The following is a 94,855-nucleotide window of genomic DNA, read 5'->3' as shown; positions in this document are numbered from 1 at the left end:
GGGGCGCTGGTCCTGGTGGCCGCGTCGGGCTTCGGCGCGGCGGCCCTGCTGGTCGCTCTGCGCGCCGGAACCGCCGGCTTGGGGGGCTACGTGTTCGTGGCCGGCGCCAGCGTGCTGACGGGGGCGATCGGGCTCGGCATCGGTGCCCTGCTAGGGATACTCCTGCGTGGCGGCTCGGCCGCGGTCGGCTGGGCTCTCGCGGTGTGGTTCTTCTTCGCCGTGCTCTTCGACCTGGCGCTGATAGGCGGGATGCAGGTGCTGGGCGATGGCCAGCCCGGCCTCGGCGTGGCGGCAGCGCTCGCGCTGAACCCGATCGACGCGCTGCGCGCATTGGCGCTGGTCCAACTGGACGCGGAGGTGCTCCTCGGCGCCGCTGGAGCGACCCTGATGGGGGCCTTCGGCCGAGGGGCCGGGCTGGCGATTCTGCTGACCGCCGTTACGGCATGGCTGGTCGTGCCGGGCGCGCTCGCCGCAGCGGCGTTCGCCCGCCGGGATCTCTAGCGCCGGTCACGGCGCTGTCTCGACGGCCGGGCGGAGAATGGAAAAGCCGTCGAAGTCATATCTCAATCGCGCACCTTCTGACGCGGCGGCGGCGGCGGTGCCGTCATCGATCGTTTGCACCGCGCTTACCAGCCGGCTCAGCGCGCCCGGATCGGAGACGGCGACGTTGTGCCCGGGGTGCAGACGCACCAGGTCCGGGACCAGCGCCGCCGCGGCCGTCATGGAGCGACGATAGGCATCCCAATCGGTCTCGGGTGAAAAGAGGTAGATCGGTCCGGGATAGTACGAATCGCCCGTAAACAGCAGGCCGCTCTCGGGATCGTGAAGCAGGATTGCGTCGGGAGTGTGCCCCGGAGCCGCGAGCACCTCCAGGGATCGACCGCCAAGATCCACCGTCTCCCCGGCCACGAGCGTCTCGGTCACCTGGAAGGGGCGGATCCTGTATTCGTCCGGCTCCAGATCGCCCGGGAGCGGTGCGCAAAGGGCGTCCGGAGCAACCTGTCCGGCGACAACCTCATTCGGCAGTCCGGCCGCGCTCGCGCGGGTGAAGTCGGTGTCCAGACCGAAGACGTGGTCGAACTCCGCGTTCCCCCCCACGTGGTCGGCGTGGGTATGCGAGTTCAGCACGACCACGGGTAGCTCTGTCAGCCGGGAAACGACGTCGCGAATCGAGGCGATTCCCATTCCCGTATCGTACAGGAGGGCCCGGCTCTGACCGACGATCAAGTACGAGATCACCTCCTGGAACTGGTTCGGCTCGTACAGGGCGAAGACATCGGCTCCGACATCGTAGACTTCGAACCAGGCGTGGCCAGACTGCACGAAGACCCTGTCCAGGTCGGCGTACTCCGCCCGCGGTAGCGCGTCGCACCAGGCGGCAGCATCGAACATCGACGCTGGCTCGGGATCTGCGCCAACCGAGCAGCCCAGCACGAATGTTACGACCGCTACTCCGATGGCTCTTGCCTCGGGGCTCGTCGACAAACAGGTCACTACGTAGTTGTAGTCGCGATGAAGGTGGGCAGGATCACCGCTACCATCACCGCTGCCTGCATGGCCTCGATTGCCTCCTTCGCCGCCTCGGCGGTCATCTGGCCCTCGGAGATCGCCGCGATCCGTTCCTTGCGCTCCTTCAGGCGGCGCTTGTCGAACACGACCCGCAGGATCCCGCCGGCGTTCGCCAGGGCGACCAGAACCGCGGTGCGTGGATCGACGTCTCCGTCCGAGAAGATCGCCGCCTCCAGCCGATCGAGCAGGCGTCGCTCGGGCTCCGGGTTCACCTCCGGGTAGGTCTGCCGGCTGAATATCCCGAGGACCTTGTCCTCCTCGTTGCGGAGGATCCCGCGGCGGCAGAGCTGGACCGCAACGCGATGCTTCAGTCGCCCGATCTCGCCGATCTTGCCCACCCACTCTTTCATGCTGCGCGGCTTCCGCGAGGCGGACATCTTCTCGATCCACTGGTCCAGCAGCGGATCACCGGTGGGCGCGGAGTCGATCACCTCGATCCTCCGCTTCCCTCGGTGCACGGTGCGCCCGATCCGTCGCGCCATGAGGAGCTCCGCCAGGACGGCGCCACCGACGGCGTACGGGTACTGGGTTCCGGAAACGAACGTGCCCGCGCGATCCCTCAGCGCTAGCAGCGTCAGCTCTTCGTGCAGGAACAGGTCCTTCATGGTCATCGTCCGGTCGATTCGGTTCGGGCGGCTCACGGGGTCTCGAGATCTACGACGGAGCGGGCTGGCGTCTTCGCGACGCGTGGTACCCACCGGAACTCCAGTGGCTAGTCATCCGCGTCCCGAGGCGCCGCCGGGATCGTGAAGGACACCGCGGTACCGTCGCCCAGCGCACTCTCCACCGCGATCTCACCCCCGTGTGCGCGCACCAGTCCGCGCGCGATCGCCAGGCCCAGGCCGGCTCCGCCGACCGGGTCGTTGGGCCGGCGCCAGAACGGTTCGAACAGCCTCGACAGATCCTCCGAGGCGATCCCGGGCCCGTCATCGCTGATCCGAAAATGCACGAAACGCGCTTCCTCCTCGACGGGTACGGCGGCCTGGGGCGCCGCCGGGGCGGGCGACCCGGTCCCCGCCACCGTCACGGTCACGGCGCCGCCGTCCGGCGAATACTTGACCGCGTTGCCGACCACGTTGCAGAGGATCTGGACCACGCGATCCGCGTCGGCCATCAGGGAGGGCGTCTGGGTCCCCACCTCCACCCGGATCCGGACCCCGCGCGTATCCGCGGGCGGGTCCACGATCTCGCGTGCGCGCCGCACGACGTCGGCTACGCGGGTAGCCTCGGGGCGGACCGACAGGCCACCGCGCTCCAGGCGCTCGGCGTCCAGCAGATCCGAGACCAGCCGGCCGACCTGGCGCGCGGCGTTGCGGATGTTGCTCACCAGATCGGCCTCCGGGGCGTCTCCGAGCCGCCTTTCCAACGCCTTGCCGCTGACCAGGATGGCCGAAATGGCGGTGCCGATGTCGTGCGACACGATGCTCATGATCTCGTCACGCCCCAGCACCGCGCGGCGGGCCGACTCGTACAGGCGTGCGTTGTCGATGGCGACGGCGGCGCGGCCGGCGAGCTCCTGCGCGGCGAACACCGCGTTCCCGTCGAACGAGACGTCGTCGGGAGCGACGAGCACGAGCACGCCCACGGCGGCGTCACGGGCCGGCAAGGGGGCCACGATCACGGACCGCTTGGCGGAGGGCACGAGGCCGGCGTCGGGATCCACCTCGAGCGCTTCCGGCAGCTCGTCCAGCAGCCTCGCCGTACCGCCCACGCCGACCCCGAACGCTGCTTGTCCCGCTTCGATGCGGGCCGGCAGCCCCTTGAGCTGCGCGCGGTGCGACGCCCGGGCGTGTTCGCAGGCGGCGCGACAAAGCACGTTCGAGCCGGGGTCCAGCAGGTACACCGCGCTCCAGGCGGCGCCGTCGCCCACTCCCAGCCGCGCCGTGTGCCGGCAGGTCTCTTCCACGTCCAGCGAGGACGCCAGCACAACCCCCGCCCGGGCCAGAAACTGCTGCTCGCGTTCCGCGCGGGCGCGTTCGGAGTTGTCCCGCAGCGCCACCGCCAGGACCAGCCGGCCGTCGTGCTCGACCTTGGCGATCGAAGCCTCGGCGGGGAATTCTTCGCCGCTTTTGCGGACCCCTGCGATGGGCGTACGCTGGCCCATCGGGCGGGCCCGGTCGGCGGAACGAGCAAAGGCTTCCAGGTGGGCGCCGTGCGCGTCGCGAGCGGCGGCCGGCAGCAGCCGGTCGAGAGGCTCACCCAGCACCTCCTCGGCCGTCCAGCCGAACACCGCCTCGGCGCCAGCGTTGAAGAAGATGATCAGGTGCGAGTCGTCGACGCAGATGATGGCGTCGGAGGAGATCGCGGCGATCTCCGCCAGCGCGGCGTCGGGTACGGTCGAGGTCTGAGGCGTGGTCACGCGTAATGATACGCGCGCCCGTCGTCTCGCGCCGCGTCAGGCGCTCAGCAACCCCGTCCGCAGCGCGAAGCGCACCAGCTCGGAGCGGTGGTGCAGCTCGAGCTTGTCCATGATCCGGGACCGGTAGGTGTCCACCGTCTTGGGCGAGATGAACAGCTTCTTGCCGATTTCCGTGGAGCTGAAGCCCTCGGCGGTCATGGCCAGCACCTGCCGCTCGCGCTCGGTGAGCCGCTCGAGCGGGTCGTCCTTCGGCTGCTCGTTCTGAACGCGAAAGCCGTTCAGCAGCAGCTTGGCGGCGGCCGGGTACAGAAACACCTGGTCGGCGGCGACCGTCCTGATCGCGCGCGTGAGGTCCTCGTCCGCGCTGGTCTTGCGCACGAAGCCGCTGCCCCCCGCCTCGAGCACGGGCAGCAGGTGTTCCTCCTCGCCGTGCATCGTCAGGATGAGGACCCGTGGTGGTTCGGAAGTCTCCATGATACGCCGGGTGGCCTCGACGCCACCCATGCCCGGCATGGAGATGTCCATGACCACAATGTTGGGCTTCACGTGCGGCAGGAGATCGATCGCCTCCTCCCCGGTCCCCGCCTCCCCCACGACGCGCATGTCGTCCTCCGCCTCGAGGAGGGCGCGCAGGCCGGCGCGCAGGATCGCATGGTCATCCACCAGCAGAACGCGCAGGTCGTCGTTCACTATTCTCCTCCTTCGGCGCACGGAACGGAGACCCGCACGCGGGTTCCGCGCCCAGGCGCGCTATCTATTGTCGAGGTGCCACCCAGTGCACGAGCCCTCTGCTCCATCCACAGCAGCCCAAGGCCGCGACCGCGGCCCGGGTCAGGCTCGAATCCGACGCCATCGTCCACGACTTCCAGAACCAGGTGTTCATCGCTCTCGCTCAGCGAGAGCACGATCTCGGACGGATCGGCGTGACGCACGGCGTTGGCCAGCGCCTCCTCTCCCGCCCTGTACAGCGTGAGCTGGGCGCGCTGCGGGACCGGCGCATGGTCTGCCACCCGCACCCGCACGGTAACCTTGGAGTCGCGTTCTACGCGACGCGCCAGCGCGGCCAGGGCTCCCTTCAGCCCCAGCGCGTCCAGACCCGGCGGACGCAGCTTTTCGGCCAGGGTCTGCGAACCGTTGATGGCCGTGGCGACGCTGTGCCGCACGTTCGCCAGCTCCCGCTCACGCTCCGTCGCGTCAGCCACCGTGCCCGCCCGGCGCAGTCCCAGCAGGGCCACGGCGAGCTCCTGCGCGGTGTCATCGCGCAGCCGCAGCGCGAGCGTCTGACGCTCTTCCTCGGCCCTGTCCGTCACGCGTTGCGCCAGACGCCTCAGCCCTTCCTCCAGCAGCTCCACGTGATCCAGCATGTGGTTGAAGGTGCCCACCAGGCGGCCGAGAGTCGCGTCGGCCAGCGGCGACGCGGGAGCCCTGGCGGAAAGGTCACCCCCAGCCACCCGCGCGGCCGCCTCCTCCAGGCCCCGCAACGGCCGCAGCGCCGTGATGATCAGCAGGGCGTTGACGGGCAGGCTCACCAGCACGCCGAGGGCGACGATGAGCAGGATCCGGGAGGGTGTCGCGGCCGCTTCGCCGCCGGCGACGAGGCCGGCGAACGCCGCCGCTGCGATCAACGCGGCGTTGGCGATGAGGATCTTCCAGCGAAGATCCAGCGCCAGGGCGCGGCGTGCGACACTCGTGGTCTTCAGAAGAACCTGACCCCTGTAGTTCGGTACGCGTGTGGGCGCGCGAGCGCCCTGTCGACGGCTCAAGTTGCGGCCTGGGAGGGGGCCAAGGCTGTCGGGGGACTGCGGAAGTCATGTAGGGGGATTCCCTACAGGAATACTGGCGCGGAGCGCGCTTTGGCTCGCGTGTTGCGCACGCCCTCCACATCTTGGCCGGGCAGCGGAGGCGCATCACTCCACCCACAAGCACGCTCCGGGCGTAGGTACGTGCGTGTGCCCGAGTCTAGTCGCCACCGACGTTGCGGCTCCTGCGTGCGGGTCATCATGGCCGTGCGGCAGAACCGCAGAATTGTCAGGTACCTTCCCCGGAGGGGGGCGTGGCCACCGTCGAGTACATCGCGATCCTCGTGTCTATCGTCGTAGGGCTGGCGATGGCGGAGGTTCTCCAAGGTTTCGCCGATTCGCTTCGCCACCGGGCGTCTGTCCGTAGCTATTGGCCAGTGTGGACGGTCGCGGCCCTTATCCTCGTGATGGCCATATGGATGCTCCGGTGGGTTTGGCTCGCCGAAGACCAGGAGAGCTGGAACTGGGGGGAGCTGGCGCTAGCGCTCGCACCGGGGGCGCTGATCTTCATCATGGCTCGCCTCGCCTTCCCGCAGGAACTGGAAGGGCGCGACTTGCGCGCCTACTACTTCGAACACAGCAGGGTCATCTGGAGCCTGGCTGGCCTGTTTGTGGCCCTTGCCGTCGTCCGCGCGGCGACCCTGGAGGCGGGCGTGGCCGAGGGCGAGACGAGCCCGCAAGCTCTGGTCCTGCGGCTCGGAGCGCTCTTGCTCTGCGTCGTCCTCGCGCTCTCCGGACGACCTCGAGTCCACGAGATAGGGCTGGCCCTCGCCATCCTGTTGATGATCGCACGAATTGCTACGAGCTTCGCTGCCTTTGGCGCGTAGCGAGCCGCATCGAATCCGGATCCAGGCGGGCAACGAGGTCTGCGATGACGGTCGTCTGGTGGTTCGCCGGTCTCCCGGACAAGTTGGGTTCGCACGGTTGGTCCATCGGGTCGATAGTTAGGTCGGCGTCGATGGCCTCTGAAACCTGGGGCTCCGGAGAGCCGAAGATCTCTCTCGGTAGCCCAACCCACTGCGCGCGAGTCGAATATTGGGTCGAACCAGGCTCCGGGAGCGGGCCCACGTCGCTGGAGAATCATGCTGCGGAGCCATTCCTCGCACAGGGGGGGCAGTCGTGAGCGATGCCAGGAGCAGGTGGGGGCGGGTGTTTGTGATTGCGAGCGCGCTTCCGATGGCGGGGTTCGTCCTGACGCCGACGACAGCGCGAGCGCAGCTCCGTTTGAGCGGCCAGGTGGGCTTCCGGGCCGAGTACATGGGCAACGAGAACTTCGCCGAGAACGACGCCACCCGGGATGACGACCACCGCATGCGGTGGCGCGCCCGCGTGCGACTCGCGGGAAACTACGCCGTGTCCGAGCGCGTGGGGCTCGGCTTCCGGCTCAGCACGGGAAGCACCACGTACCCGTCATCGGGGTGGAGTACTCTCGGCGACGACTTCCGTAGGGACCAGATCTCGCTCGACAGGGCGTACCTCGACTACGAGGCGTCAGAACTACTCTCCCTCCATTTCGGGTTCAACGGCAACGCCCTCTTCCGACCTACCGAGCTGGTATGGGATGGGGATGTGTCGCCCGGAGGCTTCACGCAGGTCTGGACGAGCGGGGGCGTCGAGCTGGTCACGGGCCAGTACATGCTCCGTGAGCTTCGTTCACTGAGGCCCACTCGCGAGGAGAGCTCGTACTTCCTGGCCAACGGCCTCTCCTACCGGTGGGGTGAGGGCGCAAGCTACAGGCTCGGCGCGTTCAGCTACATCTACACGAACCCCAACAGCCTCGCGACGGCCATCGAAGGCGGCCAGCTCGACTCGGACTTCAAGACGAACCGATTCGCCCCCGACGACCCCGAGGCCTTCTTCTCCGACTACGATATCTACGGCGGCAGCTTCAGCTACAGCCGCGGCGACTGGGCCTTCGCGTCGGAAGTCTCGGTGAACCTGGGGGCCGAGGACGACGCGACGCTCGGAGAGCAGTACGCCGACAAGGAGCACCTCGCGTTCGTGAGTCTGATCACGTACGGAAGCCTGGGCGACCCGGGATCGTGGAACATCACTGCAGGCTACGCGCATATCGAGGCGGACGGGCTGGTTGCGGCGTTCAACAGCGACGATCTGCAGCAGACCAACGTCAATACGGTTCCCATCTGGGTACGCGCGCAGCTGCCTGGCGACGCCCGCTTGGTGTGGGATACATATGTCCAGTCCAAGGCCGACGAAGCCCTGGCGTCCAACGGCGGCATCTTCCACGATGAGAACGCGACGAAGATCCGCACGCGCCTCACGATACAGGCCAACTTCTGAGGACTCCATGGACCGCTTACTGACGAAAGCCGAGCTCCTGCTTGCGCTCGGCATCGCGATATCCGCCGCGGCGTGCACCTCCTCGGACCAGGCACCCACCCGCCAGGCGGGCGAGGTCATGACCACGACGCCCGAGCGCGCGGCAACGCTCGGATGCGTGAGCTGCCACGAGGGTATCGAGAACATCCGGGAGGAGGGCAGCGGGATGCTGGCCACCATCAAGGCGTTCGGGACCGGCGTCGGCGATCCCGAAGGTTGCGTGGTATGCCACGGCGGCAACCCGCTGGCCACCAGCTCGGACGAGGCTCACCAGGGGGTCCCGGACGGGATTTCACCCTCCGGCCCAACCGAGTTCTATCCCGACCCGGGAAGCATATGGGTCGCCGACAGGACGTGCGGGCAGTGCCATCCCGGGTATGCGGATCGCCTCGCCAAGGCGTTGATGAACACCGAGGCCGGCAAGATTCAGGGCAATCTGCACACCTGGGGCGTGGCAGAGGTCCAGGATTATCAGGTGCCCTGGGGCAACTACGACATCGCCGATGAGGACGGTCGCGAGCCGAGCGTCGGGACCGACGCGTACAAGGCATACATGAACGCGATGATGGCGGCGTGGCCGGACCAGTTCCCCGACCAGTTGGCCATGATCCCGGACCCCTCCGTCGAAGAGATCGTGGACGACCCCAAGCTGGCGGGCTTCACGTACCAGCGTCAGCAGTGCCAGCGCTGCCATGTCGGAGTCAAGGGCCGCGAGCGCCGCGGCGACTATCGCGGCATGGGTTGCTCATCGTGCCATGTGCTGTACGGCAACGAGGGGATCTACGAGGGCAATGATCCCACCGTCGACAAATCCGAAGTCGGACATATGCTCTCCCACCGAATCGTCGGGACCCGCAAGGCGGGCCGGGGCATCCCGGTCGAGACCTGCAACTCGTGTCACAACCGTGGGAAGCGCATCGGCGTGACGTACCAGGGCCTCATGGAGTTTCCGTACGGAAGCCCATACGACGGGGAGGGCAACAAGCAGGAGCCGCTGCACACGAAACAGTACCTGTTCATCTCGGATGACCTGCACCACCAGCAGGAGAGCCGGGAGGGGAATCCGAGCGGCGGCATGCTCTGCCAGGACTGCCACACCACGATCGACATGCACGGCGATGGCAACATCGCCGGCACGACCTTGGCCCAGGTGGAGATCGAGTGCGCCGACTGCCACGGGACGCCGGACAGCTATCCGTGGGAGCTCCCGCTCGGATTCGGCGAGGAGTTTGGCAAGGCTCTTACCGGCTCCCCAAGGGGTCTGGCCGAGCAGGTGCTGAGGGAGACGGCCGGCTTCGCCACCGCCTACGACGCCCGTGACGGCCATCTCCTCACGGCGCGCGGGAACCCCTTCGGCAACGTCGTGCGAGACGGCGACGACGTGATCCTGCACTCGGCGTCCGGGACCGACTTCAACGTCCCGGTGCTGAAACAGATCTCCCTCGACGGCGCGTGGCAGAGCGAGGAGGCGCAGGTGGCCATGGTGGAAGTGGAATCGCACGCCGATCGCCTCGAGTGCTACGCGTGCCACGCCTCCTGGGTGCCGCAATGCTACGGCTGCCACGTGCAGGTCAACTACGGAGTGGACGCAGAGGGCAAAGCCTACACGGACGTAGACTGGGTAGCCTCGGGTAACGAGCACACCACGGACGGTCAAACGGCGGAGTCCACGCTGGGACTCGCCGGCCTGAAGAGCCCGGGCAAGGTCTTCGAGTCGCGCTCCTATCTCCGCTGGGAGGACCCAGTCCTGGGGATCAACGGCGAAGGCCGCGTGACACCGCTGATGCCCGGATGCCAGGTGGTGTTCACGGTCATCGGACCCGACGGCGAGACGGTCACCTTGAACCAGATCGCCAGGGTCGAGGACGAGGCCGCCGCGGCGGGTCAGCAGCACGTGCCGCTGGGGATCGACATGGCGCCGGTCCAGCCGCACTCGGCGCAGCGCAAGGCGCGGACGTGCGAGTCCTGCCACAACAACCCCAAGGCGCTGGGCTACGGGATTTCGGGTGGCGTGTTCCAAACGCGCTACAGCCAGCCCATCGTCGAGGATCTCGTGGATGCCGCGACCGGTGAGCCGATCCCGGAGAACTTCCGGGTTCAGATCCAGTCGATTCCGAATCTGGACTTCGACTGGTCTACCATCGTCAATCGTGAGACCGGCGACCAAGTGGCCACCGTGGGCACGCACTGGCCGCTGTCCCGCGCGCTGAACGCCGAAGAGCGGTCCCGGCTCGAGCGTACGGGACTCTGCATGGGGTGCCACAGGGAGATGCGGAATCGCGATCTTTGGAGCAGCATCTCCACCCCGGGCCGGCTGGACAACGACGCCCACATCGAACTCATGAACCGTCTGCTGCAGGCCGAAGCCGGCGGCGGGCGCCAGAATCAGTAGGAAGAAGGGGGCAGCGCTGGCTCCCGACACCGAACGGCGGACGGGTGGCCCCCGCGGGCTGCTCGTCCCCGTCCTCACGCTCTCGGTCCTCTTCGCCGCCTGCGAAAATGAGGACCGAACCCCATCGCCGCGCCCCGACGAGACCGCGAGTCCCACCGTTGAATCTCTGACCATCGACGACCGGTTCCGTATGGGGTTGGCGCAGTTCCAAGCCGGAGAGACCAGGCTGGCGTTGCGGTATTTCGCGGAGGTCCTGGCCGCTGATTCGACCCGGGCGGACGCCTACGACGCCATGGCCAGTGCCCACGGGATGCTTGGCAACCAGGTGGAAGGCCTCCTGGCTTCGGAGGCGGCCGTCCGCCTCGCCCCGGAGAACCCGGCCTTCCTCTCGAACCGGGCCCAGGCGTACCGACGGTTCGGGCGCGACGACGACGCTCTCGCCGACCTGGACCGAGCTTTGGCGCTGGAACCGGGGTTCGTGGCAGCTCTCTTCAATCGCGGTTCACTGCGGTTTCAGCGCGGGGATTATGCCGGGGCTTTGGATGATTTTTCCGCCGCGATCGCGGCGGACCCCACGTCTGCGCCCCCCTACTTCAATCGCGCGGTGACCCAAGAGGCCCTGGGAAGGCTGGAGGAAGCCAAGCGGGATCTGGAGGCGTTCCTCCAGCGCACCGATCAGGAGCAGGGCGCGGAGATGGCACGTCAGCTCCTGCGGCGGTGGGACGACTGACGGTCTTTGTAGACCCCGGGACCAGCGAGCCCGACCATGAGCCAGGAAGCGTGGGATCCCGTGGGGTTGAGGGACAGGATCAATGGCTACCCCCCCTACGTCGGCGCGCGGATCGAGGTCACGCACATCGCGGCGGACGCAAGTGAAATCCGCGTGCGCATGCCGCTGGTCGAGAGCAACACCAACCTCGTCGGGACGCACTTCGGCGGGAGCCTCTACGCGATGGTGGATCCGCACCTGATGATCCTCCTCAAGCAACGGCTCGGGCCCGAGTACGTAGTCTGGGACCGGGCGGCGACGATCGACTTCCTTCGCCCCGGGAAGGGCACGGTGCACGCTACCATTCTGGTGACGGACGAGGAGGTGGAGGCCATCCGGTCGGCCACCGAGAGCGGCGGGAAGGACCTGCCGGAGTGGACGCTCGCCATCTCCGACGACGAGGGCGAGGTCGTGGCCACGGTTCTGAAGACGCTCTATGTGCGCAGGCTCGAGCGTGCCTCCGACCCGCGTGGCGCTTCGGGAGCCGTAGAACCGTAGGCCGGAGGATCCGTTAGCCGGACGCCGCCCGCCCGGTCGCCTCCTGCACCGGAATCCGGAAGATTACCGTGCGCGAAGGCGTCGGATCGTCATCGGTCAGCGCTCCCGGCACCAGGTGACGCAGCAACTCCACCGCGCGCGACCACAGCACGCCCTGCGCGCCGGGCTGATCGGAGGGGATGCGGTGAAACCCTCCGTGGACCACCACGCTGCGCCAGTCGAACATGGCGTCTATCTCGTCGACCTCGACCGCGACCCAGTAGTCGCGCGCGAGGGCGGTCAGCTTGGTGCCCGGGGCGGTCCGGCCGTACAGCGTGTTGTCGGCGTACACGTAGTGGATCGGCTCGATGTCGACGCGGCCGTCGAGGATGTAGGCCAGTCGCGCGACGCTGTTGCGGGAGAGCACGGCGTCGATCTCGGCGCGCTCCAGCCCGCGGAAGGTGGGCCGCGAGGTCACGGCGAGCGCGCTCCCAGGATCTCCGGCCGGAGGTCCTCGGTGAGGTACGCCGCCACCGCATCGATCTCCCGCGCCGAGATGCCCGCGATGCCCCAGGTAGGCATGCCCGCCTGGTGACCCGTGAAGATCTTCCTGCGCAGGGCCATCGGGTCGGCCGCCAGGGGCCAGTCGGGCCCCACCAGGGTGGGCACGTCCAACTCATTGGCGACCGCGTACTCGGTCATCCCCTCGCCCAGCGTGCCGTGACAGCGGCGGCACTCCGCCGCATACACCGCGTTGCCCTCCTGCAGCCGCTGCAGGGAGTCGGGCCAGGCGATGGTATCGAACAGCGCGAGGTCGAAGCGCTCGTCCGCCGCCTCTACGCGCTCGGCACGCGAAGGCGGCTCGAACTCGGGCTCCGTGCACCCCGCCGCGGACGCCAGCGCGATGACCGGCGCCACGCGGCGGAGAAGGCTGGAAAGCCAGGTGGGCGTTTCGCTCGAATTCAAGGCCCTTCGTTCTCCCCGTGAATCAGGCTCGCTCCCGGCGCCAGTTCTCTGGTGCGCTCCAGCGCCTCTGAGGCCGCCTCCTCGTTGCCCAGCGCGCGCTCGGCCATGAACACGCCGAACCACGCCGCCGTGGAGGCGGAATCCACGGCGAGCGCCGCGCGGTACTGGTCGCGGGCCTCAGAGAAATCGTGCGCTCGGTAGGCGGCGTTGCCGCTGTCCAGGTGCTCCACCAATTCGGGCGGCATGGAGGCCCGCGTGCTCTCCGCCGCCGCGGGGTCGATGGATCGTGTCTGTTGATCGTCGGGCCGGCAGCCCAAAACAGCAAGGAGCACCGCCAGGCCCATCGCGGTTGCCTTCATGGGGCACCTCCGATCGGGTTGCGGATGTGACATTCCAGGCAAACGCGACCATTGCGCGCTGCCGCCCGCTCGGCGTCGAAGTCGGCGCGGTGGGGGTTGACCCCAAAGGTGCCGAGCTCGGAGTGGCACCGGACGCAGTCCTTCTGGACATGACAGCCGGCGCAGCTCTCCAGCGTCTGTCGGGCGGCTTGCCCGTGTCTCAGGAGCCAGAGCGGCTCCGCGTCATGGAACTCGAGGCCAGGACGGCCCTGCGCCACCAACCCGGCCTGCGCGTGACAGTCGCGGCAGAAGCGCGCAGCGTCGTGGCAATTCTGGCATTCCAGCCGCGCGGCGTATGCGTCGAACGCGTGCCGCGAGGCGAAGTTGGGCTCATGATAACCGGGGTCGGCCGGTGCGTTGTGACAGTCCTCGCAGCTTACGCGGGCATGGCAACCCGCACATGAGGCCGGATCGGCCGCCGCGTCCGCGCCGTGCCCTACGGCGAACTCCTGGAACAGGTGCGACGCCGGCTCGGTCCGCTCCACTGGAGCCCCGGGCGCAGCGACGGCGGCGGCGTGTGCCAGCGTTTCTACGGGCCCCGAGCCGCCGTCCTGGTGGCACGTAGTGCAGCTTTGCCGTGTGTGGCACGCGCCGCACTCCGCCACCGAAGCGGTCGTGCCGTGCTCGTCGAGCCAGTAGGCGCCCTCGTGGTCCGCTGGCGTCGGATACGCCGCGGGCTCCGGCGGGAGTGGCGCGGCCGGGGCGGCCGCGACCGCGGCGATCACGCCGCCCTGATCCGGCGAGACGTGGCAGCTCGTGCAGCGCTCGCGGGTGTGGCAGGTGGCACACTCCGTGGGCGCGGCATCCGCCGCGCTGCCGTGCCCTTCCTCCAGGAACCCGGCCCCCTCGTGGCTCGCGGGCTCTGGCAGGCCGAGCGCCCGAGCGAGCGGGGCGCCGGGGTCGGCGAGCGTGCGGTGGCAGTCCGCGCACGCGGCGCCCTCCAGGTGCTCGTCGGCCTCGTGCGCGTGACAGCCGAGGCAGTCCGCCGCTGCCTCCGCCGCGCGCACGTCCATCCGCTCCGCGCCGGGATCCGCGTGACAGTCCGCGCACGCCAGGGCGTCCTCCGCGTCAACCTCGGCGTGCGCCACGTGGTCGAAAACCAGCAGGGATGGCGCGGCCGCCGGGGGCGCCCAGTCCACCGGATCGAGCTCCTCGCCGTCGTGGCACCGCGCGCACAGTTCGGGCTCGGGCATGGCCGTGGCGAGGTCGCCGGTCTCGACGCCGCCGTGGCAGCCGGAGCATACCGGAAACAGGCCGGCGTGCTCGTCGTGCAGGAACTCATCGGCGGCAGCCCAGGCGCCCGCGCGCGCGGCCAGCGCCGCGCCCGCGAACAGCACGAGAGCGGCCAGGGCCGCCGCTGGAGCCGCGCGCACCCTCATCGTTTGGCGCCCGGGTCGCGGCCGAAGCGGATGCGCAGGCCGCTCCAGCCGCGCAGCTGGGTCCAATCGAACGCGCCGGGCCTGTCGTCGAAGGTCTGGCGGAACGCGTCCAGGCCAGCGGTGAACTCCGCGGACGACGTCACCTCCCAGGCGGCGTCGGCGCCGCCCGACCACACCACGCCTTCCCCGATTCGGAACTCGCGGATCTGCTGAAACGCAGCCGCTCGCAGCGCGACGGTCAGCCGCTCGTGCGCGCGAAACGCCACGCGCCCGCTGCCGTTGGAGCGGAAGGCGCCGACGCCGTTCTCCCAGGCGTAGGAGAGGCGTGCGTCCCAGCGCTCCGCCCACGCGGACCCCACGCTCGCCGAAAACCTGAGCACGTCGTCCTCGAGGGGATCCAGAATCAGGGGCGCCTCGGCGTCCCCGTAACGGCGGTACGCGGCCGACGCGGCCAGGGTCGTGCCTGGCCGGGCGGCCCAGCTCGCCGAAACCTCACCCTCGTGGTAGGCCACCGGAGAGAAAAAGCCCCAGATGGTCCACAACTCGAAGTAGGGCACGTAACGCCTTCCCGTGGCGACGACCCGCAGAGACGCGCGCGGCACCGCCACAGCGGCGGACAGCGACGCCTTGCCCACGCGCCCGAAGGCGAAGTCGTAGTCGAGCGCTCCGCTCAGCCGCACCGAGCCGGGCAGCGCCAGGCGGGCGTCCACGCTGCCACGCTCCGACAGCAGAACGGACCGGTCCGATAGGATTTCCCGCTGGTAGCGAGCCGACAGCGCGGCTCCGGGCCTCGGCTCCCCGCCCAGCGAGGCGCCGATGAGGTAGGCGTCACGGCGCGGCGCGAAGTCGTCCACGCCCGCCAGGATCTCGTCGCGGGGCTCCTCCAGTCCCCTCGCCAGGCTCCGGCCGCCGTAGACGCTCGCCGTGAGCCTCCGCACCGGGTCGGCGCGCACCTCAGCGCCGTCGTATCCGGAGGAGCCGAGCCCGCCCAGCGCGCGCAGCCGGCCCGCGCGGGCTCGAATCGGGCCGCGGTCGAGCTCCAGGTACGCCAGCATCGCGTCGAAATGGTCTCCGGTGCGCGGCAACGCGAAGCTACCGCCCGCGTCCCAACGACCCCGCAGCAGCGCGGTGGCGCTGAGGCCGCGGACTCCCAGGCCCCAGGCGGTCACGGAGAGATCCTGCGTCACCCCCCAGGCGTCTTCTCTGCCGCCCTGGCCCAGCACCGTGCACGGGCCCACCAGGGGACAGTCGGCGACCTGGCCGCGGAACTCGGGCCGCCCTCCTACGCCCAGGGTGATGCTGTCGCGCGGCACCGTGTCCCGGACCAACGGGCGCACCTGCCAGTACCGCGCGGTGGTCGTGGCGTGGCCCCGCGCCGCCTGGCCGGCGGCCGCGCCCGGCGTCGCGAGCGCCGTCATCCACGCCACCAGAGCCACTAGCGGCGCCGCGCGGAGGGGATTGAGCGCTGGCGACGCTGACCGCTCGCCGGCGCCCGCGCCTTCCGGATCGAGCGGGGCGCTCACCTGGCCGCCCCCGCCGCCGAAGGCGCGGCGCGCAACAGGACGGCGTGGTTCTCCTGCCCGAGCGCGTGGCACTCCGCGCAGGCCTGATCGGGTTCGTGGTCCTCCAGTTCCTGGTGGCAGGCCAGACAGGCAGGCCGGGTGGTCTCCGGAGTCGCCGGGAACAGTTCCGCGGCGTGGCACCCCGAACCGCCGCACGTCAGGTGCACGGCCTCGACGGGGTGGGCGCTCTCGGGAGCCTCCAGGTGGCAAGCCGAGCAACGGATGTCGGGCGTGTGGTGGTCCTCGTGGCAGTCGCCGCAACTTGCCTCCGTGGAGGGCCTATCAGCGCCGCCGGCGTGGCAGTCGCCGCACGTCTGCCGCTCGTGCGGTCCGTGGTCGAAAGCGAGCGCGCGCGCAGACGGCGTGGCGGCGGCGATCGGGATCGCGAGCACCCGAGAGAGCGTCGCTTCGCCGCGCAGGCGCACCGCGGGGTGGCACGCCGCGCAGTCGCTCGCGACCGGCTCGGCGTGGTGGCAGGAGCGGCAGTCGGCCACGGCGCGCACGGTGACCTGGCCGTGAGACTGCTCCGAGGAATGACACTCTTCACAGTCCACCGTGGCATGCTGACCGTGGGTGAACGTCGTATCCGCCTGCGCCTCGGCTCCGAGCGGCGCCCCCTGCTGATCGTCGCGGCTGGGAGTCTGGGCGCTCGCCGGAGCCGGCCCCAGGAGCCGCAACACGCGATCGAGCAGAGCTGTCGGGCGGGGGTCCCCGCCCGGCGGAGGAGGAGGAACGGCGCGCGCGTCGGGATCGACGTGACACGCGACGCAGTCCGGCTCCACCAGCTCGCTGTCGTGAGCCGCGTGACAGAGCGTGCACTGCTCCAGGACGCCTTCCTGCAGCCCTCGATGCATGGGCGTCGTGGTGTCCGAGGCCGCGTGGCAGCCGGCCTCGCCACACGTGGCCACGGCCTCGGCCGGGGTGGTTTGTTCGTGCGGGTCGTGGCACGCGCCGCACGCGCCCCCGTGCGGCTCGGTGTCCGGTATGTCGCCCACCAGACGCCGCATGGCGTGGCAACTCAGGCACTCCGCCTCCCTGGGCTGCAGCTCCGGGTCGGGCGCGTCTGCGGCGAGCTCGGTGGGCCGCGTGAACTCGTGGCACGCCACGCAGTGGATGGTGAAGTCGCCCATCGTGCCCAGCTTGACGCGCGTGTCCTCGTGGCACCCCGACTGGCCGCAGGTCTGGTCGGTGGCCGCGAACTCGTGCACCGAGCTGGAATGGCACCCCACGCACTGGAGTCCCACCACGGCGCTGTCCTGGGACTCGAAGTGAACCCGGTGCCCGGTGGATGCCGCTATCTGGCGCCAGGCGTCCGGGTCCCCCTCGACGTGGCACGACTCACATTTGTCGTTGGGCACCTCGGCGTGAACCCCCAGGCTGTCGGGGTTCTCGATGATCTGCGTGAGGCCCATCTGGGACCGCGACACCAGATCGGGCTTGTGACACGCCTTGCAGCCCAGCCCTCGGTGCGCGCTCTCGGCGAACTGCTCGTAGGGCTCGCGCATGAGGTGGCACGACAGGCAGAACTCGTTGTCGTGCTCGATGTAGTCCCAGGTCCGATAACCGAAGACGGCCGTGGCGATCGCACCGATCACCACGGCCGCTCCCAACGACAGCGCCGCCCAGCGCGGCAAACGGGCTAGCCGCGCCGCGAGCCTACGGGCTAGCCCCGCTGCCACCGGGCGGAGCTACAACTCTGACGGCGGAGAAGCCGGCATTTAAGGGTACGCGTCCTGGACCGCAACAATGCTTGCCGCCAGCAGAGCGCGCATCAGGAACGGGTTGTGGACCGTCGACCCCGCGACGCGCATGAGCGGATCCACCCGGTCCGCGCCGGGGAACACCGCCAGCGCGTAGTTGAAGAACGCGCCTTCCGCGGTCGTGAACGTCGGGTCCGTCGGGTCGATCTCTCCACCCGCTGCCTCGAGGTTCGGGTCCACCGCCAGGAGCAAGGTGTGCAACGTCTCCGCGTCGTTGAGAATGTCCTGCGCGATAGTACGCAGGATGTTGGGAATCACCGCGAGGTCGTGGCACGCCTCGCAGCCCGCAAACGTCCGCGATGTACCGTCCAGGTCGCAGTCGCCCGCCTGCGGCACGCCCTGAGCGTCCACGCACGGGATGGCCGTGAACATGTGCCCGGTCGAATTGAAAATGAAGTCGCCCGTCTCCTGATCCGTCACGGTGAACGAAACCACGTGACACGTCGCGCACAGCGCGCCGTTGGCCTCGCTGCCGTGCGACGCACGGATCAGACCCTGGTCGATGTCGGCCCCGGGCGGGAACCACCCCGCTTCGCCCTCCAGGAGAGCCGTCTCCGGCGAGTGCGGCTCCAGGCCGTGGCTGGAATTCGGATCCGGATTGGTACGCCGATCGTGACAGCGCGCGCACAAGTGCAACGAAACATCGGTTGTCTGAACCGGGAACCGGAGCTGCCCGTCGAAGGTCCCGTCGTGCGGATCGTGGCACACCGCGCACACGATCGGCTGGTGCTCGGCGGCGTCCTTCTCCAGGTACTCGTCCCGCACGCCGAACGCCTGGAGCGCTCCCTGGCCGCGGTGGCAGCCCGCGCAGTCCTCGCGCCCCGCCGCGAAGCTCACCACGCCGGAGTGCTTGGAGGCCTCCCATTCCTGGATGAACGGGTGATGGTTGCCAGAGTGACACTCGGCGCACCCCACGGCCGGGTCGGACCCGACGGCGATGGACGCGATGGGCTGGGAAGCGTCCGGGTTGGTCACGTGCTCCAGTCCGGGCCCGTGGCACGCCTCGCATTGCACGTCGTGGTAGCGGCTGTCCTGCACCGCGTTGTAGCCGGACGCCACGTCGAGCGAGTTGCCCTGGTCGTTGGTGGTATGGCAACCCTCGCAGAACGCCTGGGCGCCGCCGCTGGCCTGCAGACCGTCCCAGGCGTCGGCGTGGCCGGTCAACTCCCACTCGGCCTGCTGGCCAACGTGACAGTTGCCGCACACGGTCAGCTTGTCGGCCTCTTCCGTGTATCCGATGAATGCCCCGGAGCCCTCCGGTGGGTCCTCGAAGAGAACCCGGTCACGAAAGACGATCGTCTCGTCCGTGCAGGAGGTCATCAGGCCTCCCGCTACGACTAGCAGGGCGAGGATGCGCAGGGTGATCCTGTGAGGCTGGGTCATGAGATCTCCTCGACGGGTCGCGATTGTAAACGAAAGCTAGGCGCCGAGCGCTGTCCGGGCCAGTCGGGAGATTCCTCGACATGGGGGGCCAAACCCCCACACGTGACGCGCGCTTCCCGGCTGGACCGAACGTCCTGCCGCCTCCATCCTGTGGTGTGTCTCATACCGGAGAACCACCATGGAAGCGACTCCTTTTTCTATGCGTGTCTTGATGCCCGTTCCCGTCGACGAGGCGGAAGGACGCGTGCGCGACGCCTTGGCCAGCGAGGGGTTCGGGGTCCTGGCGCGCATCGACATCGATACCGCGCTGCGAGAGAAGATCGGCGCCGAGATAGGCGACTACCGCATCCTGGGCGCGTGCAACCCGCCCCTTGCGGAGCGCGCGCTACGCGCGGAGCCCGGCATCGGCGTCCTCCTGCCGTGCAACGTCGTCCTGCGGCGGGCGCCCGGGGAGGACGGTACTATCGTGGAAGCGATGGACCCCGTTGCGGTCATGCGGACCGCGGGGGACGAGACCTTGATCGAACTCGCACACGATGTCCGCAGCCGCATGGAGAAGGTGCTCGAACGGGTCGCGCCCGGCCATTCGTAGCCCGGACGGGCCGTGACCGTAGGCCGGCCGGCAGCGGATGCGGCGGGCGGGCGGGCGACGGCCACCGCCTTCCCGCCCCTCGCCCGATGGCACGCCGTCGACGTCCGCGAGACGCTCGCCCTGCTATCCTCCTCCGAGACCGGCCTCTCCGACGCCGAGGCGCGCCGTCGGCTCGCTATCGTTGGCCCCAACCGCATCCCCCGCAGCCCTCCGGTCACCGCGTGGAGAGTCCTGGCGCGCCAGCTCCGCAGCGTGGTGGTCGGGCTCCTGGCGATCGCGGCGCTCGTCGCGCTCCTCATGGGGGAGCCGATCGAGGCCGGCGCGATCGGCGCCGTGCTGCTGATCAACACGGGCCTGGGCTTCTTCGTGGAATTGAAGGCCACGCGAACGATGGAGGCGCTGCTCCGCTACCAGGCCGTCGCCGCGTCCGTCGTGCGCGGCGGTCGAACCCAGGAGATAGACGCCGCCGACCTGGTGCCGGGCGACCTGGTCGTGCTCCAGGCGGGAGACTCGGTGCCCGCGGACGCCCGGCTGGTCGAGGCCGTCGAGCTGCGTACGGGCGAAGCGGCGCTGACGGGGGAATCGATGCCGGTCGGCAAGGACGCCGAGGCCGCGCCGGAGGAAGCCCCGCTGCCCGACCGACGCAGCATGGTGTACGCCGGCACTACCGTCGCCAGCGGATCCGGGCGCGCGATCGTGGTCGACACCGGCGCCGGCACCGAACTGGGCCGGATCGGCGGCCTCCTGGGAGAAATCGAGGCGGGCCGCACGCCGCTCGAGGAGCGGCTGGACGCCCTGGGACGGAAGCTCGTTTGGGTGACGCTGGGCGTCGCAGGGGTCGTCACCGCGCTCGGCTGGGCGCGCGGGCTCTCGCTTCCCCTCATGCTGGAGACGGGGGTCGCGCTGGCCATCGCCGCCGTGCCCGAGGGTCTGCCGGCCGTGGCGACGATCGCGCTCGCGGTGGGCATGGGTCGGATGGCCCGGCGCAACGCGCTGGTGCGGCGCCTGCACGCGGTGGAGGCGCTGGGGTCCACCACGGTTATCGGCGCCGACAAGACCGGCACCCTGACGGCCGGAGAGATGACCGTCACCGAGTTGCTGTTGGACGACCGAGAAATTGCGGTGAGCGGTGAGGGTTTCACCCCGGTGGGCGAGTTCCGCGAAGGCGGGACAGCGGTGGACCCCGCCACCGACCCTGTTCTGCGCCGCGCGCTGACCATCGCGCGCCGGACCGCCCGGGTGCAGATCGGCCGAGACGCGGCCGGCTGGTCGGTGCGCGGCGACCCCACCGACGCCGCGCTCGCGGTGCTGGCCGAAAAGGCCGGCCTCCAGGACGCAAGCGCGCCCTCGGACGAGCCCAGCGCGGAGCTTCCGTTCGACACCGCGCGGCGGTACTCGGCCTCGTTCCACGACGGGAACGGCGAGCTGCGGGCCTTCGTGAAGGGAGCCCCGGCCGATGTCCTGGAGCGGTGCGCCCGGGTCGGCGTGGGAGGCGGCACCAGGCTCCTCGATGGCGCGGAGCGCGACCGCATCCTGGCCGCGAACGCCGACCTGGCCCGGCGAGGCATGCGCGTGATCGCTCTCGCCGACGGTCCGGTCGAGGGAGCGACCGACGCGGCCGTCCGGGACCTCGAGTTCGTGGCGCTGGCGGGCATCACCGACCCGCCCGCCGAGGGCGTCGCGGAGACCGTGCGGATGCTGTCGGAGGCCGGCATCCGTACGGTGATGATCACGGGCGACCAAGCCGCTACCGCGGCCGCCGTGGCCACCCAGCTGGGTCTCCCCACGAGCGCAGCGGCGGTCGTCGAGGGAGCGGCTCTCGAGGGCATGTCCGAGGAGGAGTTCCGGCGGCGCGGGTCGGGCGTCAGCGTGTTCAGCCGAGTCAGCCCGAAGCACAAGCTCGACATCGTGCGTGCGCTCCAGGCCGACGGCGAGATCGTCGCCATGCTAGGCGACGGCGTGAACGACGCCGCCGCGCTGAAGCAGGCCGACGTGGGTGTGGCGATGGGCCTGCGCGGTACCGACGTGGCGCGCGAGGTCTCGGCCATCGTGCTACAGGACGACCGGTTCCCCACGGTCGGAGCGGCGGTGGAGGAAGGCCGCGTGATCTTCGACAACATCCGCAAGTTCATCTACTACCTGTTCAGTTGTAATCTGGCGGAGGTGTGGGTGATCTTCGCGGCGGGTATCGCCGGGCTACCGCTCCCGCTCCTCCCGCTCCAGATCCTGTGGCTGAACCTCGTTACCGATACCTTCCCGGCGCTGGCGTTGGCGCTCGAGCCGGGGGAGCCCGGAATCATGCGTCGTCCACCCCGAGCCCCGGAGGCGCCCATTCTCACCGGCAGATTCATCCGTAGTATTTCCTTCTTCGGCGTCCTGATCACGGTCTCGACGCTGGCCGCCTTCCTGTGGGGGCTCCGCTCCGGGGGCCAGGGCTACGAGCACGCCGTTACGCTGTCCTTCATGACGCTGGCGCTCGCGCAGCTCCTGCACCTGGGCAACGCCCGCAGCACCGGAGACGTGCTGGCGCCCTCTCGCGCGGCCTCCAACCCGTACGCGCTGGGAGCCGTGATCCTCGTAGTCCTGCTACAGGTGGCAGCGGTCACCGTGGAGCCGCTCGCCCGCCTCCTTCAGCTCCGCCCCCTGGCGCCAGCGGATTGGGCGCTCGTGGTGGCGCTCGCGGCGGTGCCGGCTGTGGTCGGACAGCTCATTCGGCGGAGTCGCTCCGGGCGCCGGCCCGCCGCGAGCGGGGCCGCATGAGTGGCGGCGCTTCGGCGCTAGCGGGCGCCCTCCTGCTGTTCACGCTGTCGGCCGCGGCGGTCACAGCGGCGGGCACTCGGCTGGCCCGCGAGGGCGACGTCATCGCGGCGCGGACGCGGCTCGGCGGCGTCTGGGTGGGGACCGTATTCCTCGCCATCGCCACGTCGCTGCCCGAGCTGATGACGGGCGTCTCGGCGATCGTGATCGGGGCGGTCGACATTGCAGCGGGGAGCCTGTTCGGCAGCAACATGGCGAACATGCTCATCCTGGCGCTGCTGACGCTCCTGCCGGCGGGCAGCGAGTTGTTCGGCCGGGCGCACAGCGACCACGCGCTCGCGGCGTCGCTGGCGGTGTTGCTGACCTGCATGGCCGGGGCGTTCACGCTCAGCGGCCTGCCCTACGCCGCGCTGGGCGTGGGCGCGGACTCGCTCCTTCTCCTGGCCGCCTACCTCCTCGGTACCAGGGTGCTCTTCCGCCAAAGCGCGATCGCGCGCCAGGCCGCGGCGATCGAGGAGCTCACGCCGCCCTCCGCGGAGGAGCCGATGCCGCCTGAGCGTGGCCTGAGGGTCGCCGCGGCGTGGTTCGTCGGCGCGGCTCTCGTGGTGGCGGTGGCGGCACCGGTTTTCGCCACATCCGCGGCGCGCGTCGCGGAGTTGACGGGCCTGAGCGAGACGATCGTCGGGACGTGGATGGTCGGGCTGGCCACGTCGCTGCCGGAGTTCGTCACGTCGCTCGCGGCGCTTCGGCTGGGCGCCTTCGACCTCGCCGTGGGCAACCTGTACGGCAGCAACGCGGTGAACATGATCATCTTCGTGCCGCTCGACGCAGCGAACCGATCCGGTCCCATCTTCTCGACCGTTGCGCCGGAGCACGCGATCTCGGCGTTCGTCGCCGCCGCCCTCATGGGCCTCAGCCTGGCCGCTCTCGTCTATCGGTCGCGCCGGCGCGCTTCCATGCTCGAGCCGAGCGGGCTGGCGATGATCGCGCTCTACCTCGGCGGCCTGCTGCTCGTCATCTTGCGGAGTTGAGGCCGGCACGCGGAAATCCCCCACCCACGGCGCGGGGCATACCCTACCGACAACCCCCGTCGTTGGGCGCACCTTTGGGAAAGGCCGGGCGGGTAGAGCCTTCCCGCCGGCGAGAGGAGGGAGGCGAATGTACCGAAGCATCCTGCTTCCGTTGGACGGATCGCCTCTCGCGGAAACGGCCGCGCGGCCCGCGCTGGAGATCGCGCGGCGTTGCGGCGCGAGAGTGCACATCGTCCACGTCGCCCTCGACGAGACTCCATTCGGGTGGTCCATGCTGCCGGCCGAGGAAGGAGCCCGCGACTACCTGCAGGGCATCGCGGACCGTATCGGCGTGTCACTGGGAAGGGAGCCACTGCTCACCACGATAAGCACCGGCGGCCGCGGCATGCGCCGTCGCGCCCGCGCGGTCGCCGAGTCCCTGGTCACGTACGCCGAGGTCGAGAGAGTCGACCTGATCGTCATGGCTTCGCACAGGCGGTCAGCCGTGGGGCGGGCGATCGTGGGCAGCGTTGGAGACCTGATGCTCCGCTTGTCGCCGAGACCGGTGCTGTTGGTGGGCGCCGAACCACGCTGGCCGGAGGAGTGGACCTCGACGCCTCCCGGCGTCCTGGTGGCGCTGGACGGATCCGCTCGGGGAGAGAGCGTGCTCGCGCCGGCGGCGGACCTCGCCCGGGGCATCGGCGCCCGACTGATCGTGGCTCGCGTGTGCCAGCCCACGGTGGAGGCCGGTCTGCCCATTCGACTTCTCGGCGCACCCCCGACAGACGACGACGGATCGTGGCTGGCCGACGAGGAGGCGTACCTGGAAGAGGTGGTCGCCGGGTTGGCGGCCGACGACCTGGACGTTACGACGCGGGCCGCCCTGGGCTGGTCGGTGGTCAACGAGATCCTGGCCATCGCCGAAGAGGAGGGAGCCGGCGTGATAGCTCTCGCCGGGTGGGGCACCGGCGGCTTCGGCCGTCTGCTGTTCGGCAGCGTGACGACCGACGCCGTGCAGTCCACCAGTCGGCCGATCCTCGTCGCCCCCACGGGCGATGGCGCCGGCGGCATATCGCGCTCGTTGGTCCACGCGGCTTCCGCCTGCCATCCCGCACCCGATCAGAATGGCGGATCAATCGATGAATGATCCTGCGGCCGTCTCCCTCGCTCGAGATCGGCCCGGCCGCCTGGCGGCGGCGCTGGTGGCCTACGGCCTGCTCGTAATCGTCCTGAGGGCGCTTCCCCTGGGTGGCGCCAGGGAGGAGGGCATGGCGTGGCCGCTCCTGCACCTCATGCTGCTCGTCCCGATCGCCGGCGGCGTGGTACGCGGGAGTCGCTGGGCCAAGGTGGCCGCGCTGGCCGTGCTGGCGCTCGATGTGGTCGCCCTCGTGCCGCTGGTGGCCGCGCTGCTCGCCGGGTCGGCTCGGGCCACGGTGGGCCTGGTAGGCGCAGGCGCAGTGGCGGCGGTGACCATCGAAGCCGTGCTCGCGCTGCTTCTGATACTCGCCTTCGCGGCCTGGTCGCCGACCCGGCGGGCAGCCGGCGGCCGGGCTGAGGACCGGTCGAGCTAGACGGCAGGAGCCAGGCGCGGCCTTCCGGCCTTGAGGATGTTGGCGATCGAAGCGGCGTCTTCGGCGATCACGTCCAGGACATCGTCCAGGGCGAGCACGCCGACGAGATGGCCGTTGTCCCCGATCACGGCCAGGCGCCGAACGCTTTCCTCGCTCATGAGTGCAAGCGCGTCCTCGATGGCCGCCTCACCGTCCACGGTGCGTACCGGGCTGGACATGAGATCGGAAACCTCCACCGTCTGAGGGTCGCGCTCCGCCGCGACGCAGCGCAGCACGATATCGCGATCGGTAAGAACCCCGTGAGGCACCCCTTCACTGGACTCCACGAATACCGTGCCTACGTTCTGGTCCACCATCATGCGTGCCGCGGTGAAGACCGTGTCTTCCGGTCCCACCGTCGCCAGCCGCCGGGTGCATACCTCGCCGACGTTCATTTGGCCTCCTCCTTCCGAAACGGAGCTTCCCACTTCCACTCCCAACATCGCTCTGAGCGCTGCGGGCCGGTGTAGGGGAATGCTTGACGCCGCGGTGGGAGATCGCCGGGAACTTCAGCCCCGGTTCGTGCCGAGCGTCCAGGGGGGAGAGTCACTCGCGGGAAACGAATCCGCGGCGGCCAGATCGACGATGTCCTCGGGGGAACGGCCCAGCACGACGCGGACGGAGTGCGTGCCTCCATCGGACGTCAGGGGGATCCCTCCAGCGGGCACCTCGGCCCCGTCGAGATGGACCGACACGACCCCCCTGGAAACGTGTTCCGGGTTCAGCACGTCGATCTCCCAGCGGGTGCCGTCACGTTTGTGGACGATCGAAAAGCCGTTCCACGAGGCCGGGATGCAGGGGTCAATGTGGAGGTGGCCGGCCCGCGGCCGCAGGCCCAGGATCCACTCCAACCCCAATCTGCGTAGCCAGGCGGCCGCTCCCGTGTACCAGGTCCACCCACCACGTCCGACGCGCCCCGCACCCGAGTGCACATCCGCGGCGACGACGTACGGCTCGACCCGGTACGTTGCGGCGTCCGCGGGGGTAGCCGCGCGTACGACCGGATTCAATGCCCGGAAAACCTCGTGCGCACCCTGGCCGTCGCCGAGCTCCGCCAACGCCAGCCCGACCCAGGCCGCCGCGTGGCTATACTGCCCGCCGTTCTCGCGTGCACCGGCCGGGTAGTCCTGGATATAGCCCGGGTCGGGCACGGTCCGTTGGAAAGGCGGCGCCAGCAGGAGCACCAAGCGGTCAGCGCGCCGAACCAGTCGCTCCTTCACGGCGCGCAGGGCGACCTTGGCGCGGTCGGGACGTGCCCCCCCGGAAAGGACTGCCCACGACTGGGTGAGCGAGTCGATCTGGGCCTCGGTGCCGTCCGTGGATCCGATAGGCGAGCCGTCGTCGAAGAAGCCCCTCCGATACCACGCGCCGTCCCACGCGGCCGCCTCCAGCGCCTGCGCCAGCCGGCTGCGCCGCCTCCGCCACGCGCGCGCCCGCCCATCGTCGCCCCTCGCTGCGCAGACGGGAGCGAAGTCGCCGGCCACGCGGTACAGGAACCAACCCAGCCAGACGCTCGTACCCGTTCCTCCCGCGCCGACCCTGTCCAGCGCGTCGTTCCAATCGCCCGACCCCATCAGCGGGAGCCCGCGCGGTCCTTCCGTCCAACCGCGCTCGATGGCCCTGACGCAGTGTTCGTAGACGGAATGCGCCTCGGGGGTGGACGGAAACAGGTCGTACCGGTCGCCCTCGTCCTCGGCGAGCTCGGGTCCCATCAGGAACGGAACGCGCTCATCGAGGATCCGGCGGTCGCCGGTCGCGCTCAGATACTCCGATACGACGAACGGCAGCCACAGCAGGTCGTCGCTGCACCGGGTACGGACGCCGCGGCCGGTGTCGGGGTGCCACCAGTGCAGGACATCCCCCTCGCGAAACTGCTGGGCGGCGGCGAGCAGAATCTGGGACCGCGCGAGCCGCGGCTCATCCAGCAGGAAGGCGAGCACGTCCTGAAGCTGATCCCGAAAGCCGAACGCCCCACCCGGCTGATACAGCGCCGCCCGCCCGTACAGGCGACTGGAAAGCGTCTGATAGGCCAGCCACCCGTTCAGCATCAGGTTCATGCTCTCGTCCGGAGTCTGGACCGTCGTGCGCCCGAGCGTGGCCGCCCAGAAGCGCTCGACACCCTCCAGCGACCGTCTCAGCGCACCGGGTCTTCGGAAGTGGTTCAGGACGCGGCGGGCCCCGCGATCGTCGGGCGCGCTACCGAGCACGAACGCCACGCGCTTGGCCTCTCCCGGCCCGAGGTCGACGTGGATCTGGAGCGCGCCGCAGGGATCCAGACCCGCGCCGAACGTGCCCGCCAGGCCCAAACGGCTCAACGCGGCCGGCCGCGCCGCGCCGCCGTCGTCGAGGAACTCCTCCCGGTCCGCCGTGGCGCCGTGTACGCGCTCCGTGGACCCCAAGAAGGCAACGCGCCCAGCAGCCTCGGGCGTCCACGCTTGGTATGCGAGTATCGCGTCGGCGTCGGGATCGAGTCGGGTGCGGATGTGGGGGGCCGTCCAGACAGGATCCGAGCCCAGGACCCAGCGCGCGTAGTAGGTGCAGGTCAGCCTTCTCGGCCAGTCCCCGAGGTTCCGCAGCTCCACTTGGATAACCTTCGCCGACTCCTCCCTGTCCACCCAGATCGTGACGCTCTGGTCCAGGGCGTGGGAGCCATGCTCGAAGACCGTGGAGCCCCAACGGTGCCGGACGACGTAGGGCGCGGAAACCCCCGCGGGCGCCGGCATTGGGCTCCACACGCGACCCGTTTCCTCGTCTCTCACGTACAGCGATTCGCCGGTCGGATCGGTCACGGGGTCCCCAAACCACGGCGTCAAGCGGCTCTCCGAGCTGTTTTCGGCCCAGGTGAACCCGGCCCCGGACTCGGAGACAGTGCAACCGAAGCGCGGATTCGCCAGCACGTTGATCCACGGGGCCGGCGTCGACGCGCCGGGCTCGAGTCGGATGACGTACTCCCTGCCGTCCTGGGCGAACCCACCCAGGCCGTTGTCGAAGCGCAGGTCCTCTCGAGGTGCGACAGCCGCGCCGTCCTCGGCGGCTGAGCCGAGAGGCCGGCGAGCCGGAACGAACGGCGGAAGCGGCGCCGGGGGAGCCGCGCGGAGCGCCAGGAGTTGGCCCTCGACCGATCTCGAGGCGTCGATCGTAACCGCCGCCGCGCGCTCCAGCCGCCTTCTCTGCTCCGGCGCGATCCGGGATGTCTGCACGTGGACCACCCTCCCGGCCCGCGTCAGGCGGGAGCCGAGCCCGATCGACTCGGCCGCGCGATCGAGCGCGGCCTTCAGCGGTGGGCTGTATCCGGTGCTGGCATCGTCCAGGATGACCGTGTCCAGGCGCACTTGGCGGCCAGCCAAGAATACGTGCGCGCGCAGCGCAACGAGTACCTCGTGCACATCGCTTTCTGCGCCTACTCGGACGAGGACCAGCGGGCTATCTCCCGAAAGGCCGAGTCCCCATAGCGCGCCGATTCGTGAGTCGTCTGCGCTTTCGTCCACCCGCCTGCGGCCCGCGTGGTAGGGCCGGGCCAACGCCGACAGGAGCGAAGAGAACGCCTCGGCGAGCCTCGGTGGCGCTCCGAGCTCCTGGAACTCCTCCTCGCTGCGATCGCGTGCGCGCTCGGCGGCCCAGTTCAGGCGATGAGGGGAGCGGAAGCGCTCGAGCAGACTCAGGACGGTGGATCTTTCGGTTCCCGCAGCGGTCAGGAATCCGATTTCTCGCACCTCGCCCGCCGGCAGGTCGAGTTCCCAGGCGAGCACGCAGGCGGGATCGATGGCGTCACCCCACGAGCCCGCCAGGGCCACGTCGCCGTGCAACCCCTTCGGCGCGCGGGCGCTCCCGCCGCGCCCCAGAAAGCTCCCCCGGTCCGTGTCGAAGCCGCGAAACGACGTGTCAGGAGAGAGCGGAACCGCGCTGTGTGCCAGCCAAGCCGCCCCCCCACGCGCGGCGTCCCGGCGCTGGAAGAGCACTGTCTTCGTCGGTTCATCGAATTCGGAGGCGATGAACATCTTGTTGAACGACGGATGTCGACGCTCCGCGGCGGGCTCCGCCAGCGCGATGTCTCCGTAACTGACCACCATGAATCGGCGAGCCGAATCCGACTCGTTCGTCAGCGTCAGCCGGCGTATCTCCAGGGCCATTCCCGGAGCGATCGTGATGCCCAGCCGGGCCGATATGGAGCCACGACGCCGGTGGAACCAAACGCCGTGCGGGCCAAACGTAACCTCGCCCTGCCCGGCCATCGCCTCGGCGGGAGCGGGGGCCGACGTCGGACTCCATACCTCGCCGGTGTCCAGATCCTTCAGGTAGATCCACCACCCGTCGGGACACGCGGCGGAAACGGGCCGCCAGCGGGAGAGGGCCCGCCCCTTCCAACGGAGCCCCCCCGAGCCGTCGGCCCCGATCAGCTCGCTGAACGACCCGTGGCCCAGGACGACCGCCGCGGGGGGGCTCTCCCCGGATCGGGGTTGCCACTCGACCACGGCGTGACGGGTTCGTGCTCTGCGGATGCCCGCCGTATCCGCCGGGCGCGGCCACGCCTGGACGATCGCTCTAGGCGGCACCTGCTCGTACAGCAGAAACTTCGCCGACTCGACCCCGGGGTGGTCCTCGAACCGCCTTCTGATCACCCCGTCAGTGAGATGGTTGTCCAGCGCGGCGAGGATCATGCCCTGGTGATGCGCCATGTAGGTATGGACGATCCGGCCCGGCCGCCCGCGTCGACGCTTCGGAGACCCATAGTCGATCGCGTCGTACAGACCGCACTCCCCCATCATCCCCTCGGCCTGCAGCGCGGCCAGGTTGTCCACGACCGCCGCCGGATCGAGATCGATCGCCAGGACGGACGCGTACGGAGCGACGACGAGCCGTTGTCCGAGATCGGGTGCGAGGCCCAGGTCCGGGACTCCGAACGCGCGATACTGATAGGTGCCGAACGCATCCGTCTGGGCGTAGGCGGATTCGGAGATTCCCCAGGGGATGCCGTTGCGACCACCGAAGGCCCGCTGGGCCTCGACGGCCGTTCGGCAGGCGAGTTCGATGAGGGACCACCGCTCGAGCCGCAGGAAGAGCAGCGGCATGAGGTACTCGAACGCCGTCCCGCTCCACGAGACGAGGCTCACCGTACCGCCCCTGCGCCGGAACGGTCTTCGCAGGTGGACCCAGTGGCGCCCGGGCACGTCTCCCCGAGCGATGGCAATGTAGCTGGCCAGGCGAGCCTCGGAAGCGAGCAGGTCGTAGTGGGATCCGTCGGGCAACCCCGCGGACACATCGTAGCCGATGCGGAAGACCTCTCGGTGAGGGTCGTAGAGGAAGGTGAAGTCCATCTCGGCAAACAGGCGTTCGGCCTCCGTCGCCAGCGCATCCAGGCGGAAGAGGAGGTCTCTCGCGGCGGCCTCGGCGCCCGCCGCATCCGCCTTCCAGCTGTGGATCAAGGATCGGCCGTCGTGCCCGGGGGGGACTCCAGCGCGCTCCATGGCCTGGTCCAGGGACTCCAGCCCGGCCCTCACCAGCCGCGCCCTCTCGGGCAACGCGCGGAGCGACACGGGCTCCCGGGCGAGCGCCGTGAGGTCGGCCCAGTGAAAGTCGGTAACGTGGCCCGAAGCCGCGGAGCGGATCGCCTCTGGAAGTTGCGACGGATAGTCGATCCAGGGAGCGACGAGAACGGCGTCCCGGTGGCAGTGTTCGGCGAGCTCACGCGTCTCGCCCAGCGAGGCACGGAGCCGGCGCAGGGTGGTAGCCGACAGCGCAGTGGGGTCGGCCTCCGCCGCCTCGACCAGGTCGGTCTCGATCGCCGGCACGAGCTCATCCGCCACCTCCGCGAAGGTGGCGCTCCACGGAGCCGACTGATCCCAAGTCTCCACGCCGTCGGCGAACACCTCGAGTCGCCGCACCCAGGCCTCGAGAACGGCCAGCGATCCCTCTTCTGCGGCGTCGGTGAGCTCCTCGGCCAGGACACGCACCGAGTCCGCGAGCCCCCGACGCTCAGCGTCCCGGGGGACGACGCTATCCGGGATGTCCCCTAGCCCACGCGATAGCGTAAGCAGCGAGGCGGCGAGATTGCCGCTGTCGACCGTCGAGACGTACCGGGGCTCCAGCGGCGCGAGATCCTGGGTGCTGTACCAGTTCAGGAAGTGCCCCCGATACCGCTCGAGCCCGGCCAGCGAGTCGAACAGGTTCGACAGCGTCGCGGCGGCTCGCGCCGGGGTGGTATACCCCAGATCCAGACCGCACAGCACGGAGAGCGCGCCGAAGCCGATATTCGTGGGCGAGGTCCGGTGCGCGACGAGCGCCGGCTCCTCCTGGACATTGTCGGGTGGAAGCCAGTTGTCCTGCGGCGTCAGATAGCGCGAAAAATACCGCCAGGTTCGTCTCGAGAGCAGACGCAGCTGGAGCTGCGCGTGCGCGTCCAGGTCACGAGCCGGGAGCCTTCCTTCCTTGCTGGCCGCCTTCAGGATCGCTGGCGAGAGAGTCCACAGGAGCAGCAGGGCGAGGGTGGCGAGCCCCGCCCCGCCGTAGCCCGCGCTCGCCAGCGCCCCGACCACCGCCAGCGCCGGTCCCGGCGCCAGCGCCGCCCACTTACGGCCTCTTCGAACCGTGCTATGCCGCATCCGGGCGGATGTCACCCATTCCAGCCGTCGCCGATTCGTGATGTATACGCGGGTGGTGGCGCGGGCGACGGCGTCTGCCTCGGTGACGGTCTGTGCGGGCAGGAGAGCGAGATTCAGACCCCAGCGAAGGGCACCGGTGAACCCTGACCGCCAGATCGGCCGCCGAAACGAGCCGCGCCGCAGAAGCGCGCCCCAGGTCCTGGATCCGAGGGAGGACAGGATCGCCGGAGCCACGAACAGCGCGAAGAAGACGATCGTCCAGCGCTCGACGGAACCGGGCAGAACCGTCCAACCCGCCACCAGCAGCAGAAGCAGGCTGGAGCCGGTGAGGCTGCGTCGGAGATTATCCGCGATCTTCCAGCGATCCAGCCCGGAGAAGCCGGAGCGCACCCGCTGACCGCTCCGCGACGGCACCCGGCGGCCAAGCCATGGCACCAACTGCCAGTCGCCACGAACCCAGCGGTGAAGCCGATCGAGATACTCGCTGACGCGACCGGGATAGTTCTCCAGCACGACGACATCGGAGATCAGACCGGCGCGGCCGAACAGCCCCTCCAGCAAGTCGTGGCTGAGGATGGCGTTTTCCGGAACGCGACCTTCGGTGCTGCGCTGGAAGGCCGCCACGTCGTACAGCCCCTTGCCGGCGAAAATCCCCTCGCCGAACAGATCCTGATACACGTCTGATGCGGCGTGCGTGTAAAGGTCGAGCCCAAACCCCCTCTGCATGAGACGGGCGAACTGGGTGCGTCGTGCACTGGGGGGCGCGGTTTCCACGCGAGGCTGAAGCACCGTGTAGCCGCTGATAACGGCGCCGTCCTCGTCGAAACGAGCGCGATTGAGCGGGTGAGCCAGGGCGCCGACCAAGCGCGCGGCGGTCCCCTTCGGCAGAAGCGTGTCGGCGTCCAAGGTGAGGACGTATCGGATCGCGTCCAGGCGACCCGGCGACCCCTCGAGAATTTCCAGCGACGAGGGGCGACCGAGGATTCGGTCGTTCAGCTCGACGAGCTTGCCGCGTTTGCGCTCCCACCCCATCCAGCGGTCCTCGACGCCGTTCCAGGTGCGAGCGCGGTGCAGTGCGAAGAATGGTCCCTCGGTGCCGGCTTCGTAGATCCGGTTCAGGCGGGCGACTCCCTCGCGAAGAACGTCCAGGGTCTCGGCTTCGCCCTCGAGGTGCTGCGCGTCGGCGTCCGCGAAATCGGTCAGCAGGGCGAACGAGAACAGCGCGCCGGAGTTGCCCTGATAGTTGATCTCCAGTTGGTGAAGCGCCGCGTGCACGTCGTCCGGGCTGGCTATCAGGACGGGCGTGACGACGAGCGTGCGCGCGTGATCGGGCAGTCGAGCCGGGTGCAATTTGCACAGGCGCCGAGGGGCGGCGATCCGCGCGGTCACCGCGTTGGCCACCGCGACCGCCACCGCGCTCGCGGGGATGGCGGCGAGCACCGTCGCCAACGCGGTCGGTACCCAGCCGCGGCCGAGGGACGTGGGAACGAGCGCGAGGAGCACGGCCAGCGTGACCGCCGCGACGCCGACCATGTAGAGCGCGAAGGCGTGGTTGGCGAGGAAACGACCCAGGCGTACGCGCGCAGGCGCCCGAATTCCCAGGTCGGCCTCGAGGCCGAGGCGAAGGTCGGGATCCATGAGCCAGGCACCGACGTGGCGCTCCTCTTCTCTGGATGCCCGACGGGAGCGGTCGACGGCCGCGCCGGCTAGTTCCGTCTCCTCGCGTGCGCCCCATACCGACATCTCTTCGATCGCGTGGCGGTAACGGTCCCGGGTAGCGAAGTCCGAGCGTCCATAGACTCCGGCCGGCTCGGCGTCCAAAGTGCCGTGCACCAGGCTCGAACTCTCCACGAACGAGCGCCAGTCGACGACGGAGAGGACACGCAGGCTCTCGACGTAGCGCCCAACCGCGTCGGACAGGCTTTCGAGTTCGGAGCTCGGCCGCGAGTCGATCGCCGGGACATGGGCACCACCGAATAGCCGGTGGGTCGCAGCCAGAAGCCTCTCCAACGCCGAAAAACGCAACATCGTCGGCAGCGCCCAGAGCTCGGCCAGCCGAAGCGGCTTGACGGTCTGGTAGTCAGCGAGCCAGTCGGCTGCGGACTCGGGCGAAAAGGGTTCGCCGAGCCCGTCGATCATGTGGGCGGCGATCGCTTGGACCCTCGGCTCTCCGCGCAAAGCGCCTTCCCTCAGAGTCGGCAATCGGTTGTAAAACGGCCGCGGAAGCTGACGGCGCACCAGCGTGGTCGCTTCCCTGACGAGGTAGAAGTTGTCGAGCAGCCACTCGCTCCCGCGCGTTTCCAGCACGGGGGTGGCCGCGGTGAGAAGATGATCGCGGGCGCGCGCCAGACCGGAGGCCAGCGCCTGGACCCTGCGATCGAACCTACGATACGAGCCGGACCGGTCGGTGACGTCCTGGCCCGAGGCCAGGCGGGCGGCCTTGCCGATCTCTGCGGCTTCCAGCGGAGTCGGTCCAGCGGCTGCACTCATGGCGCCGCCGGCAGCGCCTTCCTACTCCATCGATTCGATTGCGGCGCCAGCCGATAGCGGGGCTCGATGGTCGAGTCGTGAAGCACCAGAATCGGCACGTCGGTGCCTCCGAGCAACGCGTTGGACACCTCGCCGTACGAAGGCCGCCCGCCTTCCTGGGGCGCCCCCACGGCGGTCACGATGAGCGAGGCGCCGGCCGCCGAGGCGGCCCGCCGAATGGCGCGGGCCGGGTCCGGTCCGGTGAGCACGACGGTAGCCATCCGCAGTGATCCGTCCTTGAGCTCTCCGGTCAGCGACTTCAGGTGCCGCTTGGCGGCCGAGGCCGTCGAGCGCTGCAGGTCCTGGGCGGACGTTTCCGGGATGTCCCCGCCGTCGATCGTGGCGGCGACGGGCAGCGCATGGGCCAGGATCAGTTCCGCGTCGTGCGTCCTGGCGATGGTCGCGGCGAGCCGGGCGGCCCAGTCGGATCGAGGCGTCTGCCCCAGCCCCACCAGGACCGACTCGTAGATAGCCGGGCGCCTGGCCACCGTCGCGCCCTCCTTCGAAGGCACGACCATGATCGAGCAGGGCGCTCTGGACAGGACCTTGAACGCCGTTCCGCTCAGGCTGAAGTCGGTCATGCCACCGCGACCGTGACTCGTCAACGCGATTACATCTGCGCCCGCGGCACGCGCGCAATGGAGTATCTGCTCGGAGGCGCGCCCCACCGAGAGCTCGACGGACGCCCTGCAACCAGCGCCGGAAAGCACGGCCGCCACATCGGCCAGATAGCTCGCCGCCTCAGCTCTTTCCAGCCGCCATTCCAGGCTTCCCTCGGCCTCTCCTCCTCCCACTACGCGCAAACACAGAATTTCGGCGTTGAAGGCGCGAGCGAGCGCCGCCGCGTGAGGGATGGCCTGGTCAGCGAGGGGTGAGCCGTCGAGAGGGAGCAGAATCTTCTTCATGTGTTCCACCGGGGATCGCGGGAGGTGGAAGACGCGACACACCGAGGTGCCGGCTTGTTGAATAAGATAGTGCTGGCAACCGCTGTCCAGACAGCAGGGCAACCCCTTGATTCGCGTCGGAGAACTCCCGACAAGGGGCGATACCCGTCGATTTCCGCGCAGGTGTTCAGAGCCTCCCGACGAGAACGCGGGTTTTGCCCGACACTAAAGGAGTGCGCCCGCGCCCAGATTTGGAGTGATGGAGAAGTGTGGAGCGGGGGGAACGGGACTGTTCGGCCTCCGTCGGCCTTCGCTCAGAGCGCCAGGAGGTGTCCAATGGACGAAGACAGAGAACTGCGGCAGGACGTCATGGATGAGTTGCAGTGGGAACCCGGACTCGACGCGGCCGCCATCGGCGTCGCGTGCGAAGACGAGGTGATCACCATGACCGGTCACGTGCCCACCTATCACGACAAGCTGCGCGCCGAGGCCGCCGCGAAGCGGGTCGGCGTCATGGCGGTGGCCAATGACCTGATCGTGCACCCCATGACGATCCAGACGCGAGACGACACAGACATCGCGAAAGCCGCCAAACGGGCCCTCGAATGGAACGTGTCGGTTCCCGAGGACGCCGTGACGGTGATCGTGACAGATGGCCGTGTGACCCTCGAAGGAGAGGTCGAGTGGAGGTATCAGCGGTCCGCCGCGGAGACAGCCGTGCGGTACCTGCTCGGGGTCAAAGGCGTTTCGAACCAGATTCGTGTGGTGCCCGCGGCGCAGCCCACCGAGGTGCGGCAGAAGATTCGGTCCGCGCTGACCCGCAGCGCCGCTCTCGACGCCGACAGGATCCAGGTCAACGTGACCGGGACACGGATCACGTTGAGCGGCAACGTGCGGTCCTGGGCCGAGCGGGATGACGCGGAGAACGCGGCCTGGGCCGCGCCCGGCGTGACGTCCGTGACCAACGAACTGATGGTCCGGAGGCTGGCGGCCGTCACTATCTGACGAAGCGACGAAGACCGTCCCGCCGCCGGCCGAGGCTGCGGGACGAGTCCGCCCGGATGTCGCCGTCCATCCGGGCGATCGCGTAGTGGATTGTAGCAGTCCACTAGGGGACTGGGCACCATCTCTCGAGATGGTCGGCGACCCGTACCGACGGGGCCGCTCCCCGTAGGCGACGTCTGAACTCGTCCAATTCCCCTGGCTCGCCGTGCACCAGGTGTATGACGCGGGGCCGGCTCGGGGCCGTTTCCAGCCACGCCCGCAGCTCCCGTCCGTCGGCGTGCGCGGACAGCCCATCCAGCCGCGCGACCTCACACCGCACGGGCCAGTCCCGACCGTGTATGCGCAACTCCTTCTCGCCCCTGATCAGCGCGTCGCCGCGCGTTCCGGCCGCCTGGTGTCCCGCCAAGATGAGCGTGTTCCTGTGGTCGCCGCCGAACACCTTGAGATGGTGGAGTATGCGACCCCCCGTCAGCATGCCGGCGCCAGCGACGATCACCATGGGCCCCGCCCGCTGGTCTATGCGCTTGGAGTCATCCACGCTCATGGCGACCCGGGCCCTCCCGAAGGCGGCCTCGCACTGCCGCGGGCTGAGTCGGTGGTGCGCGACGTGGTCCAGGTAGAGCGAGACGACCCGCGCGGCCATGGGGCTGTCGAGGTAGACCGGTACGTCGGGTACCTCGCCCGCCTCCATGGCCTCGTGCAGAAGCCATAGGACCGCCTGCGCCCGGCCGACGGCGAACGCGGGCACCAGAACGACGCCTCCGCGGGCCACGGTCCTGGTGACCAGGGTCGCGAGCTCGGCGCGCGGGTCGACGGCCGGGTGCTCGCGTGCCCCATAGGTGCCCTCCAGCACCAGAACGTCGGTTGCGTCGAGGGGCTCGGGCGGCGGGATGACGGGATCGTCGGGCCGCCCCACGTCGCCGGAGAAGGTGACCCTGCCGGCGCCGGTGTCCACTTCGACTCGAGAGGCGCCCAGGATATGCCCAACCGATCGGTAGCGGACGTCGAGGCCGGCGACCGGCGTAGTCTCATCGAGGGGTTCCACCGTCAGGCGCCCCAGCGTGGCCGTGACATCGTCGGTCGTGTACAGCGGCTCGGCGGGATGATGCCTGGAGTAGCCCCTTCGGTTCGCCCGCCGGGCGTCCTCCTCCTGGATGCGAGCGCTGTCGAACAGCAGCACCCGCACGAGGTCGGCCGTGGGGGCGGTGCAATGAATGCGCCCGCGGAAGCCCTCTCGGACCAGCCTGGGCAGATACCCCGCGTGATCCAGGTGGGCGTGCGTCAGCAGCACCGCGTCGATCGATTCCGGGGCGACGGGAAACGGCGCCCAGTTGCGGGCGCGCAGGACCTTCAGGCCCTGGAACAGGCCGCAGTCGACGAGCAACCGCGCGCCCCCACGCTCCATCAGAAAGCGGGAGCCGGTCACCGTGTTCGCGGCGCCCAGAAACTGGATGCAGTAGGCGGGATCCATGGCCATCGCTTCGTCCCTTACCGATCCCCGTCGGCCGCCCAACTCCTCAGGATCTCACGATCCGCTGTTGTCAGGCGGGCTTCCGAGTGGAGCCATACATACATCGCCGGCGGCATCTCGCCTTCTGCGACTTCCTCCCAGGTCTCCTCGAGCAACTCCGCGAGCTCTCCCGCGGGATAGGAGCCCCAAACCGAGTAGTTGACGGCTTCACGGCCCTCGCTCACGTCGCGGGCCACGAGCCAGGACACGGGCGCCACGCGGCTGTACCACGGCCACGTGGTCTCGTTGGAATGACAGTCGTAGCAGGATCGCCGAAGCACTTCCAGGACCGCGGCCGGAGCCTCCAGCTCGGCGCCGATCGGGGGGTTGCTCCGATTCACCGGGATCAGTTGCGCCAGGATCAGAGCGACGACCAGGCCGGCCGCAAGATAGGCCAGGGACCGCCCGCTGGGTTTCTTCATTGCGGATTCCTCCTTGGTAGCACCTACGTGCGCGCCGAGCGCGCATAGTCGCGCAACGCGACCAGGCCCGCGGCGGCCACGAAGATCGCGAACCACGGCGCCCCGCCGGGCCACACCAGCGCCACGCCCACGCCGCCGAACTGCATCCAGGTGACCGCCTTGCCCGGCAGTCGGGACGGCCACCGCCCGGCGCGGCCGCGCAGCAGAAGCACTCCTACGCCCAGGGCCACGCCGATGTCGCGGGTCAGGAACGCCGGGATGGTCCACACGGGCAGATCCCGCTGCAGCGCCAGGGTGACGAACGCCACCAGCATGAACGTCTTGTCGGCGACGGGGTCCAGAAGCTCCCCCAGGCGCGAGGTCTGCGATCGCGCGCGGGCGATCTTGCCGTCCGCGAAGTCGCTGACCGCCGCCAGCGCGAGCACCGCGAGCCGCGTCGGCATGGCCTCGAACAGCAGGAACGCCGCAGCCAGGGGAATGCGCAGCAGGCTGATCAGATTGGGGGCGCTCAGCAGGTTCATGGCGAGCCCGTCCTCAGTGAGTCGATGGGGATTGCGGTCGACGCCTCGTCCGGCCCGGGCAGCGCTTCGCGCACGCTGCGGCTGACGCGTTCGGTGATGTCCAATCCGGCGTCCTCCAGCAGCCGCAAGACCTCCTGAACCGGTGACGACGCGAGCCCATAGACATCGGGGTGCAGTTCAAGGCGTCCGTCGCGAACCTCGGCGATCCGGTAGACGACCGAAAGCCTCACGGGCCGCTCGAGTGATACCGTCTGCGGAACCGTGTCGTCGCTCGCGGTGGCCTCGACGGGGGCCGCCGTGGCCGTAGAGGCGAGTACCAGGTCCGCCAGGCGCAGGACATCGTCGTTGCTCAGCCGTACGCAGCCGTGCGAAGACGGGCTTCCGATCGACACGGTGTCGGGCGTCCCGTGGATGAACAGCAGGCTGTCGAAGCGCAGCTTCACGCGACCCATGGGGTTCTCCGGCCCGGGAGGCTCGGGGTCGCGGCCCAGGGCCCACTCGCTGTCCGGAGGGTGCCAGCCCGGGTTCCACGTGATCTCGGTAACCTCGTACTCGCCCGCGGGGGTCGGGTAGCGCGGCGCGCCCACCGCCACCGGGAAGCTCGCGTCCACCACGCCCTCCTGGAGCACGTCGAGCCGGAACGCGGGCACGTTCAGACGCAGCTCCATGTCGGCGCGCGTGGGGCCGTCGGGTGCGGTCGACGCATCGGCCAAAGCGCAGCCGACTGCCGCCGGGCCGGCTACGGCGGAGCTCAGCGACCGAGTTCCGAGGCGGTCAGCGGGGTCCGCGCCCGCCGAGGCCGGCGGCTCCCACCGACGCCCCACGGACATGGCCAGAACCAGCCCGCCCAGGGCGACGGCGGCTGTCAGGCGCGCGCGCGACACGTCGAGTCCTCCTTCAGCCCAGGGCCAGGTCGAGCATGGTCATCAGCGCGAAGCCGCACAGCGTCGCCACCGTGGCCAGGTCGGCCCGCCCGCTCTGCTGCGCCTCGGGAATCAGCTCCTCCACGACCACGTAGAGCATCGCCCCAGCCGCGAAAGCGAGGGCATAGGGGAGCAATATGCTGATCGAGGCGACCGCCAGCGCGCCCAGCACCGCGGCGACGGGCTCGACCACGCCGGAAAGCTGGCCGTACCAGAACGCTTTGGCCCGCGACACGCCCGCCTGACGCAGCGGAAACGCCACGGCGGCTCCTTCCGGCAGGTTCTGCAGGCCTATGCCGACCGCCAGGGCCACCGCGGGAGCGTACTCCGTACCCGCTCCCAAGAGCGGGTGGGCGGCCGCGCCGAAGGCCACTCCCACCGCCAGACCCTCCGGCACGTTGTGCAGCGTGATGGCCAGAACCAGGAGGGTGCTCCGCTCCCACTGCGTTGAGATTCCTTCGGCTCGCGGGGGCTTCATGAACGGATGCAGGTGCGGCACGATCTGATCCGCCACCAGCAGCACAAAGCCGCCCAGAAGGAAGCCCGCGGTGACGACCAGCCACGGCCGCGCCCCCTGCGCGCGGGCGACCTCCGTGGCCGGCGCCAGCAGGGACCAGAAGGCGGCGGCGATCATCACGCCGGCCGCGAAGCCGAGCATCGCGTCGAGCACCGGCCGTGGAAAATCGCGACGCGCCAGCACGACCGCCGCGCCCAACGCCGTCAGCGTCCAGGTGAACACGCCGGCTATCAGGGCGAGGACGGGCGCGGGTGTAGCGGACATGAACTCCACGGGTCAGCGCCCCCTGCGGGCCCGCCATGTGCCGGTCTCTTCCCTACCGTCGTGATCGTGGGTCGTGAGGAACGTTCCGCTGATGGTGTTGCCCTCGATGCGGCCCTTGAAGATGGTCGTCAGCCGACAGCCGCAAACCGGGTCCCGATACGGCTCGAGCACGCCCTTCAGGTACTGGTTCTCGACCCGAACGAACGCGATGCGCAGCGCTTCCGGGGCGGCCGACGGCGGGGCTGTCTCCGGGCCCGCGCCATCCCGCGCGTACGGCAGTCTTTCTCCCTCCCGGTGCATCATCACGTGCCCGCGGGCCGTATCGGCTGACGCCTCCAGTTGGAAGATGAGCGAGCCCGCGCGACCCGATTCGCCTTCGTAGTCGCCGGTCCATATGCCGACGAGTTGCTCCAACTCACCCGGCGCGCCGGCCACCGGAATCGTGTCCGGCAGCGTGGTACACGTAGCCAACGCCAGCGCGTAGGCCGGCGCCCAGGCCAGCCCTCGAAGGCCGACCGGAGAACGCGCCCCGGCCACTTTCGGTTGGCTTGGTCGATAACGCATGAGATCACCTCCCGCGGGCGCCCGTTAGGCCCGCTGCACTGTAGTCTAGAAAGGCGCGACCCTGCCGCAGAGAGTAGAAGCTCACCATTATTGTAGGGAGATCTCCCCACGGCAAAGGGATCTTCCCGACAGACACCAATCGCGCTTACAGCCACGATTGGATTAGTGGAGCGCTTCCGATCCCGGCCAGGCCAGACCGGCCTGCGAGCGCCATTGGGGGCGGCGCTCCCGACCTTGAAACCGGAGGTGAACCATGCGCCGAATCCTGGTTCCATTGGACGGCTCGCCCCTCGCCAGGTGGGCGCTGCCATGGGCGCTCGCGCTCCGGGCCGCGCTCCGCGGCGAGGTAGAACTGGTCGCCGTGCACTCGCCGCTGGACATCGATTGGGGGCCGGCGGCCGAGGGCGTTTGGAACGTCGAGGTGCGGAAGGCAGAAGAGGCCACGCTCGCAGCGGAGGCCACAAGGATAGAAGAGGCAGGGCACCCGCGTCCGTCCACGCTACTGCTGGAGCGGGCGCCGGGACCGGCGATCGTGGGCCGCGCGGCAGAGACCGACGCGGACGTGATCGTCATGGCCACGCACGGGCGTGGTGGAGTGAGCCGCGCTTGGCTGGGCAGCGTTGCCAGCTACGTGGTCCGACACGCCGACGCCCTCGTCCTCATCGTCCACCCAGTCGACGACGGCACGCAGCCGGATCTCCGGGCCCTGCCGCTAGTCGATACGATCCTCATGCCGGTGGACGGCTCCAGGTTCGCCGAGGCAGCGACGCCGCACGCCGCGGAACTGGCCCAGGCGTTCGAGGCCGGCATCGTTCTCATGCGAGCCGTGGCGACTCCCTACATCGTCGGCTCGCCATACATGCCGCAAGGCACGCGCATGTACGCGGAGGAGCGCGAACGTCGACTTGCTACCGCGAACGACTACCTGCAGAACATCGAAACCCGGATCGAGGCTCCTGGCGCGGTCCGCTCGATCGTAGCGGAGACCGAAGCGGCCCACGCCATCCCCGCGGTCGCCGAGGAGGAGGGCGCGGACCTGGTGGTGATGGCCACTCACGGCCGCGGAGCACTGCTCCGGACCATCGTCGGCAGCGTGGCGGACAAGGTCATGCGAACCTCGCCGGTACCGGTGCTGCTGGTGCGACCCGAACGGCAGGAGTTGGAGAGCACGCCGGCCGAAGAGGCCACGCTCGAGGTCGCGCCGCCCGGACCGGTCATGTGACGCGACCGCGGCATCGCGCGGCCCTGGAAAGGCCTGGACCATGGCGGTCCAGGCCTTTCATCTAGATGGGCATGTCGGGTGAGAGTACGTGCAGAAGGGTCTGCCCGCCCACGTGCGCGATGCGCAGTACTTCGCGACGTTGACCGCTGGGGCCCAGCAGGTCGATCTCGCTCGGGTCGTGGATCGCGTGCGTGAGGTGGGCGCCGTCCGCGGGCACGAGCATTACTTCAACGTCTCCCGACCTTGGATCATATGAGACGCCGCGCAACAGCGTATCGCTCGCTTCCGTCTGTGCGCCCAGGTCGACCATGTCCACCTCCAGGCGCACCGGGTAGTTGACGTTGCGGTTCGTAAAATCGGCGAGCGTGGTGATCCAATCGGGTTTCGCGATCGCAGGCATGAGTCCCTCCGGTCTCAGGGGATTCCGCGGCCGCGCTCCGCCGGGCGTGGCGCAGCTCCGACAAGCCCAAGATCGCGCGCCGCGCAAGCGGACGAAGTCGGGCGGGCTCCGATGCCGTGTGGGGGAACCTCTGCAAACTAATGAACATGTCCAAATCGACGCCAAGCAATCACCCGACCCTCGTTACGCCGCGAGATGTCGCGCGACACTACCTGGGCGATGTCGTCTACGGGGCCAACGACGGCATCATCACGACGTTCGCGGTCGCCGCCGGCGTGGCCGGCGCGAACCTGTCGCCGGCGGTGGTACTCATCCTGGGAGGCGCCAACCTGCTCGCCGACGGCTTCAGCATGGGCGCGAGCAACTTCCTCTCCGTCCGCTCCGCGGCGGCCGTCGAGAGACTGGAGGCGGACAGCATCAGCGAGCCCTTCGCGCTCAAGCACGGGTTCGCCACCTTCCTGGCGTTCGTGGTGGCGGGCTCGGTGCCGCTACTGGCGTTCGCGTTCCCGCTCGGCGGCCTGGATCCGTTCTCCGTAACGGTCGTGCTGACGCTGGCCACGCTCTTCGTGGTCGGGGCGGCCCGCACGTTCGTCACCCGGGGCCGATGGTGGATAGAGGGCGCCGAGATGTTCGCCGTTGGCGCGACCGCGGCCGCGGTCGCCTACGGCGTCGGAGCGCTGCTCGCCGGTATCGTACCGTGAGCGCGGCTACGCGACTCGACCAACTCCGCTCCTAGGGGTACTTTCGCGGATCATGTCGAAATCGCTTCGCTCGCACCGCATCGGCGGCCTGTTGCTGGAAGCCGCGTCGGTCGTGTTCGCGGTCCTGGTCGCCCTCGCGGTGGATGAGTGGTGGGAGGACCGGGAGAACGCCCAGCTTGCCGCGCGCGCGCTGGATGCAGTTGCCGCGGAGATGGAGGACAATCGGCGCGCCGTGGATGACTACGGCACCTCCGACGACCCGGACCAGGTGCTCGAGGGTCTCCAGGCCGCGATCGCCGTGTACCGCGAGGGCGACCAGCCCGAAAGCGTGGGCGTGGAATGGGACATCGCGCTGCTCTCTTCGGCGGCCTGGGAGACGGCCCAACTGACCCGTTCGACCCAGTTCATGGAGCTGGAGCGGGTCATCGAGATCGCCCAGATCTACGAATTTCAGCGATTCTTCGCCGGGACTCAGGAAGCGCTCGTGGCGGGGATATCGACAGTAGAGGCGCGTCTGGAGACACAACCCGTCGCGGCGCTGCTGGAGATCCGGTCCCGGTACGCGCTCGCGCTGGCGTTGAGGCGCACGCTGTCGGGACTCTACGCCTGCGCGCTGCTGGATTTCGACTCCACCGCCGAAGACGCGCGCGACCGCTGCGTTCCCGACCTCGGGGACCAGACCGGCACGCCGGCGACGGAAACCGTCCCGCCCAGCGTTGAGGACACCTAGTGTATCGTTGCAGAAGTCCCGTAGGCATTCGGAGCACACGGGACTTCCGCGCCGGCACACTAGCGGGGCGCCGGAGCACACCACACCGAGCACGAAACGGACACGCCATGCAACCTGTAGCCACGCAGCGCCCAGGCCATTGCCCACGGATCGCGATCGCCTTGGTCCTCGTTGGCCTGTCTCCGGGCCTGGTTCTCGCGCAGGGTGCGCGCTCCGAGGCGGGCGCCCGGGCGTTCCAGCCTGAAGACGTCTTCCAGCTGGAGTGGGCCGCTGACCCGCGCATATCGCCCGATGGGCGGCGGGTCGCGTACGTGCGCATGGCCATGGACGTGATGACGGACCGCGCGGTGGGGTCCCTCTGGTTGGTCTCGGCCGACGGCTCCGACCATCGCCCGCTGCTGGACGAGCCGGGGCGCGCCTCGTCTCCGCGCTGGTCGCCCGACGGCGGCCGACTCGCCTACGTGGCCAGCGACGACGGCCGCTCGCAGATCTTCGTGCGCTGGATGTCGAGCGGTCAGACCGCGCGCGTGACCCAGGTCGAGCACGCGCCCGCGGCGCTCGCGTGGTCGCCCGACGGCCGCTGGCTGGCGTTCACCATGCTGGTGCCGGGCGATGGACCTCAGGTGGCCCAGCTGCCGCCGCGTCCCGAGGGCGCGGAGTGGGCCGAGCCGGCGCGCGTGATCGAGAGGGTGCAGTACCGCTCCGATGGCGACGGCTTTCTGGAGGAGGGCTTCACGCACGTATTCGTGGTGCCAGCCGACGGAGGCACGCCGCGCCAGCTCACGAGCGGCGACTTCGATCACGGCGGATCGCTCTCCTGGACGCCGGACGGAGAGGCGATCGTGTTGTCGGCGAACCGGCGCGCGGACTGGCAGCTGTCGCCCCTGGACTCGGAAATCCAGCGGCTTCGGGTCGCCGATGGATCGCTCGAGACGCTGACCAGCCGCTTCGGCCCGGACGCAGATCCGGTCGTTTCTCCGGACGGCCGACGCATAGCCTATCTCGGGTTCGACGACACCTACCAGGGCTACAGGGTCACTCAGCTCTACGTGATGAACGCGGACGGCTCCGAGCCCCGAAGTCTGACCGCGTCCCTGGACCGAAGCGTGGCCGACCCGCTGTGGGCCGCCGATGGTCGATCGGTCTACTTCAGCTACGACGATCGGGGCGACACGCGGGTCGCGCGGGTCGATCTGCAGGGGCGGGTCACGGATGTGGTCGACGGCGCGGGTGGGCTCTCCATCGGCAGACCGTACGCGGGCTCGGCGTTCTCGGTGGCCGACGACGGCACCGTCGCGTACACGCACACCGCGGCGGATCACCCGTCCGACGTGGCCGTTGCGCGGGGAGGACGGGCCGATCGGGTAACGCGGCTCAACGCTGATGTCCTGCAGCACCGCGCGCTCGCGGAGGTGGAGGAGATATGGTACGAGAGCAGTCACGACGGGCGGCCCGTACAGGGTTGGATCGCGAAGCCGCCGGGCTTCGATCCCGACCGGCGCTATCCCCTGGTGCTCGAGATCCACGGCGGGCCGTTCGCCAACTACGGCGTGCGCTTTTCGGCCGAGGTGCAGCTGTACGCAGCGGCGGGATTCGTCGTGCTCTATGCCAATCCGCGCGGCAGCACCAGCTACGGCGAGGAGTTCGGCAACCTCATCCACCACGCCTACCCCGGGGACGACTACTTCGACCTCATCAGCGGCGTGGACGCGGTGATCGAGCAAGGCTACGTGGACCCGGACCGCTTGTTCGTGACCGGTGGCAGCGGCGGCGGCGTGCTCACCGCATGGATCGTGGGGCGCACGGATCGCTTCCGGGCCGCGGTGGTGGCCAAGCCCGTGATCAACTGGTACAGCTTCGTGCTGACGTCGGATGTGCCGGCGTTCTTCTATCGGTACTGGTTCCCGGCGCCGCCCTGGGAGGCGGCCGAGCATTACCTGGCGCGATCGCCCATCAGCTACGTCGGCAACGTGTCCACGCCCACGATGCTGCTCACCGGGGAAGAAGACCTGCGCACGCCGATCTCCGAGAGCGAGCAGTTCTACACGGCGTTGCGGTTGCGCGAGGTGCCCACGGCCATGGTCCGCATCCCCGGAGCCTATCACGGCATCGCGGCCCGGCCCAGCAACCTGATCGGCAAGGTGGCCAACGTGCTGGAGTGGTTCGGCCGCTGGGACGACGCGCCCGAGCGGCCCACGACCTGACGGTCGCCGCCACCGGGAACGAATCGACCCCCGAACCCGAAGGTCCGGGGGCCGAGCGCCCGGAGGTTTGGAGGCAGCCGTACTGCTGGCATCCTCCGGACGTTGCTGTCCGCCCGCGGCCGCGTGATCGGGGTGCGCAGGCGATCGACCGGTCCGTTCGCTATTCGACCAGCCGCAGCACCTTCACCAGGCTACCGCCACCAACGTCGGAGAAGCTGTTGCCAATGCCCGGACCGATGATGCGGGCGCGCACCGGCTCCGCCTCGCCGGCCATGCGCTCGTCGATGAACACGCGCACGAAGTTGTTGAACGCGATGGTGCTCTTCCCGGGCTTCAGGTACTCGGACGGGTCGAACACGCCGATGGTGATCACGCGCGGGCCGGCGTTCAGGCCGTAGTCGCTGCGCACGACGTGGCCGTCCCAGAACGCCGTCGGGTCCTGATCGTAGAGGTCGTTCACGCCCTTGATCGTGGGACCCTCCATGTCGCCGTTCTCGGTCTCGTACTCCTCGCCGATGAATACCGGCGTCAGGTTGCACTGACAGATGTTGGCGCGGTACGGCCTCGCCCCCGATTCCCCGTTCGCCTCGGCGCACGACTCATCGCCGACCCGGCCCTCCTCGTCGGGGATGATCCAGGGGAAGAAGAACGAGTCCACCGGCGCGTCCGCCGGGTCCACGTTGTCCTGCGAAGCCTTGATCGTCAGCAGCCTTCCGTAGTCGCCCTTGTGGTCGCTGTTGACGTCGTACGCCCAGTCGCTGCCGTAGCCCGTGGCGGTGGTGCTGGTGGGGTCCTCCCAGTCGTACGACTCATACTGGTCGCCGCCTTCGGGGTCGTACTGCCAGCTCTCCCACGGGTCCCAGATCCTGTTGCCGTCGTCGCTGATGGACTCCATCCAGCGGTCCGGCAGGGCGAACGGCTTCACGCAGGCGATGTTCGTCCCGCCGGGCGCAGTCTGCGCCGCGGCCGCCGACTGAATCGGGACCGTGTGAACGCCGAAGATCTTGGCGAAGAACGTCTCGTTGTTCGCCCGCGAGATCGTGACCCGCACGAGTTCGTTGGCCGGATCCACCTGGATGTTGATCTCCTCGGGGCGGAGGCTCACCTCGCGCGAAACCTGGTTCAGCGTGAAATCCCGGGCGCGCTGCGTAGCGACCGGAGCGGCGCGGTCCTTCGGGAAATCGAGGAAGGCGCTCGCGCCGGCCAGCGAGCCGGCGTCGGCTGCGCGCTGGAGTTCGCTGCGCACGACGAACAGGGCTCCGACGTCGATGGCGAGGCCCGCCATGCCGATCAGCACCGGCATGCCGAGCGCCACGATGACCAGCACGGAACCTTTGCGGTCTCTTATGAAGCGGTGGATCATTTGCGACATCTTGCCTCCGGACGGACGTCCGGTGTCCGCTTCCCCGCGGCTTCGAGCGTCGAAGCGCGGCTGGCGGCTACCGCGTCGTTCTACTGAGCCAGGCCTCCGCTGCCGAGTCCGTGGCGGATTGCCACGCGTGCGAGGAGAGGGGCAAGAAGCGGCGCCGGGAAGCCCGCGCTGGGTCTAGCGACCCTAAGTGGTTTTGTACTAAGCGCTTAAGGGCGTTGTGGAGGTGCTACACGGGGGCAGGTGGGGAGATCATCGAGGACGCTTTTTGCCGCCGTGCGCGCACTTTTTGCGCGATCCGGGGGTGACGTGCCACGCGTCTCGCCCGTGCATCGGATGTTGCGACGAACTTGCACTTTGCCCCGCCGTCGATGCCCGGTGAAGGTTGGTGGAAAACCCCCTTAAGTCATTTGAGGAATATGTATTACAGGCCTCCTGCCAGGAGGGCATGGCCCTTGAGGTGATAAGCGGCCGATCGAAGCAGAACGGCAGTCGGTAGCGCGCAGCTCCCTTCTTTTTCTCCCGCGCCGCGCACTCAAGCGTTTTCTGGCACGTGCCAGTGGCCATCGTTCCCAGCGGCCAGGCATCCAAAGACGCGCGTCGCTTCGTTGACAGACGAGTCCTTTCGTTCAGGGCACCCCGGCCGCGAGGCCGGTCCGCAAAGCCAACGGGTCTCCGCGGGAGACGGCCGGGCTACCGAAGGAGGAAAATCCGGTTTTCCGGATCCTTTTTCTCGAAGGGAGCAGTTGCATGCGATTCAATCGCGTATTGGGCGCGGTTTGCGCGCTCGGCCTGGTGGCGGCCCTCTGGACGTTCGCCGCCCCATTCGCCCCTCCGGCGATCACGGCGTTGTACGCGGAGTCGGCGCCACCGCGCCTTCCGCAACCCGCGGCCGTTCAGCCCATCGTTTCGGGGACGAGTCTTCTCGTCGCCTGGGAGAGCGCCGGGGAGGTCAGTTCGTTCGAGGTCGTCGTACGGCACCCCGCCGGCGGCACGACCATTCCCTCACAGATCGTTCACGGAGCCAGCGCCGCGACATTCGACGTCGGCGACGTGAACTTCCGGGCGGGTCCGTATTGCGTGCAGGTGCGCTCGATACCGGGGCCCGGCCAGGAGGATCTCGCCAGCCCGTTCACCGACTGCGCACCGGTGGCGTCGTTCGTGTGCAACCTGGACTGGCAGGTCGAAGCCGTACCGGGCGCCCTCGAGGTCGTCGTGTTCGGCTCTGCCAGAACTGACGTGGCGTCGTTCGACCCGCGCACCTTCCGTCTTGGAGACGGCGGGCAGGGCGGCACGCCGGCGTTCACCACTCGGCTCGCGGACATCGGCGGGGCGGGCGGGGCGGACGGCTACCGCGACCTGGTAGCGCGCTTCGACCTGGAGCAGATGCGCCGCAACGGCGACTTCAGCTTCGAGACCGCGGCGTTCTATCTGCAGGCGATGACACGCGGCGGCAGCCCGGCGTGCGGAAGCCTCGGGCTGCAACGGTCCGGCTGACCGCTCGCTTCGGAAAACAGCAAGGCTCGGCGCCTAGGGGTGCCGGCCAACTCCCCAGCAGTGCAAGCAGGTGAAGGACCTGTAGGATTGACGGCAAGGACGGAAACGTACATGGCGCGGTCGAGTGGCCACGCCGTCAGCGGCCCGAAGGGGGGACGCCACGGCCCGGCGAGGAGACTCGCCGGGCCGTTCTTCGATGGATCAGCGCCGGCCCAGCAGCTCGGCCAGGGCCTCACGCGCCGTGGGATCCTGGCGCTGGTTCAGCCAGAAAATCGCCATATCCCTCAACTCCGGCGTGCGGGCCTCACGCGCGATGTCCAGAAGCGCACGGGAAGCCTCCCAGCCGGGCCGCTGGCCGATGACGAATACCCCGTGCTCGCGAAGCTCACTGGTCTCGAGAGCGCCGAAAACCTCCACCAGATCCCGCGTGTCGGTGCCCACCCGGCCGTACCTGAAGAGCGCCGATTTGCGTAGGTCTGCGTGCTCGCTGACGTCGAGCGCCCGCTCCCGCAGCCACCCAGCGGCCCACGGGTCGCCCGCGAGGCCGATAGCGTCGATGACCCGGCCGCGCAGACGCGGATTGTCGATGTCGGGGTACGCTTCGGCGAGGAAGGCTGGGTCCCTGGCGGGAACGTCGGCCGCCAGCCAGCCCACCGCCCGCAGGCGGATGGACTCATCGGCGGACGCGTCCAACACGACGCCCCGCAGGGCGCTACGCGCCACCGGCGAATCATGCCGAGCGAGCGCGAAGGCCGCGCGCTCGCGCACGCTGGGCTCGATCGCGTCCCTCAGCAGCTCCGCCAGCGCCGTAGCCACCGCCGGGTCGTCCACCGAGGAAAGCCAGAAGACGGCTTCGGCGCGTACGGTCGGGTCCGGGTCGTAGCGCGCGACGTCCACCAGCAGCGGCCCAACCCCGGCAGCCTCCGTCTGGGCGGTGAGGAACACCGCCTGCCTGCGGAGGGGCGCGGAGCACTCATCGCGCATGGTCAGGACGCCCCGCAACACGGGCAGGGCCAACTCGTCGTGCAGTCTCCTCAGCGCGTTGAGCTCGGCGATGCGAACCGGGTGCTCGGCAGGCGAACACAGCGGGGCGCCCCCCGGGAAGCCGCCGAGAGCGTCGCTCAGGGCGACGGGGCGTCCGGCGATGGTGATCGTCGCGGGCCCGGCCCCGGTGGTCTCTCCGGCGGCTGCAGCTCGGTTGATCGCGGCTACCGCGCCGGGGTCCCCGGCCATGGCGAGCGCCGACCGGATGCGCACGTACAGCTCTTCGGTGTCCCGCCCGGGCGCCGCCGCGCCGACCCGCTGCTGCTCCAAGACCGCCAGACCACGCCGGTAGTTGTCCACGCCGCCCAGCCGGTACAGCGCGAAGGCCTCGTAGTACGCCGCGTCGGCCGCCAGGCGGGCGTCCAGCGCGCCCTCTCCGGCGACGCGGAATAGCGCGGCGGCGCGTCGGTAGTTGCCGACGTTCAACGCCTCGCGGGCCTGCCGGTACAGCACCATGATTTCCGGCGAAGTCTGCTGCAGCGCGCGACGTTCACCGCCCGCAAACAGCAACGAGGCACTGCTGGCGACCGCTGGACGCCCGGATCCGGATCCGTCGACCGCGGCCGCGGTCGACGGCGGCGCCGTCGCCACCATGGACACGAGTAGAACCGGCAGCGCCAGATGCGTGCGGGCTCGTCTGAATGGCGTCTCGTTCATGCTCTTCCTCACGTACCGCTCGTAATCGGTCCCGTCGGCAGCACTGCCCTGATGCGATGCAGCAGCTGCCTCTGTTCCACGGCCCCCTCGATTAGTGCGATCTCACCCTCCGACGTCGCCCCGTCCCCCAGCCGTACGAGCTGCGCCAGGACGAGCTCGAGATCCTCCAGCAGATTTCTTATGGCCGGGTCCTCCGCGGCCGGTGAATCCATCAGCAGGCGCGCCTGGCTGAGCATGTCCTCACTCCACAGCGCCAGCGACGCCGCCTCGCCCGTCCGAGCCGACGTGTCCACGCCGCTCAGCAGGGTTTCGGCTCGACCCAGGGTTTCCAACGCCGCGACCCGGTAGATGGCTCCAGCCCCCTGTTCGTCCTCCGCCCCGGGTTGCGGCGCCAACTCGCCCGGTGTGGGAGCGGGCGTCCGTGCGTCGGCTGCACGGACCGCGGAAGCGATCCGTGGCGAAGTCACCGGCCCGACGTCCGCGGCCTGCGCCCCCGGTCCGGCCACGTCCGTACCGCCCTCGGAGGCCGCCGAGACGTCAGCGGCCTCGGCCATGGGTGCGGCGTCGGGGGTGGCCCCCGGCGTGAGAGCCGATTCTTCGGGAACGCCGCCGGCTTCCGACTGCGGGAGAAAGCGTCCGATGGCGATGCCAACGATGAGCGTGGCCGCTATCGGCAGCGCCCAGGCGAGCCGCCGCCAGGCCACCGTGCGCCGGCGCTCACCGCCGCCTACCACGGTGAGCGCCGGGCGAGCGGCACGACGCGCCTGCACGGCCAACCACAGCCGTTCCCGCGGCGTATCGGGCGGCGGGTTGTACGCCGCCCGCAGCTCGTCGCTGAGCTCCTCGAAGAATTCGTCGGACATTTGTTCCTTCATGGTCGGGATCCCTCCACGACATCCGCCAGCAGCACACGCAGCTTGCGTCGTGCGTAGTGCAGCCTCGCCTTGCTGGTACCCTGCGGAATGTCCAGCGCCGACGCGATCTCGGCGTGGGAGTACCCTTCGACTTCGTACATCACGAACACGAGCCGCTGCTCCTCCGGCAACTCGTCGATGGCCTGCTTCAGTCGCTCCCTGAGCAAGGGAGCACGGGAAGCTCCCGACTGGCCGTGTGTCGACACCGCATCGAGCGACACCTCCCTGCCGCTCGTGCGCTTTCGCTTCCTCAGCGCGTTCAGCACCACCGACACCCCAATGGAGTGCAGCCAGGTGCTGAGCGCGGCCTCCCGGCGAAAGCCCGGGAGACGGTCGAACGCCCGCACGAAAATCTCCTGCACGCAGTCGCTCGCCAGATCCTCGTCCCCGGTCATGCGGAAGGCGAGTCTGTAGAGTCGATCTACGTGCGCATCGAACATCGCGCGTTCCGCGGCCGGATCTCCGGCGAGCACGCGATCGATGAGCGCCGCTTCCTCCAAACGGCCTCCGCGCGGGGCCCGATCATGATCTCGACCTTGGGACACGTATCCGTTGCTACGGGTTGGGTCGTGGCGTGAGCGGCCTGGGACCCCGTACGATAGAGTAGCGCCTCTGGCGCTCACGCGCCGTCGTGGTGCCGGTCATTGAACCGCCGTCGTGGAGCTCGCCCGAGATGAATCCAATGAGGACGGCCCTACTGTGGGGCTCGCGCAACCAGTGGCTCGGCAAGTCCCTTCCCAGACTGCAATTCACCCGTCGCGCGGTGCAGCGGTTCATGCCCGGAGAATCGCTGGAGGAGGCGCTCTCGGCGGCTCATGAGCTGGCGGCCGGCGCCATGGGGGCGACGCTGACCCAGCTGGGAGAGAACGTCACGAGCGAGGAAGAAGCGGCGGCGGTGGAGCGGCACTACGTGACCGTTTTCGATCGATTGAGCGCCACGGCCCTGGACGCCGAGGTCTCGATCAAGCCGACGCAGCTCGGCATGGACGTGCGCCCGGGACTGGCCGAGGCCGCGGCGCTGAGGCTCGCCCGCAGGTCGGCGGCGGCGGGCAAGGTGCTGTGGATAGACATGGAGGGGAGCGAATACACGGACGCGACGATCGCGCTCTACCGAGAGCTGCGCGAGGACACGCCCTGGGTGGGCCTGTGCCTGCAGGCCAACATGCGCCGGACTCCGGCGGATCTGGAGGCCCTGCTTCCGCTGCGCCCGCACATCCGCCTGGTGAAGGGCGCCTACCTGGAACCGCACGACGTAGCGTTCGCGCGCAAGGCGGAGGTGGACGGCGCTTACGCGGTGCTGGCCACGCGTCTGCTGGAGCACCTGGTCGCCACCGGCGCCGAGCAGCGCCTGGCCATCGCCACGCACGACCTGCAGCTGGCGCGCAGAATCCGGGATGCCGCCGCCGAGAGAAGGGTCATCGACACGTGCGAGTTTCAGATGCTCTACGGCATCGCCCCCGATGCGCAGCGTCGTCTGGCGCGGAGCGGGTTACGTGTGCGCGTGCTGATCAGCTACGGAGAGGCCTGGTTCGCGTGGTACATGCGTCGCCTGGCCGAGCGGCCTGCCAACGTGGCGTTCATGCTGCGTTCTATGGTGTCGTAGCCGGCGCGGGGCTTCACAGGCTGCGCGCCTTCACCTCTTCGGAAGTGAGCCCGTACATGGGCGGCGTGGACACCCCCAGCACGCCAAGCATCATATAGATCTGGCCGCGGTGGTGTGCCTCGTGCTCCACCATGGAGCGCAGCCATTTCCAGGTCCTCAGCCTGACGCCGCCCGGGGTTTCGCAACGCGCCTCCAGCTCCTCGCGCGTGAGCGATGCGAAGATCTCGAGCGCCTCGGCGTGCATGCGTGCCATGAATGCCCACACCTCGTCGACCCCATCGGCGAGTCCCCGGCCGTGACCCGGATAGCGGCTCTGCCGACCCTTGACGTTTTCGGCGAACATCCAGCGCTCGATCGCGCCGAGGTGGCGCGCAAGATCGCCGAACGAGAAGCGTCCGTCCGCCAGCCGCCACTCCAGCTCGTCGGCGGGAACCAGAGCCAGGACGCGCTCCGTGCGCCCGCGCACCTTGCGCCAGTAGTCCAGGAACGTATCCAGATCATTGATCTCCATCGGCACCCTCGTCTTTCTGCTCGCCGTCGCCGGGCGGCGCCCAGGCGGCTCCCGCTCGCGCGGCGTCCGTGTGCTCGCCCAGAGCCGGGACGTCGCCGGCCTCGGACGCCCTGTCGCCGTTCCACGTGAGCGGCGGCAGCACGCGGTCCCCGACCAGCGCCCTCGACGCCACGGTCTGAGGGTCCTCGCACACCTCACTCATGTCGAGCACCGGCGCGCACGGGATGCCCTCCTCGCGCAACACCCCCATGAGGTCAGCCGTGGAGAGCGCGGCCGTCTTCCTGGATACTATGCGGCGCACCTCTTCGCGCGCGGCCACGCGATCCGGATTCGTGGCGAAGCGCGGGTCGGCGGCAACCGACTCCAGCCCCAGGGCCGTACACAGCCGCCCGAAGAGGCGGTCGCTGGCCGGGGCGATGACGATGCGGCCGTCGGCGGTGGGGAATTCCCCGTAGGGCGCGATCAACGGGAACGTGTTGCCCTGCGGCCCCGGCACCTTCCCGTCGGCGAGAAAGCCGGCGATGTAGTAGGCGCTGTAGGCCAGCCCTGCCTCGAACAGGGCGGCGCGTAGGTGCGTACCCCGGCCCGTCCGCTCGCGCTGGCGCAGAGCCGCCAGAATGCCGATGACAGTCCACAGCGCCGTCGCGGTGTCCACGATGGACGCCCCGGAGCGCACGGGCGCTCCCGGGTGACCCGTGACCGACACGAGCCCCGCGTGCGCCTGCATCAGAGCGTCGAATCCCGGCTCGCTTCCCAGCGGGCCCCTCTCTCCGTAGGCGGAGATTGACGCGTAGATCAACCGCGGGTGCGCCGCGCACACTACCTCGGCACCCAGCCCCAGACGGTCCATGACCCCAGGCCTGAAGGACTCCACCAGGATGTCGGCGTCCTCCAGCATGGTCCGCGCGACGGTCAGGTCGTCGGCTCGCTTGAGATCCAGCGTTACGCTCCGCTTGCCGTGGTTCACCGCCCGGAAGATCGCGGCGTCCCCGCCGCTGAACGGCGGCCCCCACGCGCGCGCGGAGTCGCCATCGGTCGGCTCCACCTTGACGACTTCGGCGCCCAGTTCGGCCAGAATCTGGGTGCACGTGGGCCCGGCCAGATTCTGCGTGAAATCCAGCACGCGAGTCCCGTCGAGGAATCCCATCAGGAACCGCCCTCCTCGGCCACCCAGGTCTTGAAGGCCTCCGGGTCGTGGCCGATCGAGAGTCGCTGCCGCCAGCGCACCAATGGCGTGCGCAGCAGGCGCGGCTCCTCCTCCGCCCGTTCCAGCACCCGCTCGGCGCTGAGATGCGCCGCGCGCAGGCCGAGCTCCTCGTAGCGCGCCGAGCCCCGGTCGATGACCGCCTCGGCACCGTAGCGCTCGGCGAAGCGTCTCAGTTCCCTGCGCGAAGGCGGCTTGCGGTCGATGTCCACGAAGTGCGTCCGGATCCTCCGCTCCGAGAAGAAGCGGAGAACCTTGCGCGAGTCGGCGCCCTTCTTCCGCCCGAAGATCTGAACGTCCACGGCTCTCCTCTCGCCCGGCGTCAGTAACGTCGGCGATGACCCGGCCCGGTGGCTCGGCACCCACGCGCGAGTCTACCCATTGCCTCCGCGGTGTGCCAAACCAGCCGCACGCCCGCGGGCCAGCAGGCCGCTTCGCAACAGCGCCCGGGTAGCGGACTTTCGGCGTCGGGTGTGCCACGCCGATATTGTTACTCGGCCTGGCGTCCCTCTCCTCGCAGGAGGTCCGGCATGATCAAGCCTTCCCGCGCCGCCGCCCTCATCCTCCCGGCGCTTGCGTTCGGCTCTTGCGCCGACGGTCCGCTTGCCCCGGAAGCCTTGGCCCCCGAGGACCCTTCGTTCGCAAGCCACGGGGACGCGCCCCTAGTCGATTTGAGAGCCAGCAGTGGGGTCGATCCCATCGAAATGCAGGTCAACGGCACCACCGTCCTCGGGTCCTTTTCCGCCAGGTTGATCGCCCGCCCCGGCGTGCAGACCGGCGTCGTCGTCACCGAGTGGGACTCGGGCGCACCCAAATCGAATACGGTCGAGATCGAGTTGGTGGCGCTGGACCTCGTTTCGATCGATCCCGTTCCCATCATCGAGTTCGTTGGGAAGGGCCGGCTGCGAGACGGCGCCACCGGGCGCCTGGTTGAGTTCGAGGTCAGCGGGACCGCCCAGCAATCCGCGACCGAGCCGGATTGCGTGCTCTTCGATTTCATCGGCGGTGGCCTGTACGACGCCCAAGTGGAGCTGCCTGGCCGACTGGAGGTGCGGCGGTAGCGACGACGCTCGGAAATCGGGGGACCTCGGTGGTCCGACCCGCGGTATGAATATATGGGTTCTCACGGACCCGGACCCCGAGTACCGGAAGGAGAGGCCCATGTCGGCCGCCCGCTCGCGCCTTCGCTTTGGCGCACTCATTGGAGCGACGGCAACCGCCGTCGCGCTCGCCCTGAGCCTAACCGCACCGGAGGCGCTCACCGCCCAGCGCGGCTCCGCCTTTCGAGGGGGAATAGGAGCGCTGTACGGAGCGCCCGTGGGGGAGTTCGGGGACTTCGTCGAGCGGGGCTACGGGTTGGGCTTGTACGGCGTTCTGCCGCTGGATCCCGCCGGGATCATTGGCCTGCGGGCGGACGGCGGCTTCCTGATCTACGGGCACGAGCGCCAGCGCGACTGCATCAGCGTTACCATCGGCTGCCGGATCACAGTGGACGTCAACACGACCAACAGTATCGCTCTGGCGGGGCTCGGGCCCGAGCTGTCGCTTCCGGCGGGCCCGATCCGGCCTTACGTGAACGGACGAGCCGGGTTCGCCTACATCGCGACGACCTCTTCGGTCCAGGGCACGCGCTCAGACGTGGACTTCGCCAGCACGACCAACCTGGACGATTTCGTCTTCTCTTGGGGCGCCGGCGGCGGCCTCGCGATCCAGCTTTCGGCCGGCCGGAGGCCGATCGCGCTGGACCTGGGCGTCACCTGGCTCGACAACGGTAGGGCGCTGTACCTACGGGAGGGCGACATCGTCGACCTGCCGAACGGCGACATCGAGCTGAACCCGGTGCGCAGCGATACGGACCTGGTGGTGTTCAGGCTGGGCGTGGCGATCGGCGGCTGACGCGCGCGGAAGCGACCAACTGAAACCCGAGGCGCGCCCGCTCGTATGGTAGGTGCAGAAAGAGCGTCCCCGGACGGGGGCGCCATGCACCGATACAGCGAGCACCAACATGGCCTCCGAGAACACGTCCGACCCGCGCAAGGTCCTCATGCGGGATTTCATCATCTTCCAGGTCAAGCTGGTGCTGGACGGCCTCAAGGACATGGCGTTGGTGACGCTCGCTACGGTCGCGGCGGCCATCGACCTGATGCGCGGCCGCCGGTCGGAGCCGCGGCTTTTCTACCAGGTAGTTCGCATGAGCGAGAAGTGGGACCTGTGGCTGAACCTGAACGAGGCCGCCGAGCACGCCGAGGACACCGCCGACGGATTCTTCGGCGCGAGCGCGGCGGGCGCGGATTCGCTACTCGGACAGTTGGAGATGGCGGTGCGCGGCGGGGACGCGCCGCGGTCCCGGAAGGCCACCCGCCAGGCGACCGCGGTCTGATCCGCGCGTCTAAAAGTAGGGACAGCGGGCGTGCCGGCCGAGCCGGGCCGGCGCGCCCCCTTTCATTGAGCCACCACACAGCCTGCGTTATACTTTGCCCGTAAGGGAATGTGCGAATGCGCCTGGGCCGCGTCGTCCCGTATCAGACACGGGGGCAGCGCGGCCGTTTCGTTGGACCGGAAGATCTATTGAGTTTTAGAGACCTGCTCGAAGAAGAGCTGCTCCTGCGCGCGATCGACGATCAGGGGTGGACGGAGCCTACGCCCATCCAGCGATCCACCTACGCCGCGGTCGCGAGCGGGAAGGATGTCGTAGGTGTCGCGCAGACAGGTACGGGCAAGACCGCCGCGTTCCTGCTTCCCGTGCTCGAGCGACAACTCGAGTCGGAAGGTCTGCGCACGCTGGTTTTGTGCCCCACTCGGGAGCTCGCCCAGCAGGTGGCCGACGAGGCCAAGGCCCTCCTCGAGCACACCGACCTGTGGGCCGGACAGGTGTACGGCGGGGTCCCGATCAGGCCGCAGCTCAGGGACCTGCGGGCCGGCTTCGAGGTGCTGGTCGCGACTCCAGGCAGGCTGATCGATCACCTGGAGCGGCGCTCCGTGCGGCTCGACGAGATTCAGACGCTCATCCTGGACGAGGCGGACCGCATGCTCGACATGGGCTTCCGGCCGCAGATCGAGACCATTCTGCGCGCGGTGCCAAAGGAGCGTCAGACGCTGCTCTTCTCGGCCACCATGCCGAACGGAGTGCACGCGTTGGCGCTGAGGCTGTGCAAGGATCCCGAGTGGATCCGGGCCACGCCCGACACGACCGCCGCCGAGACAGTGGAGCAGACCGTCTACTCGGTCCGGCCCGACCGCAAGGTCGAGCTACTGCTGGAGCTGTTGGGTCAGGAAGGCATGGACCAGGTATTGGTGTTCACCCGCACCAAGCGCGGCGCGGACCTCCTCCACCACCGCCTCAAGAGCGCTGGGATCGGCGTCACCGTCACGCACGGCGACCGCGACATGAAGCACCGGACGCGGGCGCTGGAGTCCTTCGCGGGCGGGCGGGTGCGGGTTCTCGTGGCCACCGACGTGGCGCAACGTGGGCTCGACATCGACGGCATCAGCCACGTCGTCAACTACGACGTTCCGCAGGACCCCGAAGACTACGTGCACCGCATCGGCAGGACCGGCCGCGCGGGTGCGGAGGGGGATGCCATCACCTTCGTGACCGCCACCGATCTGGGCCAACTGAAGAGCATCGAGCGCCTGCTCGGATACGGCCTGCCGCTCGTGTCGCTGGAGGGCTTCGATTACGCCGGCGCCCCGGTGGAGAAGCCGGCGCCCGTAGCGCGCAGCCGCTCCGGCCGTGGCTTCGGCTCCCGTGACATCAGCGAGCTCACGCCCGAAGAGCGCGCCAAGCTGTTCCCTACGGGATAATCTTCAGCGCCTTTCGGCCAGGCTGGCGACGCCTCGAATGAGCACCCCGAGGGAGGATAGCCCCACCTCTCCCTCCTCACGTATCTCGGCCAGAACCTCCCGGAACGTATCCAACTCGCGGCTGTGCTTCTCGCGCACACGAGCGAGCGACGCCTCCGTAGTGCCTTTGCCCGGCTCGGGCGAAGCTCCCGCCACGACCTCACCGGTCAGCGCCCTGTGCGCCCGGCTCAGATCATCGGCCAGCCCGTGCGCGATGCGCTGATCCCAACGATTCTCGCCGGCGCTGTCACGCAGGCGCTCGCGCAGCCAGGGCACCTCGAGCATCTCCGACGTCAGGTAGTAGGCACGCGCGGCCCGCAGGGTATCGGAATCCCGCTCCCTTGCGACCCGCAGGATCTCCAGCAGCTGATCCAGGAAGCGCAGCGTAATGAGTCGCCGAGCGAGATCGTGCCGTTCGGTGAGCGCCTGCAGCTCCCGCACCCGCTGCTCGTATATCCTGCGCTCCTCGCCGGCCACGATGTCGGTGAAGTGCTCGCGCAGCAGGGCGAGGCCATCCTGGTGCTCGTCCACGACCATCGATGGGGGAGCGTCCTCCGCGACGTTGGCCAACACCCAGCGCGTGGTCCGGTCCAGCACCCGGCCGAGGCCCGCGAGCCACCTGTACAGGACATCCGTCGGGATCTCGCCCTCCAGGTCGGCCAGCGTCCCACGCAGGGTAAGCGCGCCGCACAACTGCGAGGCGATGATCCAGGCGCGCGCGGCTTGGATGGGGCGCACCCCGGTGTCGCGCGAGGTGCGGTGGATGAACGTGGCACCCATCAAGTCGACGAGGTCGTTCGCCATCTGGCAGGCCACGATCTCTCTGCGCAGGCGATGGCTCGCCAGGGCCTCGTTGCCCGCCACCTCGACCGCCTCCGCCGGGAAGTAGTCCTCCAGGTAGCGAGCGGCGATGCGGTCGTCGGGCAGGCCTGACGCCAGGATGTGGCGTTTGAGCGCGAGCTTGGCATAGGAAAGAAGCACCGCCAGCTCGGGGCGGGTGAGCGTGCCGCCCTCGGCCCGACGCTCCTCGAGCGACTCGGGGCCGGGCAGCCGCTCGGCCGCCCGGTCCAGGATGCCGGCTCGGCCCAGTCCCGTCATCAGCGACGCGAAGTCGTCCAGGCTCGCCCTTACACGTCGCTGATCCAGCGACACCGCCAGGCTCTGCGAGCGGTTGTCGGCGAGCACGAGGGCGGTGACGTCGGGGGTGAGGCGCTCGAGCAGGGCGTTGCGCTCGGGCGTAGCCAGGCGGCCGGCGCGCACGGCTTCACCCAGCAGGATCTTGAGATTGACCTCGCGATCCGACATTTCTACGCCACCGGAGTTGTCCAGGGCGTCGGTGTTGAGCCTCGCCCCCGCCAGCGCCGCCTCGACGCGGGCTCGTTGCGTTAGCCCCAGATTGCCCCCCTCACCGACCACCAACGCCCTCAGGTCGTGGGCGTCGATCCGAACCGGGTCGTTGCTGGGATCCCCCACCTCGGGGTGGGTCTCGGTGCTCGCCTTGACGTAGGTGCCGATGCCCCCGTTCCAGAGCAGGTCCGCCGGCGCAGAGAGCACCGCGCGGACGAGCGCCTCGCCGTCCAGCGTCTCGACGTCGTCCTGCAGCCCGAGGACCCTTCGGGCCTCCGGGGTCAGGTCGACCTCCTTGGCCGCTCGCGGAACGATGAACCCGCCGGCGCTGATCAGGTCCCGATCGTAGTCGTCCCAGGACGACCTCCCGAGCCGCCCGATCCGCTCGCGCTCGGCGTACGACGCCGACGTATCCGGGTCGGGGTCGATGAAGACGTGCCGGTGGTCGAACGCCGCCACGAGCCGGATATGAGGGGACAGCAGCATGCCGTTGCCGAAGACGTCGCCGCTCATGTCGCCGATGCCTACGACCGTAAACGGCTCCGACTGGATGTCTACGCCCATCTCTCGGAAGTGGCGGCGTACGCTCTCCCAGGCACCGCGGGCGGTGATCCCCACCACCTTGTGGTCGTAGCCGTTGGAGCCTCCCGACGCGAAGGCGTCGCCGAGCCAGTAGCCGTATTCCGCGGCGACGGCGTTGGCGATGTCTGAAAACCTCGCGGTGCCCTTGTCGGCGGCCACGACCAGGTAGGGATCCGGGTCGTCCCAGCAGACGACGCCCTCGGGCGACACGACCGCGCCGTCCACCAGGTTGTCGGTGACGTCCAGGAGCCCACGGACGAGCGTCTTGTACTGCTCGCGCCCCTCCTCCAGCGCGGCGGCCGGGTCGGCGGGGAGCTTGCGCGGCACGAAGCCGCCCTTCGAGCCCGCCGGCACGATGACCGCGTTCTTCACCTGCTGGGTGCGCACTAGCCCCATTACCTCGGTGCGGAAGTCATGGGGACGGTCGCTCCAGCGGATGCCGCCGCGCGCCACGGGTGCCCCACGTAGGTGCACGCCCGACATGCGCGCTGAGTGGACCCACATTTCGAACGCCATGGTGCGCTTGGCGATGCCCCCGAGGGACTTGCCGTCGAACTTCAAAGAGACGTAGGGCGCCCCCCCCGACGTGGCGGTCGGCGCGGTGCCTCCGTGCCGGAAGAAGTTGGTTCTCGAGGTCGCGCCGATCAGGACGGCGAGGCGTCGGAGGGCGCGGTCGTCCGCAAGCGAGGACACGCCGTCCAGCGCCGCCGTGAGCCGGCGCGTCAGTCGCGCCGTTTCGGCGCGGCGGCTTTCGAAGTCATCGTGGGCGTCGGGGTCGAAGCGCGCCCGGAACACATCGACCAGCAGCGCTGCGACCTTCCTCTGCGCCAGCAGCGCGTTGATCAGCGAGATGCGGCTCGGCACGGCGCCGATCTGGAAAGCGTACTCGGCGTAGGCCCGGAGCACGTCCACCAGCCGCCAGTGGAGGCCCGCGTCCAGGACCAGCCCGTTGAGGGCGTCGTTCGCGGCGGCGCCCCCCCAGGCCGCCAGCACCGTCTCCGAGAGGAGGCCGCCCCTCTCCACGAGGTCGAGGGGCCTACCGCTGCGATCGGTTACGGAGAACTCGTAGATGTTGGCCTTGCCACCCTCGGGATCCGCCACCTCGAAGGGGCTCATCGCGATCACGCGCAGGCCCGTGTTCTCGAGGATGGGCATGAAGTCGGAAAGGATCAGGCTCCGCTCGCGCAGAACCAGCTTCAGCCGCGTGACGTCCTCTTCGGCCTCCGGCGCCTCCCCATCCAGACCGACTTCCTCGGCCAGGTTGCGCAGGTGGATGCCCACCGAATCCCCGCGCGCCCGCATCTCCTCCAACAGCAGGATGTCCTGCTCGGCCGTCGCCGGGGTGGCCGAGGCCCTGTACTCGGGGCTGAAGGCGTCCGCGTAGCGGTCGGTGAGCTCCTTGGCCTCGGATTTGGAGCACACGGCGGTGAGGCCCTCGTACAGGCGATCCTTCCAGCTCCGAATCAGCCCACGGACCACCCCTTCCAGCGCCACCGCGTCCGCGCTGTCGATGGCCTCGGGGGAGGCCGAGATATAGAAATGCAGCCGCGCCTGATCGCCTCCGCCGAGCGCCAGGTGGTAGTTCAGCACCTCGCCACCGAAGCGCTCGACGAACGCCCGCTCGACCTCCTTGCGGACCTCTCCGCTGAATTTCTCCTTGGGCAGGATGACCATCACGGTGGCGCCCCTGCGCAGCGCGTCGGGTCGGACCGTTACCCGGACCTCGTGCGTGTGATAGAGCGCCAGCACGGCCTGGATCTCTTCGCCGATCTCCGCGGCCGAGGTTAGGAAGAGCTCCTCCTTCGGCAGCGAGTTGAAGATCGTGATGATCTCTTTCCAGTCGTGCGACCCCGCCACCACGCCCGACTCCTCAAGCAGATCGTGCAGCTTCTCACGCAGGATCGGGATGCGCTCGGCGTCCTCCGAGAAAGCCTGCGACGTGAACAGGCCGATGAACCTGTGTTCGCCGCAGACGCGCCCCGCGTCGTCGAGCTTCTTGATGCCGATGTAGTCCATGCGGGCGCGGCGATGGACCGGGGACTCGGCGTTCGTCTTGCTCGTGATCAGCAGCGGCCCGCCGGAGACCCGTTCCCTGAACTCCGGGCTCAGCGTAGACAGACGGACCGGACTGGCGAAGCTCGATCCGGCCTCATCGCGCAGGATACCGAGGCCCGACCCCAGGTGGGCGTGTATCTCGCGATCGCCGTCGGGCAGATCGGTGATGTCGTAGCCCCGGTAACCGAGGAAGACGAACGCTCCGTCGCGCAGCCACCCCAGAAAGGCGAGGATCTCGTCGATCTCGTACTTGCGTTCGGGCCGTACGGCGGCGTGTCCGCTCAGGTAGGCGACGGTGCCGTCGAGCGCCTCCAGCATCGCTGCGAAGTCCGCGGTGGCGCGTACCACGTCCTGCAGGTTGTCCTCGACGGCCGCGCGGATGGACGCGAGGCGCTCCACGTCGTCGATGCGCGGGATTTCGCTATAGACCAGTGACTCGAGCGGCTCTCCATCGCCCGCGGGTCCCAACTCGGTGATGGTGCCGGCTTCATCCCGCACGACCCTGAGCACCGGGTGCAGGAAGCGCTCGATGGCGAAGTCTTCGGCGTGCAGGAACTCCCGGATCGTGTCCACCACGAAGGGGCGCTCCGACAGGTGGGTCCGCAGCACCGTCACCGGAGCGCTCCACCCCTCATCGTCGACGGCCGGGTTGACCGCCTCCACGTCGACCCTGTCCGGCCGCGAGCGCTTCAGATGTCGCCAGCTCCCGAACACCAGATGCGCCACCGTTTCCGGCGTCCGATCCAGGTAGAACTTGTCCGGCGCCTTGGCCAGGAAGAGGCCACAGAAGGTCGCCGCAAACCCGGCCTCGTCTGGGCCCGCCAGTTCGCTTACGAGCGCGCACACCTCGTCCATTGGAGGCACGTCGACCTTCTTGGATTTGCGAGGGGAATGGTTCGGACCCGTGGACACGCCCGCCCGAGCCGACGGTCCGCTGTCGGTCGATCGGGCTGGTTCGGCCACGTCCGACGTCGACGCGCGCTCCGTGGGGGCTTCGGTGCCCCCGGAATCCGTGGTCATGTCGCGGCTAATCGCAGTCGGGCGCTATTCTCGGTTCCCCGGAGCGGGTCCGCAAGGACGAAGCCAGAATGGGCCGCGCACGCACAAGCGCCGGCGCCGTCCGCCGCCGCACGCGGAACCGTCCACCCTCGGGGGTAAACTCACGGCTCTTCCGCGCCCGGGTCGGGTCCACCTGGCTCGGCCGCCTGCAGGTCAACGGCAAACGCGCGCACAGCAGCAGCATACTGCTCCCACGCCGTCTCCGGAATGTCGTTGTGGCCCGCCCGGTCGAACCAGGAATGGCGCTTGGGCTCGCGGGCTGCCTGGAAGAGGGCGGGGCCGTGTCGGAAGGGCACCACGCGGTCGCGCCGGCCGTGGACGATGAGCACGGGAGCGTCGACGCGATCGATCAGCGTCTCGTTGGGGAAGCGATCGAACGGCAGCACGGGCACCTGCGTCACCACCCTGAACGCGGTGGTGAACGCTCCCTCGAGGATCACCCCCGCCACGGGCTCGGCCGCGGCCAACTGCAGCGTGGGGCCGCCGCCCACCGAACGCCCGTACAGCACCACGCGGGTGGGAGGCACCCCCAGCTCGTCGCGCAGATAGGTGTACGCCACGCGCGCGTCCTCGCTGGCGGCGCGTACGCTGGCCGTCCCCTCGCTCAGCCCGTAGCCCCGATAGTCGTAGCCGAACACCTCGAATCCCAGCTCGCGCAGCATTTCCATGCGCGGCCGTATCAGGCCGATGTCCTCGAAGTTGCCGTGGCTGTAAAGGATGGCGTAGCGCGCCCCTTCGAGCGGGAGGTGCAGGCCAACCAGAGCCGAGCCGTCGATGGCCCGCAGCGTGACCATGTCGGGGTCGCGCCGCTCGTAGGTCGACGAAGGCGCCGGCAGGATCATGCGGTCCGAGAAGAAGAAGGCCACCACCAGCGCCACGCCGTAGGCGGCTACGAGCACGAAGGCGGCGGTGCGGATGAACGCGATCATGCGGCGCCCGCTGCGGCCAGAAAGCGGCTCGTCTTGCCCGAGCTCGGCACGGCGTCCACGCCGATCTCGGCCAGGAGTCGCGCCAGCGCAGCCTCGGCCGCCGCCGCTTCCTCGGGCGTGGACTCCGCGGGCAACTCGAGCTCAACCTCGAGATCGGTCCTGTCGCCGGGCAGCTCGGTCCGGTCGAGCTCCAGGCACGCCGTGCCCAGACCGGGCAACAACGCTCGCACCCGCGTCCGGCGGTTGCGGAAGCTGCCGAGCGGTTCGATGCCACCGGGCGCGAGACCAGCCGCGCTGGCGACCAGAGGCGCGTCGCCGGTCAGCGCCGCGAGCGGCGACGTCTCGCCCGCCAGCATCGCGGCGGCGGCCTGCGCGTCCACCCGCGCCTCGATTTCCTCACGACTCCTGGCCGCCCCCGCGCGCACGGTAGGTCCCTTCAGCGTCACCGACCAGCGGCCGTCCTCATCGCGCAGGCGCAGCGCCAGGCCGGCGCCGCGCAGGCTCAGCTCCGGTGTGTCGAACAGGTAGTTCGTCTGCCACACGACGCCCAGAACCTCGCCCCCGGCGGAGGCGATCAACTCCTCGGCGGCCCGTTCGTCGGGCAAGCGTAATTTGACCTCGATTTCGCGCGCCATGGCCCACTAGGGGACTAGAAGAGCGACAACTGTCCGTCGGAGTCCCGCGGCGGCACGTCCTCGCCCGAGACCTCCCGCGCCGGGGCGGCCCTCTCCGCCTGCGGCGGTGTAGGCCGGATGTCCGATCCGGCCTCCCGCGCCGGCGCGAACGCGGGCGCGAGCGCGGCCGGCGCGACCCCGAACGGCGTGTCCGCTCCGGGCCCGCGCCCCACGCCCGGGCACATCCCCACCAGTCGATACCCGCAAAACACGCACTCGGCCGGATCGTCGGCCAGCCGCGGCTCGCCGCCCGATGCTATCGCCGCGCGGGTTGCCGTACACCTTTCGGCCGCCTCGGTGGCGTCCAGGGCCTCTTCTCGCACCGCCACGCCCGGTGCGCTGAAAACGAACGTGAAGGCGTCCACGGGCTCGCCCGAAAGCGCCGCGGTGGCGTCCACGTAGACGTCCCTCTGGGGCCTGTAGTGCGCCACCGCCGCTCCCGCCTCGGGCGCGGTGAGGCGATTGGTCTTGACGTCGAGGAGCCGCCAGCCGGCTGCGTCTCCGCCGGGTGGCGCGGCGAGGTCGATGGCACCCTGGGTCGAGCGGCCGTCCGCGTGCACCCGCAGGAACGGCAACTCGCGGCGCGCCCCCGGCGCCTCCCGCAGTTCCGCGTACCCCGGCTCGCTCAGGACGCGGTCCACCTCTCCCCGCAACTCGGCGCGGTAGACCGCCCCGCGGTCCGTTTCGGGCGGCGGCGCGTGCTCGTCCCAGCGGCCGATCGCCGCCTCGATCACGTCCGCGAGCTCCTCGGGGTCACGGTAGCGCTCCAGCACTTCGTGGACGATGCGACCGCGCACGACGCCGCGGATCAGCGCGTCGTCGCCGGCGTGCAGCTCGATGTCGGGCTCGGGCACCTGCAGCACGTACTTGAACCAGTGCCGCTTCTGGCACCGCTCCCGCGCGAGCAGTTGGGTCGCCGAGAAGCGCAGCGGGCCGGCCGGCGTCCTCAGCGCGGGCGGCGGCTCCGCGAGCACCTCCGCGGGGGAAGGAACGAGTGGGTCGGGCGGCGGCAGCTCGGCGGTGGCGGTCGTCGCTCCAGCCTCCGCTTCGACGTCGGCGTCCGCCACAACGGCCACCCGCGCGGACCATTCCGCGCCGGCTCTGTCCCGGTACGCCAGCGTCTCGCCCGCCGCGCCGGGGCCTCCCTTCAGCGCATCGCCGAGCGGCTCGAAGGCCTCTGTGAGCTCTCGGGCGAAGGTGCCGCTGCGGGGGCGCTGGCCGAGCGGGATGCCGGTCAGTATCAGGCGATCCCGGGCGCGCGTCTGCGCCACGTACCACTGGCGCTTGGCCTCCGCCCGCGCCTCCGCGTGCAGGCGGTGGGCGGCGTCCTGGAACGGCTGCGGACGCTCGTCGGAAGGCACGTCGGGATCGCCGATGAAGAGGCCGTCCCCAACTCGCAGAAACTGATCCCGGTCCGACGGGGGAGGGCGCGCGATGTCCGCCCAGAACACAACGCTCCACTCGAGGCCCTTGGCGCCGTGGACGGTGCTGATCGTGAGGACATCGTCGTCTGCGGCGTACAGGCGGGCCGGGGGCTGGCGAGCCACGCCGTCGCGGTCGCGCTGCCTCCGCTCGGCCACGTCGGCCAGGAAGTCGCCCACGCTCCGGTCCGACGCGGCGCGCGCGAGCGCCAGGAACCGTCGCACGTTGGCAACCGCCTGCATGCCCGCCGAGCCCGCCAGGGCCAGGTGCGCCAGGTAACCCGTTCGATCCAGCAGGTCCTCGAGCAAGTCGGTCGTCGGCACCCGGTCGCGCAGCTCGTCCAGGTCCTTGAGCAGACGCACGCCGGACGCGAGCCGAGTTGCTTCCTCGGCCGTGGGGGCCAGTGCGGCCAGCGTACCCAGCCCACCCGACTCGTCGACGGACGAGGCGACCGACTCGGTGAGCGGGGCGAGCGCCCTCCAGTACGGCCGGCCCGCGTGGCGGGCGATGCGCAGCAGGGTGTCGTCGCGCACGCCGACGAACGGGCTGCGCAAAAATCCGAACAGCGCGCGGTCATCGCGTGGAGTGCGCACGGCCTGGAGCGCCAGGATCATGTCGACCACTTCGCGCCGCTCCAGCAGGCCCTCGCCGCGCACCGAGTAGACGGGTACGCCGGCCTCCTTGAGCGCCTCTTCGTATGCCGCGAGATCGGTCCAGGTCGACAGCAGGATCGCCATGTCGCGCCACCTTGTGCCCGCGTCGTGCTCGGCTCGGGCTCGGCGCGCGATCCACCTGGCCTCGGCCCGGCGAGCGGTAGCGCCCGGAAGGGGCTTCCCATCCTCCCCCGCGGGCAGCAGCAGCACTTCCACGGCGGGCTCGCCGGCGATCGCCCTGGTCGCGGAGAGCGGCAGGTAGCGAATCTCGAAGTCGGCGTGCGCCTCACCGTCGACCGGCTCGTCGAGCTGCTCCCCCGAGGTCGCGTCCACCCACCCCAGAATCTCCGGCGTGCTGCGAAAGCTTTCGTCCAGCGGCACGACGGTGCCCCGCCCGGAGCGGAAATCGCGCTCGACGCGGGTCCACACGCTCACGTCCGCTCCACGGAACCGGTAGATGCTCTGCTTGGGGTCTCCGACGAGGAACAGCCGCGTGACGTTGTCCGGCGCTCGGGACGGTACGGCGGAAGGCGGCAAAGGGACCGGCAACCCCACCCCACTCGAGTCGAATCCGCCCTGACCCACCGTCTCGATGGCGGCCAGGTCCAGCCCGCCCAGCCGGTAGGCGATGTCCTTCTGCACGGGGTCCACGTCCTGGAACTCGTCGATGATGAGCACGCGGATGCGGCGCCTGAGGGTGCGCAGGGCACGCGGATCGTCCCGGAGCAGGTTGCGGGTCCAGGCTATCATGCGGTCGAAGTCGACCGTGCCGGCCTCGTCCAGCTCCCGCTCCAGCGTCTCGCCTGCGGTCGCGGCGAGGCCCACCAGCGCGCGCGCGTCCGGGTCCAGGTCCCGGGCCCGTCGCAACCTTGCCAGCACGTCCGAATCGCTCAGCAGCTCTGCGATCCAGCGCTCCACCTCGCGCACCGATCTGCGGGCCAGGAGGTCGGCGACGTCCGGAGCGGCCGAGCCGGCCGCGTCGACCAGGGCTTCGCGCGCGGTGCTCCTGATGAGCGCCGCGGCCTCGCCCTCATCCAGGACCCGAAGCGACGGGTCGCGTCCCGTACGCAGCGCGAACTCGCGCAGTACGTCGCCGCAGAAGCGGTGGATGGTGCCCACGCGAGCCCCGTCCACTCGGCGCGCCAGATCCGCCCGGCCGTGCGCCCGCAGGGCCTCGCGCAGGCCACTCTTCAGATCCGCGGCCGCCTGGTTGGTGAACGTGATCGCGGCGATCTCGTGCAGGTCCAGGGGCCGGTCGGTGCGCGCCGGGCCGTCCGGTGTCTGGACCTCCACGCCCAGCAGGTACAGCAGCGCCGTCACCACGGTGTAGGTCTTTCCGGTGCCCGCGCCCGCGGTCACGAGCACGTGGCCGTCCAGCGCACGCACGGCGTTCCACTGCGCGCGCCGCGCCGGCTGCCTGGGCCCGGATCCGCCGGCGCTCATCGCTTCGGGCCTCCCGGCACGCGGCAGATGTCCCAGCCCTGGCAATAGGGAGGGCACCCGCAGGAGGGGGCCGGGCGCGCCGGGAAGCGCCCCGCCCGCACCTCGGCGGCCTGCCGCGCGGCGGCCTCCAACGCCCGCTCCCGCCGGCTCGCCTGAGCCGGGTCTCGAACCAGCTCTTCGTCGCCTTTGGCGACGGTCACGAGCGGCAATTGGTGCTTCACGTTGCGGTTGCTGATGGTGCGGTACTCCAAGCGCGCGATCTCTTGTCCCGGTCGAAGCTGCTCCAGCGCAGCCGCGTACAGGGGGATCTGCAGCACGACGCCGTCGTCCCAGCCTTGGCGCTTGCCGCGCGCGGGCACGGACCAGTCGCTGGACTTGTAGTCGACCGCGGCCAGGAACGTGTGGACGTCCCGCACGCGCGGATCGGTGCCCACCTCCACGCGGTCGATCTTGCCGCGAATCCGCAGGGAGCCGGATCCGGCGGCGACCTCCAGGTCCTCGAAGGCCAGCTCGTGCTCCACGACACCGGTCCGGAGTTGGGGATACTTGGTGTACGCGCGCTTGTTTTCCCCCTGGGCGGCCAACTCCGCCTCCCACTCCAGGTAGCGCACGAGCGCGCGCTCCAGCTCGGTGGTCTTCGCGTCCCTCAGGGCGGGTGGAACGGCGCGCAGCGCGGCGGCGTCCCGGGGCGTGGCCTCCTCGATGGCCCGTCGCAGCGCCTCGCCCACCGCCGGCCGCGCCCAGTCCAGGTCGGCTGGCATCAGACGGAAGGGCGCGTCGACCCTCTCTCGGGCGCGATCGTAGAAGCGGTGGAGCGCGTCGTGAAACAGGTTTCCGCGCGCGATCGGCTCCAGGTCCGCATCGGGATCCTCGCGCTTCTCCAGCCGCAGGAGGCGGGCGCTGTACCAGGCCCATGGACACTTGGCCATCCCCTCCAGGGACGTGGGACTCCACACGTAGGAGTCCCCGTACTGGCTCGTCAGCCAGGCGACGAGCTCGGGATCCTCGACGAGCCCGTTCCACGGCCCCGGCCGTCCCGCGGCTCGCTCTTCCTCCATGCGCGCGGCGTACTCGGCCTGGCGCGCGCCGGCGGCCCCTTCAAACAGCGGGACTCCGGGTGTGAGCACGCGGCGGGTGGGGATCGCCTCCACCGGAAACGACCCGGCGACGGACTCCAGATCCTCCAGGAAGCCGGACGCGATAGTACCTTCGCCGCGGTCGTCGACGCGCGACCACGAGAGCGTCAGCGACTGGGCCGCGGCCCCCACCACGACGCCGAACAGGTCGCGCTCGCGGCGCTCCCAATGGGTCCGCGTGCGCAGCGGCAGGCCCGCCGCGCGCAGCCGCTCGCGGTCCCCTTCCTCCAGCAGTGGCGACGCGGGTGCCAAAAGCGGCCAGCGACCGCTCTCCATGCCGACGACGAAGACGTGGGCGAAGCGCCGGTAGGCCGCCGCGGGCGCCTCGAGCACGCGGACGCCGGTGCGGACCGTGGTCCAGATCGCCGCGTCGCCCTTGAGCATGGATCTGAGAAAGCGAGCGAACGAGGTCACGTCCAGGAGAGCGTCGTCGCTGCCCCAGGAGTCCTCGCCCGCTCGGAGCTCGTCGACGATGCGGCGCATCCCTTCCCAGCCGGCGACGTCCCACCGCGCCAGTTCCTCGCGTCCACCGGGAAGCCGATACAGCAGCCGCGACACCCCCCAGGTGTCAGCGTCGAGCGCTGCGCCCAGCCATTCGAGCCACTCGCCGCGCGTGCGTGGACGGTCGAGTAGGCGAGCGCTCTCCGCGAACGACTCGAACCCGTGCAGCGTCCGGCGCACCCACTCCGCGGGCGGCAGTCGCGAGGGACGCCGGGTACCGTCGCCCTCTTCGGTGGACTCCCGCTCGCTCAGCTCCGCCTGCTCCAGCAGCCGGCGAATCGCCGAACTCCAGGCGGACAGGCCGGCCACGCGCCGGTGAAAGCCGATGTGGTTGATGACCACGGCGTCCAGCCCGGAGCCGACGTAGGGCTGCTCGGCGAGTTCGGCCAGGCCGTGTCGGGTCCAGCCCTGGGCGGCAGCCGAGAACAACGACAGCACCGCGCGCACCACCGGAATCTGCTCCAGTCGACGGCGTCGCCGGGCGGTGGCCGGCACGCCGACGCTGTCCAGCGCGCGCAGTGCCAGGTCGGTATAGGGGCGGCCGCTGCGAGCTACCACGCATACCTCGGCGGGCGGCACCCCCGCGTCCAGGAGGGCGCGCACGCGCGCGGCGACCTCTTCGGTTTCGCGGTCGGCGCCGTGCGCGGAGAAGGCCACGAGGCGCGGAAACGTCTCGCGGGCGGGAGCGTCCGTGGGCGCGGCGTCGGGCCCCAGCAGCCTGGCGCACAGGGCGTTCGCGAGCGGCGCCGAAACCACATGGATATCCTCTCGCGGTAGGTCCAGCCGGACCGCGCTTTGTACCTCCACGCGCTCCACTCGGGGCACCATCGGCAACGCGGAGAGAAGCCGCGGCCAGCCACCCGCCAGGTCCTGCAAGCCCACCAGGCGGACGCGGGTACGCCCGTTCAGGGCGGCGGCGCAGGCGGCGGGATCGGACACCATCTGGCGGGCCGCGTCGGCGACCGTGTCGCGGCCGTCGCGACGGCCCTCGGCCTCCAGCGCCTCCGTGTAGAACCGGTAGGCGCTCGTCAGCGCGCGATCTCGCTCGCGCTGAAACCCGTCCCGCGCCGCGCCCGGTCCTAGCCCCGCTTCCAGCTCCGACGGCGTGACGCCCTCGGCCGCCAGCTCTCCGAAAAGACGATCGGCGGCGTCCACGAAGGCGTCAGGCCGGCGCAACGCGGCGAAGAAGGCGCCGGCCTCGGCGAGCGCCCGCTCGACGAGCACGAGCCGCTCGAACGAGCCGCACGGCCGGCGATCGGACTGGCCCAGCCGGTCACCGACTTCGTGGAAGAGCGCAACGCCCGGGTCCCACCAACCCGGGTGGCCCTCCCGGGCAGCGCGCGCGACGAGGTCATCGCGCAAGCCCCCCTGCCGAAGCAGGAACAGGGTGTCCGGCCGAGGATCGCTTGGTGAAATCACGCCCGCATGAGGGCGGGGAGGGTCACAACTGGGCCAGATCGGACTCCCGCGTGGATGCCGCCTGGCCCGCGGCGTAGCCGTTGTCGTAATAGAAGACTCCGACGTACGCGTTGCGCTGGTCATCCGCGGTCAGGACGGTGACGATGCTGGAGTCTTCCAGCGTCCAGGCCGCCCGGAACTTGACCGCACCGCTCGCGACGGCCGCGGCGGCCGCGCTTTCCGTCGCCACATCCGGAATGACCTCTAGACTCGGGTGCCAGTCCGTTCCCGACGAGCTCGGCTCGCCGTACTTCTCCTCCAGCCGCGACTTCAGCGCCATGTAGTCGGCCACGTCCCTGCGATCATCCTGGTGATCGATGGTGTATCCGCCGTACGCGAGCCGTCCCTCGGTGAGCCCGTAGAACACTCGGCACTCCGAGCCTACGAGCATGGTGGAGTAGACCAGGACATTGCGCTCCTCGCCCATGGGAGACTTCCCCTCATGGGCGACGATTTCATCCCTGTCCGCGCCCCACTGGCACCCGCGAAATCCGTTCGTCTTCATTGCTTCTTCCGTTTGAGCCCCTGCGTCCGCGGCAGGATACGCGCTGGACCACGCACCTGCCAAGATCCCTCTCCTTTCGCGGGCAAACGCGGGGCGAGACGGCTACCGGACCGAGGCCCCTGCCTCGTCGACGGCGCGCCCCGCGATGCCGTCTCCGGCGACGGCGCACGTCTCATGCCTGGCGTCTACTCGCACCGCGCACTCAACCTGCGCTGGTGGGACGGAATCCACCGGCACGGGCGCCGGTGCGGCGCCGATGGAAACCGCCGTTGCCGTGGCGATCGACAGCCCTCCCAGCCAGACCCAGGCCGACTTCACCAGCGCAGGCAGCGCCGCCAGCGCGGGCGCCATCTTGGGCACGACGCCGCGCACCGCGACGAGCGCGACTCCCGGACCGAAGCGACGGCAGATGAGGAGGATGAGGCCGCTCGCCAACTTGCTGGCGTAGGCCAGCCGGCCAGCCGCTGGGCGCTCGCGGCTCGCGCGCCGCGCGTATCGGCAAGCGCACGCGATCACTCCGCGCCCGTGGCGGCAGCGGTAACACGACTCACTCGCAGACTCTGGGGGTCGACCCGCCGGCTGATGCGCCTTCGGCCGGCGTCGCTCGTTCGGGCGGCGCATAACGTCCTCCGGGCTGTGAATGAAACCGGCGTGGGGCCGGGCTGGAGTGCCGGGGGCCTTTCGGATAGCCCGCGGGCGACAGTCGTGGACGTCGCATTTCGAATATGTGGAGAGAGGGCCGGCGACGCAAGCCCTCCCGTAGCCCTCAAGTGCTTTTATGGCATGATCTTGGGTAATTAGCGGGGTGCTTTCGCGCTTGGTTCGAGATCACCATCCGTAGCCTCCCGCAGCGCGCGGTCGCGCGCCCCGGCCCGCTCAATACTCCACCAGTTCCGGCCGAACTGTCAGGATCGTGGTCGGCTCGGAGGCGGAGCGCCTGCCGCTGCCGAGCACTACGGTCTCCCCCAGTGGCACGGTCAGGGTGGTCTCGATGGTATGGCCCACGACGCCGGCCGAAAGGCGCACTCCGACGGTCACCGACCCGCCATCGCCTTCGGTGGCGACGCGGACGTTGCCGACCCACGCGGCGAGCTCGTATGCGCGCTCGGCCGTGGCGACCGGCTGGGACGAGCGTGCCCCCTCCGAAAGCGCCATCTCGGCCTCGGTAGCGAGCCGGTAGCCCTCGAATCGAAACAGGGCATCCAGCGCCTCGCGCACGTCGGCGATGCGCTCATCGGTCTCCTCGAAGCCGTCCGCCTCGATCACCCGAAAATGCAGCCGGACGCCGGGCCTCTCCCGATCGTAACGTTCCAGCACGACGGCGATCCTGTCCAGCGCCTCAGGCGTTTCCCTGACCGTGATCCCGGACTGGAAGGTGGTGATCATGCCCGGCGCGGCGGCGCGCTCGGCGTATACGTACGGCATCACGATGTCCGCAGCCTCGCTCGGCTCCAGGAACTGGAGGTCGAACGTGCGGGTCTCCAGGCGCCCCTCGGACTGGCAGGCCAGGGCGAGCGCGGCGATTCCCAGCAACAGTGAACGACCCACTCGCGCCCGGGTGCGGCTCGCTCTGCTGACAGCTTCATCGTGCATGGGTCTACCTCTCGGTTGGGCGTAGTCCATCGTACAGCCAGACCACGCGAATCTTCGGATTGTGAGTCTGGAACACGGCCACCCGAGCGCCTCCTGCGACCTCGACCGCGAAGGCCTCGGGCCTGTCAGCGCTTTGACCTGGAGGACCGAAGAGGTTCGCACCGGTCGGCGGAGCGACGGACCCGGAGGGCCACAGGAGCACCGCCAGGGCCAGCGCGGCGAGCGACGCCGGAGCCACCCGCCACCAACGAGTCGCGGGCGCGCGGGTCGCTCCGCGCTCCTCCACAGCCTCCCTTCGCGAACTCCGCGAGTAGCCCTTGAGCGCCATCCGCACCGCGTCGTCGGCCGAAAGCCGGGGAGTCGCCCGCTCCAGGCTCGCGGCGAGCAGGCCATGCGCCTGCCGAGCCGCACTCAGCGCGGCCGAGCACGCTCGACATTCAGCTACGTGCCGGGTGACCCATTCAGGCGCCTCGGCCAACTCCGCCGGGCGAGCCTCGAGCACCCACCGCTCCGCTCGCAGGCAGCTCATCCTTCGAGCCTCTCGTGCGCGTGCGGGTCCTCTACCAGGAGGCGAGACCGCAGCGCCCGCCTGGCCTTGAAGAGGTTCGCCCGTACCGTCGAGTCGTTGAGTCCCAGCATTTCAGCGGTCTCCTTGGGCGAGAAGCCCTGCAAGTCCACCAGGTCCATCACCTCGCGCTGTCTCCTCGGGAGCCGGAGGAAGTGCGCCTCCACCCGCTCCATGAGCCTCTGTCGGTCCACCGTCGGCTCCGCGGATGCCTCACGGACGACGCCAACGGTGGCCTCCTGCGCCTGCCGAGCTCGCCTCAGGAGGCTCTGCGCCCGCCTCCGCCAGGACGACGCCTCGTTCGCCGTGATCCGGTACAGCCAGGTGGTGAAGCGGCCCCGCCCCTCCCAGCCGCGCAGCTTCGCGTGGAGCGCGACGAGCACGCGTTGAGTCACGTCCTCGGCATCATCGGCATCGCCGACTCCCGCCAGCGCCCAGCGGTAAATGCGCACGTACACGATCCGAACGAGGGCCTCGAACGCGTCCGGCTCGCCCGCCGCCGCAGCGCTGGCCAGGCCGTCGACATCGACTTCACTCGACGTGGGATTCAACGGCTGTCCAGGCGCTCCCAGGAGTCGTCCTCCTTCCGGTTCTCGGGCATGTGACGCAAGCACGGTGCGCTCCGTTTACCGGTCTGGCGAATCGCCGGCCGGCGTCCCGGGCTTTCCTCCAGGCACCGCGCCGCGTCTGTTGGGCGGGTGATACGAGCCGACGACGACGACATCGCGATCCTCATCCTGGCGGGCGGGCGCGGCGCCAGGTTCGGGGGGCCGAAGCAACTCGAACCCGTGGGCCCAATGGGCGAGCCTCTGGCGGCCTATGCGCTCTACGACGCGGCGCTAGCTGGCTTCCGGCGCGCCGTGATCGTCTCACCGCCCGGGATGGCCGACCCCCTGGCCGCCCTGGTCACCAGGTTCGCGCCGGCGGGTCTGACGGTCGAGGCGACCGAGCAGCCACCCGCCGCGGGCAGGACCAGGCCGTGGGGGACCGCGCACGCGGTGCTCTCCGCCGGGAACGTCGTAGGCGAGGCCAGCTTCGCGGTCGCCAACGCGGACGACTTCTACGGTCGCCGCGCCATCATGGCGCTCGGCGAGTTCCTGTGCTCGGATGAGACGGGCGACGAGCGGACGGCAGTGATCGCATACCGGCTCGAGCGGACCCTGCGATTCTCGCAGGGGGTGTCGCGCGCGCTGTGCCGATCCCGGGGCGGATGGCTCACCGGGATCGAGGAACTCTTCGAGGTGCGCGCAGCGAGCGAGGGGGGTGGTGCAGGCTTCGTGGGCAGGACCGGGGATGGCCGCGTCGCGAAGCTCGGTCCGGAGGCCCTCGTCTCAATGAACCTCTGGGGTTTGTGCCCGGCGATCCTGCCTCCGCTCGAGACCCTCTGGCGCGAGTTCATCGCGTCCGTCCCGGGGCCTGACGACGAGTTCATGCTCCCCGCGGCGGTCGACCGGCTGCTTCGAAATGGCGAGGCGCAGGTGCGGCTCCTGGAGACCGACGAGGTCCCGTTCGGGCTCACCTCGCGGGCCGACCTGCCCGTCGCGCGAGCCCGGATCGCTCGACTCGTTGCCGACGGCGTCTATCCGGCGGACCTTGGCGCATGCAGCTGAACACGCTGGACTGGACCGTCCTGGCAGCGTACCTGGTGATCGCCGTGTCGGTGGGTCTCTACTTCGCGCGCCGCGCGGGCTCGGACACGAGCGAGTTCTTCCTGGCGGGCCGGACGATGCCGTGGTGGCTGCTGGGTACGTCGATGGTCGCCACGACGTTCTCCACGGACACTCCCAACCTGGTCGCCGACCTCGTGCGCTCGGGCGGAGTGAGCCAGAACTGGGCCTGGTGGGCGTTCCTGCTCACGGGCATGGCCACGGTGTTCTTCTACGCCCGGCTGTGGCGACGCTCGGATGTCTTCACCGACGTCGGCTTCTACGAGCTCCGCTACTCGGGCCGTCCGGCGGCCTTCCTGCGGGGTTTCCGCGCGCTTTACCTGGGGGTCTTCTTCAACGTGGTCATCATGGCCACGGTCACGCTCGCCGCAATCAAGATCGGGGGCGTGCTTCTGGGCGCAGACAAGTACGAGGTGGTGCTCGTCGCCGGCGCCCTGACGGTGCTCTACTCAGCCACCTCGGGCTTGTGGGGAGTGGTGGTGACGGATCTGCTCCTGTTCGTGATCGCGATGATCGGAGCCGTGGCCGCCGCCTACTACGCCCTCGGCCACCCCGACGTGGGCGGCCTGGCCGGGCTCGTCTCCCACCCGGACGTGGCCCCCCGGCTATCGTTCCTCCCCGACTTCACCGACTGGAGCACCGCGGCCGCGGTGTTCATCGTGCCGATCGCCGTGCAGTGGTGGAGCACTTGGTACCCCGGCTCAGAGCCGGGCGGCGGAGGCTACGCGGCGCAGCGCATGCTCGCCGCCCGGGACGAGAGCCACGCGCTCAAGGCCACGCTCTGGTTCAACGTCGCGCACTACGCGGTGCGGCCGTGGCCATGGATCCTGGTGGGGCTCGCGTCTCTGATCGTGTACCCGGACCTGGCGTCGATTCTGGCGGCCTTCCCGGACGTCGACCCCACCCTCGTCGGCAACGACATGGCGTATCCAGCCATGCTCGTGTTCGTCCCCCACGGGCTGCTGGGACTGGTGGCCGCCTCGCTGGCAGCCGCCTACATGTCCACCATCAGCACGCACCTGAACTGGGGCGCGTCGTACGTAGTGGACGACTTCTACCGCCGTTTCGTGGCCAGGGAGCGCACGGAGGCCGCGTACGTGCGGGCCGGGCGGCTCGCGACGGTGGGGCTGATCGTGCTCGCGTCGATCGTGGCGCTGTGGCTTGAGAACGCCCTGCAGGCGTTCCAGCTCATGCTGCAGATCGGCGCGGGAACGGGCCTCGTCTTCCTGCTCCGCTGGTTCTGGTGGCGCATCAACGCGTGGAGCGAGATCAGCGCGATGGTCGTCTCGTTCGTCGTCGCGGTGATCATGCAGTACGTGGATCTGAACCCCTCGCTGGAGCTCGTGATCGGGGTTGCGGTGACGTCGGTAGGGTGGCTCGCCGTGACTTTCCTGACCCAGCCGGATGACGAGGCCACGCTGCGCGCGTTCCATAAGAAGATCAGGCCGATCGGGCCGGGGTGGAGGGCTGTTGTGGGAAGAAGCGCGGCGACGACGGACGGCGAAGGCAGCTTCGCGACGCCGTTGTTGGCGTGGTTCCTGGGGTGCGTGCTGGTGTACGCGGCGCTATTCGGGACGGGGTTGCTGCTTTACGGCCAGGTAGGGCGTGGGCTGGTCGCTCTCACCATCGCCGCGGCCGCGACGGTGGGTGTCTTCCGACTGCTGCCGAGCATCCGACTGGTGGACTGAGGAGCCTCACAGCGCCCTGACCGTTGCGCCGCCCGAGGGCCGCGCCGACATGACGGCGTCCGCACCCGCGACAACCTCCAACGCAGCTCGGACCGCCTCTTCGTCCGCGGCGTTCACGAGCGCGATAGCCGCTCCGCCGAACCCGGCGCCCGTCAGCCGTGCACCCAACGCACCCGCATGCAAGGCCACTTCGACGAGCTCATCCAGGGAGGGCGTGCTTACCTCGTAGTCGTCTCGCAGGCTCGCGTGCGACGCGGTCAGGAGCGCTCCTAGCCGCTCTGCATCGCCATTCACGAGTGCCTCCCGGGCGTTGGCCACTCGGCGCGCCTCGGTTACGACGTGGCGGAAGCGCCGCAGGCCCCGACCCTCGCCCACATCGTCACCGAAGTTCCCGGCCAGCACTCCCGCCGCGGCCTCCAGGAGCTCGCGCGCATCGAACGCCGTCAATAGCTCCGCGAAGGAAGCGCCGGCGTATCCAACCGCCGCTGCCACCGCGACCAAGGCGGACGCGCCGCTCGCGCGGCGCTCGTTGTAGGCGACCCGCACGCTGCCCGACTTCTCCGCCACGTCACCGGAGTCGGCGACCAAGACCGAGAGCTCTTCGGGGAACCTCAGGTACTCGACGGACAGCGGCTCGAAGCTGAGGAGCGAAACGTGGCGGTCGCGGGAGAGCATGCACGCGGCCTGGTCCATGCCGCCGCCTTCCGTGCCGACGAAGCGCTCGGCGCGGGCCATCCGCGCGGCAAACGCCATCCTGTCCGTCTCCAGGCCATTCACGTGCGCCAGCGCGAGCCCGACCCCGACAACGAGCGCCGAAGAGGAACTCAGGCCTGCTCCCGTGGGCAAGTCCGAAGCGACGAGGGCATCGACTCCGCGGGTGCAGATCATCTCGGAGGACTCGTGCTCGGCCAGGGCCTTGGCCGCGGCGCGAGGATAGTTGCGCCAGTCGCCGCCTCCGAGCGGCACGATCGGCTCGAACAGACGAAAGTCGTCCCCCACCAGGTCGCTGGCCGAGTTGGCGATCCTGACGCGCCCGGCACCGGAGCCAGCGAGCGAAGGTGCCAGCAGCACCGTGACCGCCCGATCGATTGCGAACGGCATCACCGGCAACCCGTGATAGTCGATGTGCTCCCCAATCAGGTTGACCCGGCCCGGGGCGCGGACGGCGTGCGTGGGAGACCGTCCGTAGCGCATGCGGAATGCCTCGGTCCAACCCTCAGCGGCCGCCAAGGCCAAACCCGCCTATGCCTCAACCAATCCCAGCTCGGGCCAGCTTTCCCAGCGTCCGCGCGTGAAGTCCGGGAACTCGATCGGCTGGCTGCCGTTCGCGACCGACCACTCCGACAGGGGCGTGACTGCGCTCAGCGCGGCCGCGTCGTAGACGTTCATGTCGGTGGGCTCGCCCTCGTGCAGGCACTTGATCAGCCGGTAGTCCTCCATGAAGTCCATGCCGCCGTGACCCGCTCCGCGGGAGCGCTCCTCCATCGCCCGCCACAGGGGGTGCTCGTACTGCTCCAGCCAGGAATCGACCTCGTCCCAGCGGTGCGGCTCGCTCGCGCCCTCCACGTAGACGCGGTTCGGATAGCCCTGGAACAGGCCCTTGGTCCCCTGCACCATGTGTATCCGGCTGTAAGGGCGCGGCAGGTTGGTGTCGTGGCCGACGTAGATCGTGCGCCCGTTGGCGGTCTTGATCAGGCTCACGTTGACGTCGCCTAGCACGTACGTCTCCTGACGCTTCTCGTGGCCCTCCGGATAGTTGTCGCGCGCGTAGTTCTGGAGGCCCCGTGACGGACCGCTCATGGACACCAGGGTGGCGAAGCGGTCGCCGCGGTTGATGTCCATGCAGTTGGCGATGGGGCCCAGGCCGTGCGTCGGGTACAGGTTGCCGTCGCGCTGCATCGAGTGCGCGCGTCGCCACAGGCCCTCGCCCTCCTCGGAGAACTTGATCTCGCGCAGGTCGTGCAGGTAGCCGCCCTCGCCGTGCAGTATCTCACCGAACAGTCCCAGCCGGACCATATGGAAGACGAGCATTTCCATGCGGCCGTAGTTGACGTTCTCCATCATTAGGCAGTGCCGCTCGTATCGTTCGGCGTACTCGACCAGCTTCCAGCAGTCCTCCAGCGTATAGGCTGCGGGCACCTCGGTGGCGGTGTGCTTGCCGTTTTCCATGGCCGACACGCAGATCGGCACGTGCCACTCCCAGGGCGTGGCGTTGTAGACCAGGTCCAGCTCTTCCTCTGCGCACATGCGCTCGAAATCGCGCTCGCCGCGGTCGTAGCGCGCGGGCCTCGGGAAGCCCTCCTCCACCACGCGGTCCTGGATGCGCGTGACCTTCTCGGGCACGATGTCGCACACCGCGGTGATCTGGCAGCCCTCGATGCGCAGCAGGTTCTCGACGTGCGCGCTGCCCATGCCGCCCACGCCCACGAAGCCGATGCGGACGTGGTCGATCGGTGGCGCCGCGAGGAGCGCCTCGGGAGCGACGCCCGGGCTCGGGCCGCGCAAGCCGGGCCCCCGAGCGGCCGCGCCCGCCGCGACGGGGGCGCACGCACCCGTGCCCGCCAGCATCGCGAACCCCATTCCGGCTGCGCCCAGCTTGAGCGCCTCGCGCCGGTCGACTCCGTCGTTCGCCGGAGAGTTGTATGACTCGCTCACGTCACGTCCTCCGTGTTGATTCCTTCGGCTCTCGTCGCCCGCAGGGTCATCCTGAACGGCCCGGCCTCCAGGTCGGCGGTGAACCTATCCATCGACTCGTCCATCAGGCCGTCGATGCCCCTTCGCGGGGCCCCCGGTCAGTCTTCCGTCGTATCCACCTCGTCGACACCGTCCGCCTCCACGGCGTTCCCGGCCCCGTCCCTCTGCCAGCGCTCGAACCAGCTCATCAGGTAGAGCTGCGTGCGCATGAAGTTGGACGGCTTGGAGCCGGTGCCGTGGTACTCGTCCTGGAAGCGGAAGAGGACCGACGGCACGCCCTCCGCGCGCAGAGCCTGAAAGTACTCCTCGCTCTGCGACATGGGCGTGCGCAGGTCCAACTCCCCCGTCATCACCGCCGTCGGGGTGGTCACGTTGCCCACGTACATCAGCGGCGAGTGCTCCAGGTACTTGTCGGGGTTGGTCCAGGGGAAGCCGTCGAAACGATGGTAGCCCCAGGTGACGATGTCCGCGGTGCCGGCGAAGCTCATCCAGTTCACGACGGGGCAGCGCACCCCGGACGCCGCGAAGCGGTCGGTCTGCCCGATCACCCAGCTCGACAGCACGCCGCCGCCGCTGCACCCCGTGACATACATGCGCGAAGAATCCACGTAGCCGCGGCCCACGACCTCGTCGACCCCGGCCATCAGGTCGTCGTAGTCGACGGACGGGTAGCCGTTATCGATGGCGTTGCCGAAGTCGGTCCCGTAGCCGGTGCTGCCGCGCGGGTTCGTGTAGAGCACCACGTAACCCCGCGCGGCGTAGTTCTGGAAAGAGTAGGAGAACGCGGTGTTGTACATGGCGTGCGGCCCGCCGTGGATGTGCAGGATCAGCGGGTACGTCTCGGCCGGATCGAAGTTCGGAGGCTTGACGATCCACCCCTGCACGCGCGTGCCGTCGGGCGCATCGTACCAAATCTCCTCCACTTCGCCGAGCGCGACGCGCTCGAGCACCTCGGCGTTGACCTGAGTGACACGTACGGGGCGGCTCGGGTCGCGGAGCCGGATGACGTAGGCGTCCCCGGGCTCGTGGGGGCCACGGATGAGCGCCGTCGCGGTGCCGTTGCCGGAGAGTGAGGATAGGCCCAGGAGTTGCCGACCGTCGGTCAGCCGCTCCGCGTCGCCCCCGCCCGGGGACACGCGGTATAGGTGCTGGCTACCCTCGGACTGAGCGGTGAAGTAGAGAGCGCGCCCATCGGACGCCCAACTCACGCTCTGCGGATCCCTGTCGAGGGACGCGGTGAGCGACCGCATGCCCCCGCCCTTCATGTCGGCGAGCCACAGCTCGCTCGCGCGGTAGGTCTGGGTGGTGTACTCGAAGCCCGTGAAGGCCACGGTGCGTCCGTCCGGCGCCATGCGCGGCCCGGACCAGAGGCCCTTGCGGTCGGTAATCTGGCGCACGTTCCCCGAGCCGACATCGACGGCGTACACGTGCGTCTGCCGGTAGAGCGTGTCGGCGTCCTCGGTCAGGCCGCTGAACACGATCTCGCCGCCGTCCGGCGCCCAGCAGAACAGCGTTCCGCCGGGCAGGCCGATGCCCGTGCCCCCGACGCTCCACTCGCCTTCGGTCACCTGCCGCGGCGTGCCTCCGTCGGCGGGCACCACGAACAGGTGCGTGTTGCCCTCCTCCAGGAAGCCGCGCCGATCGGCGCGGAAGTGCGTACGCTCTATGATGCGCGGCGCCTTCGTCCAGGTCGCGCCCTCGGGCGGGCTCGGCAGGTCGATGGGCCAGGACGTGGACGTCGGGACCAGCGCCGCGAAGGCGATCGAGCGCCCATCGGGCGACCACTGCGGGTTGCGCGGAGTCTCCGCGATGCGCGTCACCTGGGTGACCGCACCTTCCGCGTCCATCCAGCGGACGAAGACCTGCGACTTGCCGTCTTCGTCCTCGTCCACGAAGAGGATGCGCGTGCCGTCGGGCGACCAGCGCGCCGAGGAGCCGTCCCGGAGCTGCCGGTTTCGGCGCCCGTCGGCGTCGACCAGCCACAGCGTGGAGGCCCAGCGATCCTTGGCGGGGTCCACCCAGCGGCGCGTGTAGACGACACGCCGGCCGTCTGGAGAAATGACGGGATCGGCCACCGACTCGAAGCCCAGGAACTTGTCGACGGTGAGCAGTTCGTCGGCGGTACTCTGCGCTACCGCTCGCTCGGGTGTCCCTACGGCGAGGGTGAGAATGGCCGCCAACGCGGCCGCCGTGGGTACGAAGACAACACCCGTTGCGCACGCGCTGGGCGCGCGCGCCGTGGCGATCCGGTCCATCAGATCTCCCGCGTCCCTGGGGTGGGAGGCGCCTCCGCGGCCCCCGCGACCAGGGGGTCGCGCGTGGTGTGAGCACCCGGATCCCGTTGGGCGGGATTCGAGTCGCGGGTCTGTCGCGCCTCCGCCCCGGCAAGGTGCGAGGCGCCCGGGGCGCGTCGCAAGCGCGGCGCGCTCGGCACGGCATCCGTCGCCGCGCCGGTGGCTCAGGAAGGCATCGGGCCGGTAAAGGACGGCACGAGCACCATGAGGAACGCCCGCGGGCTCCCGCCGTTGATCACCATCACATGCTCGGAGTTCTCGGCCAGGCCCATGTCCTCGGGCCTGAGAAACGGAGTGTAGAGCATGATGTGCGGTTGCCATGGGCCCAGGCCGCCGTCCTCCTGCCGGAGCCGCTGGCCGGGCGACATCATATAGGCCATGGCAGGTCGGATAGGCATTGGCAGCGCGCCGTCCTTCATCTCTTGCGCCAGGATCGCGAAGATTTCCGGCCGCGTATTGCCCTCCAGTTGGAGCTCTAGCTTCCGAAACTCCATCGGCAGGATCGTCCGGGTAGCCTCGGCGTCGTAGCACGTCGGTGCCAACGATCCCGGGAAACCTCCCCTGATCACCAGGCACGCGTTCCCGTTGGCGCCCGGAACGGCCACCTCGTAGCGATCCCGACGAATGACCCAGATCTCCGCGCGGTCGGACACGCTCGGCGGCGCCGCGCTGCGGGCCAGCGCGACCTCCTCGGCTTCGGGCATTTGTCGATAGAACCAGGCGTCCTCCTGTCCGGCCGCCTCGGTGGCGGTCAGGGTCGCCGCGAAGATCGTCAGCGCCAGCGCGGGCGCGGAGGCGGAAAGGCATCGGTTTGGCGTGTCCGTTCCGGGGGCGTTCCGCACGTTTCGCTCTCCGTGGTCTCGGGGGTTTCGTCCACCCCCGGTACCGGATCCCCGGACCTGACGTTACGGAGCAGCCCGGGGCGTAACGAAGGAGACCGTCCGCCGGTAAGTTTTGGGGTATTGCGTCGTCGACGCGTTCGCCGTTTCCTCGAGGAATGAGAGGATCGTGAGCTTTCCTTCGGACGAGTCGGTCATGTCGGCCGTACGGGCGGGACAGACGGACTTCCTGGGCGTGCTCTTCGAGCGCTACCAGAAGAAGGCGTTCGGCCTCTGCCGCCGCATGGTCGGGGACCCGGCCTCGGCCGATGACCTGGTGCAGGAGTCGTTTCTTCGGGTGCTGCGATACCGAGCCAGCTACCGAGACGGATCGTCGTTCGCGCCGTGGCTCTTTCGCATCGTCCGGAACGTATGCCTGGACCACATCGGCTCCCGGCAGAAGGAGGACGCGGCCCACGAGCGGGCGGCCACCGAGCAATCGAACGACCGACGCTTCGCCCCGCCCGGGCCCGACCCGGAACGGGTCGATCTCGTCCGCCGTGCGCTGGGGCGACTCTCTCCGGAACAGCGAAGCGTCCTCCTGCTGAAGAGGGTGGACGGACTCTCCTACGCGGAGATCGCCGAACGCCTCGGCACGACCGAGGGCGCCGAGCGCGTGCGGGCCCACAGGGCCCTCCGGCGTCTACGCACCATCATCCAGACTTTCGAGGCAGCGGCCAATGAAGTGTGAACTGGCGACGGACCTGATCGTCGAAGCCGTCCTGAACGGACTCGACTCACCGCAGCGTGAGGAGCTGGACAGGCATCTGGCGGGCTGCGCGGCGTGCGCCGACGGCCTGAGCGAGTTCGAGTCGCTGTGGGCCGACCTCGCCGACGCCGACGTGCCGGAGCCCGATGCGCATCGGCTGCGGGAGATGGCGGCGGCGCTGCGGCAGCAGGCGGCGGCAGAGACCGCGTCCGTGAGAACGCGGCCGTTCGCGGGACGGCCGCGGCGGGCGTGGTCGCGGGCAGCCGCGGCGCTGGTGTTCGTTGCCGCGGGTGCGGCCGCGGGCGTGGCTGTCGAGCGATCTCGAGCGGCTCCCGCCGCGGTGGCCGAGCTCGAGGGCTCGCGCTTCCTGCTGCTCATGCGTGGCGTCGATTCGGCGGTCGAGGCCGACTCGTCGCTGACCGGCGCCGTGGGCACCTGGGCCGGCGGGCTGCAGAGCCAGCAGCGAATGGTGGACGGAGCGGCCATGGGGCGAGAACCCGGGGCTTGGGTAGGGCCCACCCCGGCTGATTTCGGTCTAACCGGCAGCGTAGCGCTGGACGGCTACATGATCATCACCGCCCGTGATTTCGCGGACGCGAGGGCGGTCGCTTCGGAGGCCCCGCACCTCGTCGCCGGCGGGTCCGTGGAGCTGTGGCCTCTGCGCTGACTCTTCCAGCGGGCCGGAACCTGCACTGGCAGAACGTGCTCCATCGTTGAATCGCGGTCGATCAGGGACGATACTCCCGCCGTGCCCCGATTTCTCGCTGACAAGACTGACCCGGATCACGTGACCGGTCCCATGACCGAACCGCCTTCCACGCGAGGGTCGTTCCTGGAGGAGCTCAAGCGCCGCAAGGTCGCGCGCGTGGCCATCGTCTACCTGGCGGTAGCCTGGCTCTTCGTGCAGGTGGTTTGGAGAAGTCCACGCCGACGGGGATTTCGTGGCGAGGGAGCGGGCTCGTGGCTGGGCCGTGCTCGGCATGGCCGACGGGTTCTTCGAGGAGCTCGACCAACACGCTCACGTGCCCTCCGAACTCTCGGTGCGTCACCTCACCGACGACCCGATTCTCTCGCGGTTCGCCGATGACCCGCGCAACGACGAGCTGATCCGGGCGATGGGGGGCTGAGAGGCCCACACCTCAGAGTTTCAGCCTTCTATCTTCTCAAACGAATCCTGATTGCCGAGAAACAAATGGCTGATTCCGCCTGCCTCGTCGCGACGGAAACCCAGTCGTAGATTACCGTCCTCACTCGCAAAGAATAGTGGCTCGACCTGAATGAAGCGCCGCCCGATCATGGACAATGAGCCGTCTTCGTTGGCGGTGATGTTCCACGTCACCCCCGGATCTCCACCTGAGCATGTCTTACAGCTGGACAGCCACCGGTAAGTACCTGCAAACTCCCCGTTCGTCTTCGAAGCACCGCTCGGCTCTGGGATCTCAAATCCCGGGGCACGCCGGTAAAACCGCTCCATTATCGCAGACACCACATCGTAACGGAGGCGCTCGCCTTCGTGGTGATGTGCGATGAAGACACCAGCGTCGTGTTCGGGGATCATCAGCAAGTATGCGCTGAACCCCAGCATGTCGCCGCCATGGTCGATCGTGCGCTGGCCAGCCCACAGGTTCTCGTAGAAACCATAGCCGAAGCCGCTCACCCGGGGATGGCCGGTCGCCTGCAATGTCTTCATCTCCCGGGCGGATGCGTCACTCAACATACGAACATCTCTGTATGCCCCGTCCCGCAGATGCGCGATCATGTATTTTGCCATGTCCGCCGCTGTGCTGTTGATATCTGAAGCAGGGTAGGTCTGATACCACTCCCAGGGCTGAGCACGATTCCTCTCGCCTTCATATTCATATCCGACGGCGACATCCTGCTCCAACGCGGTGGGAATCCGGATGCTCGTCCGGTCCATGCCGAGCGGCTGCCACAGGTTGTCCTGTAGATAGGCGTCGAGTGGTTGGCGGGTAATCTCCTCTACCAGCAGGCCGGCTAGCGCGATTCCGTACGTCGAGTATGCTGGAACGTCGCCTGGAGGCCGGACTCTGATCAGGCGATCTCTCAGGAACTCCGACAGCGACTGCAATTCCGCCTCCGAGAACGCTTGTCGGCCGGGACCGATTTCATCAAAGCCGGATGTGTGCCTCAGTAGGTCGGCAACAGTCACCGGCTCAGAAAAGGTCGGAGGCACCTGGACGTGCGACAGGTAGCGATTGACGTCCGCTTCCAGGTCTATCAGTCCTCGATCCACCAGCTGCATGACGGCTGTTGCAGTGAAGGTCTTCGTGATCGAGCCGATCCGAAATATCGTCAGGTCCGGGTCAACCCTGCGATCACCGGCCAGATCGCTGTGCCCGTAACCCTTCTTGAGGAGGATCCGGCCGTCTTTCACCATCACGAAGACGGCACCGGGGATATTCTGATCCGCCATTATGTGGGAGAATATCGGATCGATCAGCAGCTCCAGCTCCTCAGCCGTTGGCGACCCCGACTGGGCCACTGAATTGCCGGCGACGGCGAGCGCTGCGACGCCGGCAATCGGGAGAAGAGTAGAGAGTCGTTTCATGGCGCTTCGGGGGGCGCACCCAGCGCCGTTGAGTGGTCCGTAGCCGCCGCGGGCACGCCAGTGGCGTGCGCGCCGGAGGGGCTAGCCCTCCAGCTCCTTGTACCACGCCCCGACCGCCACCTCGACGTACCGATCCGAGAAGAAAGTCCACTCGCCCAGGGAGTCCGGGATGGAGAACCCTGCCGCCGCCTCGGCCGCGGAATGCCCCGCCTCGTGCCCGCGCCGGGCGGCGTCCTCGACCAACCCCAACAACTCGCGGTACTGCCGCGCCTCGTCCCAGGTCGGGATGGGCCCGTGGCCTGGCACCAGCACGCGCTCACCCTCGGCCATGATGGCGTCCACGGCCAGATTCAGTCGCGACGGCGTCGCGTGCACGTAGTTCGGGAACAGGCGGTTCCAGATCAGGTCGCCGCCGAACACCACCGCCGGATCCATGACCTCGACCGTGACGTCGCTGCCCGTGTGGCCGTCGCGCGGGAAGACGTGGACCATCTTCCCGCCCAGGTCGAACATCGCCAGACTCTCGGTCGAAAGCGTGTCCTGGATGCGCGCCGAGCGCGCGGACGAGATTCCTCCCTGCCCCATCAGTCGCGCCTTCACGGGGGCGGTCGACAGGACCTCGGGGCCGTCCTCGCCGCCGGGGAAGTAGCCCGGGACGCCGCTCGTGTGGTCGCCGTGGTGGTGCGTCAGCACGACCCGGTCCGGCATCCGCCCGGTCAGCTCCTTGGCGCGTTCCGCCAGCCAGGAAGCCCCTTCGGGCTGAGAAAACGCCTCCACCACCAGCACGGCGCTGCGCCCGGCGATGATGCCGCCGTTGGAGACCGTGCGCCCGGCGTCGGGATGGCCGGATAGCGGCGTGGATATGAGCGCCCAGATGCCATCGGCGACCTCCTCCAGCTCGCCCCAGCCCTCGCGCGCCACGACTCGTCGAGCGGGCCGGCCGCTGCCGCCCCCCAGCGCCCACGCCTCGCGCGGGGCCAGCCACAGGTGCCCCAGGCACGCCCCCGCGGCGGCCAGGAAGCCGCGCCGGCAGATGCCCGGCCGGCTCACTGCTCGCGCTCCCGGTCCAGGCGCCGGATGGCAGGGTAGAACTGCACGAACACGTTGTCGTTGCCAGCGTGCTCGGCGTGGCACTCGAAGCAGCCGTTGCCGGGCGGCATCGCCTCACCGGTCGCCGACGGCACCTCGTCCTCGATGACGAAGTTCGTGTAGCCCCAGCCGTCCTCGAAACGCTCGGCGTCCTTCACCGCTATTTCCATCGCCACGAAGCGCTCCTCGTAGAAGCCGTTCTCGCGCGGCGCGGCCTGCACGCCAGGCTCGTACATCATGAGCGCGAGCATGGTGCCTTCCTTGAAGTCACCGGTCTCGGCGTAGTGGCTGTAGGACGAAGGCTCCATCAACACGTTGTGGAAGAAGCCGGGCGCCTCGCCGGCCGCGGTCTGGGGCGCGTCCTCGTTGTAGCCGAGCCCGATCGACGATCCGACGAGGATCCACTCGTAGAGATCGTGGGGCAGATTGAGGTTGCCCTCGCCGTCGTAGGTCGGTCCCGCCTCGAACCCGGCGGCGCCAACGACGACGGTCAACACCGCCGTGGCGAGCACCGCCGCGCCAGCCAGCCTGAGTCCCGCAGATCCATCGCGCATTCCCGCCTCATCTCTCACGCGGTGAAAGCCTGGTCGGGCGCCCGGTTCCCGCGCCCGCTCACGTCCTGGAACGATGGTGCCCGAAGCCCCGCGAGTGGCTGTGGATTGGCGCCACTTGTGTAACAGGATTTCGCCACTTCCATGGAGGTTTCGTGGCTACTGCTGCTGCGGCGGGGGGTCGACCTGCCCTTCGCACTCGGGCAGCGCCGTCCTGGGCTGCTCAGCGGCGCGCGAATCGAGGGCGACGAGGTATCCCTGCGGGCCCTGATAGGCCACGAACGGGAGGCCTGGCACGCCACGCGCCGTTCCGGGCGCGAAACCGATGTCCGCGTTGGTCAGGTTGGGCGCGTAGTACATCACGTGCGGCGGGAACCAACCCACACCGTTGGCGCCGGCGGGGCGGTTGTAGTTCGAGAGCATGAACGCGACCCCCGGCCGCGCGGGCGACTCGAACTCGCCGCGCTCGAAGGTCGCTTCGATGCTCGCGTTGATTTCGCCGGGGTCCTGCCCTTGCGCCAGCAGTTCGCCGAAGCGGCGTATCTTGGGCACTATCGTGCGCGCCCCCTCGGCGTCGAAGCACACCGGCTTCAGCGCGCGCGCGTGATCCCGGTTGACTATGCAGTCGAAGCCGTTGCCGCTCTCGCGGTGGCGCACGAAGCCCTCACCGTCGTACGCCCAGACGCCTGCCTCTTCGCGCAGATGATCCGGCGATGCAGCCAGCGCTATCGCGACCTCGCAGCCGCGTTCAAGGACCACCGGCACGTTCGCGTGGTCCACCTCGTGATCCTGCTGAGCGACGGCCGGCGTAGTCACGATCATGGCAAGACCCGCAAGCAGCACCGCCGCCCCGGTCGGATACTTCGACATCGATGATCTCCTCATTCTTCGAATCGATAGCCCACCTTCCAGACGGTCATGAAGTGGACCGGCCTGGAAGGATCGTCCTCGAGCTTGCGCCGCAGCTCCGCGACGTGTGAATCGACGGTTCTGGTGAGCACCTCGGCGCGATGACCCCACACCTCGCGCAGCAGGTCCTGGCGGGTCGCCACCGCCCCCCCTCGGGCGATGAGGGCGAGCATGAGCTGATAGGCGCGCGGGGTCAGCGACACCGCGCGGCTGTCCTTCCGCACCGTGTGCGACGCGGTGTCGATGGTCACGTCGCCGAAGCTCAACGTCTCTTCGATGTCGCGGTCGCGGCCCGAATGCCTCCGCAGCAGCGACTGCACGCGTTCCAGCAGCTCGAGCAGATGGAACGGCTTGGTCACGAACTGATCGGCGTCCAGCCGGAAGCCGCGTACACGGTCCTCTTCGGCGCCGCGCGCGGTCAGGATGAGGACGGGAGCGTTGCTGCCGTCGCCGCGCAGCGATCGGAGCACCTGGAACCCGTCCAGGTCGGGCAGCATGAGGTCCAGGATCACGAGGTCGGGGTCGGACTCTCCCGCCAGCCGCAGGCCCTCGCCTCCGTCGGCGGCGTGCAGGACGCGGTAGCCCTCCAGCTCCAGGTTGTAGCGCAACCCCTCCGCGAGGTCTTCGTTGTCCTCGACCAGCAGGATCGTCGCGGCGCTTGGGTCGGCGGCCACTCCCGCCTGGTCAAGCACGGTCGAACTCCGCCACGAACAGTGCGCCCCCGCCGGCCGCCTCCTCCACCCAGGTGGCCCCGCCGCAGCGTTCCGCGATGTCCCTGACCACCGACAAGCCGATGCCGCTTCCGCCCACGGCGGCCGCGGATGGCCCGTCGCCGCGCCGGAAGGCCAGCCAGATCGCGTCTCGCTCGTCCTCGGGAACGCCCGGCCCCTCGTCCTCCACCTCCAGGCGGGCGCGCCCTGCTCCCGCCGCGCGCACCCGCACCGTGACCGACTGCTCCGGCGGACCATATTTCACCGCGTTGTCCAGGAAGTTGATCGCTATCTGGCGTACGCCGTCGCGATCCGCGCGCACCGCCAGGTCCGGCTCGATTTCTTCGACGATCCGCACCCGACGCGCCTCTGCCAGAGGTCCGAAGCCGCGCACGGCGTCGCGCGCCTCGGAGGACAGGTCGAGCGTCGAGGCGGCGCGCGCGACATCCGACTCGGGCCGCGAGAATCGCAGCACGTTGTCCACGAGGTTGGCGAGCCGCGTCGTCTCTCGATCGATGAGGCCGAGCGATTTGTGCACAGCCTGTTCGGAGGTGGCCCGGCCCAGCCGGAGCGTGTCCAGGTAGAGCCGCATCTGCGCCAGCGGCGTGCGCAGCTCGTGAGAGACGCTGGACACGAACGCCGCGCGCTCCGAGGCGAGCCTGGATTCGCGCCGCATCTGCCCGAACGCGAACAGCGCGAGCGCGGTAGCGAGGGCCAGCATCGCCAGCAGGATCGGCAGGCGGGATCTGGGCACGCCGCCGATCAGCAGCGACCCCACGGCCTCCGGCCTGATCGACGCCGTCAGCGCCATCTCGCCGAACTGCGGCGGCAGCGGTCGCGTAGTCCTGTGCAGCCGCGCGGAATCCGCTGGGGCGCTACCCTCCGTCGCCCAGAGGAGCCGCCCCTCCGCGTCGGAGAGCCGGGCGTCCAGTATCCCGCGGGCGCCCAACTCGCGCGTGAACGCCGGCGGCAGGATGTCCTGGTCGTCCAGAACCCCGTCGGCGAGCGCGGCGAGCGCGACGGGCGCCAGCTCGAGCGCGTACAGCACGGTGTCGCCCCACGACGTCGGCATGACCGTGTAGGCGGTGACCAGGGACCGGCCGGCCACCTCGCCGGTCACGAACGCGAAGCGCCAGTCCTGCGAGTAGTCGTTTCGCGCGCTCTCGGTCAGCGCCTCCTGCAGCCAGCGCAGCTCGGAGGTCGGATAGGCTCGCGGCTCACGCGCGGGGTGTCCCTCGGCCTCCCGAAAGAGCTGGAATTCGCGATCGACCACGACGCCCAGCCCGGGGCCGGCGTAGAGATTGGGGGCGACCTGAATGGTGTCGGACCCCAGGGTGAAGCCGAAGTAGGCCTCCACCGGATGGTCGGGCCGGTGGCACAGGCACCCCGCCGAGTCCCAGTCGAGATAGTGTCCGAGGTCGTGCGCGGGCGGGATGCTCGGCGATGAATGGACTCCCTCGCCGTGGTTGACCGCCTGCAGGTGCTCCCACACAGCGTCGCCGAGCTCTGACTCGAGGTGATGCCCGAGGCTCCACGCGGTCACGACCGCGTAATCCCGTAGCGCCTCTTCGACGGTCGCGCGCTGGGACCGCACGGCCTGGTGCGCCTGGAACGCGGCCGCCGCCATGACCCCTATGCCGAGCAGCAGGAGCAGGACCGGCGTACCGAAGCGCCACGGCCCGGTTGATGGTTTCACCATGTCTGAAACGTGCCGACGCGGCGCCTCAGGATCAACGCGGAGCCTGTAAGAGATGTGTGGAAAACTCTTGCGGCGGCTCGGGGCATTGCCATCGACGGCGCGCGCCCTAGTCTTCGGGTTCGCCCCGCTCGCTCAAACGGGAAGGACCCCATGTCCCGAACTTCGCTACTGCTGGCCGCGGCGTTCCTCGCGGGCTGCGGCGGCGGGCCACCGCGCGCCACCGCCGCGGCCGCGGCCGCCGCGCAGGCGCCGAGCGGCGCCACCGCGACCGCCTCCGCCCAGCGCGCGGCCACTTCGGACGGCGCCGCCCGCGCCATCTTCGTTTTCATCGGCGACGGCGCCGGGGTGGCGTCGTGGAGCGCGGCCAAGTTCGCCGCGGATCGGCTCGCAGTCGCGCGCATGCCGGTCATGGGGCTGGTCGACAGCCGCAACGCCACGCTCGACATCACCGACAGCGCGGCCGGCGCTACGGTCTACGCGACGGGCGTACGCACCTACAACGGCGCGATCGGCGTCGACGTGGACCGCCAGCCGCTGCGCACGATCCTGGAAGTGGCCGAAGACCGCGGCATGTCCACCGGATTGGTCGCCACCTCTTCTATCACGCACGCGACGCCGGCGTCCTTCGCCGCGCACGTACCCGACCGCGGCATGGCGGGCGAGATCGCGCGTCAGTACGCGGCCCAGGACATCGAGGTGCTGCTCGGCGGAGGACTCCAGTACTTCGACGGCAGCGGCGACGACGCCTCCGACCTGCTGCCCGCGCTGTCGGACCGGTACACGGTAGTGCGCAACGCGGCGGTGCTGTGGAACGCCGCGGCGGACGCTGAGCGCCTGCTCGGCCTCTTCGCCGAGGACGGCATGGACCCAGCCATCGAGGGACGCGCGCCGACGCTCGACGCCATGACCTCGGCCGCCCTCGCGGTGGTGGCCAAGGACGATGACGGCTTCCTCCTCGTGATCGAGGGATCACAGCCCGACTGGCGCCAGCACGGCAACGAGTCTCTCGAGTCGGTCGCGGCGGAGATGCTGGATCTGGACGCGGCCATCGGGGTCGCGCTGGACTACCTGGCGGACAACCCCCAGACGCTGATCGTGGTCACCGCCGATCACGAGACCGGCGGGCTCGCGCTGGAGCGGGAGGACGGCAGGGACGTGGCCGACTACACGACCGGAAGCCACAGCAACGAGATGGTGCCGCTGTTCGCGGCGGGCGCCGGCGCGGCGGCGTTCGCCGGCATCAACGACAACGCCGAGATCGGCCGGCTCCTCATGCGGGCCGTCGGGGGAGAGGCGCCATGATGGCCCGTGCGGTTCTGGCCGCGACGCTGTCGGCGTTGTGGATCGCGGGCGCGACGCCCGCGCACGCGCAGCTCAGCGACCGGGAACGTCAGGTCGCGGATTGGGTGGCGGCGCACGCCGACGAGGCGCTGGAGGAGCTTCGCCGCAGCATCGACATCAACAGCGGCACGATGAATCCCGCGGGCGTGCGCGCGGTGGCGGACGCGTTGATCCCCTCCTTCGAAGAGCTCGGCTTCGACGCCCGCTGGGTGGCCGAGCCGGACGCGCTCCAACGCTCGGGCCACCTGGTCGCGGAGCGCGTCGCGCAGGACCCGCAAGGCGCCCGCGTGCTCCTGATCGGCCACCTGGACACGGTGTTCGAGGAGGACAGTCCCTTCCAGCGCTTCGAGGTCGTCGACGACAGCACCGTACGCGGCCCGGGGGTGGAGGACATGAAGGGCGGCAACATCGCTATCCTATACGCGCTCAAGGCGCTGGCCGCTGTCGGCGCGCTGGAGGGCACGACCATACGGGTCGTCATGACCGGCGACGAAGAAGACCCCGGCCGGCCCCTCGCCGACGCGCGCGCGGCGTTGATCGACGCGGCGCGGGAGAGCGACCTGGCGCTCGGTTTCGAGAGCGGCTCGGTGATCGACGGGCAGGAGGTCGCGGTGGTCGCCCGGCGCAGCTCGACCAAGTGGCTGCTGCGGGTCAGCGGAAGGCGCAACCACTCGTCCACGATTTTCAAGGACGACGTGGGCGCGGGCGCGATCTTCGAGGCCGCGCGCATTCTGGACGGCTTCTACTCGCACGTGCGCGGCGAGCAGTACCTGACCTTCAATCCGGGCGTGATCCTGGGCGGAACGGCCCTCGATTACGACCGCGACGAGGTTCGGGGCACGCTCTCGGGCAAGACGAACATCGTCGCGCAGGACGTGATCGTACACGGGGGCATTCGCACGATTTCCAGTGAGCAGCTGGAGCGCGCCAAGGACAAAATGCACGCGATCGTGGCGCAGCATCTTCCCCACACCAGCGCCACCATCGAGTTCGACGAGGGCTACCCCTCCATGCCCCCCACGCAAGGGAACGTGGCCCTCCTGGAGCGGCTCAGCGCGGTGTCGCAGGACCTGGGGTACGGGCCGATCCACCCCCACGACCCGGGAGCACGGGGCGCGGCGGACGTGTCGTTCGTAGCGCCCTACGTGGACGCGATCGACGGCCTGGGCCCGCACGGAGAGGGCGGACACACGACCGAAGAGACGATGGACGTGCGCACGTTTCCGCGCGCGATAACGAGGGCCGCGGTATTGCTACTGCGCTTGACCGGCGAGCCGACGAGCTTGACGGGACGGGGTGGGAGAATGAGGGACGGGGGCTAGTGTACCGTTGCAGAAGTCCCGTAGGCATTCGGGACTTCCGCGCCGGCCCACTAG

Annotated in this window: 78 protein-coding genes and 1 riboswitch; of the genes, 29 read left to right on the top strand and 49 right to left on the bottom strand. The window is 69.5% G+C overall.

What is annotated here, in order from left to right; translation table 11 throughout:
- Window positions 1-501 (top strand): hypothetical protein (locus ABFS34_01330; protein MEN8374072.1); only part of this gene is annotated, 501 nt, incomplete at its 5' end.
- 6 nt (window positions 502-507) lie between these two features.
- Here ABFS34_01330 and ABFS34_01325 read toward each other — a convergent pair.
- From ABFS34_01325 to ABFS34_01305, 5 genes are all read right to left on the bottom strand, one after another.
- The gene (locus ABFS34_01325; GenBank protein ID MEN8374071.1) at window positions 508-1,392 is read right to left on the bottom strand and encodes an MBL fold metallo-hydrolase; all 885 of its coding nucleotides are present in this window, start codon (window positions 1,390-1,392) and stop codon (window positions 508-510) included.
- A 101-nt stretch (window positions 1,393-1,493) separates the two neighbouring features.
- Window positions 1,494-2,210 carry a GPP34 family phosphoprotein gene (locus ABFS34_01320; GenBank protein ID MEN8374070.1) on the bottom strand — a complete coding sequence of 239 codons (717 nt, stop codon included), beginning with the start codon at window positions 2,208-2,210 and terminating at the stop codon, window positions 1,494-1,496.
- 71 nt (window positions 2,211-2,281) lie between these two features.
- The gene (locus tag ABFS34_01315; GenBank protein ID MEN8374069.1) at window positions 2,282-3,928 is read right to left on the bottom strand and encodes an ATP-binding protein; all 1,647 of its coding nucleotides are present in this window, start codon (window positions 3,926-3,928) and stop codon (window positions 2,282-2,284) included.
- A 36-nt stretch (window positions 3,929-3,964) separates the two neighbouring features.
- Window positions 3,965-4,618, bottom strand: a complete 654-nt coding sequence (locus tag ABFS34_01310; protein MEN8374068.1) for a response regulator transcription factor — start codon at window positions 4,616-4,618, stop codon at window positions 3,965-3,967.
- On the bottom strand, window positions 4,618-5,691 hold the full coding sequence (locus ABFS34_01305) for a sensor histidine kinase (GenBank protein ID MEN8374067.1): 1,074 nt from the start codon (window positions 5,689-5,691) through the stop codon (window positions 4,618-4,620). Before ABFS34_01305 ends, ABFS34_01310 begins: the two co-directional genes overlap by 1 nt.
- Before the next feature lie 290 nt (window positions 5,692-5,981).
- On the opposite strand from ABFS34_01305, the gene ABFS34_01300 reads away from it, so the two are divergent.
- The 5 genes from ABFS34_01300 (at window position 5,982) to ABFS34_01280 (ending at window position 11,726) form a co-directional block, all read left to right on the top strand.
- A complete protein-coding gene (locus ABFS34_01300; protein ID MEN8374066.1) occupies window positions 5,982-6,554 on the top strand; it encodes a hypothetical protein in 573 nt (190 codons plus the stop codon).
- Between the two features lie 349 nt (window positions 6,555-6,903).
- Window positions 6,904-8,028: a putative porin gene (locus ABFS34_01295; protein MEN8374065.1), complete on the top strand. Its 1,125-nt coding sequence runs from the start codon at window positions 6,904-6,906 to the stop codon at window positions 8,026-8,028.
- Between the two features lie 7 nt (window positions 8,029-8,035).
- Window positions 8,036-10,459 carry a cytochrome C gene (locus ABFS34_01290; GenBank protein ID MEN8374064.1) on the top strand — a complete coding sequence of 808 codons (2,424 nt, stop codon included), beginning with the start codon at window positions 8,036-8,038 and terminating at the stop codon, window positions 10,457-10,459.
- Window positions 10,460-10,655: 196 nt separating this feature from the next.
- Window positions 10,656-11,189: a tetratricopeptide repeat protein gene (locus ABFS34_01285; protein MEN8374063.1), complete on the top strand. Its 534-nt coding sequence runs from the start codon at window positions 10,656-10,658 to the stop codon at window positions 11,187-11,189.
- Between the two features lie 36 nt (window positions 11,190-11,225).
- Window positions 11,226-11,726: a DUF4442 domain-containing protein gene (locus ABFS34_01280; GenBank protein MEN8374062.1), complete on the top strand. Its 501-nt coding sequence runs from the start codon at window positions 11,226-11,228 to the stop codon at window positions 11,724-11,726.
- Between the two features lie 13 nt (window positions 11,727-11,739).
- Here ABFS34_01280 and ABFS34_01275 read toward each other — a convergent pair whose 3' ends face one another.
- Genes ABFS34_01275 through ABFS34_01245 form a run of 7 tightly spaced genes read right to left on the bottom strand, consistent with a single transcriptional unit; the run spans window position 11,740 to window position 19,153 of the window.
- The gene (locus tag ABFS34_01275) at window positions 11,740-12,183 is read right to left on the bottom strand and encodes a pyridoxamine 5'-phosphate oxidase family protein (protein MEN8374061.1); all 444 of its coding nucleotides are present in this window, start codon (window positions 12,181-12,183) and stop codon (window positions 11,740-11,742) included.
- The gene (locus ABFS34_01270) at window positions 12,180-12,671 is read right to left on the bottom strand and encodes a cytochrome c (GenBank protein MEN8374060.1); all 492 of its coding nucleotides are present in this window, start codon (window positions 12,669-12,671) and stop codon (window positions 12,180-12,182) included. The genes ABFS34_01275 and ABFS34_01270 overlap by 4 nt, the downstream gene beginning before the upstream one ends.
- Window positions 12,668-13,030 carry a hypothetical protein gene (locus tag ABFS34_01265; GenBank protein MEN8374059.1) on the bottom strand — a complete coding sequence of 121 codons (363 nt, stop codon included), beginning with the start codon at window positions 13,028-13,030 and terminating at the stop codon, window positions 12,668-12,670. Before ABFS34_01265 ends, ABFS34_01270 begins: the two co-directional genes overlap by 4 nt.
- Window positions 13,027-14,448, bottom strand: a complete 1,422-nt coding sequence (locus tag ABFS34_01260; protein MEN8374058.1) for a cytochrome c3 family protein — start codon at window positions 14,446-14,448, stop codon at window positions 13,027-13,029. Before ABFS34_01260 ends, ABFS34_01265 begins: the two co-directional genes overlap by 4 nt.
- On the bottom strand, window positions 14,445-15,971 hold the full coding sequence (locus ABFS34_01255) for a hypothetical protein (protein ID MEN8374057.1): 1,527 nt from the start codon (window positions 15,969-15,971) through the stop codon (window positions 14,445-14,447). The genes ABFS34_01260 and ABFS34_01255 overlap by 4 nt, the downstream gene beginning before the upstream one ends.
- Complete coding sequence (locus tag ABFS34_01250) at window positions 15,968-17,689, bottom strand: NapC/NirT family cytochrome c (GenBank protein MEN8374056.1); 1,722 nt, start codon at window positions 17,687-17,689, stop codon at window positions 15,968-15,970. The genes ABFS34_01255 and ABFS34_01250 overlap by 4 nt, the downstream gene beginning before the upstream one ends.
- A 39-nt stretch (window positions 17,690-17,728) precedes the next feature.
- Window positions 17,729-19,153: a multiheme c-type cytochrome gene (locus ABFS34_01245; GenBank protein MEN8374055.1), complete on the bottom strand. Its 1,425-nt coding sequence runs from the start codon at window positions 19,151-19,153 to the stop codon at window positions 17,729-17,731.
- Window positions 19,154-19,331: 178 nt separating this feature from the next.
- On the opposite strand from ABFS34_01245, the gene ABFS34_01240 reads away from it, so the two are divergent.
- The 5 genes from ABFS34_01240 to ABFS34_01220 all read left to right on the top strand — a co-directional run bounded on the left by ABFS34_01240 (window position 19,332) and on the right by ABFS34_01220 (window position 25,083).
- Window positions 19,332-19,745, top strand: a complete 414-nt coding sequence (locus ABFS34_01240; GenBank protein ID MEN8374054.1) for a DUF302 domain-containing protein — start codon at window positions 19,332-19,334, stop codon at window positions 19,743-19,745.
- 12 nt (window positions 19,746-19,757) lie between these two features.
- Window positions 19,758-22,505 (top strand): HAD-IC family P-type ATPase, encoded by a 2,748-nt coding sequence (locus ABFS34_01235; protein ID MEN8374053.1) that lies wholly within the window; start codon window positions 19,758-19,760, stop codon window positions 22,503-22,505.
- Window positions 22,502-23,533: a hypothetical protein gene (locus ABFS34_01230; GenBank protein ID MEN8374052.1), complete on the top strand. Its 1,032-nt coding sequence runs from the start codon at window positions 22,502-22,504 to the stop codon at window positions 23,531-23,533. Before ABFS34_01235 ends, ABFS34_01230 begins: the two co-directional genes overlap by 4 nt.
- Window positions 23,534-23,660: 127 nt before the next feature.
- Window positions 23,661-24,659, top strand: coding sequence for a universal stress protein (locus ABFS34_01225; GenBank protein ID MEN8374051.1), 999 nt, complete (start codon window positions 23,661-23,663; stop codon window positions 24,657-24,659).
- On the top strand, window positions 24,652-25,083 hold the full coding sequence (locus ABFS34_01220) for a hypothetical protein (protein MEN8374050.1): 432 nt from the start codon (window positions 24,652-24,654) through the stop codon (window positions 25,081-25,083). Before ABFS34_01225 ends, ABFS34_01220 begins: the two co-directional genes overlap by 8 nt.
- On the opposite strand, the gene ABFS34_01215 is transcribed toward ABFS34_01220, so the two are convergent.
- The 3 genes from ABFS34_01215 to ABFS34_01205 all read right to left on the bottom strand — a co-directional run bounded on the left by ABFS34_01215 (window position 25,080) and on the right by ABFS34_01205 (window position 35,155).
- Window positions 25,080-25,517: a CBS domain-containing protein gene (locus tag ABFS34_01215; protein ID MEN8374049.1), complete on the bottom strand. Its 438-nt coding sequence runs from the start codon at window positions 25,515-25,517 to the stop codon at window positions 25,080-25,082. The two genes, ABFS34_01220 and ABFS34_01215, sit on opposite strands and share 4 nt — an antisense overlap.
- A gap of 114 nt (window positions 25,518-25,631) precedes the next feature.
- Window positions 25,632-34,211, bottom strand: coding sequence for a glucoamylase family protein (locus ABFS34_01210; GenBank protein MEN8374048.1), 8,580 nt, complete (start codon window positions 34,209-34,211; stop codon window positions 25,632-25,634).
- Window positions 34,208-35,155, bottom strand: a complete 948-nt coding sequence (locus ABFS34_01205; GenBank protein ID MEN8374047.1) for a universal stress protein — start codon at window positions 35,153-35,155, stop codon at window positions 34,208-34,210. The genes ABFS34_01210 and ABFS34_01205 overlap by 4 nt, the downstream gene beginning before the upstream one ends.
- 315 nt (window positions 35,156-35,470) lie before the next feature.
- Between ABFS34_01205 and ABFS34_01200 the strand changes: the two genes are divergently transcribed.
- Window positions 35,471-36,139 carry a BON domain-containing protein gene (locus ABFS34_01200; GenBank protein ID MEN8374046.1) on the top strand — a complete coding sequence of 223 codons (669 nt, stop codon included), beginning with the start codon at window positions 35,471-35,473 and terminating at the stop codon, window positions 36,137-36,139.
- 103 nt (window positions 36,140-36,242) lie between these two features.
- Here ABFS34_01200 and ABFS34_01195 read toward each other — a convergent pair whose 3' ends face one another.
- The 6 genes from ABFS34_01195 to ABFS34_01170 are packed head-to-tail and all read right to left on the bottom strand — an operon-like array spanning window position 36,243 to window position 40,860.
- A complete protein-coding gene (locus ABFS34_01195) occupies window positions 36,243-37,616 on the bottom strand; it encodes an MBL fold metallo-hydrolase (GenBank protein ID MEN8374045.1) in 1,374 nt (457 codons plus the stop codon).
- An 11-nt stretch (window positions 37,617-37,627) separates the two neighbouring features.
- Entirely contained in the window at window positions 37,628-38,071 is a 444-nt protein-coding gene (locus ABFS34_01190; protein ID MEN8374044.1) for a heme-binding domain-containing protein, read from the bottom strand.
- A gap of 23 nt (window positions 38,072-38,094) precedes the next feature.
- Window positions 38,095-38,592: a CDP-alcohol phosphatidyltransferase family protein gene (locus ABFS34_01185; protein MEN8374043.1), complete on the bottom strand. Its 498-nt coding sequence runs from the start codon at window positions 38,590-38,592 to the stop codon at window positions 38,095-38,097.
- Window positions 38,589-39,476: a L,D-transpeptidase gene (locus tag ABFS34_01180; protein MEN8374042.1), complete on the bottom strand. Its 888-nt coding sequence runs from the start codon at window positions 39,474-39,476 to the stop codon at window positions 38,589-38,591. Before ABFS34_01180 ends, ABFS34_01185 begins: the two co-directional genes overlap by 4 nt.
- Before the next feature lie 13 nt (window positions 39,477-39,489).
- Window positions 39,490-40,296, bottom strand: a complete 807-nt coding sequence (locus tag ABFS34_01175) for a ZIP family metal transporter (protein ID MEN8374041.1) — start codon at window positions 40,294-40,296, stop codon at window positions 39,490-39,492.
- Window positions 40,297-40,308: 12 nt separating this feature from the next.
- Window positions 40,309-40,860: a hypothetical protein gene (locus ABFS34_01170; GenBank protein MEN8374040.1), complete on the bottom strand. Its 552-nt coding sequence runs from the start codon at window positions 40,858-40,860 to the stop codon at window positions 40,309-40,311.
- A 253-nt stretch (window positions 40,861-41,113) separates the two neighbouring features.
- On the opposite strand from ABFS34_01170, the gene ABFS34_01165 reads away from it, so the two are divergent.
- Window positions 41,114-42,082, top strand: a complete 969-nt coding sequence (locus tag ABFS34_01165; protein ID MEN8374039.1) for a universal stress protein — start codon at window positions 41,114-41,116, stop codon at window positions 42,080-42,082.
- A gap of 61 nt (window positions 42,083-42,143) precedes the next feature.
- On the opposite strand, the gene ABFS34_01160 is transcribed toward ABFS34_01165, so the two are convergent.
- Entirely contained in the window at window positions 42,144-42,482 is a 339-nt protein-coding gene (locus ABFS34_01160; GenBank protein MEN8374038.1) for a DUF5335 family protein, read from the bottom strand.
- 146 nt (window positions 42,483-42,628) lie between these two features.
- Between ABFS34_01160 and ABFS34_01155 the strand changes: the two genes are divergently transcribed.
- The 3 genes from ABFS34_01155 (at window position 42,629) to ABFS34_01145 (ending at window position 46,117) form a co-directional block, all read left to right on the top strand.
- Entirely contained in the window at window positions 42,629-43,183 is a 555-nt protein-coding gene (locus tag ABFS34_01155) for a VIT1/CCC1 transporter family protein (GenBank protein MEN8374037.1), read from the top strand.
- A gap of 52 nt (window positions 43,184-43,235) precedes the next feature.
- Window positions 43,236-43,913: a hypothetical protein gene (locus tag ABFS34_01150; GenBank protein ID MEN8374036.1), complete on the top strand. Its 678-nt coding sequence runs from the start codon at window positions 43,236-43,238 to the stop codon at window positions 43,911-43,913.
- Between the two features lie 161 nt (window positions 43,914-44,074).
- Window positions 44,075-46,117: a S9 family peptidase gene (locus ABFS34_01145; GenBank protein MEN8374035.1), complete on the top strand. Its 2,043-nt coding sequence runs from the start codon at window positions 44,075-44,077 to the stop codon at window positions 46,115-46,117.
- Window positions 46,118-46,277: 160 nt separating this feature from the next.
- Here ABFS34_01145 and ABFS34_01140 read toward each other — a convergent pair whose 3' ends face one another.
- Window positions 46,278-47,489, bottom strand: coding sequence for a pilus assembly protein TadG-related protein (locus ABFS34_01140; GenBank protein MEN8374034.1), 1,212 nt, complete (start codon window positions 47,487-47,489; stop codon window positions 46,278-46,280).
- A 620-nt stretch (window positions 47,490-48,109) separates the two neighbouring features.
- A riboswitch (cyclic di-GMP riboswitch) is annotated at window positions 48,110-48,187 on the top strand.
- 49 nt (window positions 48,188-48,236) lie between these two features.
- Here ABFS34_01140 and ABFS34_01135 point away from each other — a divergent pair.
- Window positions 48,237-48,983, top strand: coding sequence for a hypothetical protein (locus tag ABFS34_01135; protein ID MEN8374033.1), 747 nt, complete (start codon window positions 48,237-48,239; stop codon window positions 48,981-48,983).
- A 201-nt stretch (window positions 48,984-49,184) separates the two neighbouring features.
- Here the strand turns inward: ABFS34_01135 and ABFS34_01130 are convergent, their stop codons facing one another.
- From ABFS34_01130 to ABFS34_01120, 3 genes are read right to left on the bottom strand one after another with little or no spacing between them, the layout of a single operon-like run.
- On the bottom strand, window positions 49,185-50,684 hold the full coding sequence (locus ABFS34_01130) for a HEAT repeat domain-containing protein (protein MEN8374032.1): 1,500 nt from the start codon (window positions 50,682-50,684) through the stop codon (window positions 49,185-49,187).
- Between the two features lie 8 nt (window positions 50,685-50,692).
- Window positions 50,693-51,559: a hypothetical protein gene (locus ABFS34_01125; GenBank protein ID MEN8374031.1), complete on the bottom strand. Its 867-nt coding sequence runs from the start codon at window positions 51,557-51,559 to the stop codon at window positions 50,693-50,695.
- On the bottom strand, window positions 51,556-52,098 hold the full coding sequence (locus ABFS34_01120) for an RNA polymerase sigma factor (protein MEN8374030.1): 543 nt from the start codon (window positions 52,096-52,098) through the stop codon (window positions 51,556-51,558). The genes ABFS34_01125 and ABFS34_01120 overlap by 4 nt, the downstream gene beginning before the upstream one ends.
- Window positions 52,099-52,280: 182 nt before the next feature.
- Between ABFS34_01120 and ABFS34_01115 the strand changes: the two genes are divergently transcribed.
- Window positions 52,281-53,201, top strand: a complete 921-nt coding sequence (locus ABFS34_01115) for a proline dehydrogenase family protein (GenBank protein ID MEN8374029.1) — start codon at window positions 52,281-52,283, stop codon at window positions 53,199-53,201.
- 13 nt (window positions 53,202-53,214) lie between these two features.
- Here ABFS34_01115 and ABFS34_01110 read toward each other — a convergent pair whose 3' ends face one another.
- The 3 genes from ABFS34_01110 to ABFS34_01100 are packed head-to-tail and all read right to left on the bottom strand — an operon-like array spanning window position 53,215 to window position 55,218.
- Entirely contained in the window at window positions 53,215-53,712 is a 498-nt protein-coding gene (locus tag ABFS34_01110) for a DinB family protein (protein ID MEN8374028.1), read from the bottom strand.
- Window positions 53,699-54,859: a CoA transferase gene (locus tag ABFS34_01105; protein ID MEN8374027.1), complete on the bottom strand. Its 1,161-nt coding sequence runs from the start codon at window positions 54,857-54,859 to the stop codon at window positions 53,699-53,701. The genes ABFS34_01110 and ABFS34_01105 overlap by 14 nt, the downstream gene beginning before the upstream one ends.
- Window positions 54,859-55,218 carry an ArsC/Spx/MgsR family protein gene (locus ABFS34_01100; protein ID MEN8374026.1) on the bottom strand — a complete coding sequence of 120 codons (360 nt, stop codon included), beginning with the start codon at window positions 55,216-55,218 and terminating at the stop codon, window positions 54,859-54,861. Before ABFS34_01100 ends, ABFS34_01105 begins: the two co-directional genes overlap by 1 nt.
- A 228-nt stretch (window positions 55,219-55,446) precedes the next feature.
- Between ABFS34_01100 and ABFS34_01095 the strand changes: the two genes are divergently transcribed.
- From ABFS34_01095 to ABFS34_01080, 4 genes are all read left to right on the top strand, one after another.
- A complete protein-coding gene (locus ABFS34_01095) occupies window positions 55,447-55,977 on the top strand; it encodes a hypothetical protein (GenBank protein ID MEN8374025.1) in 531 nt (176 codons plus the stop codon).
- Window positions 55,978-56,023: 46 nt separating this feature from the next.
- A complete protein-coding gene (locus ABFS34_01090; protein MEN8374024.1) occupies window positions 56,024-56,812 on the top strand; it encodes a hypothetical protein in 789 nt (262 codons plus the stop codon).
- Between the two features lie 109 nt (window positions 56,813-56,921).
- Entirely contained in the window at window positions 56,922-57,296 is a 375-nt protein-coding gene (locus ABFS34_01085; GenBank protein ID MEN8374023.1) for a hypothetical protein, read from the top strand.
- A 188-nt stretch (window positions 57,297-57,484) separates the two neighbouring features.
- Window positions 57,485-58,720: a DEAD/DEAH box helicase gene (locus ABFS34_01080; protein MEN8374022.1), complete on the top strand. Its 1,236-nt coding sequence runs from the start codon at window positions 57,485-57,487 to the stop codon at window positions 58,718-58,720.
- Window positions 58,721-58,723: 3 nt separating this feature from the next.
- Here ABFS34_01080 and ABFS34_01075 read toward each other — a convergent pair whose 3' ends face one another.
- From ABFS34_01075 to ABFS34_01030, 10 genes are all read right to left on the bottom strand, one after another.
- Window positions 58,724-63,763, bottom strand: coding sequence for an NAD-glutamate dehydrogenase (locus tag ABFS34_01075; protein MEN8374021.1), 5,040 nt, complete (start codon window positions 63,761-63,763; stop codon window positions 58,724-58,726).
- A 140-nt stretch (window positions 63,764-63,903) separates the two neighbouring features.
- Window positions 63,904-64,731 carry an alpha/beta hydrolase gene (locus tag ABFS34_01070; protein ID MEN8374020.1) on the bottom strand — a complete coding sequence of 276 codons (828 nt, stop codon included), beginning with the start codon at window positions 64,729-64,731 and terminating at the stop codon, window positions 63,904-63,906.
- The gene (locus tag ABFS34_01065; protein MEN8374019.1) at window positions 64,728-65,366 is read right to left on the bottom strand and encodes a CYTH domain-containing protein; all 639 of its coding nucleotides are present in this window, start codon (window positions 65,364-65,366) and stop codon (window positions 64,728-64,730) included. Before ABFS34_01065 ends, ABFS34_01070 begins: the two co-directional genes overlap by 4 nt.
- A 14-nt stretch (window positions 65,367-65,380) precedes the next feature.
- The gene (locus tag ABFS34_01060) at window positions 65,381-68,923 is read right to left on the bottom strand and encodes a UvrD-helicase domain-containing protein (protein MEN8374018.1); all 3,543 of its coding nucleotides are present in this window, start codon (window positions 68,921-68,923) and stop codon (window positions 65,381-65,383) included.
- Window positions 68,920-71,922, bottom strand: coding sequence for a PD-(D/E)XK nuclease family protein (locus ABFS34_01055; protein ID MEN8374017.1), 3,003 nt, complete (start codon window positions 71,920-71,922; stop codon window positions 68,920-68,922). The genes ABFS34_01060 and ABFS34_01055 overlap by 4 nt, the downstream gene beginning before the upstream one ends.
- Before the next feature lie 79 nt (window positions 71,923-72,001).
- A complete protein-coding gene (locus tag ABFS34_01050; protein MEN8374016.1) occupies window positions 72,002-72,523 on the bottom strand; it encodes a hypothetical protein in 522 nt (173 codons plus the stop codon).
- A 102-nt stretch (window positions 72,524-72,625) separates the two neighbouring features.
- On the bottom strand, window positions 72,626-73,039 hold the full coding sequence (locus ABFS34_01045) for a hypothetical protein (protein MEN8374015.1): 414 nt from the start codon (window positions 73,037-73,039) through the stop codon (window positions 72,626-72,628).
- 360 nt (window positions 73,040-73,399) lie between these two features.
- A complete protein-coding gene (locus ABFS34_01040; protein ID MEN8374014.1) occupies window positions 73,400-74,116 on the bottom strand; it encodes a hypothetical protein in 717 nt (238 codons plus the stop codon).
- 4 nt (window positions 74,117-74,120) lie between these two features.
- On the bottom strand, window positions 74,121-74,645 hold the full coding sequence (locus tag ABFS34_01035; GenBank protein ID MEN8374013.1) for a hypothetical protein: 525 nt from the start codon (window positions 74,643-74,645) through the stop codon (window positions 74,121-74,123).
- The gene (locus ABFS34_01030) at window positions 74,642-75,232 is read right to left on the bottom strand and encodes an RNA polymerase sigma factor (protein ID MEN8374012.1); all 591 of its coding nucleotides are present in this window, start codon (window positions 75,230-75,232) and stop codon (window positions 74,642-74,644) included. The genes ABFS34_01035 and ABFS34_01030 overlap by 4 nt, the downstream gene beginning before the upstream one ends.
- A 147-nt stretch (window positions 75,233-75,379) precedes the next feature.
- Between ABFS34_01030 and ABFS34_01025 the strand changes: the two genes are divergently transcribed.
- Together ABFS34_01025 and ABFS34_01020 are read left to right on the top strand one after the other, a co-directional pair.
- A complete protein-coding gene (locus tag ABFS34_01025; protein ID MEN8374011.1) occupies window positions 75,380-76,291 on the top strand; it encodes an NTP transferase domain-containing protein in 912 nt (303 codons plus the stop codon).
- A complete protein-coding gene (locus tag ABFS34_01020; protein ID MEN8374010.1) occupies window positions 76,282-78,036 on the top strand; it encodes a sodium:solute symporter family protein in 1,755 nt (584 codons plus the stop codon). The genes ABFS34_01025 and ABFS34_01020 overlap by 10 nt, the downstream gene beginning before the upstream one ends.
- Before the next feature lie 6 nt (window positions 78,037-78,042).
- Here ABFS34_01020 and galK read toward each other — a convergent pair whose 3' ends face one another.
- The 4 genes from galK to ABFS34_01000 form a co-directional block, all read right to left on the bottom strand.
- Window positions 78,043-79,266, bottom strand: a complete 1,224-nt coding sequence (gene galK, locus ABFS34_01015) for a galactokinase (GenBank protein MEN8374009.1) — start codon at window positions 79,264-79,266, stop codon at window positions 78,043-78,045.
- A gap of 12 nt (window positions 79,267-79,278) precedes the next feature.
- The gene (locus ABFS34_01010; GenBank protein MEN8374008.1) at window positions 79,279-80,691 is read right to left on the bottom strand and encodes a Gfo/Idh/MocA family oxidoreductase; all 1,413 of its coding nucleotides are present in this window, start codon (window positions 80,689-80,691) and stop codon (window positions 79,279-79,281) included.
- 137 nt (window positions 80,692-80,828) lie between these two features.
- Complete coding sequence (locus ABFS34_01005) at window positions 80,829-82,985, bottom strand: S9 family peptidase (GenBank protein MEN8374007.1); 2,157 nt, start codon at window positions 82,983-82,985, stop codon at window positions 80,829-80,831.
- Between the two features lie 203 nt (window positions 82,986-83,188).
- A complete protein-coding gene (locus ABFS34_01000) occupies window positions 83,189-83,866 on the bottom strand; it encodes a hypothetical protein (protein ID MEN8374006.1) in 678 nt (225 codons plus the stop codon).
- A gap of 166 nt (window positions 83,867-84,032) precedes the next feature.
- Here ABFS34_01000 and ABFS34_00995 point away from each other — a divergent pair, with 166 nt between their 5' ends.
- The 3 genes from ABFS34_00995 (at window position 84,033) to ABFS34_00985 (ending at window position 85,738) form a co-directional block, all read left to right on the top strand.
- Complete coding sequence (locus ABFS34_00995) at window positions 84,033-84,593, top strand: RNA polymerase sigma factor (GenBank protein MEN8374005.1); 561 nt, start codon at window positions 84,033-84,035, stop codon at window positions 84,591-84,593.
- Window positions 84,583-85,278: a zf-HC2 domain-containing protein gene (locus ABFS34_00990; GenBank protein ID MEN8374004.1), complete on the top strand. Its 696-nt coding sequence runs from the start codon at window positions 84,583-84,585 to the stop codon at window positions 85,276-85,278. Before ABFS34_00995 ends, ABFS34_00990 begins: the two co-directional genes overlap by 11 nt.
- A 274-nt stretch (window positions 85,279-85,552) precedes the next feature.
- Window positions 85,553-85,738 (top strand): hypothetical protein, encoded by a 186-nt coding sequence (locus tag ABFS34_00985; protein ID MEN8374003.1) that lies wholly within the window; start codon window positions 85,553-85,555, stop codon window positions 85,736-85,738.
- A gap of 20 nt (window positions 85,739-85,758) precedes the next feature.
- Here the strand turns inward: ABFS34_00985 and ABFS34_00980 are convergent, their stop codons facing one another.
- The 6 genes from ABFS34_00980 to ABFS34_00955 all read right to left on the bottom strand — a co-directional run bounded on the left by ABFS34_00980 (window position 85,759) and on the right by ABFS34_00955 (window position 92,138).
- On the bottom strand, window positions 85,759-87,180 hold the full coding sequence (locus ABFS34_00980) for a serine hydrolase domain-containing protein (protein MEN8374002.1): 1,422 nt from the start codon (window positions 87,178-87,180) through the stop codon (window positions 85,759-85,761).
- 81 nt (window positions 87,181-87,261) lie between these two features.
- Window positions 87,262-88,230: an MBL fold metallo-hydrolase gene (locus ABFS34_00975; protein ID MEN8374001.1), complete on the bottom strand. Its 969-nt coding sequence runs from the start codon at window positions 88,228-88,230 to the stop codon at window positions 87,262-87,264.
- The gene (locus ABFS34_00970) at window positions 88,227-88,823 is read right to left on the bottom strand and encodes a cytochrome P460 family protein (protein ID MEN8374000.1); all 597 of its coding nucleotides are present in this window, start codon (window positions 88,821-88,823) and stop codon (window positions 88,227-88,229) included. Before ABFS34_00970 ends, ABFS34_00975 begins: the two co-directional genes overlap by 4 nt.
- Before the next feature lie 156 nt (window positions 88,824-88,979).
- On the bottom strand, window positions 88,980-89,690 hold the full coding sequence (locus ABFS34_00965) for a hypothetical protein (protein ID MEN8373999.1): 711 nt from the start codon (window positions 89,688-89,690) through the stop codon (window positions 88,980-88,982).
- 11 nt (window positions 89,691-89,701) lie between these two features.
- The gene (locus ABFS34_00960) at window positions 89,702-90,421 is read right to left on the bottom strand and encodes a response regulator transcription factor (GenBank protein MEN8373998.1); all 720 of its coding nucleotides are present in this window, start codon (window positions 90,419-90,421) and stop codon (window positions 89,702-89,704) included.
- Entirely contained in the window at window positions 90,414-92,138 is a 1,725-nt protein-coding gene (locus ABFS34_00955) for a HAMP domain-containing sensor histidine kinase (GenBank protein ID MEN8373997.1), read from the bottom strand. Before ABFS34_00955 ends, ABFS34_00960 begins: the two co-directional genes overlap by 8 nt.
- A gap of 150 nt (window positions 92,139-92,288) precedes the next feature.
- Here ABFS34_00955 and ABFS34_00950 point away from each other — a divergent pair, with 150 nt between their 5' ends.
- Window positions 92,289-93,440 (top strand): alkaline phosphatase, encoded by a 1,152-nt coding sequence (locus ABFS34_00950; protein ID MEN8373996.1) that lies wholly within the window; start codon window positions 92,289-92,291, stop codon window positions 93,438-93,440.
- Window positions 93,437-94,801 carry a M20/M25/M40 family metallo-hydrolase gene (locus ABFS34_00945; protein ID MEN8373995.1) on the top strand — a complete coding sequence of 455 codons (1,365 nt, stop codon included), beginning with the start codon at window positions 93,437-93,439 and terminating at the stop codon, window positions 94,799-94,801. Before ABFS34_00950 ends, ABFS34_00945 begins: the two co-directional genes overlap by 4 nt.
- Window positions 94,802-94,855: the final 54 nt, after the last annotated feature.

It is taken from the genome of Gemmatimonadota bacterium (assembly GCA_039715185.1).
Lineage (GTDB): Bacteria > Gemmatimonadota > Gemmatimonadetes > Longimicrobiales > RSA9 > DATHRK01.
The sequence above is the reverse complement of the archived record's forward strand: the minus strand, read 5'-3'. Positions and strand labels throughout refer to the sequence as shown.

What these genes read in the sequence shown, in the direction of transcription:
- ABFS34_01290 (MEN8374064.1), top strand. Translation starts at nt 8,036, where the DNA reads ATGGACCGCTTACTGACGAAAGCCGAGCTCCTGCTTGCGCTCGGCATC.
- ABFS34_01240 (MEN8374054.1), top strand. Translation starts at nt 19,332, where the DNA reads ATGGAAGCGACTCCTTTTTCTATGCGTGTCTTGATGCCCGTTCCCGTC.
- ABFS34_01170 (MEN8374040.1), bottom strand. Translation starts at nt 40,860, where the DNA reads ATGCGTTATCGACCAAGCCAACCGAAAGTGGCCGGGGCGCGTTCTCCG.
- ABFS34_01230 (MEN8374052.1), top strand. Translation starts at nt 22,502, where the DNA reads ATGAGTGGCGGCGCTTCGGCGCTAGCGGGCGCCCTCCTGCTGTTCACG.
- ABFS34_01245 (MEN8374055.1), bottom strand. Translation starts at nt 19,153, where the DNA reads ATGACCCAGCCTCACAGGATCACCCTGCGCATCCTCGCCCTGCTAGTC.
- ABFS34_01190 (MEN8374044.1), bottom strand. Translation starts at nt 38,071, where the DNA reads ATGAAGAAACCCAGCGGGCGGTCCCTGGCCTATCTTGCGGCCGGCCTG.
- ABFS34_01260 (MEN8374058.1), bottom strand. Translation starts at nt 14,448, where the DNA reads ATGAGGGTGCGCGCGGCTCCAGCGGCGGCCCTGGCCGCTCTCGTGCTG.
- ABFS34_01115 (MEN8374029.1), top strand. Translation starts at nt 52,281, where the DNA reads ATGAGGACGGCCCTACTGTGGGGCTCGCGCAACCAGTGGCTCGGCAAG.
- ABFS34_01160 (MEN8374038.1), bottom strand. Translation starts at nt 42,482, where the DNA reads ATGCCTGCGATCGCGAAACCCGATTGGATCACCACGCTCGCCGATTTT.
- ABFS34_01065 (MEN8374019.1), bottom strand. Translation starts at nt 65,366, where the DNA reads ATGGCGCGCGAAATCGAGGTCAAATTACGCTTGCCCGACGAACGGGCC.
- ABFS34_01150 (MEN8374036.1), top strand. Translation starts at nt 43,236, where the DNA reads ATGTCGAAATCGCTTCGCTCGCACCGCATCGGCGGCCTGTTGCTGGAA.
- ABFS34_01135 (MEN8374033.1), top strand. Translation starts at nt 48,237, where the DNA reads ATGCGATTCAATCGCGTATTGGGCGCGGTTTGCGCGCTCGGCCTGGTG.
- ABFS34_01020 (MEN8374010.1), top strand. Translation starts at nt 76,282, where the DNA reads ATGCAGCTGAACACGCTGGACTGGACCGTCCTGGCAGCGTACCTGGTG.
- ABFS34_01075 (MEN8374021.1), bottom strand. Translation starts at nt 63,763, where the DNA reads ATGACCACGGATTCCGGGGGCACCGAAGCCCCCACGGAGCGCGCGTCG.
- ABFS34_01005 (MEN8374007.1), bottom strand. Translation starts at nt 82,985, where the DNA reads ATGGACCGGATCGCCACGGCGCGCGCGCCCAGCGCGTGCGCAACGGGT.
- ABFS34_01165 (MEN8374039.1), top strand. Translation starts at nt 41,114, where the DNA reads ATGCGCCGAATCCTGGTTCCATTGGACGGCTCGCCCCTCGCCAGGTGG.
- ABFS34_01140 (MEN8374034.1), bottom strand. Translation starts at nt 47,489, where the DNA reads ATGTCGCAAATGATCCACCGCTTCATAAGAGACCGCAAAGGTTCCGTG.
- ABFS34_01095 (MEN8374025.1), top strand. Translation starts at nt 55,447, where the DNA reads ATGATCAAGCCTTCCCGCGCCGCCGCCCTCATCCTCCCGGCGCTTGCG.
- ABFS34_01185 (MEN8374043.1), bottom strand. Translation starts at nt 38,592, where the DNA reads ATGAACCTGCTGAGCGCCCCCAATCTGATCAGCCTGCTGCGCATTCCC.
- ABFS34_01175 (MEN8374041.1), bottom strand. Translation starts at nt 40,296, where the DNA reads ATGTCCGCTACACCCGCGCCCGTCCTCGCCCTGATAGCCGGCGTGTTC.
- ABFS34_01215 (MEN8374049.1), bottom strand. Translation starts at nt 25,517, where the DNA reads ATGAACGTCGGCGAGGTATGCACCCGGCGGCTGGCGACGGTGGGACCG.
- ABFS34_01035 (MEN8374013.1), bottom strand. Translation starts at nt 74,645, where the DNA reads ATGAGCTGCCTGCGAGCGGAGCGGTGGGTGCTCGAGGCTCGCCCGGCG.
- ABFS34_00950 (MEN8373996.1), top strand. Translation starts at nt 92,289, where the DNA reads ATGTCCCGAACTTCGCTACTGCTGGCCGCGGCGTTCCTCGCGGGCTGC.
- ABFS34_01125 (MEN8374031.1), bottom strand. Translation starts at nt 51,559, where the DNA reads ATGAAGGAACAAATGTCCGACGAATTCTTCGAGGAGCTCAGCGACGAG.
- ABFS34_01105 (MEN8374027.1), bottom strand. Translation starts at nt 54,859, where the DNA reads ATGGGATTCCTCGACGGGACTCGCGTGCTGGATTTCACGCAGAATCTG.
- ABFS34_01295 (MEN8374065.1), top strand. Translation starts at nt 6,904, where the DNA reads ATGGCGGGGTTCGTCCTGACGCCGACGACAGCGCGAGCGCAGCTCCGT.
- ABFS34_01265 (MEN8374059.1), bottom strand. Translation starts at nt 13,030, where the DNA reads ATGAAGGCAACCGCGATGGGCCTGGCGGTGCTCCTTGCTGTTTTGGGC.
- ABFS34_01085 (MEN8374023.1), top strand. Translation starts at nt 56,922, where the DNA reads ATGGCCTCCGAGAACACGTCCGACCCGCGCAAGGTCCTCATGCGGGAT.
- ABFS34_00970 (MEN8374000.1), bottom strand. Translation starts at nt 88,823, where the DNA reads ATGCGCGATGGATCTGCGGGACTCAGGCTGGCTGGCGCGGCGGTGCTC.
- ABFS34_01050 (MEN8374016.1), bottom strand. Translation starts at nt 72,523, where the DNA reads ATGAAGACGAACGGATTTCGCGGGTGCCAGTGGGGCGCGGACAGGGAT.
- ABFS34_00990 (MEN8374004.1), top strand. Translation starts at nt 84,583, where the DNA reads ATGAAGTGTGAACTGGCGACGGACCTGATCGTCGAAGCCGTCCTGAAC.
- ABFS34_01200 (MEN8374046.1), top strand. Translation starts at nt 35,471, where the DNA reads ATGGACGAAGACAGAGAACTGCGGCAGGACGTCATGGATGAGTTGCAG.
- ABFS34_01040 (MEN8374014.1), bottom strand. Translation starts at nt 74,116, where the DNA reads ATGCACGATGAAGCTGTCAGCAGAGCGAGCCGCACCCGGGCGCGAGTG.
- ABFS34_01205 (MEN8374047.1), bottom strand. Translation starts at nt 35,155, where the DNA reads ATGAAGAAGATTCTGCTCCCTCTCGACGGCTCACCCCTCGCTGACCAG.
- ABFS34_00980 (MEN8374002.1), bottom strand. Translation starts at nt 87,180, where the DNA reads ATGAAACGACTCTCTACTCTTCTCCCGATTGCCGGCGTCGCAGCGCTC.
- ABFS34_00955 (MEN8373997.1), bottom strand. Translation starts at nt 92,138, where the DNA reads ATGGTGAAACCATCAACCGGGCCGTGGCGCTTCGGTACGCCGGTCCTG.
- ABFS34_01225 (MEN8374051.1), top strand. Translation starts at nt 23,661, where the DNA reads ATGTACCGAAGCATCCTGCTTCCGTTGGACGGATCGCCTCTCGCGGAA.
- ABFS34_01220 (MEN8374050.1), top strand. Translation starts at nt 24,652, where the DNA reads ATGAATGATCCTGCGGCCGTCTCCCTCGCTCGAGATCGGCCCGGCCGC.
- ABFS34_01210 (MEN8374048.1), bottom strand. Translation starts at nt 34,211, where the DNA reads ATGAGTGCAGCCGCTGGACCGACTCCGCTGGAAGCCGCAGAGATCGGC.
- ABFS34_00965 (MEN8373999.1), bottom strand. Translation starts at nt 89,690, where the DNA reads ATGTCGAAGTATCCGACCGGGGCGGCGGTGCTGCTTGCGGGTCTTGCC.
- ABFS34_01060 (MEN8374018.1), bottom strand. Translation starts at nt 68,923, where the DNA reads ATGAGCGCCGGCGGATCCGGGCCCAGGCAGCCGGCGCGGCGCGCGCAG.
- ABFS34_01110 (MEN8374028.1), bottom strand. Translation starts at nt 53,712, where the DNA reads ATGGAGATCAATGATCTGGATACGTTCCTGGACTACTGGCGCAAGGTG.
- ABFS34_01195 (MEN8374045.1), bottom strand. Translation starts at nt 37,616, where the DNA reads ATGGCCATGGATCCCGCCTACTGCATCCAGTTTCTGGGCGCCGCGAAC.
- ABFS34_00945 (MEN8373995.1), top strand. Translation starts at nt 93,437, where the DNA reads ATGATGGCCCGTGCGGTTCTGGCCGCGACGCTGTCGGCGTTGTGGATC.
- ABFS34_01130 (MEN8374032.1), bottom strand. Translation starts at nt 50,684, where the DNA reads ATGAACGAGACGCCATTCAGACGAGCCCGCACGCATCTGGCGCTGCCG.
- ABFS34_01090 (MEN8374024.1), top strand. Translation starts at nt 56,024, where the DNA reads ATGAATATATGGGTTCTCACGGACCCGGACCCCGAGTACCGGAAGGAG.
- ABFS34_01325 (MEN8374071.1), bottom strand. Translation starts at nt 1,392, where the DNA reads ATGTTCGATGCTGCCGCCTGGTGCGACGCGCTACCGCGGGCGGAGTAC.
- ABFS34_01280 (MEN8374062.1), top strand. Translation starts at nt 11,226, where the DNA reads ATGAGCCAGGAAGCGTGGGATCCCGTGGGGTTGAGGGACAGGATCAAT.
- ABFS34_01070 (MEN8374020.1), bottom strand. Translation starts at nt 64,731, where the DNA reads ATGATCGCGTTCATCCGCACCGCCGCCTTCGTGCTCGTAGCCGCCTAC.
- ABFS34_01155 (MEN8374037.1), top strand. Translation starts at nt 42,629, where the DNA reads ATGTCCAAATCGACGCCAAGCAATCACCCGACCCTCGTTACGCCGCGA.